Here is a 115,343-nt window from a genome sequence, read left to right as displayed (position 1 = left end):
TTCGAGCTCATCGAACACCACGTTGCCCTTCTCCAGATGGTCGAGCAAACGGCCGGGCGTTGCCACCACCACGTCTACCCCACCGCGCAGCGCCTTGGTCTGCGGATCGTAGCCCACGCCGCCGTACACTGGAATCACTTCGAGCCCAGAGTGAATGCCGTACTTCTTGAAGCTTTCTTCCACCTGCACGCACAACTCGCGCGTCGGTGTGAGAATGAGCGCTCTCGTGCGGTGCGGGCCGCCGAGCAATCGTTCGATGATCGGAATGGTGAAGGCTGCGGTCTTGCCCGTGCCCGTTTGCGCGAGCCCTATGAGATCGCGTCCGCGCAGCGCGAGCGGCACCGCCTGTTCCTGAATGGGTGTCGGGTGCTTGTAGCCTGCGTCGGCGAGTGCGCTGAGCATCGGCGCCGACAATCCGAGATCGGAGAACTTGGTGCCAACCGTCGCCGCTTCAGCGGCGGCGAGCGAACCGTCCGAGGTCGCGGCGGCGATGATCGGCGCTGGCATCTCGTCCGCGGCAATGGCCGTGACCGATGATTTGGCGGCAGCCGTGGCTGCCTTGGATTTGGACGGCGTAGCAGCTTTGGATGCCGTAGCAGGCGCGGCGGCTTTCCGCGCGCCACGCGACGGGGCTTTCTTGATGGTCATCTCGACTCGGGTGTTGGCTTCGGTGAGCCAATGTCTCCGCGAGTCGGAGCATCGGCCCGGCAGGACCCGGCGGCCACTTCTTTCCGCACGGCACATCCCACAGGCCGAAAGCTACCCCGCCACCCCTCACAAAGCGAACGCGCTCCCTCAGCCCGCCAAGAAACCGAGCAAGTCGGCGTTCACCTGCTCCGGCAACTCCTCCATCACCACGTGGCCGCCGCCTTCAATCCACACCATCCGCCCATGCGGCATCGCGCGCACTAACTGCTCCGCCTGCACGGGCCTCACCGTCGCGTCCGCGGTGCCAAACACCACCATGGTTGGTGTGTTGAACGTCGCGAGCAGCTGCTCCTCGTGTGGCTCCCACGTGAACTCGGCGAGCATTTGCAACTGCGCGCGCACCACGTCGGGAAACTGCGTGGGCGCCCAGTATTCGTCGGTGTCGCGCTCGGTGAACCATTCGTTTTTGCCGTGCACGCGACGTTGCACAAAATCCACCATTTCGCGTGTCACGAACAACGAGGGCAGTGCGCCCGGCAGCCGCGGAATGAACGGCATGAAGACGCGCGCCGGCGGAATGTCGCCAAAACCAACCGGGCCATAGAGCGCGAGGCGCGGTACGCGCGCCGGTGCCCGACGTGCGACCTCAAATGCGACGCGCGCGCCGAGCGACTGCGCCACAATCGGCGCGGCCTCGATGTGCAGCGCGTCCAGCAATCGCGTGATGCGCGTAGCCATCGTGTCGAGTGTGTAGCTTCCCGGCGCCGTCGGCGCGTCGCTGAGTCCGCAACCCGGAAGATCGATGGCGTACACGCGGTAGCCGGCGGCCGCGAGTGCGGGAATCGTGTGGCGCCACAGGTAGGCGGTGATCGCCCACCCGTGCACGAGCAACACGGGCGGTCCATCGGCGGGCCCTGAACTCAGCACGCGCAACGACACGCCGTCGCCCAACGCCACGCGCGACACGTCGATTCCCGCGTGGCCCGCCGGATACCACTCGGCCGGCAGAAGCCGCTCGCGAGGAGCCACGCGACTAGACCAGCGTGACGCCGCGGCCGAGGAGCTTCGCGATCAGCCCGATGCGGAACGTGATGTCAGCCCAGCGCTCGTCTCCGCCGCTGCCCGACTCGAGGGGATAGAACGGCCACACCCAGGGTGCCGCGGAACGAGGCATGACCAATCCCTTGTGCGGATGCCAGACGCCATCGCGTCCGCAGTCGTCCACAAAACGCTCGTACATCTTGAGCCACGTCTCGTGACGCTTGAGGAATCCCAGCCGCGCCATGGTCTCGAGCCAGGCGATAGCGGCCGGTACGTCGTCTTCCACGGCGTTGCGATGCGGCAGTGGATCACCGAGCACGGCGTTGGGAATCGGCAGCATTTTTTTTCCGAATAGCTGCAACGGTTCCTGCCGCGGCATTGGACGCGTGATCCACTTGTAGATCAGCTCCATCTTGTCGTAGTTCTCGGTGCGGAACAGCGGCATGTACGCGAACATCTGCAACGCGTACACCGAGGGCGGATACGCCTCGAGGGCCAGCACCTGCTGGTTCCCCACGCGCACCCACGGTTTTTCGGCGGCCGGCGATCGCAGGAAATCCGCGATGCGATCAATGGTGCGACGGGCCGCACCGCGTAGACGCGGATCGGCTTCATATCCCGCTTTGGCCAGCACCGCGCCCGCCGCCTCGCGCAGCGTTTGACGGAGATGCGAGACCTGTTCTTCGTCCGGCTTGCCGCCGCGCGCGCCGGCCTTCGGCGCCAACTCATACAACAGCGTCGGGTCGTCGTCTTCGGCGAGCAAGCGGAACAAGGTGCGCCGAGCGTGATAGAACGGCGGCGAATCCTTGTCCCAGCCAGACTCGATCAACCGGTGCGCCGCCTGAATGGTGCCGACGCCCTCGAACCCGTCCGAGCTCTTGGTCGGTACGGAAAGCATTTTGGCGTTCCAAATGCCATCAGCCGACTGCCCCACGGCCAGTTCGAGCGCGCGTCGCGCGGCATACGGCAGGTTGGCCAGCTCCGGCCCAACGCGGCCACCAAGATTGGCAACGTCGATGATGGCGCGATACTGAACAGATGGTGACGCATTATCCAGCAGCCAGCGCAACGGAAAGCGAACCGGCTCTGGGGGAGCAGGTGGCGGCGGGAAAACTGAGGCGAGAGGAATTGTAGGGAGCGTCAAGTCGAACAGTCCATTGCAAGATGTTGTCCAGCAACAACTTACCACTACCGACCACGGCGCTTACGGCGACCACTCACGCAGCAGTTGCCCTATAAAGTGTGTCGCACCACATACGATACAGTAATTCGCCGTTTCCGCTAGCCCAAACTGGCTGTTTTTCGTACATAAAAGCAGTCGCAAACTGCCAAATTTGTTACCACTGGCGCTTGTCTCGTGGGCCAACCGTCACGATGTTGACACCATGCGCGGCGAGTTTGTGGACCTTGGGGGGCAACGGCTCTACTACTTCGCCGCGGGAACGCGTGGAGTGGGAGAGCCGGTGCTTTTTCTGCACGGGTTCCCGGGGACCTCCCATCTGTGGCACAGAGTCGTGCCGCTCATTCCAGATGGACACCGGCTGATCGTCGTCGATCAGTTCGGCTCGGGACGGAGCGACGGCCTCTCGGGTTCGGCGCTACGCACCGCTGCCACCAGCGCACTGTCACGCGCCGACGCGCCAGCAGCCGGCGCGCTGTCACGCGCCGACGCGCCAGCAGTCGGCGCGCTCCTCACCGCCAACGCGCACGCCGACCGTGCGCTCGCGCTGCTCGACGAACTCCGGGTTGATCACGCCTGCGTGGTCGGCCACGGCAGTGGGGCCGCTGTTGCGCTGGACCTCGCGCTTCGCGCGCCCCAGCGCGTCTCGCGTCTCTGCCTGATCAATGCCGTCACGGCCGATGCGTGGATTTCCGGTGCCGCGCGACTCGCGCGCGCGCTGGCACACACACCGTTCGCTGGACTCGCCGGCGCGGGGCTGCTCGCCGGACTCGTACATGGGCCGGCGCTGCGCGGCTTTGCCGATTCCGAAAATGGCCGGCACGCCCTCGACCACTTTCTGCTGCCGTACACACAGCGGCTAGGGGTCGAGACACTCGCCGCACAACTTCGCGCGATGCGAGACCCGACGCTGTCATCACAGGCCGCGCGACTCAGCACCCTGCAGCTCCCCACCACCATCGTGTGGGGCGCACAGGATCCGTGGCTCCCACTGCGCCAGGCCGCAACGCTCCGCACAGCGATTCCCAACGCCGAGCTCGACGTCGTGGACGGCGCACGGCATATGACGCCGATTGATGCCCCCGAACGGGTGGCCACCGCCATCGTCGCGCTCCTACGGCGCGCGGCGCCGCTGGATGGCGGCCAAAAAGCGCCACCACACCCGGCGTCGCCCACGACCAACGGTTAGAGCTTGCGCACCTCATTGGCCGCATCAATCACACGGCCAATGTCGCTCGACAGCGCGCGCGCTTCCTGCGTGGCATCCGTCGATGCCTCGAGCCGCTGGTCGTTGCCACTCGACCGCAGCTTGAGGAGGTCGAGCTTCATCGTCTGCAGCACGAGCGACGCGCTCTCCAGCTGTTCGGCGCTCCGCGCGCGACGCGACGCGAGATCTCGCAGCGTGGCGAGCTGACGCTCGAGCAACTGCAAACGACGCTCTACCGCGGGATCGGTCGGCAACGCTTTTGCATCGGCCACCCGCACCTCGAGCTTCGCAATCGCTTCCGGCGATGCGTCGGTGTCGAGCTGATGCAGATCTTGCGCGAGCGACCGCACGCGTTCCACCAGCGTCTCCACCGTCGGGAGAATGGCGGGAAGCATCTCGCGATCGGCCGTGCTCAACTTGGCGAGCACATCCGCAATGACGACCTTCGACTCGGCGGCCTCACGAATCACCGCGCCGTGTGGACCCTCGAGCACGTCGCGCGGAATGCCGCCGAGGTCGGGCGCGGGAAGCTGCGGCGCGCTCGCGAATGGGCGCGGGGCGCGTCCGTGCTCCGATTCCGTGTGCGGCACATACGGCTGGCGCGAGAACAGTTTGCGCAGGGGAATGCCATCCACCCACAGTCCGCCAATCCGCGAGGCGAGCGAGATGCCCATGCCCAACGCGGGGAAGAGCACCCACGGGAAGTGCGAGGTCAACGCGTTGATGCCGGCGAGGAACGAGAGGGTGACGCCCGTTTGCATCATGTAGCGCTGCACGTTGCGGACGCGCTCCTCGGGCGTGAAGAGCGCTTCGCGTTCACGCCGGCGCAACCGATGGCCGCCCACGGAGACGCCGACGACGATATCGCGCGCCTCCTCGGCCGCGTCGCGACGTTCCCCACGCACGCGATCGCGCCAGAGCCGTTGTTGCTCACGCCACTCGCGGAGCGCTTCGCGTCCGTATTCGCGGGTATCGGCTCGGAACGCCCAGTCGGGCGGTCGCTCGGACTCGCGTGCAGCTTCGCGCGAGGCCGCACGGTCCACCTCCACGACGCCGGCGGTGGGTGGGTGCGCGCGTGCGCGCGATGATGCGGATGGCGTCGCCGGTGTGCCAGCGACGGCCGGCGCATCGTCGGCTAGCGCGTCGCGAAACGCGGCGGCGTCGGGCCAGCGGTCGCCGCGCCCTTTCGACATCGCACGCTCAATGGCATGCACCAGATTCGGCGGCAGATCCGTACGCAGTTCGCTGAGCGGACGCGGATGCTCACTGATGTGCTTCATCAGCATGGCGGGGGTGTTGTTCGCTTGAAACGGCAGTTCGCCGGCGAGCATCTGCCAACCCACGACGCCGAGCGCGTAGATGTCCGAGCGCCCATCCACCTCACGGTCGCCCATGGCTTGCTCGGGGCTCATATACGCGGGTGTGCCGACCGCGATTCCTTCGACGGTGAGGCGCTGATCCCCCTCCGCGGCACGCGCAATGCCGAAGTCGGTGACCACGGCGCGCCCGCTCTCTTGGTCGATGAGAATGTTATCAGGTTTGACGTCGCGATGCACCACCTGCCGCGAATGCGCGTAGGCGAGCGCCTCGCACACCTCACGCAATACACGACGCACGGTGGCCACGTCCGGGCGCGGGGCGCGATGTAGGCGCTGTGCGAGCGTTTCTCCCTCAACAAGCCCCATCGCGAAGTACACGACGCCGTCGAGATCGTCCACCGCGTAAATGGGAACGATGTTGGGATGCGACAACTGCGCCGCCATCTGCGCCTCGCGCAGGAATCGGCGCTTTACATCCTCGCGAAACGCAAGTTCGGGCGGCAGCACTTTGAGCGCCACCAGTCGGCGCAACCGTACGTCGCGCGCCCGATACACCACGGCCATACCGCCTCGGCCGATTTCTGCCTCGATGGTAAACAACGCCCCAACGGCTTGCTCCACGCGCTGGCGAAGCATGTCGCCGTCGGTCACGGACGGCCGTTCGGGGGACGGCGCGTGTCCCCAGGTCGCACACCCAAGCGGTTGAGTTCGTCGGCCACGTACACGGCTTCGTCCACATCACGCGCGAGAGCGAGCGCCTGCTCTGCCACCGACGTCACCTGTTGCCACGACTGGCTGCCGGTTTTGAGGCGTAGCATTTCAAACCGAATGTTCTGCAACGCGAGCGAGCATTCTTCGACTTTCGACGCCATGCCGTCGCGGCGCCGATTCATCTCGGCAACGGTGCGGCGCTGCCGCTTGAGCGTCGCGAGCCGACGAACGCGCTCCTCACTGGCCACCCGGTCGAGCGGATTCGCCTGCGACTCGAGCAGGGTGATTTCCTTGTCGATGGTGCCGGCGTCTTGCGTGCCGCCCGCAATTTCGAGCTCGCGCAACGACTGCGCCAACTGCACCACGGAGTCCGCGAGCCGCGCGGCCGTGACCGGCACATCGGAGACGCGCTGCTGTTCGTTGCGCGGGAGCGACTGCACGAGTCGCGCAATTTCGTCGCGGTCCACAATAGCTTGCCGCGCGCGCGCCGCGTGCGGGCCAGGCCCGAGCGCGCCGGTGTCGTTGGCGGTCAGCGAACGTGGCACGGCGCTCCCGCCCGCTGGGCTAAACGCCGATGGCGCACCAAGCCGACGGAGATGACGCTCACGGACCGCCGCACGCTTTTCCCTGTTCCACAATCCCTGCACCGTCTCCACTTGCTCCGCGATGACGTCGAGGAAGAGGCGATTCCGCGGTTGGCGGAACACGTCGTGCCAGTCGTAGCCGTCGCTCCAGAGCATAGCGTAGCGGTACGCGACAAACACGGCCCAGAGCGAGGTCAACCCGAGGAATCCCGACCCGACGTTGAATACGGCGAGCACGACCGACACGCCGCCGACGGCGAAAAACGGATACAGCTTCTTGCGGAACTTGAGCACCGGCGCGGCTTCCCACCGCACGTGGTCCTCGCGCGTGGGCACGTAGTCCGCCACGGGATCCTGTACGGCGACGCCATATCCGCCCGCACGTGGCGCAGCACCATACATCGACGACGGATCGGCGACCGGGGCTGGACGCGGCGCGGGGAGCGGTGGCACATCGCCCGATTCGAGGGCCACAACCATCGCCTGGGCGCTCGGGAAACGATCGTCGGGACTTTTTTCGAGGCAGAGCATCACGGCGCGCGCCAAATCCACCGGCACGCCGGCACTGCGCTGGTCGATGGGAACAGGACGCTCAGAAAGATGCTTGACCAAGAGCGCGGGCGTGCTGTTGGCATTGAACGGAAGATCGCCGCACAGCATTTGATAGGCGACGACACCCAGCGAATACAGATCGCTCCGGCCATCGAGGTCACGATCGCCGGCTGACTGCTCTGGGCTCATGAACGCCGGCGTGCCAATGGCGATGCCGGTGGCGGTTAGGCGCGCATCACCGTCGGAGATGGCGCGCGCGATGCCAAAGTCGGTCACCATCGGGCGACCGGTGGACGCATCGAGGAGAATATTGTCCGGTTTGATGTCGCGGTGCACCACGCCCTGCGCGTGCGCGTAGGCGAGGGCGTCCGCCACGTCACGTACGATGCGACGGGTATCGGTATGCGACATGGGCCCAGCGTCGTGAATGCGCTTGGCGAGGTTGTCGCCGTCCACAAACGCCATCACGAAAAAGACGAGTCCGTCTTTTTCGTCCACGCTGTAGATGGGGACGATGTTCGGATGCGAGAGTTGCGCGGCGGTTTCGGCTTCTTTGAGAAAGCGCGACCGAATTTCCGAACGGAACGCCAGTTCTGGGGGTAGCAGCTTAATGGCCACCGGGCGCTTGAGCCGCGCATCGCGGGCCAAGTACACAATACCCATACCGCCGCGCCCGATCTCTCGATCGAGCTCGTACGTTGGCGACAGGACCCGCTGGACGTGCGAGCGTAGCGCGGCGTCCGATTGCGTGATCTGTGACGATTCCACGGTTTGGGGCGGGGGGAATGGACGGTTACGTAAAACTACTGCCTGAGAACGGACAGACCTATGCCGACGTATAAGGTAGCATCCGTTCGCTCAACCTGAATTGACAGTCCCTACGTCACGCAGGCAGTCAAAAGTTGCAGAAAATGCCAGGATGTCGTAACTCAAGGTGGAACAGCACTTGCGATACAATACCGGCAACCAGGCCCCCGCGAGCTTTCGCGCGGCCTCATCCGCCGGTCACGGCAGGTAGGAGAACGTGGGAATGAGCACTCGAGTCACACTTCCGGTCCTCCCGTTGCGGGGGACAGTCATTTTTCCGGGCCTCACCGCTCCTATTGCGGCGGGGCGTCCGGGCACCCTTCGGGCGATTGAAACCGCCCTCAAGGGCGACCGTCTCGTGTTCGCCGTCGCCCAGCGCGACAACGCGGACGAGCCGACGCCGGACATCCTGTATTCCATGGGCGTCATTGCCCGCATTGGGCAGGTCCAGCGCGGCCTCGGCGGCGTGCAGTTGCTCCTGCAAGGCGAGCAGCGTGCGAGCGCCCTCCAGTTCACCGAAACGGACGGGTTCCTCTCGGCCGTCATCATGCACACCGACGAACTGGGGCCGATCGACGACACGGACCCGGCCTTTGAGGCGCTGCACAAGGAAATTCGCGAACGCGCCGCCGAGTTGGGTGAACGCCGCGGTCTGCCTGAGGAAGTCGTGCATCAGGTGCTCGACGCCGTCACCGAGCCTGGCAAGTTTGCCGACCTCGTGGCCGGCTACCTCGAACTGACGGTGGCGGAAAAGCAGGGACTGCTCGAGACGCTCAGCGTGGAGGAACGCCTGCGGCGCGTGCTGGTGCACGTGCAACGGCAGATCTCGCTGCTCGAAGCCCAAGAAGAGATTAAGTCGCAGGTGCAGGAGGAACTGGGCGAGCGCCAGCGCGAAATGTTCCTGCGCGAGCAGATGAAGGCCATTCAGAAGGAACTCGGCGACGACGACCAGACCAAGGAGATCGAGGAGCTTCGCGAGAAGCTCAATAAGCTCGAGCTCCCCAAGGAAGCGCGCACGGAAGTTGAGCGCGAGCTGGGACGCCTCGAACGGTCTGGTCGCGAGTCGATGGAAGCGCAGGTCATTCGCACCTATCTCGAATGGATTGCCGAGCTGCCGTGGAACACGCGCTCGGACGACCAGCTCGACCTCAAGCACGCGATTACGGTGCTCGACGACGATCACTACGGCCTCAAGGACGTCAAGGACCGCGTGCTCGAGTTCCTCGCGGTGCGTCAGTTGCGGGCCCAGCAGTTCGCCGACGAAATCAAGACCACGGGCGAGTTCCCGGCTGCCAAGTTGAAGGAGAAAGGTGAGGACGCCACGCCGACGCTCAAGCGCGGCGAGCTGGCACCTGACCGCTCGATCACCGATCAAAAAGAAGCAAAGGCCCGCGCCATGGCCAAGGGTCCGATCCTGCTCTTCGTGGGCCCGCCTGGCGTCGGCAAGACATCTATTGCCAAGTCCATCGCCCGTTCGCTTGGTCGCGAGTACGTGCGCGTGGCCCTCGGCGGCGCGCGTGACGAAGCGGACATTCGCGGACATCGCCGCACGTACGTGGGCGCGATGCCCGGACGCATCGTGCAGGGGATCAAGCAGGCTGGTACCAAGAACCCCGTCTTCCTGCTCGACGAAGTCGATAAACTCGGCGTGAGCTTTCAGGGCGACCCGTCGGCCGCGTTGCTCGAAGTGCTTGATCCGGCACAGAACGACACGTTCACCGATCACTACCTCGGCGTGCCGTTTGATCTGAGCGAAGTGCTGTTCATTGCGACGGCGAACTTCCTCCAGAACATTCCCGGTCCGCTCCTGGACCGTATGGAAGTGGTGGATTTTTCGGGCTACACTGAGCGCGAAAAAATGGAGATCGCCAAGAAGTATTTGGTGCCGCGTCAGATTGAAGAGAACGGACTCGCCGAAAAAGGCGTGACGTACAGCGATGACGCGCTGATGGCACTTGTGTCGCAGTACACGCGCGAGAGCGGCGTACGCCAGCTCGAGCGCGAGATTGGCGCGATTGCCCGAAAGGTGGCGCGTCGCATTGCCTCGGGCGAAGCACACACCACGATCAAGCACGACGGACTGGTAAGCGGCGACGACGTGCGCGAGTTGCTGGGGCGGCCCAAGGTGCGGCCGGAAAAAGCCAATGCGCACCACGAGGTAGGCATTGCCACCGGCATGTTCTACACGCCAATGGGCGGCGACATCATGTTTGTGGAAGCGTCCACGCGCCGGTTGGAGATGGCGCCAAACGAAGATGGTAAACAGAGCGGCGGCGGCCCCGTGTCGCTGATTCTCACCGGCCAGCTCGGCGACGTGATGAAGGAAAGCGCGCGCGCCGCGTTTACCTACGTGACCAACAACGCCATCAAGCTCGGAATTTCGCGCTCACGCCTAGGGGCGGTGGAAACACATATCCACGTACCGGCCGGTGCCATTCCCAAGGATGGCCCGAGTGCGGGTGTGGCCATTGCGATTGCGTTGGCGAGCGAGATGAGCGGACGTCCCGTACGCAAAGACATTGCGATGACCGGCGAAATCACGCTGCGTGGTCGCGTGTTGCCCATTGGCGGCGTCAAGGAAAAGGTGCTCGGCGCCCTGCGCGCAGGGATCACGACGATCATTCTGCCCAAGGACAACGAAGCCGACCTCGAGGACGTGCCGGACGAAGCCAAGGCGAAGCTCACCTTCCTTACTGCCGAAACGCTCGAAGACGTGCTGAAGGTCGCACTCGTGGAAGAATCGAGCAGCGAGCCGCAGTTGGCGGTGGTGAGTTAGTTCGGCTTTTTCTTGATCGGCGTCACGGCGCCGGTCTTCTCGTCGATCAGCATCGACGGTTTGATGACGCTGTCGCGCAGCTCTTGGCTGGCGGCAGCGTTTGTCTTTGCGGGGACTTTCGAGGGAGCCGCTGGCGTTCCGGGCGCAGCCGGGGTAGCCGGCGCGGGCGGTGCGGGCGGTGCGGCGGGTATTGCCGAATCGACACGGGCCGCGGGCGCTGCAGCGGAGTCCGCGACTACTGAGGCGGCGTTGTCAGCGGCCTTGGGAGCGCCGCCGCACGCCGCCGCGAGTGCGGCGGCCGTCGAGAGGAGTACTAAGCGTCGCATTAGTACCTCGGCAAACGCGCGATGACGCCGTCGCGCGAAATGGACCACGTGGGACGCACCACTTCGTCGTGCGTATCGGCGGCAATCGCGAAGCCCTGCGCGGTTCGGAGCGCCGACAAGTCCGCCACGATCGACGAACTCAGCACGTACGTATCCGCGGCGGCAAGGTTCACGGTGTAGCCGAGGTCGCCCATGGATGCGATGGTCATCGCGCTCATCGGGTTGGGCGAGACATTCACTGCCGGCGTCATCAGCTCGTTGACGAACGAGGTTTCGCGCCAGTGCGAGTCGTCACTGCCAGCGCCGCGGCCGAACTCGAGCGGAATGGTCGGCGTGCACTTGGCGCCACTGCTGCCGAGCGTCTGGCACGCGGCAATTGCGCCCGCACCGGTAAACGCCGTCTGCGCGGTGCCGGCATTGATGATGAGGTTCTTGTAGGCTGGGTCCCAGATCGAACCAAAGCCGAGCACGTGCAACATTTCGTGCGTGATGACGTCGTCGAGGATGCCGTTGGTGACCATCAACTGAAGGTCGGCGACATCAAAGGTCATCACGCCGATCACCGGCAACTTGGTGGTGTTGCGAATGGCGCAGGGGCCGGCGCGACCGAGAATCTTGCCAGGACCGTCGATGGGGCCAATGGTCGCGTAGATGATGACGCTAGGAATGATTTCGTTGATCTGACCGACGCCGCTCGTTCCACAGTTCGTGTCGACGTTGTAGGCGCCGGTGTTGACCGACTGAATCGCGCCCACGTTCATTGCGGTGATGCGCGCGATGGCGTTGGAAAATGCGTTTTGGATTGATGCTTCGGGCGCCGTCCCAACGTACCGCAAATCAATGCCATACGAAGTGGCGATCGTGGCTGGCACCACGAGGCTCGCCGTGCCCGACGTCACGGTGAGTTGCTGCGCGACGTTGGTACGTCCAACCTTCCACGGCGGCGCGATGGCCGAGCCCGAGATGTCGGTGGTTGCGGTGAGCGCACCGGTCAGGGTTCCGCCGCCAGTCGTGACCGCAAAGGACGTCTGCTGCCCGCTCACGCCATTGCCGTACTGATCGGTGACTTTCACCACGACAGGCGACGACAGCACCGTGCCCGCGGGCGCACTCTGCCCGCTCCCGCCGACCGCCACAATCTTGCTCGGCGCGCCAGGAAGACCGGTGGCAGCGAGGGTGAGCGGCGAGAGGCCGCTCACGGTGACCGTGATAACGTTGGTGCCGGCCGTGGTGCCCAGCGTCCACGTCCCCACCGACGTTGCGCCCGCCGAACTCTTGGTGGGTGCGCCGACGAGCGTACCGCCGCCACTCGTGACGGCGACGGTGACCGAGATGTTGCTGAGCGAGTTCCCCGCGGCGTCTTTGACGACGAAGGTCGGAGCGGAGGCGAGGACCGTGCCGACGGTCGCGGACGGCGCGGTGCCGACCGCGTTCTCAACCGACGCCGGCTTCACGGGCGCGAGGGCATCTCCGCCGCTGCATGCCGCGACGACAAGGAGAAGACCGAGCTTCACAGTCCAACCGACCGAACGACGGAACTTCGGCATCGTCAACAACTCCAGTAATAGAGATGGATCTCGACGGCTCGCACGCGGTTCACCGCGTGGAGAGGTCGTTGCGCCAGGCTCAGATATGATTGCGAGCGAGGGCCTGTCCGCCCAAGCGGCCAAGCGTGGTCAGATACGCACGATCGTCGTCACCAAACTCACGATCGCCCGAAAACGACAGGAGTAATACACCACGCACGCGTCCGTCGGCCGCCAGTGGCACGGCAATGAACGCCCCGTCACCCGATCCGTCCGTGGAAAACGCGTCGAGCCCTGGGTAGGTAAGTTCGCGCTCCGCCGTCGACTCAATGATGACCGGCTCGCCGGTCTGTTCGGCGCGCTCAAAGGGTTGTAGGCGCGACGACACAATGGTGGAGCCCGTGGCGAGATCTGCAGCCACCCGGCCGAGCGATCGCGAGACGACGAGCGCGTTGCCGACGCGACGCGCGACGACGCCGAGGCTCGCCACGAGCGGCGGCGCCCCCTTCTGCAACAGGTGCAACGCCACGTCTTCGGCGTTGACCGGCGCATTCAGTGCGGCAATAATCTGCTGGAGGCGCATGAGGCGGTCGCCCGCGTGGCGCGCCGCTTCGTCCAGCGTGAGTTTCAGCTCCGGCGGTGGCTGCAGCACGTACGACAGGCGCTGCGTGAGCCGATGCGCGACACTCGGACGCATCGGTTGAAGGGCGAGCAACGCGAGGAGGAGCGACGTGAGTGAGCCGACGAGCAAGATCAGGCGCGCCTGGCGCCCCGTCTCGGTCATAATGCGGGTGCGATACCCCAGCACGCGGAGCTCTTCGTCGCGCATCTTGATCGCCACGGAACCAGCACCGCCGCGCGCACGCAATCCCGTCTCGTGCCGCATGAACGCGGTGGCGGAGTCCAATCCTTTGCGTTGTCGAATGGCGACGCCGGCGCGTACGTCGCGAAAACGCGCGGCAACCAATGGGCCAAGGCGTTCGAGATTGCGCCGCTGTTCGGGATCGTCGTCGGTGAGGATCAGCAGGGTATCGAGTGCAAACTCCACGTCGTTTTGCGCGGAGTCGAGCGGCTCGAGAAACGACGTGTCACCGGTGGTAATGAATCCGCGCTGCGCATTTTCAGCGTCGAGCGTACGGGTGACGACACGATCGAGCTTGGCGATGGCGGCATTCGTCTGCGCCACGGCGCGTTCGCTCCCCATCATCTGTGTGATGCCGACGAGTGCCGACCCACCGGCAACGGCCAACATGAGGAGCACCGCTCCCGCACCGATGCTCAATTTTTGGATGGGCGAAAAAGCCATAAGGCAATCGGGAGCTAGAACGTGATGGGACCGAGCATAAACAATCGGCGTGCGTCAACACGCAACGCAGCAGGTTCGGTGCCGGATAGAAAGTACTCGGAATAGCGGCGTTCGGGAGGAGTGGCTGCATCCGACAGCCGTCCGGTGTCTCGATCAAGCTCTGCGGTCACGACTCCCGGCGGCGGGCTCCAGCTCCCCACGGGGTGGGTATAGCCGGCGCGCGCCAGCATTTGTCCGAAAATGGGTGCCGCGAGCGTCCCGCCTGCCACACCGCGTTCGGCGATAGGCCGCGGCTTATCAAGGCCAAGCCAGACCCCCGCCACAATTTCTGGCGTGAGTCCTACGAACCAAACGTCCGTGTTGTCGTTGGTTGTTCCCGTTTTGCCGGCCACGGGGACGTCCTTCGGCAGATACCGCCGGACGGCGGTGGCCGTGCCGCGTTCGATGACGTCGCGCATCATGTCACGCACCACAAAGGTCGCGGCCGGCTCAAGCGCCGGCGGCAGTGCGCGCACATCCTGTGCGTAGAGCGTGCGGCCGTTGCGGTCTTCAATGCGATAGATGAGGCGCGGCTCGACCGGCGTGCCGAGGTTGGCGAACGCGGTGTAGGCCGCGACGAAATCGATGGGCCGTACCACCGATGCCCCGATTGCACTCGAGGGATAGGGCGCGATGGCGGTCGTGATGCCAAAGCGGTGCGCCAACGCAATGACAGAGTCGGCACCGAGCCGGAGCCAGAGTTGCACGGCCACCGGATTGCGCGATCGGGTGATGGCTTGGCGCAGCGTGATGTTGCCGAGGAAATCGCCGTCGTCGTTGCGTGGCCGATAGAGTTGGCCATCGGGCTGCGGAATTTCGAGCGAGGTATCGGGAACGATCGCGTTCGGCGGCAACGAGTCGACGATCGCGCGCGCGTAGACGAACGGTTTGAAACTCGAGCCCGGCTGCCGCATCGCATTGGTGGCGCGATTGAATGGCGATTCTTGATAGTTTCGCCCACCAACAAGCGCGCGCACATCACCCGTGGAGGGGTCGATGGCGACAACCGCGCCCTGCAAGTAGTCCGTGCTCCCCTTGGCGTGATTGGCAAGGGTGGGGTTGCGATAGTTCGCCCGCGATTCCACCGCGGCGGTGCCGTCGAGCAGCGCCGTGACGGCGGCGCGCTGGAGCGCGGGATCGAGCGAGGTGTAAATGCGAAATCCGCCCTGCGCGAGCGGCACGCCTACGCGTTCGGCGTAGGCGCGCACGGCGTCTACGAAGTACGGCGACGGCGCGGAGACGCCGCCATTTGCAACGGTATGGAGTAGCGTTGCCTTGGCCCCGTCGGCGTCGGCGCGCGTGACGAATTTCTGCGCGACCATCAGGTCGAGAATGGCATCGCGGCGGTTGCGGGCACGGTCGGGGAACTTGGCCGGATCATAGATGGCCGGTGCCTTCGGCATTGCGGCGAGCGTGGCCGCCTCGGCGAGTGTGAGCTGCGCCGCTGGCTTGCCAAAGAAATGCTGACTCGCCGATTCGACACCGTACCAGCCGTGCCCGAAGCTGATCTGATTGAGGTAGGCCTCGAGGATCAGTTCCTTGGTGTAATGCTTTTCCATTTCGCGGGCGGCGCGTTGCTCACGCAGTTTGCGCGAGAGGGTGCGGTCGCGCCGGTCGATCAGGTCGGGGTGCATGTTCCCGACGAGCTGCTGCGTGATGGTGCTCGCCCCGCGCGAGCCGCCAAGCAGGTTGTCTTTGATGGCGCCTGCGATGCCCACCACGTCGACGCCGTCGTGTTGATAAAAGCGGTGGTCCTCAACCGCGACGAAGGCCTGGGGGAGGTACTTGGGCAGGGCGCGGATCGACACATTGGTCCGCCACTGGCGCCCGATTTCGCCGATCAGGGAGCCATCGCGGGCAAAGACGAGCGAGGATTGAGGGGGCGGCGTGATCTGCCAGGCCTCAACGGCGGGCGCGGCTCCGCCCTGCTGGGCTCTCGCCACACCGGCGCGGGCGGCCAGTAAGGCCAGTGAGGCCAGTGAGGCCAACACGAGAATCCTGAAGGACTTGGGGCGACGGCCTGACATTGTTCAGAATAGTACCCCAGATGGCGTTGCCCGGCACGGGCCGCAGGTGCGACCTTTAACTAGTATGCCGCTCCTTCAGATGGCCATCGCCCAGTACCGCCCCCGCAAAGGTGACCTTGCCGGGAATTTTCGTCGTATCGGTGAGGTCCTCGCGCAGGCGGCGGCCATCGAGCCGCGCCCGCAGGTGGTGCATTTTGCCGAAACGGTGCTCTCCGGCTACTTCGTGGAAGGCGGTGTACGCGAGCTCGCGCTGACTGCTGACGAAGTCGCCACGCAGTTACTCGCGGCCTATCGCGACGCAGCGGGCAGTGGCGCAGCGCCCATTGACGTGGTGATCGGTTTTTACGAGAAGTTCGGCGGCAATCTGCACAACGCCGCCATGTACGTGCGGCTGGGAGAAACGCCACAGATCGTCCACGTCCACCGCAAGAATTTTCTGCCGACCTACGGCATGTTCGATGAAGAGCGGTTTGTGGAGCGCGGCTATGGCGTGCAGGCATTCGACACGCCGTGGGGACGGGCGGCGATGCTCGTGTGCGAGGACGCGTGGCATTCGCTCACGGGGCTCATTGCCGCACTCGACGGGGCGCAGGTGGTGTTCGTGTCGTCGGCGGCGCCGGCGCGCGGCGCGATGGAGCGCCTCGATGGCGACGCGATGCCGGCATCCGTGGCGCGGTGGGATCGCCTCATCCGCGACATTGCGGAGGAGCACGGCATCTTCGTCACGAACGCCAGTCTCGTCGGCAGCGAAGGCGGCCGGATGTTCCAAGGCTCCAGCTGTGTGATGGGTCCGCGCGGTGATGTGCGCGCCCGCGCGCCACTCTGGGACGAAGCGTTGCTTACGGCGGCGGTAGATCTGGACGACATCACGCGAACGCGCGCCGAGGGACCGCTCCTGAGCGATGTGCGTGCGCAGCTGCCGATGCTCGTGGCCGAACTGCAACGGGCGGCGGGGCAGCGCGCCGTGGCACCGAAGGAGGCCACCGGTACAGGTGACGGCGCTTCGACGGCCGGTGCCCGCACACCATCGAACGCTCCCGCACGCCACGGCGGTGCGGCCGAATCGCTCCCCGTGGTGGCCGGCGGCGACCGTTCGCGCGGCACGCCACCGCCGCTCGACATCGACGCCACGTTGGTCGAAGGCTGGCTGACGGCCTTTTTGCGCGACGAGTTTGCGCGACGCGGCTTTACCAAAGCGGTGGTCGGTCTCTCAGGTGGCGTGGACTCGGCGGTGGTCGCCGCCCTAGCAGCGCGAGCGCTCGGGCCGAAGAACGTTGTGGCCATCCGCATGCCGTACCGCACCTCAAGCCCCGATTCGCTGGCCCATGCGCAGTTGGTGATTGATCAATTAGGCGTGGAGTCGCGCACCGTCGACATCAGCGGCATGGTCGACGGCTATCTCGCGCTGGAAACCGACGCCGATGGCGCGCGCCGCGGCAATGTGATGGCTCGCTCGCGCATGATCGCGCTGTTCGATCTCTCGGCGCGCTACCGCGCGCTGCCACTTGGCACTGGCAACAAGAGTGAGCGCTTGCTCGGCTATTTCACCTGGCACGCCGACGATTCGCCGCCGGTGAACCCGATCGGCGATTTGTTCAAGTCGCAGGTGTGGGAACTCGCGCGCCACCTCGGTGTGCCGCAGGTGATCATTGAGAAGCCCGCGTCGGCCGACTTGGTGCAGGATCAGACCGACGAGCGCGATTTTGGCATTTCGTATGCGCGCGCCGATCAGGTTCTCAACTGGCTGCTGAGTGGCTACTCGCCGGCAGAAGTTGCGGCGCGCGGATTTTCTGCGGTGGAAGTGGAGCTGGTCCGGAAGCGCCTCGACGGCACGCACTGGAAGCGGAAGTTGCCGACGGTGGCCATGATGAGCGCGACGGCGATTGGGGAGTCGTACCTGCGGCCCGTGGACTACTAAGGGCATCGCAAGAATCGGATTGAGCTCCTCCCCGCCCTGCCGTACCGTTCGTTCGTCATTCACTCTGAGCCCCGCATGACGACCGATCCGATGCTCGACGACTACACCCGCGTGGAGCGGGCCATCCGCTACCTCGATGCGCAGGGCGACGCGCAGCCATCGCTGGCTGACGTGGCGCGGCATGTGGGGTTGAGCGAATCCCATTTTCAAAAACTGTTTACGCGCTGGGCTGGCGTCAGCCCCAAGCGATTCCTGCAGCACCGCACGGCGCAGGTGGTGAAGCGTCTGCTGCGCGAGGATCGTACGGTACTCGACAGCAGCTACGAAGCAGGGTTGTCGGGATCATCGCGATTGCACGATTTGCTGGTGAACGCCGAGGCGATGACGCCCGGCGAGTATCAGCGAGGCGGCGAGGGGGTGGAGGTTCGGTACGGCTTTCATCCGACGCCGTTTGGTGAGTGCTTGGTGGCGGTCACTGCACGGGGGATTTGCCATCTGGCCTTCGTGCATCCCGTGTCGCGTCGCGAGGCGCTCGACCGCGTGAAGCACGACTGGCCGCGCGCGACGCTGGTAGCAGATCAAGCGGGGACGCGGCGGGCCGCTACGCAGGCATTTCCGCGACCGGGGAGCCGTGCGACCGCGCCGATCGCCCTGCACGTAAAGGGCACCAACTTTCAGTTGAAGGTGTGGAACGCCTTGCTGCAGATTCCGGACGGCGGCGTGACCACCTACGGTGACATCGCGGCTGCGATCGGTGACGCCAAGGCCTCGCGCGCGGTGGGTGGCGCGGTAGGAAGCAATCCGATCAGCTGGTTGATTCCCTGCCATCGGGTCATTCGCTCGACAGGGGAACTCGGCGGCTACGCGTGGGGGCCGGAGCGAAAGCGGGTGATGCTGGCGCTGGAGACGACGCGGCGGAGTGCGTGAGTCGGTATCGGTGGTCCGTTAATGGTTGTCGGTCGTTTACGGTTGACCGTTAACGGTTAACCGTAAACGACTGAAAACAGCCGAAACCGACTGCAACCGACTGCAACCGACTGCAACCGACTGCAACCGACTGCAACCGACCGCAACCGACCGCAACCGACCGCAACCGACGCGCGCGGCTTACGCGGCCTGCGCAAACGCGAGCGAGACCGCCCGTCGTGCTCCGCGTTTGAGCGTCCGGTGCACCGCACGCGCGTAGCGCATGAAGTTGGCGCCGGCCCACGGATAGCGCGCGAAGAACTCCACTGGGAGCAGCGAGCCCTTCAATTGGTTGCAGCGCTGGCAGGCGGCCACGAGGTTGCCGGGGTCATGCGTCCCGCCGCGTGAGAGCGGGTAGACGTGATCCAGCGTGGCGATCTCTAGTCCGAGCGAGGTTCCGCAGTAGACGCAGCGCCTGGCGCAATCACGGAAAGTCGCGCGCTTGATGTGCCGCTTGTGTTGCTGAGCGAGCACGCGACGGTGATGGCGGGAAGTGCCACGGGGTGCACGGGGGAGTGCAGTGCGGTTGACGCTCCGGTGAGACATGCTACCTCGCCGAAAAGGCCAAAAACGAAGACACCCCGCGACGGGGCAGTAAGCCCGTGCGGGGTGACGAGGATGGGGCGGAGGCTCCAGCCGGCGGTCGCAGTATGCGATCGCGGCGGATGTCGCTCGACGGTTGGTCCGTGCGATGCGGCCATGCTCCTCCGGGACGTGGTCGCGCCGTGCCCGGCGCGCCTTCCAAAAGCTTGACGACGGTATTCTTGCTCCGTAACACGACATCGCGCAAGACCCCCGCCCGCTTCGTTATCGATTTGTGGTCTTCGGGTACGGGTGCTCAAAGCTGCGATAGAAGATCGTCTGACGGCGGTCGCGTCGCGCGCCGACCCCGAGGGGAAGCCGGTGCCGGGGACCGACGTGCGCGCGTCTAGGTCGCCTTGCGCGTGCAGTTGACGTGCGAAATGACCAGCCAGATCACGCTCTGGCCGATGTTGACCTGCGTGCTGGCTCCCGGGGGAAAACGTCAGGTGACACTGCTCCAAAAGTGGTTTCGGCCGTTTGCCCCCACTCTTGAGGCCGAATTTCCGGGGCCGGACGCTCAAGTTCGACGGGGACTCTCCGACACTTTGTGTGTAGACCTCTCACTTTGTGTGCACTTCGCAGGCAGCATGCCACCCCACGCGGGTTTCGGAACCCTCGTGCCCGTTTCCCTTGGGAACAGGGCACGCCACGCAAATGCCCGATATGTCACTCGACGCGCTCGCCCTACAGTTGATGCAACTCGACGCCGCGGACAACGCCGGCGTCGCTGAGTTCGTGGCTGGGGTGCGCGCCTTCATTGCGCGCGCCGATTTGCCGGACACCCCCCTGTTGGTGGCGCTGGCCGGCACGGCCGATCTGCTTGAAATCTCGCCCGCGGCCCATCGCGGCATCATGTTCGGCGAAGCGGGACGCGCCATCGAGCACCTCATGAACGGCGGCGCCGCTGAACCGGCTGCGGTCGAGATGCCCGACGCCGAGACGATGCCGGACGATATGGATGTGGAGCTCCTCCGCGACTTCATCACGGAGAGCCGGGACATCCTCTGCAGCGCGGAAGCAGCCCTCCTCTCGCTGGAATCGAATCCGACCGACGTCGAGTCGGTGAACACCGTGTTCCGCTCGTTTCATACCATCAAGGGAACGGGCGCCTTTTTGGGGCTGACCGGACTCTCGCGCTTTGCACACCATGCCGAGTCCGTGCTCTCGATGGTGCGCGACAAAGAAATCCAGTACGACTGCCGGTGTGCGGATCTCTCGCTGCGGTCCACCGACATGATCAAGGCGTTTTTGGATTGCGTCGAAACGGGACTCGAGACCGGCGCGTTGATCGCGCCCGTTGGGAGCCACGAGTTAACGCGTGAGTTGGAGCACGCAGCGGCGGGCGAGGTGTTCGACGCGGCGATGATGGATGAACCGAGCGACGCCGAAGCGGCCGAACCGGAATCCGTCGCTACCACGACCGCTTCCGCCGAGCCGACGGCGGCCGAATCACTCGCGTCGGTGATCGCCGCCGTGGCATTCGAGACCGCCGTGTCGGCGCCCACCTCGCAGACACCACAAAAAGCCAAGCCGGACGCGGATCTCTCGGTACGCGTGCGCACCGACAGGCTCGACCGCTTGATTGACATGGTGGGCGAGCTGGTGATCGCGCAGTCGATGATCTCCGGCGACACCGACGTCTCGCAGCACAAGAATCCGGCGCTGGCCCGCAAGATCACGCACGCCGGCAAGATTGTGCGCGATCTGCAGGACTTGTCGATGTCGATGCGCATGGTTCCGCTCAAGGGCACGTTCCAGAAGCTCACCCGTCTGGTGCGCGATCTCGCGCAGAAGAACGGCAAGCTGGTGGAGTTTGTGACGAGCGGGGACGACACCGAAATCGATCGCAACATGGTGGACGCAATCGCCGATCCGCTGGTGCATATGGTGCGCAACGGGCTCGATCACGGACTCGAAGGTCGTGAGGAGCGTGAAGCGGCAGGCAAGCGCGCGCAGGGCACGCTCAAGCTCTCGGCGTTTCACCAGGGCGGCCATGTTGTGGTGGAGCTCAAGGATGACGGCCGCGGGCTGAACCGTGAGAAAATCATCTCCAAGGCAATCGCCAAGGGGCTCATTGAGAGTGAGAAGGGGATGATGGACGGCGACGTCTGGCAGCTGATTTTTGCTCCGGGCTTCTCGACGGCGGACAAGATCACCGACGTCTCCGGCCGCGGCGTCGGGATGGACGTGGTCAAGCGGAACGTGGAGCAGATTCGCGGCCGTATCGACATCACGTCGGAAAAAGGCAAAGGCACGACGTTCACGGTGCGTCTCCCGCTGACCCTGGCGATCACGGACGGCATGCTCGTGCGGGTCGGCGACGAGCGCTACATCGTGCCGACCATCAACATCATGCTCTCGTTCCGTCCGGCGGTGGAGTCGCTGTATACGGTCACCGGCCGCGGGGAGATGGTGCTGCTCCGCGATGCCACGATCCCGATCGTGCGTCTGCACAGGTTGTTTGGCATCACGGGCGCCAAGGAGCGCCCGGAAGAGGCGCTGTTGATGCTGGTCGGCGACGGCGAGCGGCAGTGTGCGGTGCTCGTGGACGAACTGCTTGCCCAGCACCAAGTGGTGGCCAAGACCCTTGGCCGAGGCCTGGATGCGGTGCCCGGTGTGTCGGGTGGCGCGATTCTCGGCGATGGCCGAGTCGGGCTGATTCTCGATGTCGCGCAGATCATTCAGCTCGGCCGTACCGCAGGCAACGAGGACGAGACCCCGATGGCGCAGGACCGTCGATCGATTGCGTAACAACTGTTCCCCCCTCACAACTCTTTCCCTTCGGCGACGCGAGTGATGTCGCCATGCTGGCCGACTTCTCGTCAACTACGGATTCACCTATGAGCACCCTGACCCCGACCGCCGCGCTCGCCCAGTTGGGCGGCAAGTACCTCACCTTCGTCCTCGCGGGCGAGGAGTATGGCATTCAAATCCTGAGCGTGCACGAAATTCTCGGTATGATGCCGGCGACGCGCATTCCGCGGACACCCCACCATATCCGTGGCGTGATCAACCTGCGCGGCAAGGTGATCCCAGTGCTGGATCTCCGCTTGCGCTTCGGCATGCCGGGCATCGAAGACACCGAGACCTCGTGCATTATCGTGGTGGCCGTACAGGGGACGCAGATGGGACTCGTCGTCGATCAGGTCAGCGAAGTGACGACGATTACCCAGGGCGACATTGAGCCGGCGCCGTCGTTTGGTGCCGACGTGCCAACGGACTACATCCTTGGCATTGGCAAAGCTGCCGGCCGCGTGCGCCTGTTGCTCGACATCGACCGCGTGCTCTCAACGGATGAAATCGTCGCGGTCACCGCGGCGTCGGCCAACGTGGACTGATCACTATCCCATGACTGGAATCGCGCCGACAGTGCTAGGGACGCTCGGGAGCGACGATTTCCGTCGCGCCTGTGCGATTGTGTACGATGTCGCCGGCATTTCGATGACCGACGGCAAAGAAGGCCTCGTCTCGTCCCGCCTGTCCAAACGGATGCGCGAACTCGGGCTCGGCAAATACAGCGACTATCTCGATCTCGCGGAACGCGATTCGGCCGAACTCGCGGAGATGGTGGACCGCCTCACGACGAACAAGACGAATTTCTTTCGCGAGAATGCGCACTTCGAGTATCTCCGCGATCGCATTCTGCCGGAGTCGGGCGGGCGCACGCTGCGCATTTGGAGCGCCGGGTGTTCGACAGGCGAGGAACCGTACACCATTGGCATGGTGCTCGCCGAGGCCACCGGCGGCAAGCCGAATGTGCAGATGCTCGCCACAGATATTTCGGCGCGCGTGCTCACCAAGGCTCGCGAGGCGCTGTATTTGCCCGAAACGCTGGCCGATGTCGATCCGGCCCTAGTGCAGCGGTACTTCGAGCCGGCACGGAGCGACGCAGACGGGAAACGGTTTCGCGTGCGCGAGTCGCTGCGTTCGCTCGTGAAGTTCGCGCGCCTCAACCTGATGGATGAATGGCCCATGCGCGGACCGTTTGATGTGATTTTTTGCCGCAACGTGATGATCTACTTTGACCGAAAAACGCAGGAGCGGCTGGTGAACCGGTATTACGATTTACTCGCTCCCGGTGGCACGCTCTTCATCGGGCATTCGGAAACGCTCCACGCGGTGGAACACAGCTACGCCTACCGGGCGCCGGCCGTGTACGTGAAGGCGTGACCAGCCCCGCCCTGAGTCTGCGGCGCGAGCGAGATCTGGTCGTGGGCATGGCCGATATGCGTTGCTCGGCTGAACCGACCGACCGCTTGATCACGTATGCCCTCGGCAGTTGCCTCGCGGTGGCAATCCACGACCCGATTGCCCGCGTCGGCGGGCTGTTGCACGTGATGATGCCGGAGGCATCGATCGACGCGGCCAAGGCCGCCGCGAATCCGGCGATGTTCGTGGACACCGGGATCCCCCAGTTGTTCAAAGCGTGCTATGCGCTGGGCGCCAAGAAGGAGCGCATGGTCGTGATGGTGGCGGGCGGGGCGCACCAGGGAGAGAACGAAGACGACGATCGTTTTCAGATCGGCAAGCGGAACTTCGCGGCGCTGCGCAAGCTGTTTTGGAAAAATGGAGTCATGATTGCGGCGTCAGAAGTCGGCGGATCGCGCCAGCCGCGCACATTGATGATGGATGTCGCCACGGGAGATGTGATGCTCAAGGTGAACGGGCGCGAAATCGCCATGAAAGCAGCAGGAGGCTGAGATGGCATTGAATGTTCTGATTGTCGATGACAGCGCCGTGATGCGCACGATGGTGCTCCGCACGCTGAAGCTCAGCGGCGTGGCGATTGGCGAGGTCTATCAGGCGGCAGACGGCCAGGCTGGGCTTGAGTGCATCCAGGAACACTGGGTCGACCTCGTGCTCCTCGACCTCAACATGCCGCGTATGAACGGTGAAGAACTGCTCGGTGAGATTCGCGGCAATCCTGAGACGGCGAATGTCGCCGTCATCGTCGTGTCGACCGAGGGGAGCGAGTCACGCATCAACCTCATTCACCGGCTTGGCGCGGGATTCGTGCACAAGCCTTTCCGCCCAGAGCAGCTACGGGCGGTCATTCTTCAGCTGACCGGATTGACCGATGACGCAAACGAAACCAGCGCAGTTACATCAGACAGCAGCAGCGACTTTTGAGGACCTCGCGCTGCTCATTCCTCTCGATTTTCTTGAGGAAGAGCAGCGCGAACTCCCTCTGACCGATGGCGTGGTCGTTCGATTTTTTGGCCCCATGACGGGCCGACTTGAACTGCGCGTGTCGGAACGCATCCCGCGCGTGGTGGCAGAAAATATGCTCGGAATCGAAGAGCCCTCGGAACAGCTTCAGCGTGACGCGTTCGGCGAACTCGCCAATGTGCTTACCGGCAATTTGCTGTCCACCATGACGAACGCGGTGGGGGTGTTTCATCTCCGCCCGCCCACGAAGATCGCTCCGGAAATGGGCGCGGAAATTCCCGCCGCCGAGGCTAGCCTCGGGCTTGAGGAAGGACGCGTCAACACCCGACTGTACATCACGTTGGGTGGTCATTAACCAAAGGTTGCTATGATCCGCGTTCTCGTCGTCGATGACTCGGCGCTTGTTCGTAAAATCTTGACGGACGAGCTTTCGAAGCACGATGACATTGAAGTCGTTGGGACGGCGGTCGATCCGTACGCCGCCCGCGACAAGATCGTCAAGCTGCGCCCCGACGTGATCACGCTCGACGTCGAAATGCCGCGGATGGATGGTCTGACGTTCCTCGAGAAGCTGATGAAGCACCTCCCCCTCCCAGTGGTCGTGCTCAGCTCGCTCACGCCAAAAAATTCTGAAACCGCACTTCGGGCGCTCGCCCTCGGCGCGGTGGAAGTGATCGCGAAGCCTGGCTCGTCGTACTCGACGGGCGACGTCGCCGCCAAGCTTGTGCAGGCAGTCCGGAACGCCGCGTCCGCCCACGTCACCAAACGGGCGCCGCTTACGGACGGACCTCGCCCGTCGCTTGCGTCGATGGGTACACTCTCGACCACGCACAAGGTGCTCGCCATCGGCGCGTCGACCGGCGGCACCCGTGCCCTCGAAGAAGTGCTCCGCATGTTGCCACACGACGCACCCGGCACGGTCATCGTGCAACACATGCCGCCCGGATTCACCGACGCTTTTGCGCGCCGACTCGACGGACTGTGTGCGGTAAACGTGCGCGAAGGGCGCGAGGGCGATGACGTCGTCCCTGGCACCGTGCTGATCGCCCCCGGCGATCATCACATGCTGCTCGTCCGGAACGGCGCGCGGTATCAGGTAGTCATCAAGGACGGCCCCCCCGTGCATCACCAGCGTCCGGCCGTGGACGTGCTCTTTCAGAGCGTAGCCCGGAACGCGGGCAAGAACGCCGTCGGCGTGATTCTAACCGGGATGGGCGCGGATGGTGCCGCGGGCCTACTCCAGATGCGGGAAGCTGGCGCGCGTACCATCGCGCAGGACGAAGCCACCTGCGTCGTCTTCGGCATGCCCAAAGAAGCAATCAAGCTCGGCGCCGCCGAGGAGATCGTACCGCTCCCGATGATCGCGCACGCGATTCTCGAAAAGTTCGCCGTGCACGAACCGATCGGCATTGGCGGCTGACCCTGCGTGGGACACGAAAGCGCCCGGGAGCCGAACCATGGCTGCCGGGCGCTTTTGATTTGCGTCACCGCACGGTGATGCGATCCGTGCTATTTGTTCAGCGCGAAATGGCGATCAACGGTCGCGCCGGAATGGACCGCCGACTCCAGCACCACCGGAGCACCCACCGGCTCAAACCGCGCCTGGAAGAACCGCAGATACTCGGGCTCATACGCAAAGCTGAGCCCGTGCACGAGCTTGCGGTCTTCGAAGAGTGAAATGACACTTTCGGTGACGACATCCATATGCGCCTGTGTGTACACGCGGCGCGGAATCGTCAGTCGCACCAACTCGAGCTTCGGGTACCGGTTCTCGCCTGTCACGGGGTCGCGCCCCGCGGAGACCGCGCCGCGTTCCATCGCGCGCACACCGCTCTCTACGTACAGCGCCGCTGCGAGCGCCTGCGCTGGGAACTGATCGCGCGGAATGTGCGGCAACATCGCCGCCGCGTCGAGAAACACGGCATGGCCACCAATCGGTTTGACGATCGGCACGCCGGCCTCCTGAAGCCGCTCACCGAGATAGTACACCTGGCCGATGCGACTCCGGATGTATTCCTCTTCCACCGATTCGCGAATGCCGATAGCCATCGCCTCAAGGTCGCGGCCAGCCAATCCGCCGTATGTGTGCAGCCCCTCGTACACGACCACAAGGTTCTGCGCTTTGGCCGCAATCGCACTGTCGCGCAGTCCCAGCCACCCACCGATGTTCACGAGCGAATCTTTCTTTCCCGACATCGTCGCGCCGTCGGTGAGATCGCAGGTCATCCGCAGGATTTCGGCCACGGTGCGGTCGCGCATCCCTGGCTCCCGTTGCTGCACAAACCAGGAGTTCTCCACGGCACGCGTGGCGTCGAGCATGACCTTGATGCCGCGCGGACGGCAGTACTCGGCCACCTCACGCAGATTGGCGATACTCACCGGCTGCCCGCCCGCCAGGTTCACCGTCACCGCGACGCAGATATACGGCACCTTGTCCGCCCCGACCTTTTGCACGAGGGCGTCGAGTTTCTTGAGATCGACGTTGCCCTTGAACGGATGCTCCGACGCGGGGTCGTGCGCTTCGTCAATGATCACGTCGTGGAACGTACCGCCGGCAAGTTCCTGATGCAGTCGCGTCGTGGTGAAGTACATGTTGCCCGGCACATGGTCGCCCGGCTTGATGAGCAACTTCGACAACAAATGCTCGGCGCCGCGCCCCTGGTGCGTGGGGATCAGTTCTTCGTAGCCGTAAATCTCGCGCACACTGCGCTCGAGATTGTAATAGTTGCGAGAGCCGGCGTAGGCTTCGTCGCCCATCATCATCCCCGCCCACTGGCGGTCGCTCATGGCACTCGTGCCCGAGTCGGTGAGGAGGTCGATGTAGACGTCCTCGGACTTAATCAGGAATGTGTTAAACCCTGCTTCGCGGATATGGCGCTCGCGCTCGGCGCGCGTGGTCATGCGGATTGGCTCAACAACCTTGATCTTCCAAGGTTCGGCCCAGCTACGGTGACGCATTCGTGTATTTCTCCCGCCGCGCAACGAGCGCGACTCCCTGTGTGGTTAGCAACGATGAATGTTGCCCAACCTCACGGCTCGGCGGAGTCAGGGAGTGTGCCAGCGCGATGTAAGGGAAGGTCCATTAACCGCTCCCCTTACGTGTGCCTCAGCATCATGCTCGTCGTGGAAAGCGCGGCCGCGAACAGCAGGCACCCGACCGCGCTCCAAGCTGCCGTGTAGGCAAAACCGCCAAAGTGAAAGGGCGGATCCAGCAGCACGTTGAGGGCGTACGGCATAGAAATCTTGGCAAAGAGCGTCCCGGCGAAAGCGGCCGCAAAGCTCGCCCCAGCGAGGGCGGCGGCTGTGCCCTTGGCGCCGTACGGCGACCGCACCGTCACAATCCCTGAGAGGAGCGCAAAGATTGCCGCGTTGGCGAGGAGCGGGAAGGCCGCGCAGAGCACCGAGAAGGCCTGATCCGCCTCAGGGGCGGGGGCGCAGAGCTCCACCGCCCCTTTGCCGCGGAGGTAGTCGCAGCCCTTCTTGGGAGGCCCCGCCAAGAAGACAGAGCGAAGACTCACCGAGTAGTGCGCCCCTTCCGTCGTCACCGCGGTACCCCACGCACCCTTCAGGGCAAACGCCAGCAGTACCACGGCAAGAAAACAGGCACCGCTGACGAGCGTGGGACGCATCCGGGCACCTTGGTGGGGGTTCGCGCAAGATGCCCAACTGCGGGCCGAGCGTCCAGTCGCGTCACCGTTTTTCGGTCAATGCCGGCATGGTACGCGGAGGCAATATCATCCGCGCCGTGCCTCCCCCGCTCCCTTGGTCACGGCTATCTTTATAAGATTGCCTGCTGCGGAATTCCCGCGGCTCCTTGTCCCTCGCCTTCCAGACGCATGGCCACCACCAGCAAGGCGCGCCGCGCCACCGCCGGCCTCTCCCGCGAGCAGCTCGTCGCGGCATATCGCACGATGCTCATGTCGCGCCGACTGGATGACAAAGAAATCCAGCTCAAGCGCCAAAACAAAATCTTCTTCCAGATCTCCGGCGCTGGGCACGAAGCCGTGCTGACCGCCGCAGGGATGGTGCTCAAGCCAGGCTACGACTGGTACTATCTCTACTACCGCGACCGCGCGCTCTGCCTGCAACTGGGGATGACGGCGGCCGAAATGCTCTACTCCGCCGTGGGTGCCGCCGCTGATCCGAACTCGGGTGGTCGGCAGATGCCAAGCCACTGGGGACACAAGGGGATGAACATCGTCTCCACGTCGTCACCAACGGGCACACAGTTCTTGCAGGCCGTTGGCGCCGCCGAGGCCACGCTGCGCGCGAAGCAGAATGGCGTGAGCGATGCGACCTTCTTGGGCGACGACGTGGTGCTCTGCACCACCGGCGACGGCACGACGAGTCAAGGCGAGTTTTGGGAATCGCTCAACACCGCGTCGAATCTCAAGTTGCCCGTCGTCTACATCGTCGAAGACAACGGCTACGCGATCTCCGTGCCGGTGGAAGTGAACACGGCGGGTGGTTCCATCAGCGAACTCGTCAAGAACTTCCCAGGGTTGTACGTGCAGACGGTGGACGGCTGCGACCTTGTCGCCAGCTACGAAGTCATGCAGAAGGCCGTGCAATACGCCCGTGACCGCAAGGGACCTGCACTCGTACACGCCAAGGTCATTCGCCCGTACTCCCACTCGCTCTCTGATGACGAGGTGATGTACCGCCCCGCCGCAGAGCGCGATGCCGATGCGGCGCGTGATCCCATCACGAACTATCCCAAGTGGCTGGTGGACGAAGGCTTTGCCACCGACGCTGAGATCACCGCAATTCAGGAATCGGTAGACGCCGAAGTGCTCGCCGCGACGGACGACGCGCTCAGCCAGCCGCAGCCCGACGCCAGCACCGTGTACTACGCCGTCTACTCGCCGGACGTGGATCCGACGAGCGAGCAGTTCGACACCGAGGACGATCCGCAGTTCGCCGGCGAGCCGACCACGATGGTGGACATGCTCAACGTCTGCATGAAGGACGAAATGCGGCGCGATCCCAAAATCCTCGTCTTCGGCGAAGACGTGGCCGACGTCTCCCGCGAAGAGCACCTCGGCAAAGTCAAAGGCAAGGGTGGCGTCTTTAAGGTGACGTGGGGATTGCAAAAAGAATTCGGCGGTAGCCGCGTGTACAACACGCCGCTCGCCGAGGCCAATATTTTGGGGCGCGCCATTGGCTTGGCGCATCGCGGCTTCAAGCCCGTGGTCGAAGTACAGTTCTTTGACTACATCTGGACCGCGTACATGCAGATTCGCGATGAACTCGCGACCATGCGGTGGCGCTCGAACAATCAGTTCAAGTCGTCGGTGGTGGTGCGCACGACGTACGGCGGCTACATCCGCGGCGCCATTTACCACTCGCAGACGGGCGCCTCGTTGTTCACGCACTGCCCCGGCCTGCGCGTGGTCTGCCCGAGCAACGCACTCGACGCCAACGGATTGCTCCGCACCGCCATTCGGTGTGATGACCCCGTCATCTTCCTCGAGCACAAGCACCTGTATCGGCAGACGTATAACAAATCGCAGTATCCCGGCCCGAACTTCATGATCCCCTTTGGCAAGGCGAAGATCGTGCACGAAGGGTCGGACGTCACCGTTGTCACGTACGGCGCGACGGTTCAGCGTGCGCTCGTGGCGGCAAAGGAAGTCGCCGAACGTGGCATTAGCGTGGAGGTGATTGACCTGCGCACGCTCTCCCCGTGGGACAAGGAGACCGTGTTCGCGAGCGTCAAGAAAACCAGCCGCGTGATTGTCGCATACGAAGATTCGCTCTCGTGGGGCTATGGCGCAGAAATCTCGGCGGCGATTGCCGACGAGTGCTTTGCGTGGCTCGACGCACCGGTGCGGCGCGTGGCGAGTTCCGACACTTTTGTCGGCTACGCGCCACAGCTCGAAGATGCCATTCTGCCGCAGGTGAGCACCTTTGTGGCGGCATACGAGGAGATCGCGGGCTACTGACCACAAGGAGAGCGACGATGCGCGGTCGGACGTGGAGTTTCGTCGTCGTACTCGCGACCATCGCGTGCTATCTGCCCCCGGGTTCGGGTGCCACGCTCATACCAACCACAGCCGCGCCCTCGGGTGCGGCTGTGGTCGTTCCGGCGCCAACTGCAACGCCTGCCCCGGCCGCGCAGAACCCGTCGCCGATGCAGGAACAGACGCGTCGGCACGAACGACTCGAGCAGCGCGACGACGACGGTGTGCGCTTCGAAATCCACGGCCTGTTGCCGAAACCGCTCGAGGTCTTCATTCCGCAACGGCTCATCGGCGCCGAGCGTGCAGACCTCGACCTTCATTTTATGGGCGGTACGTGGGTACCCAAGCGCGCCGGAGCAACGATGGCGCAGCCGGTGATCGTCGCCGCAACGTACCTCGGCGCTGGCTCCGGCGTGTACGCGCGCCCCTTTGCGGCCGATTCGTTGCTCTATGGAAGAATTCTCGATTCGTTACGCGTCCGACTCGCCACTGTGGCCGGCGCGCCACGAGTTCGTCGCGTGGTCCTGAGCGGCTGGAGCGCTGGCTACGGTGCCATTCGCGAGATTCTCCGGCGTCCCGAGAACGTGTCACGCGTAGATGGCGTGTTGCTCATCGACGGCATTCACGCGAGCTACCTCCCAGAAGGAAAGCCGCTCGCCGAGGGCGGCGTGCTCGACACGGCCGGGCTTGCACCGTTTGCGTCGTTTGCGCGACTCGCGATCGCTGGTCGCAAATCGTTTGTGATCACCCACTCGGAGATTTTCCCGGGCACTTTCGCCAGCACCACGGAATGCACCGACTGGTTGCTCAGCACTCTCGGCCTGAAGCGCACCCCCGTGCTCGAGTGGGGGCCGATGGGCACGCAACTGCTGAGCGACAGCAAGCTGGGCCGATTTGAGATTCTTGGTTTTGCCGGGAACACCGCACCGGATCACGTGGACCAGTTTCACGGCATCGCGACGTTTCTCGCGCGGGTACTCGCTCCGTAGGGGCTCAGACTGAGCGCACGTTATGTGATGCGCTTGCGTAACCGATAATGCGCCACGCCCCACTCCGTACCGTCGGCGTAGCCGAACAGCTCCTCGCACGCGAGAAAGAATAGCCGCCACCGGTGGTACCACTGCCGAGCATCGGAGCCGTAGTGGGCGCGCAGCACGGGCATCACCTCCGCGCGTCGCCGCGCAAGGTTTTCCCGCCATGCCGCGGCGGTCTTCTCGTAATGCGTACCGTCGAACCACCAGCGGTCTTCAACCTGTAAACTGGAATCGAGCCGCGGCAGCAGGTCCCACGACGGCATGATGCCACCCGTAAAGAAGTGTCGCGCCATCCAATCGTTGCGCCCATCTGTCTCAAAGGCATACGCATGTTGGCGGTGCGCGAACACATGAAGAAACACCCGACCATCATCGCGAAGCCACGACGCGACGCGCGCCAGTAATTCCGGCCAGTTCCGCATATGTTCAAACATCTCGACACTCACCACGCGGTCGAATGTCTCCGACGGCGCAAACGCATTCATATCCGCTGTCACGACACGCACGTTGTTGAACCCTCGGCTTTCAATATGCGCGCGTTGCGAGTGAGAGTTCGACACGACGGTAATGCGTGACGCGGGATAGCGCTGTGCCATGTACAGCGACAAGGATCCCCACCCACAACCAAGTTCCAGTACATCTTGACCATCGACGAGACCCGCATGCTCACACGTGCGAGCGAGCATCGCCGTCTCCGCAGCATCCAAATTGTCGACGCCGTGCGGCCAATAGCCGCTCGAGTACTTGAGCTGACGGCCAAGCGCCAGCTCAAAAAGCGCGGCGGGCACTTCGTAGTGTTGCGCGTTCGCGGCTTGCGGCACCGGCGCGATCGGCGCGGGATGCAGCGTGCCAATAAACTCCTCAAGCGACGCCCCCGCTACGGCGTCGCGTAAGCGTTCGGCACAGATCGCGCGAATCGCACGCCGCTCGAGCGCGGTGGGAATGTAGCCGCTCTCCGCGAGGGCGGCTCCAATGGTACTGATCATCGGCGTGCCGCGCCCGCAATAGCCGCTGGCTTTGCAAACGCCAGCTGCACGTCACCGATGGCACTCTCAAGAAATCCGCCCTCGGTGTAGCAGAGATAGAATTCCCACATCCGCATAAATCGGTCGTCAAAGCCCAACGCACGCACCTGATCGGCGCTCGCGAATATCCGCTCGCGCCACGCTCGTAGCGTATCCGCGTAGTGGAGTCCGATTTCGTTCGCGTGGGTCAAGCGCAGGTCGGTGTTGGCGCAGGCCCCGAGCAGCACGGCGACGGAGGGGATGTTGCTGCCTGGAAAGATGTGCTTCTTAATGAAATCCACGGACTGCCGCTGCGCGTCATACCGACGGTCCTCAACGGTAATAGACTGTAAGGCCAACTTGCCGTCTGGCGTGAGCAATGCGGCACACCGTTCAAAGAACGTTCGATAGTACTCATGGCCCACGGCTTCGATCATCTCGATGGAAACCACGCGATCAAAGGTACCGTCGAGATCGCGATAGTCTTTCAATACCACTGCAATGCGGTCAGAGAGTCCAGCGTCGAAGACGCGCTTCGTGGCGAGTTCCAACTGCTCGCGGGAGATGGTCGTCGTGGTCACTCGGCACCCGACCGTTTGCGCCAGGTACACGGCAAAGCCACCCCAGCCGGTGCCAATCTCGAGCACGTGGTGCTCCGAACGCACGTCGAGGAGCGCAATCATGCGATCGAACTTCGCAATGGAGGCCTCGCGCAACGTGGCCTCGGGATGTTCGAACACACCACAGGAATAGGCCATCGTGTCGTCGAGCATCAGCGAAAAGAACTCATTGCTGAGGTCATAATGCGCGGCGATGTTGCGTCGGCTACCGCCTCTGGAATTTCGATTCAGAAAATGCGCGACACGCCGCATCGGTCCTACCAGCCAATTCGCCCCGGACTCCATATTGGCCATCAGGTCGCGGTGGCGCGCCACAAGGCGCACCACACCGGTGAGGTCATCGGTACTCCACCACCCATCCATGTACGCTTCGCTCGCCCCGAGGCTGCCACCAAATGCCAACGATCCATAAAAGCGCCGATCGTGCACGGTCAGTGTGACGGCGGGCGCGAGCGTGTCTCCATAGCGACTCTCGCGATCACCGTCACGGACAATCAGGGCACCGTTCGCCAGAGAGTCAAACAGGCGGTCAACCACGCGATGAGCGATGCGATCAATCCAGAACATGAGTCTGTGAGCTGTTAGGGTGGGGATAGTACGGGACACGACGAAGCCACAATCGGAACGCGTTCCAGTAAATGCCAACGGCAACGCGGACGGTCATTAACGGATAGAGCAGGAGGGCACGCGCCAACGTCACGCCGGTAATGGGTTCGCGTCGCAACGACAGCGTGGCATCAAAGAGCGCATCGCGGCGGGAGAGATTCTGCATATGCACCGCTAGCCGTTCATCCGGCGGCGAAAACTGCCACACGTACTCCAACTCCATCGGGAAAAACGGCGACACATGGAACTGCTTGGGAAAGCGGTATCGTTGCACGCCACGCGGCGAAATGTGTTCGGCGTGCTCGCGTTGCAGGACATAAGAAAACCGTTCGTTCCACGGCGTATTCGTAATTTCCGCCACAATGGCTTCCACCGCTCCGCTGGCATCAAAGCAGTAGTAGAAACTCACGGGATTCATGACGAACCCCCAGTAGCGAAGATGCGTGAGCAGGCGAATGGCGCCGAGGGGACGGCGGCCGACGCGCGCTTCAACGAGATCACGCACGGCCGTATCGAGCGGAACTGCTGGATCGCCGAGGTAGTCCGCACGCCGGAACCAGGCGGGCGCGACGCGACGCGACGACCAGAACCACCGTCCGGCGAAGATCGTGCGCAGCTCGGAGAGGTCCACATACAGCATGAAGACCGGCACCCGCAGTGCGTGTGTCACCGGTGCACGCCGGCGATGGCGCACCACGCCTCGGTACAGCGCACTGTTCACGTGGTGCGCTGTCCGCAGCCGATCTCGTTGACGACAGCCAACGCGCTGGCCACACCGTCTTCGTGAAAGCCATTCCCCCAGTACGCGCCACAAAAGTGGGTGCCCCCGACGCCGCTGATCTCGCTGCGGCGAGCCTGCGCGGCAAAGCCTGCAAGCGTGTAGCGCGGGTGGTGATACACCACTCGGCCGAGCACACGGCTCGGAGCAATGGACTCCGTCCCATTCAACGTGACGCAATACGTCTCTGTGGTGCGGAGCGACTGCAGAATATTCATGTTGTACGTGAGCGACGCGCGCGCGCCTGCTTCCGGCGTGACGTGATAATTCCAGGCACCCCATGCCGCCCGTCGGCGCGGCAACACTGCGGTGTCGGTATGGAGCACGATCGTGTTCTCCTGATACGGTAACGCCCCGAGCACCGCCTGTTCGTCCGGTGTAGGGTCGGCGAGGAGACGAAGCGCTTGATCGCTATGGCATGCGAACACGACGCGGTCAAAGGACTCGCCATTCACGAGCACGGCGCCTGCGACGCGCGACACCGTCCGCACGGGAGTTCCGAGCCGAATGCGGTGTTCAAACGGCCGAATCAGTGCGCGCACATACTGATTCGATCCGCCCACGATGACCCGCCACTTGGGTTGCGTGCGCACGGAGAGCATGCCGTGGTTCTCAAAGAACCGAATGAAGAATTCGGCCGGCATGTCGAGGACTTCGGTGCGCGGCACTGACCAGAGCGCCGAACCGAGCGGCTGCAGGTAGTTCTCACGAAACTGCTGATGATAGTGGCCCTGTTCGAGCAATTCCCCAAGCGTCACATTGCCAAGCCCCGCCCGCAAGGCGAGCACCGACTCGCGATTGAAGCGCACGACGTCCCCCAACATTCGCCAGAAGGCAGGACGCAACGCGTTCGTGGGCTGCGCGAACAACGTGCGAGCACTGTGGGGATTGTATTCGAGTCCCGTGCGATCGTTGCGAACGCTGAAACTCATGTCGGTGGGCTGCGACGCCACACCAAGCGACCGGATCAGTTTCGTAAAGTGCGGATAGTTCGTTTCGTTGAAGACGATGAAGCCAGAATCCACGGCGACGGGTCCCGCCGGCGTCTCGATCGTCCACGTATGGACATGTCCGCCCACGCGCTGATCCGCCTCAAACACCGTGATCTCGTGTGCTGGGTGCAACGCATGAGCCGCCACTAGTCCGCTCACCCCACTCCCAACAATTGCGATGCGCATCAAACCTCCGCGAGCACCCGGGCGGGCACCGGGTGCAGGCTATGAATGATGCCGAGCTGCTCGAGCAGCCGAAGTCCGTAATACGTGACATCGAGTTCCCACCAGAAGAACCCTTGGCGCGTGGCCCCTGGATAGCGGTGGTGGTTGTTATGCCACCCTTCCCCGAGTGTGACCAGCGCGAGCACGAAACTGTTACGACTATCATCGGCCGTGTTGTAGCGGCGGGTCCCCATCGTATGCGCTAATGAATTGATGACGCAGGTTCCGTGGAACAGCACGACCGTACTGATGAGAAACCCCCAGACAAACAGCTGCGCGCCACCGATCAGCCACAGCGTCAGCGCCAACGCGGCGGGCGCGAACAGGTCGTAGCGATCGAGAAATTTTAATTCCGGATAGCGCGCCAGATCACGCACTTGCTCAAAGTCGGTTGGAAAGTTGACTGGCGACGTGATCCAGCCCACATGCGCCCACCAGAACCCGTGCTCTCGCGGCGAATGCACGTCCTGCGCCGTGTCCGCAAATCGGTGATGGTTGCGATGATGAGCGGCCCACCACAGGGGTCCTCGCTGCGTGGCACTCGCCCCGATGACCGCGAAGACGAACTGCGCAGCGCGTGAGGTTTGAAACGTGCGATGCGAAAAGTAGCGGTGATAAAAGCCCGTGATCGCGAACATCCGCACGAGATACAGGCCGATGGCGGTCGCAACCGCCGCAGGACTCCATCCCACCCAGATGACCGCCACGCACGCCAGATGCATCAGCGCGAAGGGGATGATGCGAAGCCAGTCGATCCGATGCTCCGTTTCGATTGCGGCGGGATTGACGGCGGTATCCATCCACGCCCAAAGACTGCGCAACAGGGAAGGCATGTAATAATGAATTGACGACAGTATTGAGGAACCCGCGCAAGCAACTTGAGTTCACTAACAGGTGACGCCAGCAAACGGTTCCGCTCGCGAAGCAGGAAGAAGACGAAGTACCTACCCAATAGTTTGACGACTGTTGTACTCGCAAGCACGGGACCACGCGACCAAGGGAGCGCACGCCGACACGGCGCTCCCATCGTGATGAATAGGTGTTACTTTTTACTTATGACACGCCTTCTCCTCGTCCTGATGGCCATGGTACTTCAACAGCCGGTCGCACGATTTCCCGCCGTGGTATCGAGCAACCTCGAGGGCAAGTCTTTTGACTTACCCCGTGATTTTGCGGGCGACCGCAATGTTGTCTTTGTGGCATTTCTGCAGAAACAGCAGGCCGATGTCGATACATGGATGCCGTTCGTCAAACCACTCGTATCGCGCACACCGGGCACCGAGTTCTACGAACTCCCGACGATCAAGAAGATGATCGGGCTGATGCGGTGGACGATCAACAGGGGAATGTCCGGTGGCATTCCTGACCGTGGCGCGCGCGACCGGACCATCACGCTCTACATCGACAAAGCCCCGTTCAAAGAATCACTCCAGGTGACCGACGAGAACACGATTCACGTGTTCATCGTGGACAAGGCCGGCGCGATACTTTGGCGCACCACCGGGCGGTTCTCCGAGGAGAAGGGCGCCGCACTCGCGGCCGCGCTCATCGCGAAGTAGGGCGAATCTTCTTAAAACACCAGCGGGCCGGCGCAGACGATGCGCCGGCCCGCCGTCATTTCGGCGCCCTAGTGACGCTCGAAAATTGCTTTCCCGCCCACGACCGTCATCAGCACCTTGGCCTCGCGGATCGTTTCCGGCGCGATCTTCGTGAGATCTTTGTCGATCATCACGAAGTCAGCGAGCATTCCCTTGGCGAGTACGCCGCGCTCTTTCTCGGCGAAGCCCGCATACGCGCCACCGGCGGTGTAGGCGCGCAACGCCTGCTCCACCGTAATCTTTTGTTCCGGATACCATCCACCGGGGTGCTTGTCGTCGAACGTGCGGCGCGTGACAGCCGCATAAATGCCAATGAGCGGAATCGGAGGCGCCACGAACCAGTCGCTGCCAAAGGCCATGGGAGCCTTGGCGTCGAGCATCGACTTGAACGCGTACGTCGACTTGCTCCGTTCGGTCCCAATCACGCGCTCCACAAATCGCCCGTCGTCAATCGCGTGATACGGTTGCATCGACGGAATCACACCGAGCTGGCCGAAGCGCGCGATATCAGCAAAGGTCGGGTGCTGCGCATGCTCAATGCGGAAGCGTCGATCCCGCGCGCCATTTTCCTTGGCCACGCGCTCAAAGATGTCGAGCTGCATCCGAATTGCGCGGTCGCCAATGGCGTGCACCGCAAGCTGGAGTCCGGCTTTGTCACCTGCCGACGTCCACTCATACAAGTGCTCGGGGGTGTTCACCATCAATCCTTTGTCGTTGGGATTGTCGGTAAACGGTTCGAGCATCAGCGCCGTGTGTGACCCGATGGAACCGTCCACAAACCCTTTCAGCCCGCCAATGCGCAACCATTCGTCGCCGCGCCCCTTGGCTTTGACTTCGTCGGCGAGTCGCTTCCAGGTGGAAATCGGGACGTACGCATAGATGCGGGTGCGCAGTTTGCCAGCCGCATGCGCGCGACGGTACACCTCGAGGTCGTTCCAGTCGCCCATCGCCTGAACGGCGGTCACCCCCTGCTCGGCCACATAAGTCATGGCGGCATCGAGGGCACGATCATTCATGACGGCGGGCGCGACTGGAATGGCGCGCGCAACAATACTGAAGGCGTTGTCCTTGAAAATGCCGGTCAGCGCGCCGCTCGCGTCGCGGACAATCGTGCCGCCGCTCACGTCCTTCACGTCGCGCGTGACGCCCGCGGCTTTGAGCGCCGCGCTGTTCGCGAGATTCATGTGGCCGTCGAGGCGGTTGATCCAGACGGGGGTATTCGGCGTGACCGAGTCGATCCATTCCTTGTGCGGTAACTCGCCGCCCCAGTTTTCGTGATCCCAATCGCCATTGAGAATCCACGCACCCGCGGGGACCGTCTTGGCGAACGCGGCAATCCGCTGCACGAATTCCGCTTTGGTCTTGGCATCGCGCAACTTCACCGACTGCAGCGCAAAGCCGCCGTCGAGAAAGTGTACGTGCGCATCGGTAAAGCCCGGTGTCACCATCGCGCCGTGCGCATCGATCACGCGGGCGGAGCTGGGCGCGAGTTTCTTGATCTCCGCGCTCGATCCCACCGCAGCAATGCGGTCACCCGCGACGGCGAGGGCATCGGCCCAGGGGCGGCGGGTATCCCCGGTCCAGACGCGAGCGTTGACAACAGCGAGGGTGATCACGGCGGTCTGGGCCAAAGGGTGCATGGGTTAGCGGCCTTTTTCGATCGCGTCGCGCACGTCGAGAAGAATCTCGAAATACAGCTGCTCGCGGCGGTAGGCAAAGTCGAGTTGTTGTTGCGCTTCAACGGCACCGGACGCTTTGGCGCGCTCGAAGGCCTCAGAGTACATCTCCTCGAGGTTCGTCAGAATGCGTTCGCGGGAGCGGGACATACGGGTTCTCTCCTGAATGGCCGTTGGCGTGAGCCGCGGCGGTTCAATGGGTGCCGGCACTGCCGGGCCCTTGGGTGAATCGAGCAGTAGTTTTTTCGCGGCGCCGAGCATCATGCGGCGCGCATTGAGCGGATCGGTCATCTCAAAAAAGATAGCGCGGCGCGCTACTGTACGCCGCGCTGCGAGAGGAGGCGCGCGACGGACGCGTCGTCCTCGGCAAAGGGGAGCAGCGATGCCAGCACATGCGGCTCACTGTCTCCTTCCACCGCCATCAGCGCCGGTGGATGACCTCCACCGCCCGACGGCCTCTGGGTCTCCGAGCGCCGATCTACTTCAATGACCGCACGCACCGGCACGGTGCCCTCTGGCGTAATCCGCCGGATGCGCACCACTGGGCCGCTGGTCATGACGCGTTCGTACAGGGTGAGCGAGAATGGCATTCTGAATGGGTTGGTGGCGACTCGCGAAGTTCGTGCCTCGGCGCCTCTCGCGCAAGCGGTTCCTTCAGGGCTTGAGTCGATGAAAAATCGCCTCTTCCACCGGTTGGCCGTCGCGGAGATGCTCCACCACAATCCGGTCGAGCAGCGCGGGAGTCACCGCTCCATACCAAATCCCTTCGGGATACACCGCCATCACCGGGCCACCGTCGCAGACACCCAAGCAGGGGGCCTCGGACCGTTTGACCCGACTGGGGCCGAATAACAGCCCCTCGCGGCGAAGCAGCATCGCCAGCTGGGAGTACAGGGCGCGGCCCCCGCGCTCATTGGAGCAGAACCCGCCCGTGCAGACCAGCACGTGGCGCGAATACGGCTCCATGACGGGAAGAGGCATAGGGGCGGGATGGGAGGCGAAACGACGAACGCTTCACCAATGTTAACAGGTGACGGGCGCCGAATGCGGCGCCCCCACTTCCCGAGCCCGCTTCCTGTTTCCCACGTCGAATCTCATGAAGAACGATCGCCCCGGCTCCGCAGACGAAATCCGTCACGACCTGAACATGACCATGCACTGGCGCGGCGGCTGGCGCTTTGAATCCGCGCGCGCGGACGGGCCCTCCATCCTGATGGACGGCCATTCCAAAGACGCCCCGAGTCCGCCAGAAGCGCTCATCAGCGCCCTCGCCGCCTGCACGGCAATTGACGTTGTGGCGATTCTCGAAAAGCGCCGCACCGAACCAGTCGCCGTCGAAGTGGCCATCCGCGCAGAGCGCTCCGACGACAAGCCGCGCCGCATCACCAAGGTGCACTTGGCGTATCGCATCACGGGATCGAACATCGATCGTGCGCAGGCGGAGCGGGCTATCGACCTCGGTGTCACCAAGTACTGCACGGTCCGCGATTCGCTTGACCCCGAAATGCCGGTGCTCTGGTCGCTGGAGCTCGTCGAAGGCTAGCGGGAGAGTTCGCGCAGTGCGTGGCGGAGCTCAGGCAGCAGAACGCGGGTGAGCGCCAGCTCAACCGCAGCGGCTGACCCTGGCATAGATACCACCAGCTTTCCGTTGGCACCACCGGCCACGGCGCGGCTGAGAATCGCGGCCGTCCCCACCTGCTCCTGAAACGACAGCAGGCGAAACAGCTCGCCAAAGCCAGGCAGCTCTTTTTCGAAGAGCGGCCGGACGGCCTCAACCGTTCGGTCGCGGGAGCCCAATCCGGTGCCCCCCGAGAGCAACACGGCATCCACATCTGCGCGGTTGAGCAGTGCGGCCACATGCTCGCGTACGCGCACTTCGGCGTTCGGGAGCAGCGCCGTGTCCGTGACCAGATGCCCCGCCTCTGCTACCAACCGCGCCATGAGCGGGCCGCTGACGTCCGTTTGGACGGTACGGGAATCGGTCACTGTCACCAGCGCGCAGCGCACCGGCGCACGTGCCTCACCCTCGGCGCGGTGGCCGCGCGTCCCTTCGGGAACCCCTGTACCGGTCATGAATGCGCCTGGGATGTCATGGCGCGAAAGCTGGGAGCGCTCCGCGGCGCTGGCAAGGTCGCCTATCTTTATAATGGTTCTGTCGCGCCGTTGTCGCGCACTCGCCGTCCTCACGCCCAACCGTGAAACCCACTATGTCGCTCGCCGATATCCGCCGCGAATACACCTTGCAGTCGCTCACGGAGAGCGACGTCGACGCCGATCCATACCGCCAGTTCCACGTCTGGTTTGAGCAGGCGAGTCGCGCCGAAATTCTCGAACCCACGGCGATGTCGCTGGCGACCGCCACGGCGGACGGTGCGCCATCAGTGCGCGTCGTCTTGCTGAAAGGTGCGGACGAGCGCGGCTTCGTCTTTTTCACCGACTACCGGAGCCGCAAAGGGCGCGAGCTCGACGCCAACCCGCAAGCCGCATTGTGCTTTTTCTGGGATGCGTTGCAACGGCAGGTGCGGATCACCGGCACGGTGCAACGCGTCTCCCCCGGCGAGTCGGCAGAGTATTTCCGTTCGCGGCCGCACGGAAGCAAGGTGGGCGCCTGGGCGTCGCACCAGAGCGATCCGCTCGATTCGCGTGCCCATCTCGAGCGCGAGGTGGCCGAATATTTTGCCAAGTATCCCGAAGGGGCGGACGTGCCGTTGCCGCATCACTGGGGCGGATATCGCGTCGTGCCACACGTGATTGAGTTCTGGCAGGGGCGCGAAAGTCGTCTCCACGACCGCGTGGTGTATTCGCGGGATGCGAACAGCGCTGCGCCTTGGACGCTCGGCAGGCTTTGGCCGTAGCGGTCGTTTCGTTGCCGAGCCGCGGCGACATCGCCGTCGCCGTTTCTGTGGTGCCGTTGTAGCCGCTCACGCCTGAGCGGCTACGCCCAATCCTTGGGAATGGCCTTCAGCTCGAGCAACAGCTTGCAGTAGCTCTCGTAGCGCGCGGTGGATATGACACCGGATGCTACGGCTGCCCGCAACGCGCACCCGGGCTCCGTCTCGTGCTGGCAGTCGCCGTATTTGCACTCGCCCAGGTACGGAGCGAACTCGGGAAAGCAGCGGTCCAGATTTTCTGGAGGCAGCCCCCACATCCCTACTTCGCGGAGGCCGGGGGTGTCCACCACAAATCCGCCGCCCGCGTCGGGGAGCGGCACGAGCAAGGCACCGACGGTAGTGTGCCGCCCCTTGTTGACCGACTCGCTGATCTCGCCCGTGCGAAGATCCAGTCCGGCAAAGAGCGCATTGAGCAACGACGACTTGCCCACACCGCTCGGGCCGCTGAGCGCTGTGGTGCGGCCGGCCAGCACATCGTGGAGCGCCGCCATCCCGATATTCTGCTTCACGCTGGTGCGATGCACGGTGTAGCCAGCTTTCTCATACGGGGCGACCAGCGCATCGAGTGCGGCAGGCCCGTCAATGAGATCGACTTTATTGAACACAATATGCGCCTGCAGGTCGTTGCCTTCGGCAATGACGAGAAAACGGTCGAGCATCCGTACGTGCGGTTCCGGCTTTGCCGCCGCGAACACCACCAGCACTTGATCGACATTCGCGGCGACCACGCGTTCGCCACGCGCGTTCCCTGGCGCGCGACGCGCGAGCACCGAGCGCCGCGGATGAATGGCCGTAATGGACCAGCCCGCACCCCCACGTTCGTCGGGCTCCACGGTGACATCATCTCCCACGGCAAGCTTCAGCGGCGCGCCTTCTTGCTTCAGCCGACCGCGCATCGCCGCATCGTGGGTCGCGCCGTCGGCTGTGCGCACGCTCCACACGCCGCCGGTGCCATTGAGAATCACGCCGCGCAACTCGCTCATGATGCGTCCTCTTCACGCATCACGTCAAACCAGCGGCGGGAGCTCTGGCCGTCGCGCACGACAATCAGCGCGTCCAGCGCACGTTTTGCCTCTTCGAGTGTCATGTCGCCGAGCAGTTGCTCGGCTTCTTCGGCGGTCTCGCCCCACGCCAAGAACTCGGACTCGAGGTGACCATCCACCTTTTGCGCACCCAGTCGCGACCACTGCACGAAGAGCAGGTAGGCGGCATAGGGCTGCGCGGCGTCATCGCTCACATCCGTCAGAACATCCACGCTGTAACTCACGCCATCCTTCCCCTCAAGCGCCGCGGGGCGCGCGTGGACAGCCGCGTAGCCCCGGACGGTGGTCTCATCCCCAGCGGACGGATCGGGCGGAAGGAACTGCCCGTGCGTCACGTGCGCGACACGGGGCGAGCCGACGTCCCAGACGTTACTTCGCGCAGAATGTTGCCGGTAATAAACCACAGATTGGCCGGCCGCTCCGCGAGCCGACGCATCAGATACGGATACCACTGCGTGCCAAAGGGCACGTACACGCGCAACCGGTATCCGTCGCGCACAATCTGTGCCTGTAGGTCACGCCGAACACCATACAGCATTTGGAACTCAAAACGATCGGCCGCAATGCCGCGCTCGCGCGCAAACCGTATGGCTTCCGTGATAATCACTGCATCGTGCGTGGCGAGCCCCGCGTAGTTGCCGCGTTCCATCAGCGTTTTCATGCACGACACATAGTGCGCATCGACATCGCGCTTATCGGGAAACGCCACCGTGGCGGGCTCCAAATACGCGCCCTTGCAGAGACGCACGCGGCATCCAAGCGCGATGGCCTTTTCGACATCGTCTGTGGTGCGGCGCAGTGCGCTCTGCAACACAATGCCCACCTGCTCGCGATAGCGGGGGTACAGCCGTTGTTCAAAGAAGTCGATCGTGCGCTGCGTATACGCGCTCGACTCCATATCGAGACGCACAAACGATCCGTGCGTCCTCGCTCGCTCGAGGATGGAGGACACAATCTCTTCGCACAGCGCGTCATCAATATCTTGCCCCATCGCGGTCATCTTGAGCGAGACGTTCGCATCGAGTTTCTTGGCGGCAATCGCGTCCAAGAGCTCGAGGTACGCCGTGCCGGCCGCGCGCGCTTCACCGGCGTTGGTCACACTCTCGCCGAGGAGATCGAGCGAGGCGGTAATCCCCTGGGCGTTGAGGTCAGCCACAGCCGCGGTGGCGGTCGCAATCGTTTCGCCCGCGACGAACCGCGACGCCATCGCCTTGGCGAAGCCGTTGTTACGAACGAAACGGAAAATGGTCGCCTGACGCGACAGAAAGAGCAGGAAGATGCGAAACATGTTTTATAAGTTATGGAATGATGCGGGTCGCGATGGCAAGCGGAGCGGTCACACGCCCCACGGGGTACCGCTTATCGCCGAGCGCGGCGAGCGCGGGGTCGAGCACGTTCCAGGTCAAGAATCCATCATCGGTTTGCGGATCGAGCAGCACCGCGGCCAACACGCCAAGTGGTTGTGCCGTTCGCACAAGATACGAGCCGGCCGGCAGCGCGAGTGCCGCCGCGGTTTCCCACCGACCTTCGAGTCGGACTTCGGCGTGCCCTTGAAACGGGCGGGCCGCGCGCACGACGGAATCGACGGCGAACGTCGCACCGGTCACGCGCGCATCCGCCAGCAGCTGTTCCACCACAATCCCGTGCAGGCGTAAACGCGCGAGTAACGAGTCGGCAGCCGGTCCGGCAGAAAATGTGTAGGCCACGGGGAGATCCGCGCTCACTGTGGCGTCAAAGCGATCACGCACTGGCATCTTAGCGCTCACCATCTTGCCGGTCCGAGCAAAGCCACAGCGCACGCCGGGTTCACTCAATGGCCAGGCGCAGCTTCCACGACCGCCGCCAGCGCCACCAGCGCCGCGACCAGCCGTAGGATCACCACCGCGGCCACCGCTGCCGGCACGCCCCGCCCCCGCGCCACCGGCCCGCGCGGCGGCCGCGCGCGCCGCCAGTTCCGCACGTGCGGCTGGGAGCGTATCGAGCGGTTCTTCAATGACAACCTGCATCGACGAATGCTTGGTCATTTCCGCACGCACCGGCACCGAACGAATCTTCCCCGCCATCAACGCCGCATCGGATGCGCGGGTGATGGCCAGCACGCTCTTTGCACGCTCCGCCACCAGCGACAGGGCCTCCTGCACAAACGCGTACGTGCTCAACACACGACGCTCAAACGGATCGTGCGAATAGGCCTCGCTCAGCAACGAGAGGCGGCCGCGTAGCCCATAGTAGTTGGTGCCGTATCGCGGCTTATGCTCGTACGTACTCCAGTTCTTGCCTTCACCCGGAGCGGCAGGCCCTTCGTCGCCAGTGAAGTTGCCGTAGTCGAACACTTCGTACTTGTGTCGGGTGCGCATACGCTGACGAATCACCGGCAACAGCGAGTCGCGCACAAACGCGCCTCCAAACGAACCCCCAGCAATGGCCGCCGCCGGGTGCAGCGACGGTGAATAGGTCACCGCGTAGCCGTGATAGCTGCCGTCCGTCGTATGCAGATCCACAAACAGGTCAGGATCCCACGCATTAAACATTGCCAGCGACGCGCGCGTCTCAGGCGCTTCCGTCTTGACATAGTCGCGATTCAAATCCAGTTGCTGACCGTTGGGGCGCTGCCCCACCATCTCCGGACCGTTCTGCGCGCCACGGTTCTGCGCCTGCGGGCGAAACACTTCATTGCCGTCGCCATTGTAGATGGGCACGGCAATGAGCACGATCGAATCGAGTACGTTCGGCTTCTTGGAAAACAGCAGATCGCGCAGCAGTGCCTGCAGTGCTTCCTTCCCCTCAACCTCCCCGGCGTGAATGTTCCCTTGGATGTACACCACCGGGCGACCGAGGCGCCGCGCCTCCTGCGGCGTCGTCACCAACGGGCGTGAGGCAATCACATAGGGAATGTCACGACCCTGCGACGTCTTGCCGATGCTTCCCACACGAATGACCGCGCCGCGCGCTTGCAGCGAATCGAGAAAGGCGACCACGTCCGCGTGCGTGGACGTTTCCATGTATTTCGTTCGCTCAGCGCGCGTCTGTTGTGCGGCCGCGCGAGCGATTGGCACGCAGAGTCCAGCGAGCACCAGCACCACGAGCCCGAATGCCCGGGCTCCCCGTTCGTTACCGCGCATGCCTGCGCTCCACTGTGTATGTGATATCGGCGCGCTCAACCAACAGGCTTGCCGGTCTTGGGATAAAATGTCGCGCCCGACGCAGCCATCTCTCGCAGGCGGGCGCAGGGTTCAAACCGTCCGGGATACTTCGCGTTAAGCGCGTCGAGCCGTCGGACCAACTCGGCGGCACCCAGCGCGTCGGCGTAGCGGTAGGGTCCGCCACGGAACGGCGGAAAGCCAATGCCGAACACTGCTCCGACGTCACCGTCGCGCGGCTGCCGTACGATGCCTTCTTCCAGGCAGCGCACCGCTTCGTTCACCATCGCCAGCGCACAGCGCTCCTGCACATCGGCAAGCAGCGCCGGCGTCACCGTCTGACGCTGCGCCACACCGAGGACGGCGTACACCGATTCGTCCACGCCGCTTCGCTTACCGGCATCGTCGTACGAGTAAAATCCGCTTTTGTTTTTTCGGCCGAGTCGGCCCGCGGCGAGCACCTTGCCGATCGCGGCATTCTGCGGCACACGATCGCCGAAGGCGGCGCGCATTACGGCGCCAGATTTCCCCGCGATGTCGAGCCCCACTTCGTCGAGCAGCGTCACAGGACCAACAGGGAAACCAAAGGTCAGCATCGCACGGTCAATCGCGTCCACCGGCACCCCTTCGTCGAGCATGAGGCCGGCTTCGTTGATGTACGGAGCCAAAATGCGATTGGCAAAGAATCCCGGTGCGTCGTTCACCACGATCACCGTCTTCCCCAGCTTGCGCCCGAAGGCCACCACCGTTGCCGTCACCTCGGGTGCCGTCTGCGGCGTCACGATCACCTCTAGCAACGGCATCTTGTGCACGGGCGAGAAGAAATGCATGCCCACCACGCGCTCCGGCCGTGTGCTGCCTGCGGCAATCTGACCAATCGGAATCGTGCTAGTATTCGACGCAAAGATCGCCGACGCACCGAGGTGCGGTTCGAGTTCGGCGAGCACTTGATGCTTCACACCCAAATCCTCGAACACCGCCTCGATCACCAACGGCACGCGCCCAAAGCCGGTGTAATCCACCGTGCCCGACACGAGCGACAGTTGATCCTCAAACTGCACACGTGTGATCTGCCGCTTGGTGAGCCGGTCCTTGAGCACGTCGCGCACCGCAGCGAGACCGCGTCCCACTTGCTCGTGTTTCGTGTCCTTGAAGCGCACCGGAATGCGCTGCATCGCTGAGATGGCGGCAATCCCTGCCCCCATGAATCCTGTGCCCAGCACGCCGATGTTCGGTACGGGGCGGGGCTTCACCGTCGCGTCCGCCACGCCCGAATCCCGCTTGAGCGAGGTCGTCGCGTAAAACAGGAAGATCAGTTCTTTCGACACCGCCGTCGCGGACATCTCGCCGAACAAGCGCGCTTCTTCGGCAAATCCCTGTTCGCGCGTGCCGTGATAGCCTGCCGCCACGGCGTCGAGCGCCGCCAGCAACGCGGGATAGTTGCCGCGCGATTTCTTGAGCGTCATCTCGCGCGCCTGCCGAAAAACTAGCGCACGACCGAGCGCATTGTCTTCGAGCACCAATTCTTTTGCGCCGTGCTTCTTGTCTTCGTGCCGGCGTGCCCCGGCCGCAATCTCGCGAGCGCGCTGAATCGCCACGTCGCGCAGAACGGCGGGATGCACCAACTCATCCACGAGACCAATCTGCAGCGCCTTCTTGGCGCGGATGTTCTTCCCCGTGAGAATCATGTCGAGCGCCACCTGCAGCCCCACCGTGCGCGGCAGACGCTGCGTGCCCCCCGCGCCTGGGATCAGCCCGAGCTGCACTTCGGGAAGCGCGAGCACGGTCTTGGGGTTGTCGGTGGCAATGCGATACGCGCAACTCAGCGCCGCTTCAAGCCCGCCGCCAAGACACGCGCCGTTGATGGCCGCGACAATCGGCGCGCGACATTTCTCGAGTCGGAACATGGCTTGATGCCCCGTCCCACTCGCACGCTCCGCATCCTTGGCGGACGTGAAATCCAGAAAGGCGTCGATATCAGCGCCCGCAATAAACGTGTCCGGCTTTCCACTGATCAACACTGCAGCGGTGATGGCCGGATCCTGTTCAATGCGCGCAAGCATGGCTTCGAATTCCGCGATTACCGCCGCCGAGAATTTATTGATCGGTTCATTCGGCAAGTCGAACGTGATGACGGCCACGCCGCCATCCATCACCAGAGAGAGGGCGTTGTTCATACGCGCTCCACGACCATCGAAAAGCCGAGACCGCCCGCCGCGCACACCGTCATGAGGCCGAACTGCCCACCGCGACGCGCGAGTTCGTTGACGAGCGTCGTGGTGATGCGTGCACCCGTCGCGCCAAAGGGATGCCCAATCGACAGCGAGCCCCCCAGCACGTTCAGCTTGCTGCGATCCACCGTCCCCACCGGCGCCGACACCCCGGCCCGCGCCGCCCATTCCTTGGATTCAAAACCGCGCAAGTTCGACAACACCTGCGCCGCAAACGCCTCGTGCATTTCCACGAGATCCATGTCGCGCAACGTCAGGCCGGCCCGCTGCAGCGCAATCGGAGCGGCCAACACCGGCGCCTGCAACAATTGCTCACCGGGATCCAGCGCCGCATACGCGTAGCTACGGATGTACGCGATGGGCTCGTACCCAAGCGCCTTGGCTCGCTCCTCGCTCATCAGAAGCACCGCCGCACCACCATCCGTGAGTGGCGACGCGTTGCCGGCCGTCACCGATCCGTATTTTTTATCGAACACGGGCCGCAGCGAGGCGAGCTGCTCGAGCGACGAATCGCTCCGCACGCCATTATCGACCGTCATCGCCTGCTCGTATTTGGGCGGCAGATACACCGGCGCAATCTCCGCCGTGAGTCGACCGTCAGCCGTTCCCTTGGCCGCATTCTGGTGCGACGCCAGCGCGAGCGCGTCCTGCTCCGCGCGCGGTACCTGATTGATCTTCGCCATCTTCTCGGCGGACTGCCCCATCGATTCGCCCGTCGTTGGCTCAGCAATCGCCGGCGTAATCGGAATGAAGTCCTTGGCGCGCACCTTCGAGAACGCCTGCAGCCGCTGGCCGATCGTCTTGGCCTTGCTCGCCGCGACCAACGCATCACTGAAGCCGCGCGAATGCAGAATCGGCACATTCGAGAGCGACTCCGCTCCGCCAGCAATCGCAATGTCGGCGTGGCCGAGCATGATTTGATCGGCGGCGTCAGTGATGGCTTGATTGGCCGACGCGCAGGCTCGGCTCACACTCCACGCCTGCACTCCCTTGGGGAGCAGCGGCATCAGCGCCACTTCGCGCGCAATGTTCGGCGCGAGCACGGAGGGAATGACGGTCCCGAACGTCAATAGATCGAGCGACGCCGGGTCGAGATTGGTGCGGTGGATCAGCTCCGTCACGGCGATCTTGCCCAACTCGATCGCCGTGAACCCTTTGAGCGTGGTCCCCGCTTTCGCAAATGGTGTGCGAACGCCGGCGATAATCGCGACTCGGCGTCCGCGAGGGGGAGTGGTCATAGTCCGTGGAAATTACGGCTCGGCCACCGTCCCTGCCATTGGGGCACCTACTTCAGGCGCTCCTGGATCTCGTTAATCACGTCCTTATAGCGGAGCAAAATGCGGCTCCACGACTGGAACGCCTCGTCATCCTTGGCGCTCTTGGCAATGTACGAGTGCTCGCTCACCAGCTTCACCGTGTAGCGCAACGGCGAGGTCGTGGCCTGCTTTACGATGATGCGGGTGCGGATGATGCAGCATTCCTGCACACTCGTCACGTTCCAGCCCGTGCGGATGTAACCGGTCTCCTTGTCACTCAGTTCCAGCACGTCAAAGTAGTTCGTGACGATCTGGCCCAGAATCTTCCACGCGTCGGATTCCGTGCGCTTTTCGTTGACCGCCACGGCAAAGTTGACGTTCGCTTGGTCGCTCTCGGTGGACATCGACCACGAGCCGTCGCCGTTGAGTTTGGCCACGTCGGCGTCGAGCGGGAGCGGCGAGCCGTTGTCGCGCAGGCAGTATTCTTTGGTCCACGTGATGTAGGCGGGTGCGCGCGCTTCCACGACCACACACTGCCCTTCGCGCACCACAATCCGCTGGGCACCCACGCCCACTCGGCGGCCAGCCACCCACATTTCGGCCGTCTCTGGCTCCGGACGTACTTCAAAGGCACGGTCCGAAAGCAAGAGTCGATCCTGCAACTGCGGCAGCTGAATCCCTTCGCGCACGCAGTACTGCTTTTCCACGGGCATGTAGCCGGCACGCGAGGCCTTAACCGTCGTGCAGCCATTGGGCGGAATCACCACCTCGGCAAAATCTTCGCCGTACTTTACGCCATTAATGTCAATCTGCGAACCACCGGGAGATACGCGCACCAGCACCACGCGCTGGTTGAGCACAATGTCGTCCGCTTCCGGCGGCGTCGGCTGGCCTTCGCGGTTGGCATACGTGCGCGTCACCGTCTTGAACCCTTGCGCCTTCACCTCAAGGGTCCGCTGCGTCCCCTCTTTGACGGCAATGTAGCTCGTCACTTTGGGGTTGAGGCTCTGGTTGTTATCGAGCGTCACGCTGACGTCGGCCGGACTCACCGTCAGCTTGACCATGCGGTCTTTGAGCTGAATGAGAATCGGCTTTTTGGCGGCCACGTCCACCGCCGTGACGTCGCGCACCACCGTCACAAAGCCGGGCGCCACGGCCCACACACGCTGAAAACCGTTGTCCGGCAGCGTCAGCACCGCGGAGCCCACACCAAGACGCGTGGTATCGGTCGGCGTTGCACCGACCTTGTAGAGAACCGCGCTCGCGGGCTCAGCGGCCAGGCTCACCTGCTTGGGACCGCAGGCGGTGGCAGTCACTGAAAGGGCGCTCACCAACAGCGCGGCAATCTTCTTGTGCATCACGAACCTCCATCAATTCGCTGGACATGGAGACGCGCGGAGTAGACGACGGGCTGGGGGCCTCCGCACCATCATTGGCTCGAAACTAATGCCACCCCTCGCGCGCGGTAACCTCCCTCGCCCGCACCGGCCTTCGCGCTGGCGGCGGCCCCATGCTACACTCCCCATATCCCCTCGATTCCGGACCCCCGTGCTCCCCTCCCGAGCCGAACTGCTCTCCCGCGCCACGGAACGTCCGGCCGACCTGCTGGTGATCGGCGGCGGCATTACGGGCGCGGGGATTGCCCGCGACGCCGCGCTCCGCGGCCTGCGCACGGTACTCGTAGAGCGGGACGACTTTGCCAGCGGCACCTCCAGCCGCTCCTCTCGCTTGGTGCATGGTGGGGTCCGCTACCTCGAGCACGGCTATCTGCACTTGGTGTTTGAGTCGAGTCGCGAGCGACGCATCCTGCACGAGATCGCCCCGCACCTCGTTCACCCGCTGCAGTTCACCTGGCCCGTCTACCGCGGCGCTCGGCTCCCGCGCTGGAAAATCGTCGCGGGCCTCTGGCTCTACGATCTGCTCGCCCTCTTTCGCAACGAACATCCGCATCGAGCGCTCAGTGCGCACGGAGTGCTCGAGGCGGAACCCAACCTCCGACACGACGCCCTCACTGGCGGCGCGAGCTACTTCGACGCGGCCACCGACGACGCGCGCCTGACCCTCGCCAACGTCGTGAGCGCGGCCAACGCCAACGCCGCCACGCTCAACTACGTGGAAGTCACGGCGCTCCGATTCACCGGCGACCGTGTGTCCGGCGCCCAGATCCGCGACCGCGCCACTGGCGAAAGCGCCGAGTTGCAGGCGCGGGTAGTCGTCAACGCGACAGGGCCGTGGACCGGCACCATCGCACAGATGGAGGATCCGAACGCCCCGCCGGCGCTACACGGCTCCAAGGGCGTCCACATCACCGTGCCGGCCGACCGCATTGGCAACCGCGCGGCCGTCACGATGCTCTCCCCCACCGACGGTCGCGTGCTCTTCACGCTGCCTGGGGGCGCCGTGTCGGTGATCGGCACCACGGAAACCGACCCGCCGCGCGATCCGTCGCAGGTGCGCGCCACGCGCGCCGACGTGCAATACCTGCTCGACGCCGCAAACGCCTTTTGGCCGAACGCCGCGCTCACTCCGGACGACGTCATCACCGCGTGGGCAGGCATTCGGCCGTTGATCGCGTCAAACGCTGCGTCAGCTGGCGACGCGAGCCGCGAACACGCCGTGACCATCGGCCCACGCGGCGTGGTGGCTATCACCGGTGGCAAACTCACCACCTACCGCGCGATGGCCGAAGAAGTGGTCGATGTTGTCGAACGACAACTCGACCGCCGGCCCTCCGCCTGCGTCACTGCGCATCAGCGACTCCCCGACCCAACGCGGGAGTTCGCGCGCACCGTCGGCGATGTGCTCATTCGCCGCACCAAAGTCGCGTTCACCGAGCGCGATCACGGACGCGCGCAGGCAGAGACGGTCGCTTCAGAACTCGCCGCGGAACTCGGCTGGACCAATGCACAACGCGCGAGCGCGGTGGAAGACTTTCACACCGAACTCGCGCGTCTCTTTACCATCGATCCCTAGTCGAGGTCTTCCGGCTTCGCGTCGTGAATCGTGACCAGCTCAACAATGAGTAGCTTGCGCGTGCTCGCGGGCAGCCGCAGCACCACGACTTCGCCCTTCATCTTGTTGAGCATCGCACGGCCAATCGGCGAGCTCATCGTCACGTGTCCTTCGTCGAACTCCACGGAGTCGCCGAAAATCAGGTGATAGGTCTCGCGATGCTTGGACTCCTGATCTTCCACCACGATCTTCGTGCCGAGCCCGACGCGGTCTGTTGGAATCTGCGAGATGTCGATCGACGCGAGCTTGCTCAACCGCATGGTGAGCTGACCGAGCCGCGCCTGCACGAGACGCTGACGCTCGAGCGCCGCCTTGTACTCGGAGTTTTCGCGTAGGTCGCCCATCTCCACCGCCCGATTGATTTCAAAGGGCAGCGTGACGTTCAACTCGTACCGGAGCTTTTCTACCTCCGCACCGAGTTTCACCTTGAGCGCTTCGATCATCGGGCATCGCCATCGAAAGGGGGAGACAATAAAACGCCAGCGCCCGACCTCATTGTTCGCGGCCGGGCGCCGTTCATTACAGAGAAAACTATGCGAGCCAGCGGCGTCCGGCAATCGGTCCGGCGCGCCGCCGCCCTCAGGTTACCGCGTCTTTTCGAACTCCGCCCGCAGCACCGCCATGTTCTTTTCCCGCTTGTCGTACAACCGCTTCAACTTCCGCGGCTTCCGCTTGGCGAGCGCATAACTCGTCAGCAATGGCAACGCGATCGTCGAATCGAGATAACAGACTACCGCGTCCGGCAACCGATCGGGGTCGATCTTCCCCCAGCTCACCGCTTCGGCGGGCGTCGCGCCGCTCAAGCCGCCCGTGTCGGGACGCGCATCGGTGACCTGCAGAAAATAGTCGTGCCCCTTTTCATCAATGCCAAGCACTTCCTGAATCTGCGGCTCGGTTTGCAACGCAAAGTTCTTGGGGCTGCCGCCGCCCATAATCATGATCGCGCTCTTGCCACCGCCGCGCTTGGCCGCCAGCACAATGCTCGCCGTTTCGTTCACATCCATGTTTGGATCAATCGTGCAGCTGTACCCCTCAAGCGCGAGCGCCGCCACATTCATGCCGATGCTCGAATCGCCGGGGCTACTCGTGTAAATCGGCACGCCGCATTTGTACGCCGCGCTCAGTAGCGACTTGTTGCCCACGCCGAGCACGCGCTCGCGCTCCGCCACGTACTTGCCGCAGAGCCAATGAAACTCGGCGCTGCTCATGGGACGCTGGAACTCTGGCGCGCGAATGATCTTCCGGAAGAACGCGTCGGTGCTGAGCAACACGTCATAATCGAAGAAGATGTCGTAGATGCGCACCACCCCTTCTTCGCGCAAATCCACGTCGCTCGCCGACGCATTGCCTCGGTGCATCGAAAGCCCAAGGCCAAAATGCGTGTCGTGATATAGATTCGCGCCGGTCGAAATAATCCAATCCACGAACCCTGCTTCGATCAGCGGAATCAGACAGCTCATCCCGAGTCCGGCCGGCGTCAGCGCGCCCGTCAGCGTCATGCCCACCGTGACGTCTTTCTCAAGCATCAAGTCGGCATACAACTGACACGCCTCGCGCAGACGACCTGAGTTATACGCTTGGAAAGTGCCTTCAATCAGCTCACGCACCGACTCTGTGCCGTCAATGCGGCGGGGCGAAATTTTGGCGCCGCGGAGATACCGGTTGGCGGACACGGCCGAGTGTTTTTTGCCCGTCGCTTCGCGCGCCTCGGCGGCCTTTTTCTGGGCGGCCTTTGGTCCGGACGCGCTCGCGCGTTTGCCAGCGGCTTTTGCAGCTGTCCCCGTTCCGTGACGCGAGGCCTTGAAGCCGCCGCGTGCACGGCTCGTCGGTTTATCCTTCGCCATTACTTTCGCTCCGCCCGTTGCCGAGCTGTTTTCATTTGGGCTTCATAGGCGTCCGCAATCAACTCCACCGCCTCTTCGGGATCGTCGGTGAGGAACATCAGATCGAGATCACCTGGAGAAATCTTTTTCTCTCCCGCCACCCGTGATTCCAACCATCGCATCAATCCGGCCCAGTACGCGCGACCAAACAGCACCACCGGAAACTGGGAGATTTTGCCCGTCTGAATCAGCGTCACAGCTTCGAATAACTCGTCAAGCGTCCCAAAGCCGCCCGGGAAAATAACAAAGGCCACGCTGTACTTGATGAACATCGTCTTGCGAACAAAGAAATATCGGAAGTTCACCGACGTATCCACGTACGGATTCGACCCTTGTTCGAACGGCAACTCAATGTTGCACCCGATCGATCGCCCACCAGCGAGCTGCGCGCCTTTGTTGGCCGCCTCCATGATCCCGGGGCCAGCGCCCGTCATCACCGCAAAGCCGCGCTCCGCGAGCAATCCGCCCAGCATCTCGGCGGCCTGATACTGCTCGTCATCGGGCGACGTGCGCGCCGAGCCGAAGACGGTGACCGCCTTTCCAACGTTGGCGAGTTTGTCGAATCCTTCAATGAATTCGCCCTGAATCCGCAACACGCGCCATGGGTCGGTGCGCGTAAAGTCGTCGGCCTGCAAGGCCCCTTGTAGCAGTTTTTGATCTTCCGTCACATACGACTCGACCACATTGCGGATGGCGTCATCCACATTGCTGGAGCTCTTGGGGGCGGTCTGCACGCGCACCGGAGCGTCCACGGCGCGACCGGCCATCGCGTGCCCTTCAACGTGCCGCGCCTGCACGCCCTGCAGCGCTTGGTGTTCGGCCGTCTGCAGCAACTGCGCGTGCGTGCGCTTGCCGCGCGGCGCCGCCTTCGCGGATTTCGTCGTCTGTGAAGCCTTGGCAGCCTTTGCCGGCGTCTTCCGCTTGGCGGCCGGCACTTTAGTTGGCGCCTTTGCCGGTTTGGTGCGTTTCTTCTGTTCTCTTGCCATTCACGCAGTTTACTTTCTCGCGTGACTTCCCGCGACCCGCGAGCGGCCGGAGTGATCGTGCTCGTGGCCGACGGCATCCGTCCCGACACGCTGGCGTCGGCCATCTCCACCGGCCGCGCGCCGGCACTGGCCCAACTGCGCGCCGAAGGGGCGCTGCATACGGTCACCTCGGTATTTCCGTCGGTGACGGGGCCGGCGTACGCCCCCTTTCTTATGGGCCGTTACCCAGGAAGCGTCGGACTCCCCGGACTCCGATGGTTCGATCGCGAGGGGCGCGCCACCTCGCGCTGGCACCGCACTCGGAGCTATGTCGGCGTCGATTTCGGCAAGGTGGACAGCGACCTCGACCCGACCACCCCCACCATTTTTGAACTCGCCGAACCGGCGCTCGGTGCCCTGAACGTCATTGGGCGTGGCTTGCCACAACAGCACCGGATTGGCGGATCCCTGGGCTTTGGACTGTACGCGCTCGCCACCCATTTGCGCGGCGGCGTCGACGGGTGGCTCGCCATCGACCGGCGCATCGCCGATGAGTTCGCGCATCGCGTGCAGCGCGACCGACCGATCTTCGCCTTTTGCGCCCTCACCGGCATCGACAAAGCCTCCCACGCCACGGGGCACGATTCACCAAAAGTGTTCGAAGCGCTGAGCATTGTGGACGCACTCGCCGGACGCCTGCGCGACGATGCCCTGCGCGACGGCCGCTGGGAACGCACGCACCTGTGGGTCGTCAGCGATCACGGACACTCGCCGGTCACACAGCACGATGACCTCGCCACACAGCTCCGCCACTGGGGGCTCGGCGTGCGCGCCCACCCGTGGGTGATGGGCGCCAATCATGACACCGCTGTAATGGTCAGCGGCAACGCGATGGCGCACATCTATGTGAATCTCCGCGAGCGAACGCGACAGTGGTGGCCGTCACACACCGCACGTTGGCAGTGGCTCGCGGATCGCCTGCTGGCGCTGCCGTCGGTTGATCTGCTCCTTTTTCCCACGAGCGATCGCGTCTGCGAGGTGCGCGCCCACGGACGCGGCGGCGCGCGCATTGTGCGCGAACGCGACCGATGGGCGTATCGCCCCGAGACCGGCGATCCCCTCGGCGTGGGGCCGCTCGAAGGGCTCACCCTCGAGTCGGCCTGGGACGCCACCGCTGGCTCCGACTACCCCGACGCAATCGTGCAGGCGCTACAGCTCGCCGCAAGTCCACGCGCCGGCGACATCATCGCCAGTGCCGCTCGCGGATGGGACTTTCGCGCGCGGTGGGAGCCCATTCCCCACGTCTCGAGCCATGGCGCGCTCCATCGCGATCACATGGTGGTGCCGCTCCTGCTCAATCGGCCGGTGGCCGCGCAGCCGCGCCGAACGGTGGACGTTATGCCCAGCGCGCTCTCGGCGCTGCACATCCGGCTACCCGCCGGACTCGACGGAACGAGTTTCTTCTAGTGAACGCCGTCGAACGCGTCGTACAGCGCGCGCAGTTCCGCGGCCAAGGCGCGCTGACGATCCCGCAGCGCCGCCACACGGTCGCGGTGAAAGCGTAGCACGAAGAATCGCCGAATCTCGTGCCAGCTCATCGCGCGCCATTCGCTCACCAGCAACGCCGCCACCGCCAGAAAGGGAAGCGCCACAAACGTCGCGGCGGCCGTCCACCACCCGGCGACACAGCCCACGCCAATCGACAACAACAAGAACCACGTCAGGAAAATCACGCCACCGTACAACACCCGCAGCGTTGGCAGCGAGTCGTCGCCTTCTTTGATTGCGAGCTTCGTGCCAAGCCGTCCTGCGATCTCTCTCGGGAGCGAAAAGAGCGCCACGCCCATCGCCGCCAGCGGCAACAACAGCAGCAATGGAATCCGCGATATCAGCCAGCGAAACGCCGCATCATTGGTCACTTGGTCATGCAACGTCACCGGCGTCAAACCGAGTCGTGCCAATAAGCGGTCGTGCGTTTTCAACTCGCGACCCACGCGCCGCCAATCGTGTCCTTCACCCTGCCGCAGCTGCGCCAGAGCGTCGGTGGTGATGCGCAAACGGTGCATCTCCGACTGCGCATCATCCGCCGCACCAAACTCCGCGTGCCACACACGCTCGGCGCAGCGCACGAGCTGTGCGTCGCTCCAATCCTGAAGATTGAACGTCACGGCGCGCATGGACGCTTCAATGCGCTTGGTGAGTTCACGCACCGCATCGCGGTCGTCGCCCCGCGCGGCGAGATCGTCCCACACCGGCGACTCGCCGATGATCACGTGCGCTGAGCTCCGAAAGGTCCGTCGGTCGCGAAACACCAATCCCATGGGCACAATCGGAAAGGCCCCGCCGATTTCCTTGGACGCGCCGAGCGCCACCCGCGCCGCGCCCGACTTGAGCGGCTGGAGCTGCGACGCACTGTGGCTCGTGCCTTCCGGAAATACCCCGAGCGCAAAGCCGGCGCCGAGTGCTTGGTGCACATCGCGAAACACGCCGAGGTTCGCCGACACGCGCGTGGGATCGTCCTGCCGGCGATACACTGGCACCGAACCCACCGCGCGAATCAGCCACCCAAGGCCAGGGTAGGTAAACAGTGGTGCCTTGGCCATAAAGCGCACCGATCGACGCGCCGCCACCACAATGAGCGCGGGGTCAATCAGTCCGTTTGAATGGTTCGCCACAATCAAGACCGGCCCGCTCACGGGTACGCGAGCTCCCCCGAGCGTCAGTCGGTAATACGATTGCGAGACCATCCGGCTCAGCGCCGGCATCACAGGATAGAGCCACATAGCCAGCGGAAGTTCGCCCCACGCGGCCCATAGCGGGAGAGGGGAACCGCCGATAACGGTTGCGAGGGTGAGGGTGGGCCGCGATTCTTCCTAGTGTGAAGTGGCTCTCCCTGATACTGACGCTGGTGGCCCGTTCGCTGGCCAGCCCATCGCTCGCCGTGGACCTCCTCCGCGTGGCGTGGCGCTTTCGCGCGCGAGGTTGGTACGCGCGCTTTCCGTTCCTGCCGCTCCCCGCCGCCGACTATGTGCGCTGGCGTATGCACACCGCGTACGGCGATCCCAACACCGTGCCTCCTGCCGAGGACATCATTCGCTACGCACGCTGGGTGCGGCACACGGAGTGACCACCGATCGATTGTCGCTCGAAGCGCGACTCAAGGCACAAGCCTTTGGCCTCGGCTTTGATCTGGCTGGCATCACGTCGCTCGGCCCCGTGTCCACGGCGGCGGCATTCGATGACTGGATGGCCAAGGGTTTCGCCGGTGAAATGACGTGGCTCGCGCGCCACGCTGGCGTGCGCGCCGACACCACGCGTGCAGAGCCGGGTATGCGCAGCGCGATTGTCGTTGGACTCGACTACGGCGGACGCCAACCCGCGGGCCCCTTTGCCCGCTACGCGCGCGGCACCGATTACCACCGCGTGATGTGGGACCGGCTCGACGCCCTTGGTGCGTGGCTCACCGCAGAATGCGGTGCGCGTACGCGTTCATACGTGGACACCGGTCCCATTCTCGAACGCGATCTCGCGCGCCAAGCAGGTTTGGGTTGGGTGGGCAAGAACACCATGCTCATCAATCCGGAGCGTGGATCATTCTTTTTTATTGGCGCGCTCTTCACCGACAGCGCACTGCAAGCCGACGCACCGTTCGACGCCGACCGGTGCGGCAGCTGCACCCGATGCCTCGACGCCTGCCCCACGCAGGCATTTCCGGAACCGCACGTCCTCGACGCGAGAAAGTGCATCTCGTATCTCACCATCGAACTCCGCACCGACATCGACGAAACGCTACGGGCTGCCGTGGGCGACCACATCTATGGCTGCGATGTGTGCCAGGATGTCTGCCCATGGAACGAGCGCTTCGCCCGCGATGTGAACCCCGCTGATTTTCTTCCAGACCCCGCGCGCGAATCGCCCGACCTCGCCGAGATGCTCGCACTCGACGACGCCGGATTTCGCGCACGATTCCGCGATTCGGCCGTCACGCGCGCCAAACGGGCCGGCTTTGCGCGGAACGTCGCCGTGGCGCTCGGCAACAGGCAGCACGACGCGGACATTCCAGCACTCGCGCGCGCCGCACACGACACCAATGCGATGGTGCGCCGGCACGCCCGATGGGCACTCGAACAGTTCGGCACGCATCCCGACGCGCGCGCGGCACTCGCAGGAGCACCACTCGTGATCGATGACGCGCCACCGACCGCCGCGGACGCAACCCCGTGACGAACGCCACGCGGGCACGCTACACCGCATTCAAAAAATCGCAGCCGCGCACGCCGCGTCTCACGCGTCACACCGTGCGTGCGCGCGGACTCGATTTCGCTGTGTTCATGTCACCAGAAGTCGAGGGCGGCGCGCCGCCATTGCTATGCGTCAACGGCGGCATGCTCTACAGCCATGCCCTACTCTGGCCCTCGCTCGCACCGCTCGCCGCCACTCGCCAACTCGTGCTCTACGACCAGCGCGGGCGCGGCGCTTCGCAGTCACCGCCGGCGGTGCACGCCTCGAAAATTGAGTTCGACGCTGGCGACATTCCCGCGCTGCGAACAGCCCTCGGCATCGCGCGCTGGGATCTGCTCGGCCACTCGTGGGGCGGCGGCATCGCCATGCTCGGCGCCGAACGCGACGCCGCGGGTGTGCGGCGCCTCGTCGTGGTGAACGCCGTTGGCGCGACCAGCGATTGGGTCGCCAACCTTCATACCGATGCGCTCGCCACGTTGCACGGCGCCGAATATGACGCGCTCGCTGCGCTCGACCCTAATACGTTGCACAGCCCCGACCCAACAATTCACGCCGAGTACAGTCGCGCCATTTATCCGGCGTATTTTCACGATCAAGAATTCGGACGCGCTTTCTCACCGCCACCGCATGCGAGCGCCACCGGCGCGGCCGTCGCCGCACGGCTGCGGCGCGAAGGCTACGACTGGACCGAACCGGTCTCTCGCATTGCCGCCACCACGCTCGTGGTGCACGGCGCGCAGGATGTGCTCCCCGCGCGGCTCGCGCAGCAGACGGCCGCACGCATTCCGCGCGCGCGGCTCACGCTCATCGACGGCGCCGGCCATATGCCGTTCTGGGAGCAGCCGCTCGCGTTCTTCGACGCGGTACACGCCTTTCTCGACGCCAAAGACCTCGGCGCATGAAACGCGCGGAGCGATGGCTCGCGGTCAGCGTGCTCGCGCTCGTCGCCTTTGTGAGCGTAGAAGTCGCGCGCGCGCCACGACGTCCAACGCCTAAAGCGGTGAGCGACTCGCTCTGGCTTGACTCGGTGGCTACCGCTGAGGAGAATGGCCCAGAGGGGGGGCCCCGACTGCGCCGCTCAGCGCTCGCCGCGCCCGGTCCCAAAGATTTTGCCGACATCGCGCGCCAACTCTCCGAGGCGCACACCACGACGTACATCGACGACATCCTCGCCGCGCGTCAGGGCAACATCGGACGATGGGTGGACCGCCGGAACGATCCCATTCGCGTATGGATCGATCCGCGCCCAGGACTCAAAGACTTTTTTCCCGACTTCGCCGAGCGTGCCCGCGATGCGTTCTATACGTGGTCAGCCGCGGGCGTGCCACTCAAGTTCCTCTTTCTCGACGACTCCACGCAGGCCGAGATCCTCGTGCACTGGGTGGATCGCTTTGGCGACGCGGCCGCGGGCAAAACGTTTTGGTCGCGCGATCAGCACTGGTGGATTGTCGGCGCGGATGTGCAGATCGCCGTGCATCGCTCAAGCGGCGAACCGTTTGACGCGATTGCCGTGCGCACCATCACGCTACACGAGGTAGGGCATGTGATTGGACTCGACCACAGCCCCAACCCCGACGACGTCATGTCGGCGCGCGTGCACGTCACCGCGCTCTCGGCCGCTGACCTTCGCACGGCATCGCTGATTTATCACCTGCCGCCTGGCGCCGTACTCGCGCCGCCCCCAGCGAAGTAGCAGCGAGAAATCGCAGGAAGGCACGCGCACGCTACACAGCGCGCGCCACTACTACTGCCACTTGAGCGTCAGCAGCTGCGGCTTTCCCTTGCGCATCACCTGCAACTTCACCGATCGCGCATCGGTGTTGTTCAGCAATCGCCGCAGTGCCATAACGGTTGTCACCGGCGCATCCCCCGCCTGCGTAATGACGTCGCCGTTGTGCAGCCCCGCATCCGCTGCCGGCGATCCCGGCGACACGCCGAGCACCACCAATCCTTTTTGTACGCCCAGCGTCTCACGCCAATCATCATCCACCGGCGTAAGCGTCGCACCCGCCACCGGCCCCATCCCCGACATCGACGACGGACCCACAAAGACAAAACTGGGGTGCTCCATCATCGGCGCCGTAGGCGGGAGCGGCGCCTCGCGTGGCACGCCATTCACGTTCGGTGTACGCGGCACAATGGCGACCCCCGGCACACGCCACCGTTCAACCATCGGCGCCGTGCGCTCCGGCGCCACGAGTTCATCAATCCCCGTGCAGACCGTGGCGCCAAACTCCTCTGGCCGCTTGGCCGCCGTCACCGTGACGTCCTTCGCCGCACCGTCGCGCTGATAGCGCACCACAATCTTGGCCCCGGGCGTCAGCAGCGACGGCAACGGTGCGCGATCAGCGGGATATCCACCAATGGTGAGCAGTTCATCGCCCTGTCGAAGTCCCGCCTTCTCCGCCGGCGACCCGAGTTCCAACGACGACACCACGCGCGACGGCAACTCAAAGGTCACGCCGAGGTAGCCCGCAGGCAGATCTTCCGCGCGTGCGCATTGGAGTTGGAGCGTGGTCACAAGCGCCGCCTGCCGCCGTGCCACGTCCGCCAATCGGCCCTCAAGCGCCTTCAAGCGTACCGGATCGGTCTGCCCGCGAAGTCCCGCCGCGAGTTGCGCCTCTAATTGACGCGAGTTCATGAGGTCGTTGATCATCGCCGAAATGGCGTCGAGGTTCACGCGGTACCGCACGCTCATCGAATCCGGTCGCGTCGAATCGCGCTGCACCATCACGCGCACACGATGCGTAGGCTGCTGCGCCTGAAGCGACGACGCCAACGAAAAGACAGACAGCGCGAGCATCCAGCGCCCAATGCGCACCGACTCCCGCCCGGTCATCGACTCACCATCCGTTTGGACGACGTCGTCGTCAGATTGATCTGCCGCAACGTGGCCAACCGCGCGCTCTGCGTGGCCAGTACCGCTTGATTCAGCACCGGATCCTGCGGCGCCTGATACAAAGCCGCTCGCGTAATGGCGGCCATTTGATCGAGCGCTTCGAGCCGCGTGCGATAGGTGTTTTCGTTGAGCCCAATGAAGTGCGCGGTGGTGTCCTGCGCCGCAAGGAAGGCCGCCGCGTTTTCATAGGTCCGCTGCGACACGGTGAGCGCCTGCATCGCATCGTCCGACGACTTGAAACTCGACGCTTCAGTCACCGGCGCAGATGCCACCGCCGCGTTTCCGGCCGTCGGCATCGGCAACACCGGCAACGACGTCGTCGCTGTCATGCGGCCCGCCATGGCTCCCCCCGCCACCAGCACCAACGAGGCCGCCACACGCACGGTCCAACGCCGCACTACGGCCACACCATCACGTGGCGCGGCAATGCCTTCGGCGCGCAACCGCGGCAGTAGCGCCGAAAAATCTGTGAGCGGTGCGCCAACGATCGGCTGCGCACCAGCCGCCAGCCGCAGCAGTTTGCGCTGCGCCGCCAGTTCCGCCGTGCAGTCACTGCACACGCCAAGGTGTGCCGCTTCCGCAGGCGTCGGCGTTTCGTCGGCCAAAGCCGCAATGCGTTCAGGAGAGAGATGCAACATCGTCTTGGTCTTCCCTTGCCGGCCCAACGTCCACCAACGGCGCGAGGAGCCGACGTAGCCTCGCGCGTGCTTTGAAGAGCTGCGATTTCGATCCACCCGCCGTAATCCCCAACTCGGCGGCAATTTCTTCGTGCGTGTAGCCTTCCACGTCGTGCAAGACGAACACCTGCCGTGCCCCCGGCGCCAACTGCTGAATCGCCTCATCAATCGTTTGCGCGAGCAATGAGCGATCACCGTCGTGCTCCACGAGCGACGTGTCATCCTCGAGCTCCACTTCCACGCGATCGTGCCGCCGCGAGGCCCGCAACGCGTTCAGCGTACGGTTCACGGCAATCCGGTGCGCCCAGGTCGAGAACTGCGAATCGCCGCGATACGTGGGGAGGGCACGGAAGATTTGAATCCACACTTCCTGTGCCACATCAGCGGCGTGATCCGGGTCCCCTACCAACCGTCGCACGAGCGCGTCAATGCGCGGCGCATGCTGCTGCCAAATGGCGCGCAGCGCACCCTCATCGCCATTCATGGCGCGACGGATCGTGATCTGGTCGGTGGGAGTCATCGGTTCGTATTCTAGGTCACCCTGCGGCCCCCGAAAGGTTGCCGCCGCCGCCCGCGAGCAGCATACCCCATCCGGGGTTCTCCCGCCCCCGCCACTCCCAGAGCCGCCCCGTGGGAGCGCCGTGACACCCGGCCAGCCCCCTCGTCCTTGACTCAGAGGACAGAAACCCGTAGTTCTAGCCGATCCTCTATCTATAGACCAGTTCCGCCGGCTGACTCATCCTTGCCAGCCGGCCGCTTCATTTTGTCGCCCCTGATCCCAGGCCAGTCGTGTTCCTCGCGTTGCTCATCGCCGCTGCCATCGTGACGCACTCTGACGGGCTTCCCGTCAAGGCGCCAAAGTCGGTCGGCATGTCGGCGGAACGCTTGGCCACCATCGACCGCGTCATTCAGAGGGGGATCACCGCAGGCGGCTTCCCGGGCGCCTCCGTGATTGTAGGACGCAAAGGCGCCACCGTGGTCTCCAAAGGATTCGGACGCCTTGGCTGGACCAAGAACAGCCCCCTCGTCCTCCCCGACCGTACCATCTACGACCTCGCCTCGCTCACGAAAGTCATTGGCACCACGACCGCCGCCATGATGCTCTTTGACGAAGGCAAGCTCGTGCTCGACGAAAAAGTCACGCACTATGTGCCGGGCTTCAACGGCGGGCAAAAAGAAGATGTCACCGTGCGCCAGCTGCTGATGCATCGCGGCGGCCTCCCCGCTGGCCGCGAACTGTGGCGGCACGCCCGCACACCCGACGAAGCCAAACAACTCGTCCTCGACGCGCCGCTCGAATACCGCCCCGGGACGGGCTTTGTGTATTCCGATCTCGGCGCCGACATCCTCGGCATGGTCGTCGAGAACATCGCCGGCGAACGCATGGACAGCTTTCTCCAGCGCCGCGTCTTCGGCCCGCTCGGCATGACCGACACGGGCTTCTTGCCCAACGACTCGCTCGTGTATCGCATTGCCCCCACCGAAGTCACCCCGCCCCGCGGCTATCCGCTCAAGGGTGAGGTGCACGACGAAAATGCCTACGCGCTTGGCGGTGTCGCCGGTCACGCGGGACTCTTCGGCACGGCGGGTGACCTCTCGATCTTTGCGCAGATGCTCCTCAATGGCGGCATCTACGACGGCAATCGCATCATCGCGGATTCCACCGTCAAGCTCTTCACGGCGCGTGCCGCGGGCAGTCGCGCCCTCGGATGGGAAGTCGGCGAAGGACAACATGGCGCCGGCACCTACCTCGGCGAAAACACCTTTGGGCACACCGGTTTTACCGGCACGTCCATGTGGATTGATCCTGAGCGCGAGATGTTCGTCATTCTGCTCACCAACCGCGTGCACGCCGCGCGCGCACGACGCCCGTCAAAGGTGATTGCCGACGTCCGCGCCGATCTCGCCGACGCTGCCGCGCTCGCCATTACCGACGAAAACCTCGCGGTTGCCGAGATGCCGGCCAGCTTCCGCGCCGACAAAGCCCTCGGCTGGAACCGGCCGGTGCGCACCGCCAAGGCGCGGAAGAGCAACGCCTCCAAGAGCAGCACGAAAGTGAATGCCAGCAGCAAGTCGGCGACCAAGAGCGGCACGGCCTCCAAGAAGGCGTCCGTCGCTCAGGCCACCAAGAAACCCGTCGCCAAGAAGTCCATCGCCACGGCCAAGCCCGCCGGCCCCGCCAAGAAAAAAGCGACCCACGGCTAGTCCGGCGGGAACCGCAGGCCGCGCTCGGCGATTAGCTTTCTTGGACCCTCTCCCACACACGTGACCGACGAACTTCACGCACCCACCGACGCGCCCGACGCTTCGGTTCCGCCCGCTTCCGGCAACGCCATTTCTGAGGATCTGGTGAAGCTGGCGCTGCGTCGCGTGAAAGATCCCGAGCTCAATCTCAACATCCTCGACCTCGGCCTCATCTACGACATTCGCGTCTACGGCAGCGACGTGAGCATCGACATGAGCCTGACCTCGCCGGGGTGCCCCTCAGGCCCGGAGATCATGAAGGACGCCGAAGACAAACTCGGCGAGATCGACGGGGTGGGATCGGTGTCGGTGAATCTCGTCTGGTCCCCTATGTGGACCCCAGACCGCATCGAGCCGCGCGTCCGCGCGTACCTCGGCTTCTAGCACCACGCGCGCCGAGCGGCGCGCCCCCCGAATCAATCCAGGTAGGGTGACTCGACGCGTGCCGGCGCGGGAGCAGCGGGCGCAGGCGTAGCGTCCGCCATCGGCGCAGCCTTCGCGACAGCTGCAGCCGCGACCGTTGCAGCGGGCGCACTCTTGTCGGCGGTTTTCGGCGCACCCTTGCCACGGAACTGCTTGAGTGCCTTTACAAACCCCTCGCCCAACTCCGCCACCTGCCAGCGCCGCAGTTCCGGAAGCTCGAGCATCGCGTCCACGTTCTCCGGAAGCAACCGCGCAACGATCTCCATCTTCTCGCGCGAGCAGAGCACGCCCGGATCCAACTCGAGCCGCTTAGCCGCATCGTCACGCACCGTCTTGAGCGTACTGACCTTGGAATCAAATTCCGGGTCGCGATCCCAACGCGCCGAGCGCGGAAATTTCGGTTGCTGCGCCTCGGGCACCGCGAGGCCTCGCTGCACGGCCGCCAGCACATCGCGCGCGGCGCGATCCATCATCCCACGCGGCATTCCCTTGATGGCGCCCAGTGCGTCTGCCGTGGTCGGCGCAAGACGCGAAATCTCGAGCAGCACATCGTTGGCCACCACACGGAACGTCGCACGATCGAGCTGCAACGCCATCGCGTCGCGCCACGCCACCAGTTCACGCAACAGCGCCAGTTCGCGTCGGTTGAGATCGCGCGCGCCCTTCACACGCAAAAACGCCGAGCCCGGTTCTTCTGGCTGCCACCGCGTTCCCTCGAGCCGGTGGAACTCCTCTTCAGCCCAAGCCCAACGCTTCTTCTTTTCCAACTCCTGCTTGAGCAAGTCGCGCAGCCCCAGTAGGTGAATCGTGTCCTGTGCCGCGTAGTCGAGCATGCCCTGTGTGAGCGGACGCATTGACCAATCGGCGCGCTGGTGTTTTTTGTCGAGCTTCACACCGAAATACTTCTCGAGCAACGCCGCGAGGCCAAACGACGTGAAGCCGAGGAGCTGCGCCGCGACGCGGGTGTCGAAGATATTCGTGATGTGCCAGCCGTAATCCTGATGCAGCAAGCGCAGATCATAGTCGGCATCATGGAAGACCACCTGCACCTTGGGATCTTCGAGCATCCGGCCGAGCCCAGCGGGGGACGCAATCGGAAGCGGATCGATGATGAGGTGCGTGTCACGCGTGGATAGCTGGATCAAATAGATCCGATCCACAAACCGATGAAAACTCGCCCCTTCGGTGTCGATCGCGAGTTCCGTGGCCTTGGACACCCCGTCCAGAACGCGCCCGACAGCCGCGTCGGTATCGACGTAGCTGACCTTGGGGGTTTCGGAGCGGGAGTTAGGCATTTATTCCGTGATTTGGCTGAATAAAGCAATCTAGTCTGTGAGTCACAACAGCGAGTAGACAGTTGTCGGTTGACCGTAATCCGTTGCAAACAAAGAGTTTACATCGCAACGGTCCAGGGTACGGAAAACCGATAACGGAAGACGGTCTACCGCCCACTCGAAAATACTGTGACAAAAAAAGAGCCGGAGCCCATGGGCCCCGGCTCCAAACCAACCAACCGACGCTACTTCTGCGGCCGACCCGGCGGGGTCCCGCTCTTGAAGATGTCGCGGTTGATCTGCACGTACTGCTTCTGGTTGGCCGGCACATCTTCCTCGGGGAAGATGGCGGTCACCGGACACTCCGGCTCACAGGCGCCGCAGTCGATGCACTCATCCGGATGGATGTACAGCATCTCCGGCCCTTCGTAGATGCAGTCCACCGGGCAGACGTCCACGCAGGAGCGGTCTTTGGTGTCCTTGCAAGCTTCGGTGATGATGTACGGCATCAGGGAGTTCCTCGGAAAACGGAGTGTCGTGTGAAAAAGAAGCTTATCTATGTACCACGCCGCCTTCAAGACGTGGCGAGCCTTTGACACGTCACTGACCGCAGAGCTATTTCAACTGATGCGACTGACCGTCAATGACCGCGTCCACGACGTTGCCCCTCGCGACGACGAAACGCTCCTAGAACTGCTCCGCGACCGCCTGGCCCTCACGGGCACCAAACTCACCTGTGACCGTGGTGAATGCGGTGCCTGTACCGTCCTCTTGGATGGTGCCACGGCCTACTCCTGCCTCACGCTCGCCGTGGCGTGCGACGGCGCCACCGTGCGCACCGTCGAGGGGCTCGCCCCGCCAGGGTCACTCAGCACGCTACAGCAGGCGTTCATCGCGCACGACGCGGCCCAGTGTGGTTACTGCACGCCCGGCCAGCTCGTGGCGGCGCAGGCGCTGCTCGACCACTCCGCGCATCCCTCCGACGACGAAATCCGTGCCGCCATGAGCGGGAATCTCTGCCGCTGCGGCACGTACCCGAAGATCGTGCAGGCCATTCGCGCCGCCGCCGAAGCGGGAGCAGGCGCCTCTGCCGACGCCGCGATAACGACCGCCGAAGGAGCGTCGCGTGGCGCGTAAGCCCAAGTCCACCAAGGGTGGCTTCGTCCAGACGATCGTTGAGGTCGAAGGACGCACCGAAACGCGCACCGTCGAACTCCCCGCGTTTGAACCGACGCCGTGGACCGATGATGTGGAGCTCCACATCGTCGGCACCAGCGCCACGCGCGTAGACGCCAGCGAAAAAGTCACCGGCCGCGCACGCTACACTGCCGACATCGAACGGCCCGGGATGTTACACGCATACATGCTGCGCGCACCCATTCCGCGCGGCACCATTCGCATCTTCGACGCCACGGCCGCGCGCGCGATGCCCGGCGTTTTTGCCGTCATGGGCCCTGGCGACGCACCGCCCAAAACGCGACTCCTCGGCAACGACATCGCCTATGCCGGTCAACCGGTGGCCGTGGTGTGCGCGAGCTCCGTGCGCGAAGCCCGCAACGCCGCGCACGCCATTACGGTGGACTACGACGCTGCACCATTTGCCGTCACCTTCGAAGCCGCCGTTGCCCCCGACGCACCCAAAGTGCGCGCGGCCGGCAATGTGAATCCCAAATCGCCGCTCGTGATGGCGCGCGGCGACATTGCCGCCGGACTCGCCGCCGCCGATGTCATCGTCACGGGCGAATACCGCACGCCAGTTGCCCTCCACACCGCACTCGAGCCCCACGGCGCCGTCTGCGAATGGGACGGCGATCGTCTCACCATCTGGGAAAGCACACAAGGCATCTTCCGCGTGCGCGCCGACGCCGCACGCATCCTCGAACTCCCGCTCTCCAGAGTCCGCGTCATCAAGGACTACATGGGCGGTGGCTTCGGCGCCAAGAACGGCGCTGGCACACATACCATCCTCGCCGCGCTACTCGCCAAGCAAACCGGCCGCGCCGTGCGCTGCATCAATGATCGCGAAGCCGAACAAATCGACTCGGGCAATCGACCAGCCTCCGTACAGCGCGTGACCATCGGCGCAAAAAAGAATGGCACGCTCACCGCCATCCAAATGGTTGGTGATATTCCACTCGGCATCAGCGGCTGGGAAGGCGGCCCCGCGCAGATTTATCACGAACTCTACGCCTGCCCCAACGTGCGCACCGAAGAAACGTTCGCGTACATCAACACGAGCGGCATGCAGGCCTTCCGCGGCCCAGGCTACGTGGAAGGCGCGTTCGGATTGGAAGGCGCCATGAACGCCCTCGCGCGCAAGCTCAACATGGATCCGCTCGCGCTGCGCAAAAAGAACTTTGCCAAAAAAGATCCTCGCCAAAACCGCCCGTTCAGCGGCAACGCGCTGCTCGAATGCTACGAAAAAGGCGCCGCAGCATTTGGTTGGGACGAGGTGGATTCAAAAGCGTCATCAGTCGTTGACCGTGAACGGTTAACCGTTATCGGTTTACCGACAACTCGCGGTAGTAGTCCCAGCAAACGGCGCGGCGTGGGCCTCGCCGCTCAAGTGTGGCCCACCGGCGGCGGTCCGCCGAGCTACGCCACCGTGCGCATCAATGCCGACGCAAGCATCGACGTGCTCGCGGGCACACAAGACCTCGGCACAGGTTCGCGCACGGTGCTCGCGCAAATCGCGGCCGAAGCGATCGGCGCAAAATTGACCGACGTGCGCGCCATCATCGGCGACACCCAAAGCCTGCCCTACGCCGGCAACTCGTGGGGCTCTATGACCACGCCGAGTGTGGGCCCCGCCGTGCGCATGGCCGCCGAGGATGCGCAGCGACAGCTCTTCGAAGCCGCTGCGACGATGCTCGACACCACGCCGGACACACTTGAGGCGCGCGACTCACGTATCGTGGTGCGCGACACCGATCGCACCATGACCTTCGCCGAGGTCACCAAGAACCTCGGCAACGTGATGATCAGCGGCAAAGGCTCGCGAGGCCCGAACCCTGCCGGGGTGGCCATCAACACCTTTGGGGTGCAGTTCGCCGAAGTCGAAGTGGACATCGACACCGGTATGGTGACGGTGCTGCGCATTGTTGCCGTGCACGACGCGGGTCGCATTATCAATCCCGCGCTCGCGGAGAGTCAGATGCAGGGCGGCATTCTCCAAGGCCTGGGCTATGCGTTGTACGAAGAACGCATCGTAGACGAACGACTGGGCGTGGTGCTCAATCCGAGTATGCACGAGTACAAAATTCCGACCATGGCCGATGTCCCCGTGATCACCGTGCTCTGGGCGGGCGGCTCCGACACCGCGGCGAATCACACCGGTGCGCGCGGCATAGCCGAACCGCCGATCATTCCCACCGCGCCGGCGATTGCCGCCGCGGTGGCCGACGCCATTGGCGCTGAGGTCCCGCAGATTCCACTCACGCCCTGGCGCGTATTGGCCGCCATTACCGGCACGCGATGAGGCGCGCATGAGGCCGCCTCACGCGCCGCTGCGTGCGCCATCGCTCGATGAAGTCCGTGCCGCTCGAACACGCATCGCTGGTCTCGCGTTGCCTACGCCACTCGTGTCGTTTGAGCACCGCACCGAGGCGCCGGAGCTTTTTCTGAAGCTCGAAAATCTCCAGCCCATTGGCGCCTTCAAAATCCGCGGCGCGGCGAATGCAATGGCGGTTGCCACACCCGAATCGCTCGCGCACGGTGTGTACACGGCGAGCGCGGGCAACATGGCGCAGGGCGTGGCGTTCTGCGCCCGCGCGCGCGGCATCGCGTGCGAGGTGATTGTGCCCGAGCACGCGCCGCGCGCAAAGACAGACGCCATCGAACGGCTCGGCGGCACCGTGATTCGCGTGCCATTCGACCAGTGGTGGCAAACAATGCTCGACCATGGCGCCGCGGGGATGGCTGGCCAGTTCATTCATCCCTTTGCCGATCCGGCGGTGATGGCCGGTAACGGCACCATCGCCGTCGAACTGTTTGAAGCGCTCTCTGCTGACGTCGACGCCATTCTCGTTCCCTACGGCGGCGGCGGTCTCGCCTGTGGAATCGCTGCGGCGGCGCGCGCCCTGCGCCCAGACGTGAAGATCTATGCGGTTGAGGTAGACACCGCCGCGCCGCTCACCGCGTCGTTCGCTGCGGGCCACCCCACGGCGATCACGCGCACGCGCACGTTTATCGACGGCATGGGAAGCGACCGCGTCGTGGACGAGATGTGGCCACTCGCGCAGGAGCTCCTGCACGGCACGGTGGTCGTGACCGTGGCGCAGATCGCCGACGCCGTCCGTCAGCTCGCCACACGCACGCGCACGATCGCCGAGGGAGCTGGGGCGTCGTCGCTGGCCGCAGCGCTCACGCTCCATACCCCAAACGCGCGAGGGGCCAACGTGGTGGCGTTACAGAACGCGCGCCGCGTGGTGGGCATTGTGAGCGGCGGCAACATCGATCACGACGTGCTCGCTACAATTCTGCGCGGCGAGACGCCGGCGTAACGCTTACGTCGCGCGCAGCGCGACGTGCGCCGAGACGCGCCAAACTACGTTGTGCTACGCCCGCCAGGGCGGCGGCGCACCGTGCTTGCGCTTGAGCTCGTTGTTGCGACGGTACAGCGTGCACGTCTTGCCAATCACCTGAATCACCTCGGCCTTCACGCGACCTGCGAGTTCGCCCGCCGCCTTCTTGGCGGTCATATCGACCGGCTTGCCGAGCTGCACTTTCACCAGTTCGTGCGTGCGCAGCGCGTCATCGAGGGACGCGGTGAGCGTCGGCGAGAGTCCCTGCGCGCCCACGTGCACCGTCGCCTTGAGGGCGTTGCATTCCGAGCGCAAATCCGCGCGTTCTTTTCCCGTCATTTCGGTCATCGATTCATTCCTGTGGCAATCGTCTGAAAGAACGGTAGCGGATTGATCGGCGGGCCGTCGGTGAATCGGTGCAAATCCTTCATCCGGAGGAGTTGAAAATGGAGGTGCGGCACGTCCTTGGGCGCATTCCCGGTCGTGCCCACGTACCCCAACACCATACCGCGCGAGATGGGCTGTCCTTCGACGAGTCCGCTCGCCCAGTGGTCGAGGTGGGCGTAGTAGTACACGAGGGAGAGCGTCGCGTCGGAGGCCCAGATCACGTTGCCGCCGAGCGTGTTCTTTCCCATTCGTAACAGCACGCCGTCGTCGGCCGCGAGCACTGGTGTGCCGCGCCGCGCGAGAATGTCCACCGCATTGTGCCGACGCTGGCCGTCACGCGCTTCGTTGAAGGTGTCGGGAATGTGTCCAGCCTGAACACCTTCCACCGGCACGAGCAGGCCACGATCGCGCAGTGCTTCGAGCTCTGGCGCCATCATTTCGAACGCGGTCGCGGGTCGCGCGTCCGGCCGCGCCTCAGGAGGCGCTGGCGACTCCGCCGGTGGCTCTGGGAGCGGACGCCCACGCCCCGCGGTCGTGGTCGGTGCGAGCACCGAAGACGTCGGCGACGGCCGCAGCGCGGGCACGCAAGCCGAGAGCATTGGGAGAATGAGGAGAAACGAGACGGAACGCATGGCACTCCTTACACGACCCGCAGAGGCGCGCGTCACATAGGAGCAGGGGGATCCCTCCAGTGTGCACTGACACCCCAACATCCCACATACCCGGCCGCGCGGCCAGTCGGCCGGTGGCCTCGGCCCGTCACAGGGTTCCAAGCCGCAGCCGCCGCCGCAGTAGCCGCCGCCGCAGCCGCCGCCACCAGAGCGCCCCTCAAAACGGCCCTTCCATCTTGCGTAGTGGATTCCCTTATAGTAATATGGTAATATCCTGACTGTGCTCCACAACGGGATTTTCCATACTGCATGCAGCGCCAGCACGATGGGCGCCAACCAGGACCCGGACGGCAGACATGATGAACTCCACTCGATTCTTCGCCGCGCAACCTTTTGAGCAGATGATCGCCGAAGCCACCGAAAATGGCGACCTCTGGCGCTCCATTGGCGCCCGCGCGACCGTCAGCGACGAGGCCGTGCGCCGCGTCGAAGCACTCGGCGGACACTGGCATATCGCCGCGCTCTCGGCGGACTGGTGCTTCGACTCGCTCGGCGTGGTCCCGTACGTCGCCGCACTCGCCGCACGGGCGTCGAACGTGGATTTGCGCGTCTTTGAGCGCGATGCCAACCCGGACTTGATGGACGCGCATCTCACCGACATCACCAAGCGCGCCATTCCCGTCATCATGACCTTTGACGACCAGTTCGAGGAGCATGGCTGGTGGGCCTCGCGGCCGCAGGCGCTGCAGCAGCTCGTCGACACCGAGTGGAAAGGCATGCCCAAAGACGCTCTGATCACCGAAAAGCGTCGCTGGTATGCGCAGGACCGCGGCAAGCACTCCGTCGACGCCACCGTCGCCCTATTCGAGGCGGCCGCTCGCGCTCAGGGTGCCACGCCATTGATCAGCGCGCGATAGGCAAAGGCACGCGAACGAGCGCGCCCCGTGACTTCCCGCGCCACACCGAGTTGCTCAAGGCGCGCCATCGCGGCGCCCGCCGTCGGGATCGTTTGACCCAGCGCGTCGGCGGCCTCGCCGATCGTGAGCATCAGTCGGTCAGCAAGTAAGTGAAAGAGATCGAGCGCCGAGTACGAAGCGCGGCCGAGCGCGGCCACTTTGGTCTCGTCAGCCGCGAGCCGTTCACGGGCACGCGTCAGTCCATTCAGCACGGCCACCGCCTCATGTTCGAGCGCCAGTGCCGATGCCGCGTGCCACGCCTCCGGCGCTCCCAGCAGCGCAATCCGATGCAACCCGTCGTTGATCGGGAGCGTGAGCCACGGCCCACCGAGGGCACCGCCGCGCCAGAGACTCGTCGTGCACTCCAGCGCCGCCGCTACGGCACCGATGCCGGTGCCAGTGCCGGTGCCAGTGCCGGTGCCAGCTACGGCACTATCACTGACGTCTTCACGTGCAGCAGCCACCAGCGCCAACTGCGCGAGCGCGAGCCCGTCCGCCACCGCGAACTCCAACGGCGCCCCGTTGCTGGCCAACAGGTTATCGAAATGCTCACAGAGCGCCGCCTCCCCCTCGCGGTCCCCGCGGAGAAGGGCGATCATTCCATCGGGGCCAGCGCCAAAGGGCACCACCGCAGCACGAAGCTCCAAAAGGCGCGCCAACCCTGCCGGCGCCAACCTTGCCGAAGCATCGAGACGGCCGACCGCCAAAAGAAGTCGTTCGCTAGTCTGCTGAGTGTTGGTCACGTGCTACACGCCACGGTTATAATGATTTGAACAGCTATTTTTATATAACGGTAACATTTTACAGCTCACCCGGAAATTCATGTTCCGGACCTCCCCGCAGCTGCTTCTTGATGAAGTATGCTAAATAAAACTTAGAATATCAACCTTTCTATGCTAGCCAATCTCAGCGCTCTCCTGGTGGCCGTCGCATTCCAGCAACCGCTCACCGTCCCAGCTCCGACCAAGCCGGCCGTGGACTCGGTGCAGGCCACCTACGTCCCGCACCGCGTCTACGACACGCGCAACAAGAGGTTCACCGACTTCGAGTCGATGGTCGCCGACCTCATGTACGCCGACGTCGTCTTCCTCGGCGAACAGCACGACGATCCCATCACGCACCGCCTCGAGGCTGCCACACTCGAAGGGCTCACTCGGCGACGCGGAAACATTGTGCTCGCCCTCGAGATGTTTGAGCGCGACGCCCAACGGCCGCTCGACGACTACCTGGCTGGAAAGCTCTCAGAAAAGAACTTCCTCGCCGTCAGCCGCCCGTGGCCGCGCTACGACACAGACTACCGACCGATGGTGGAGTTCGCGCGCCTCTATAAGTGGCCGGTGATTGCCGGCAACGTGCCGCGCCGTGATGCGAGCGCGGTGGCCCGCGCGGGGCTCGCCGTGCTCGATACCATGAACGCGGCCGAACGCACCTACGTCGCGCAGAACAACAACTGCCCGCACGACGGCTACTTCGATCGCTTTTCCGCCACCATGGGCGACATGAGCGGCCACGGCCCCGGAGGGCCGCAACTCTCCGACTCCGCCAAAAAAGCGATGCTCCAGCGCGTGTACGAAGCGCAGTGCGTCAAGGACGAAACCATGGGCGAGTCTATTGCGCGCGCCTTTGCCGCCGCGCCGCCGCGCGCACTGGTGCTACACGTCAACGGCTCATTCCACAGCGATTACCGAATGGGAACCGCTGAGCGCGCCAAGCAGCGCCTCAAAGGAAAAGTGGTGCAGGTGGTGAGCTTTATCCCAGTTGACGATCTCGATAAAGCCGACGGCCGCAGCGAACGCAGCATCGGCGACTACATCGTCTTTACGCTGAAGCCGGCCAAGTAAGACTCTGCGATGTTACGATGAGCGGTGCGGCGCTTGGCGTCGCACCGCTCATGGCATCAGAAGTCTTCCCAGACAAACCCGACGCTGAGTCGCGTCGCGCGCCGGCCCTTCACGTCCACGGCGAGCACGGACGTGCCGCCGGCGCGCTGTGTGGTGGAGCGCACCGCCACATCGTCCACCGCATCCCCATTGGCGTCGAACGCCACGAGCAGTTCGTGCGCACGGAACCGGTAATCGCTTATCCGGAGCGACGTGGCTTTGCCGAGTGTGTCCACGAGCACGAGCCGCTCACGCGACCATTCCACGTCGCCCGCCCGCACACTCACGAGCATGGCCAGCCGGCGCGCGCCACCAAAGCAACCACGCACCTGCGACACCCGCGTGTTCATCCCTTTGCGCAGCCGCTCGTACGGCGAGAGCGTGCCGGTGCGAATCGCGTGATCGAGTGAGTCGCGCAACACGGTGAGCCGCGGCGTGAGTTCCGCTGGAAGCGGCGCCGTGCGATCGCAGCTGTCCACGGCAGAAGCCGCGCCGCTCGCACTCGTCGCTGGACGGCTGCCCGTCGCAGGAACCGCGCCCCCAGCACGACCACCACCCACCGCCGGAGCCGGCAGCGATCCGGGTGGCCGACTGAGCACATTGCTCGCCACCACACCTTCGGCCAACTGCACGTGCGCCAATGCCACGAGCGCGGGAGTGGCGCGCACCAACGAATCCAACGCCGCCGACCCCTCGAGCACCAACACAATCCGCGAGTTCCACGTCGAGACGGCCGTTGCCCTCACCTCTTCGGCGCCGACTACGGTGCGGAGCGTCACGGTCGTGCCGAGCGGCACTATGGAACGGCGCGCGACCGCCTCGCGGTACGCTGTCGCGCGCGACGAGTCGCGGCGCACTTCGGTATCCACGCGCCCGATGTCCATCAGCAGTTTCTTGTTGCGCACCGCAGTCACAAACCACTGCTCACCAACGGGCGCGAACACCAGATAGCTCGCAATCGTGTCAGCAAGTGGAGAGAGCGTTGGCGGCGGCGCCTGCCAAGCGGGCGTGGCAGGGCGAGATGGCGTCGGGTCTGTACCTGCAGGAAGCACGGTCGGCGCGGACGCCCCGTTTGCCCCAGCGGGAACCGCCTCGCGCGGATGCGCCGTGGAATCCGCGACACCCGCCGTCCGCGACGGCGCACGCGAACACCCCGCCACAAGGACGGTCCAGAGAATCCAGCGTCGTGGACGCAGCATGCAAGGAATATTCACTCGCTTCCAAGCTACCCCAACGGCGCGAATCGTGACACCTTCCTATACAATGACCGGCTTCCACTATCTCCGCCCTGCCTCGCTCGACGAGGCCACCGCCGCGCTCGTCGCGCAGGACGCCGCGCCATTGGGCGGCGGCACCGATCTCTTGGTCACCATCAAAGAGCGCATTGCCGCGCCGAGCGAGCTGGTGGATCTGCGCCGCATTCCGGGCGCGCGCGACATCACCGTGCGCGCCGACGGATCGGTGCGCATCGGCGCCACCGCACGCCTCGCGGAGATTGCCGCGCATCCGGTGATCGCCGAACAGTTCGCCGCGCTCGCGCAAGCGGCCACGAGCGTTGGCACGCCACAGCTCCGCAACATGGGCACCATCGGCGGCAACCTCGGCCAACGCATTCGCTGCTGGTATTTTCGCCGCAATCTTCCGTGCTGGAAGCACGGCGGCGCGGAATGCCTCGCTTGGAAGGGCGAGAATCAGTATCACGCCATCTTTGGACGCGGCCCCTGTCACGCGGTGCATCCCAGCGATCCGGCCGTGGCGCTCGCCGCGCTCGACGCGACTGTTGAGATTGCTGGCGCCCATGGCGCAAGCCGCACCATCTCAATGTCGCAGCTGTACGCCGGTGCACACGAAAACCGCGAACAGGAAACCACGCTCGCGCACGGCGAGGTGATTGCCGCGGTGGAACTACCGGCCGCGAGTGCGGGCGGCACGCAGTACTACGAGAAGCTGATGCAGCGCGGCGCCTGGGACTTTGCCCTTGTCTCGCTCGCCGCGCATAAGCGTACCGACGGCAATGTGCGCCTCGTGCTCGGCGGCGTGGCGGCGGGCCCGTACGAGGTGAACTCCAGCATCGCCGAAGATGTGGCGAGCGGTGGGTTGGATGGCGACAGCATTGACGCGCTCGCCGAGCGCGCGATGTACGACGCGGAGCCGCTCTCGAATAACGGCTACAAGGTGTGGCAGGCGCAGGCGCTCCTCCGGCGCGCGATGCAGTCGTTCGGCGCATGACGAGTTCGTCCGCCTTTCCCGTTGCGGTGGTCATCGTCGGGGCCGGCGCTGGCACACGCTTTGGTGAGCCAAAGGCGTTCGCCGAGCTACACACGGGGCGCACTTTTCTCGAAGTGATCGCCGAGACCGCGCGCGATGCGAGCGCACAGCCGATCGTTGCCGTGCTTCCGCCGCGCGAGGGCACAAAGGAAACGGACGAGGTGACGCGTGGGCTCACCATCGTGCGCAATGCGAACCCCAAGTCCGAGCAGATTGTGAGCGTGCGACTTGGACTCACCGCGTTGGTGAGTAAGCCGACGGTTGGCGCACTCATTTGGCCAGTGGATCATCCGTTTCCATCGTTGCAAACCGTGCTGGTGATTATTGATGCTGCCAAACGCACCGGCGCACCATTCGTGGTACCGACGTTCGACGGCAAGCGCGGCCATCCGCTCTTCGCGCATCGCGACACGTGGCGCGAGTTGCTGACGGTGGCCGACGGTGGCGCACGCGCGGTGGTGCGCAGCTACGGCGATCGTGTGGTGGAGGTCGCGGTGCGCGACCCCGGCATTCTGCGCAACGTCGACACGCGCGAACAGCTGTAGAGAACAACTCACAAAAAGCGCGGAGGCCCTGTGCAGGCCGCCGCGCTTTTTTGTGCACCGCCCGTGCGCGCGTTCGCGTTATCGCGAGCGCGGACGACTCATCTATGGCACCGTCGCAATCTCCACGCGGCTCGCCGTGCCAGCGGTACGCCAGACGCGATGCGTCTGCTTTTGGTAGTCGCTGTCCTTGGCCTCAAAAATATTCGGCATCCACGTTTGCGGATTGCGGTCGATGATCGGGAACCAGCTGCTCTGTACCTGCACCATGATGCGGTGCCCCTTCTGGAACTTGTAGCTCTGCGTGTGCAGGTCGATCGTAATCGGGGTCACCTGCCCCGGCACCAATGGCTTGGGCTTTTCGAATGATTCGCGGAAGCGCGCGCGGAACACATCGTTGGCCACCATCAGTTGCCAGCCGCCCATCTTGAAGTCGGGCTTGTTGTCTTCGGGATAGACGTCAATGAGCTTTACCACAAAGTCGGCGTCCTGCCCCGTCGTGCTCACGAACAACTTGGCGGTGATGTCGCCCGCCACGGTCACGTCTTCGGTGAGCACCGGCGTTTCCCAATGCAGCACATCGGGGCGATCGCTCGCGAAGCGTTGATCTTCGAGGAGCCAGACGCCCCATCCACTGCCCTTGGGGTAGTACGTCGGCTCAATCGGCCGATGACGATACGGCACCGGATGCGCGGGGTCACTCACGTATTCGTCAAAGGCATTCGCCGCCGCACTTGGCGCGGTGAAGGTGAGTGCGCCGTTGGCGTTGAAGTACAGCGACTTCGTGACCGCTTCTTTGGGCGGCCATGCGGTGAAGGTGCGCCAGACATTACTCCCGCTCTCAAACACCGTTGCTTCCGCAGGGGCGGGCACGGCTTTGTCTTTGAGATATTTGGCAAAGAAGGGTGCTTCGATTTTGGCGCGGAAGTATTCGCCCGTGGCGGAGGTGAAGCTCACGTTGCCGAGTTTGTCGCCAGCGCCGCCGCGCCATGAGCCGTGACGCCAGGGGCCGACGACCATCGAGTTCAGCGATTTGTTGTCGTGCTTTTCGAGTTCACGGTAGATGGTGACCGGGCCGTAGAAATCTTCCTGGTCCCACCATCCTGCCACGTTCAGCGTGGGGACATTGACGCGCGTGAGGTACGACTTCATCGCCTGACGCTGCCAAAACTCGTCGTAGTTGGGATGCTGCTGAAAATCGTCCCACGTGGGGAGATGTTTGCCTTTGAGATACTTGCTCTGGATGTTGGAGAGCGCGCCGAGTTTGAGATACCAGTCGTAGGTGTCGTAGTTCTCGAACTCGAACTGTGAGCCGCCCTTGGAGTTCTCGACCATAAAGGCATATTCAAAGCCGTAGCTAAGGCGGAAGGCGCCGTTGTGGTGAAAGTCGTCGCCTAGCCACATGTCGCTCGGTGAAGCCTGCGGGCTCACCGCCTTGAGCGCCGGATGCGGATCGAGCATCGCCATGGCCGCAGTCCAGCCCGGATACGAGACGCCCATCATCCCCACGCGGCCGTTGTTGGCGGGGATTCCCTTGAGCAACCAGTCAATGGAATCGTAGGCGTCGGTGCTCTCGTCGATCGCCGCTTTACCGCCGGCGTCGATGAGGCGCGGAGGGCGCTGCATGACGAAGGTGCCTTCGCTTTCGTATTTGCCGCGGATGTCCTGCTCGGCAAAGATGTAACCATCGGCGTGCAGTTCGGCGTACGCTTTGCTCGGCCAGAAGTTCGGCCCCGGCACGCCGTACGGCGTGCGCACAAAGAGAATCGGCAACGGGCCCGTTTGCTTCTTGGGTACGAACCAGACGGTGTTGAGTTTGACGCCATCGCGCATGGTGACCATGCTGCGATGGAAGGTGTAGTTGGAGTCGGGCACCATCGCGCTTTGGGCCGACAGCGTGGCGGCGAGCACCACGAAGGCCAGCGCGCACGCCGTCCGGACACGGGACATCATTTTCGAAAACTCCGCAGAGGGTACGGAGCGAACTTATCGCCGAAGGCGCGTCCCCGCATCCCGTGTGGCGAGCGCCAAATGGGAAGCGCGTGTGCGGCTGCTACACGGCACGCCGGTTACGACGGCCAGAGCGTCGCGAACAGGAAGGCGGTGGCGGCGGCGTGGAGCGTAGCGTCGAGCAGTTGCGCAAAGAATGCGCGCCAAGGGCGTCCGAACCAGATACTGTCTGGCAACGAACTCGCCGCGTACGTGAGCAACGCCACGGAGAACACGATGCGCGCGGTCTGTATGGTCGGCACGCCCAGTTTGGATCCCGGCGCGGCGAGCCAGGCGATGTAGCCAATGGCAACGGAGGTCACGGAGAAGTAGAGCACCGTGGCGAGCATCATGGCCGGCTGGTTCGGCCGTCGGCGATTGGCGATGGCGAGGAATCCCACCGGCCCTTTTTCGAAGGCGACTTTAACGTCCGCACGGTCGAGTTCGCGGTTGGCTGCGTAGGGAAATGCGTAGAGCCCCGGAGGCGGCAGGTCCTTGCGGAGCGCGTCGAGGACGTCTGGCTCGGTGGGAAGGCGCTTCCAGGCAAAGCGATGGTGCGGCATCACGGTCCAGGCCAGGGCCGAGATGATGGAGCAGAGCGCGGCAGAGAGGAGCATGGGGAGCCACAGTTCCTTCAGGAAGAACATCGACGCGGCCCCCGCACCTGTGTGAGAAGAGAACAGAATGCGTGGTGGGCGGTGGCATCGCAACCGTTTAGCCCGGTTAAAGACGTGCGCCGCGGTGATCTCTCACCGCGGCGCCAGCGAAGCCGAGGGTTGCCCCTCGTCTCCAGCACACGCGCCCCCACCCGAGCGCGCCGTATTGTGGGCTCGCCAACTCGATGTTTTGACTTCGTCGAGAGGCATGCCTTCATCGATAAGTATCGGCAGGAACTGTGCCACACTGTACCCCCTCTTTGACGGCCTATTCTTCCGAGGGGAAAGGTGGGTTGCCGACCGACTAAAAGCGTGACAGGCGACATTAGAAAGCCGCTACAACTGGTAAATTCATTGCACTTATCTCACTATTACAAACATATGTTTTCGTTTATCGCCGCTGCGGCACGTTATTCCGAGCAAGAATAATCTGGACACACTTTTGTTGACGAATAGGAAAAGACGACTACTTTTCGGGAATGGAAGCGTCCACTTTTTCTCTCGCGGGCTTCAAGGGGATGCGCAATGATCTCCTCGTTGCGCTGCGAAAAGAACAGCCCCTAACGGCCAAAGAACTCGGTCAGCGTTTTGGCGTCACCGCCAATGCGCTTCGCCGCATTCTCAAGGAAATGGAAGACACGGGACTCGTCCGCTATCGCCGCGAAGTACGTGGCGTGGGCGGCCCGGTATACGCGTACTCCCTCACCGCTAAAGCCGAAGAGCTCTTTCCGCGCTCCTATGCCAACCCGCTCGCCGACGCGCTCACTGTTGTGCGCGCCGAGCAGGGCGCCGAAGGCGTGGTGCGCATTTTCCGAAAACGGTGGGAAACGATCGCCGCCGAGGCGATGCCTGCCCTCGCGTCGCTCCCCCTCCCTGCCCGTGCCCGTGCCCTCGCCGCCCTGCTCTCCCAGCAGGGCTACATGGCCGAGTCGGACGAAGCGGCCGGCAACGTCCGCATTCGCGAGCACAACTGCGTGGTCAAGGAAATCGCCACGCAGTTCCCCGAAGTCTGTTCCGCCGAAGCCGCCTTCATCTCCGACGTCCTCGGCGTCACCATCGAACGTCATCAACACATTGCCACCGGCTGTTCGAGCTGTGAATACACAGCCCGTTCGCTGCCCGTTCACCAGGAGCCGCTATGAGCGCCTCGATTGAGTCGCTGGTCAACAAGGAATACGCCTACGGATTCGTGTCGGACATCGACGCCGACACCATCCCCAAGGGCGTCAACGAGGATGTGGTTCGCCTCATTAGCTCCAAAAAGAATGAGCCGGCGTGGCTGCTCGAGTGGCGCCTCAAGGCCTTCCGCCGCTGGCAGACCATGACGGAGCCGCACTGGGCGAACCTCAAGTACAAGCCCGTGGACTACCAGAACCTCCGCTACTACTCGGCGCCCAAGAGCGTGAAGCCACTCCAGTCGCTCGACGAAGTGGATCCGGAACTCCTCCAGGTGTACGCCAAGCTGGGCATCTCGCTCAACGAACAGAAGCGGATGTCGGGCGTCGCGGTGGACGCGATTTTCGATTCCGTCTCGGTGGGCACCACCATGAAGGAAGAACTCTCCAAGCACGGCGTGATCTTCTGCTCCTTCAGCGAAGCGGTGCACAATCACCCGGAGCTGGTGCAGCGGTTCCTCGGGTCTGTGGTGCCGTACAGCGACAACTTCTTTGCCGCGCTCAACTCCGCAGTCTTCAGCGACGGTTCGTTCTGCTATGTGCCGAAAGGCGTGAAGTGCCCCATCGAACTCTCCACGTATTTCCGCATCAATGCGGCCGAGACGGGGCAGTTCGAGCGCACGCTGATTGTGGCCGACGAAGGCGCGAGCGTCAGCTATCTGGAAGGCTGCACGGCGCCCAAGCGTGACGAGAACCAGTTGCACGCCGCCGTGGTGGAGATCATCGCGCTCGACAACGCGAGCGTGAAGTACAGCACGGTGCAGAACTGGTATGCTGGCGACAAGGACGGCGTGGGGGGCATTTACAACTTCGTCACCAAGCGCGGCAAGGCGATGACCAACGCCAAGATCTCATGGACGCAGGTAGAGACGGGCTCGGCCATCACCTGGAAGTACCCGAGTGTCATTCTGCAGGGCGATAACTCCGTCGGCGAGTTCTACTCGGTGGCGGTGGTGGCCAACAAGCAGCAGGCCGATACGGGCACCAAGATGATCCACGTGGGGAAGAACACCAAGAGCACGATTATCTCCAAGGGGATTTCGGCGGGCGAGGGACAGAACTCGTACCGCGGACAGGTGAAGGTGCTCCCCAAGGCCGAGAACGCGCGCAACTATACCCAGTGCGACTCGATGCTCGTCGGCAACAAGTGCGGCGCCCACACCTTTCCATATATCGAAGTGGCCAACAACACGGCGACGCTCGAGCACGAAGCGAGCACGTCCAAGATTGGCGAAGATCAGATCTTCTACTGTAAGGCGCGCGGCTTGAGCACGGAGCAGGCGATTTCGCTGATCGTGAGCGGATTCTGCCGTGAGGTGTTCAAGGAGCTGCCCATGGAATTTGCACTCGAAGCGCAGCAGTTGCTGGGCATCACGCTCGAAGGATCGGTCGGGTAGGTCCGCTCGTCCCGTTACGCGTTCACCGTCGTTTACCGTCGTTCACCTCGCACTATCCGCGCGTTTCGCCATTTGGGATGCCGCGCCGCATACATACCGGAAACACCACTATGCTGAAAATCGACAACCTCCACGCCAACGTTGGCGACAAAGAAATCCTCAAGGGCATCTCGCTCACCGTCAAGCCGGGCGAAGTGCATGCGATTATGGGCCCCAACGGGAGCGGCAAGAGCACGCTCGCGCAGGTCATTGCGGGGCACCCGGGCTACGAGGTCACCAGCGGCTCCGTGACCTACCTCGGCGAAGACCTGCTCGACATGGACGCGGAAGTGCGCGCGCAGAAGGGCGTGTTCCTCGCCTTCCAATATCCCGTGGAAATTCCGGGCGTGACCAACGCCTACTTCCTGCGCTCGGCGTACAACGAAGTGCGTCGTGCCAACGGGGAAGAGGAAGTGGACCCGATGGATTTTCTCGACCTGATGACCGAGAAGCTCAAGATCGTGGAGATGGACGAAGCCATGCTGCACCGTTCGGTGAACGCCGGATTCTCGGGTGGCGAGAAGAAGCGCAATGAGATTCTGCAGATGGCGGTGCTCGCGCCCAAGCTCGCAATTCTCGACGAAACCGACAGCGGCCTCGACATCGATGCGCTGCGCATCGTGGCTGAGGGCGTGAACAAGCTGAAGCGTCCGGACAATGCGACGATTGTGGTGACGCACTATCAGCGGCTGCTCAACTATATCATTCCGGACTTCGTGCACGTGCTGAGCGCCGGCAAAATTGTGAAGAGCGGTGGCAAGGAACTGGCATTGGAGCTCGAGGCCAAAGGGTACGATTGGATCACGGGGGCCGCGTGACTTCGTACGCGGATGCCTTTGCGACCACGGCCGCACCGGCGGCGAATGGGTGGTTGCCGGAACTACGCCGCGCGGCCTTTGATCGCTTTAGCGCGCTGGGCTTTCCGACCACGCGCAACGAGGACTGGCACTTCACGAGCGTGACGCCGATTGCTGAGCGCACGTTCAAAGCGGTCAAGCCCGGCGCCAGCGCCCACTCGGCGAACGACATTACCGCACTGGCCGGCGGTGACGCCTCGTGGCACCGGCTGGTGTTCGTGAACGGACGATTCGAAAAGCAATTTTCCCATATGGACGGTCTGCCAGCAGGCGTCACGGTGACGACGCTCGCCGAGATGATCAAGACGCGTCCGGAGTTTGTCGCGGAGCGGCTCGGCAAGCTCGCGTCGTACGAGGATCAGACGTTCACGGCGATGAACACGGCCTTCGCCACGGATGGTGTGGTGATTCACGTGCCCAAGGGTGCGGTGATTCCCGTGCCGATTCATATCGTGCATGTGTGCGATACGCAGGCCGCGGGCGGCGCCGTGTATCCGCGACTCCTCGTGGTGGCGGGCGAACAGGCGCAGATGGCGGTTATTGAGACGTATGTGAGCGTGGGCACGCCGCAGTACCTCACGAATGCCGTCGCCGAGATTGAAGTGGGAGATGGCGCGCGCGTCGATCATTACAAGGTGCAACGGGAGAGCACCGAGGCGTTCCATGTGGGCACCGTGCAGGTGACACAGGGACGCGATTCGGTGTACCACTCCTTCAGCTTTGCTGAAGGGGCCGCGCTGAGCCGTACGAATGTTTATACGCGCATGCTCGGGCCTGGCGCGGAGGCCAAGCTCAACGGCTTGTACTTGGTGGATGGCACGCAGCACGCCGATCACCAGACGTTTGTGGAGCACATTGCCCCGAACTGCGCGAGTCGTGAACTGTACAAAGGCATTCTCGACGGCTCGAGCCACGGCGTGTTCAATGGCAAGGTGTACGTGGATCCCGAAGCGCAGAAGACCGACGGCAAGCAGACCAACCATGCGTTGCTGCTGAGCGAGGGCGCGCGCGTGGACACCAAGCCGCAGCTGGAGATCTTTGCTGACGACGTGAAGTGCACGCACGGCGCCACGGTGGGCAAGCTCGATCAGGTTGGGCTGTTCTATATGAAGAGTCGCGGCATCGGCGCCGATAACGCGCGCGCGCTGCTGACCTATGCCTTTGCGGCCGAAGTGCTGGAGACGATTGAGCTGGACACGTTGCGCCTCGAACTGGAAGCGGCGGTCTTTGCGCACTTTGTGAGCCCCGTACAGGAGTAGCGATGAGCGCCGAACTCGACGAACTGTACCAGAGCATTATCCTCGACCAGAACCGTCGGCCGCAGAATTTTCGCGCGATGGAGTCGAGCACCGGCCACGCGGACGGAGTGAACCCGATGTGCGGCGATCAAGTGACGGTGTGGGTGAAGCTCAACGGTGACACGCTCGAGGACGTGAGTTTTCAGGGACAGGGGTGCTCGATTTCCAAGGCGAGCGCGTCGTTGATGACCGCAGCGATCAAGGGCAAGACCAAGGCGGAAGCCGAGAAGTTGTTCGATGATTTTCACGACCTGATCACTGGCAAGACGGATGGCGCGAGTATGGGGCGCCTGAAAGCGTTCGGCGGCGTCTTCCGGTTTCCGTTGCGGGTGAAGTGTGCGAGCCTGGCGTGGCACGCCATGAAGAGCGCACTCGAGACGGGCGAAGGAAAACTGAGCACGGAGCCCCACGAGGGGTAACGGCGTTACGGAGGCAGGGATGGGGCTGGTACCGCGGTCGGATTTTCCGTTGTTGGCGAAGCATCCGGAGCTGGTGTATCTGGATTCCGCGGCAACGAGCCAGAAGCCTCGGGTGGTGGTTGATGCGATCCGCGCGTATTACGATGACGCGAACGCCAACCCGCACCGTGGCGCGTACCGACTGAGCGGACTGGCCACCGAGGCGTACCACAACGCCCGGGCGCAGGTCGCGCGCTTTCTCGGTGTGGCGGATGCCGACACGTTGATTTTCACGCGTGGCACCACCGAATCACTCAATCTGCTGGCCACGGCGTGGGGCCGTGCGAACGTGGTGGCGGGTGACCGAATTGTGGTGACACGCATGGAGCACCACGCGAACTTTGTGCCGTGGCAGCAGCTCGCCCTGGCCGTTGGCGCGGAGTTTTGCATTGCGGAACTCACGGCTGATGGCACGGCGCTCGATCTCGCGCATCTCGCATCGCTGATCAACGACCGCACCAAAGTCGTGGCGTTCGGGCACGTGAGCAATGCGCTCGGCGTGATGAACGATGTAGCGGCGATTTCCGCGCTGGCGCGAAAGGTGGGAGCGCTGGTAGTGTGCGATGGGGCGCAGGCGGTCCCGCATCTGTCCGTAGGCATCGACGCGCTCGGCGTGGACGCGTATGCGTTTAGCGGGCACAAGATGCTCGGCCCGATGGGGATTGGCGGGCTCGTGGTGCGGCGCGCGATTCTCGAGAAAATGCCACCGTACCAGTTTGGGGGCGACATGATTTCGCTCGTCGGTGACGAGCGGACCACGTGGAATGTGATCCCGCACAAGTTCGAGGCTGGCACGCCGAATGTGGAAGGTGCCGTTGGGCTTGGTGCGGCGGTTGGATATTTGGAATCGGTGGGTATGGACGCCATTCACGCGCACGAGACGGCGCTCGGACGTAGTGCAGCGACGGCGCTCGGCGAGCTCGCGGGTGTTCAAGTGCTCGGGCCCACCTCGGCGCAGCGGTCGAACGGAGTGGTGAGCTTCGTAGTGGACGGCGTGCACCCCCACGATCTTTCGCAGATTCTTGACGCGCAGAACATTTGCGTGCGGGCGGGACATCACTGCGCGCAGCCGTTGATGCGGAAAATGGGGATGCCGGCGACGACGCGGGCGTCGTTCTATATGTACAACAGCGAGGCTGACGTCGTGCGGCTTCGGGATGCGGTCGGAGCGGCCCAGCAGCGACTCGGGCTCTGAGGCCAGCGCGCGTGGGCTGACTGCGGCAACGATTCGGCGGAAGAAAGTGTCTAAGAGCGAGATACAGTTGTCTGGATAAGGGTTGCCCAGCTCTTGCAACAGGCGCACCACTGTCTAGGCTTCGGAGTTCGCCTCTCTCTCCCCTCCGAACGTGCGCCAGCTCTTTGTTTCGCTGTTCTTCGCCGTGCTGTGCTCGGCGCCCGTTCGCACCGTCACCGCGCAGGCTACGCCCTCGTTGAGTGCTCCTTCACCACTCCTCCGAGTGTACGTGGACTGTCCGAATGTGATGTGTGATCGCGATTTCTTTTTTCGGGAAATCGCCTTTGTCAGTTTCACGCGCGACCGCAACGATGCCGACGTGCACCTGCTGTCTACCGGGCTCATGAATGGTGGCGGCGGCCAGCAGGTGACGATGCAGTTCATTGGCCTGCGCGCGTTTGCCGGACGCGTCGATACGCTCACGACGTCGATTTCCACCGACGCCACGGAAGACAACATCCGGCGTGAGATGGTGCGCGTGTTCAAGCTCGGGCTTGTGCGTTTTGTGGCCACCACGGCCGCCGCGAAGCAGCTCCGGGTGGAATTCGAGGCGCCGGCGAACGGCGCGGTCAATTCACCGATGCGAGATCCCTGGGACTCGTGGATTTTTGACGTGAGCGGAAATGGCTCGTTTGGCGGAGAGTCGCAGAGCACGCGGCGGAGCGTGTCGTATTCGACGTCGGCGCGCCGAGTGACCGAGGCGCTCAAGTTCAGCTTCAGCCTCAACGGCAGTTACCGGGAATCGCACTATACGTACGATGACGGCACGTCGAGTTCGTTCATTCTTCGCTCTTGGGGTGGTACGTCGCGCGTGGCCAAGAGCCTCACCGACCACTGGTCGGTGGGCGGCACGGGAAGCTTTGGGCACTCCGAGTTCAACAATCAAGATCTGTACGCCAAGGTCGTGGGCTCGGCGGAGTACAACTTCTTTCCGTGGAAGCAAGCGTCCCAACACCAGCTGGTGGCGCTCTATGCCATCGGCGGCGCGACGTACCGGTATCAAGAGGCCACCATCTTCGACAAAATGAAGGAGACTCGGCCGCTCCATCAGGTGATTCTGGCATCGCAGGTGAAGGAGCCGTGGGGCTCGTTTAATGCATCGCTGAGCTTTTCACAGTACCTGCACGACCTGTCCAAACAGAATGCGAGTGCCTTTTTGAGCACGAACATCCGAATTGCGCGTGGACTCTCGCTCAACTTCTTTGGCACAGCCTCGATTGTGCACGACCAGCTGTACATCGCGGCCGGCGGGCTCACGCCAGCGGAGATCCTCACGTCGCAGCGCTCGCTGGCCACGACGTTCTCGTACGGCGGCTTTGTGGGGCTGTCCTACACCTTTGGCTCCATTCTCAACAGCATCGTCAATCCGCGGCTGGATGCGCTGAACGGCGGCGGGCAGACCTTCTTCTTTTTCTAGCTTTGCCGGGATGCGTGGCAGAATGGGCGTCGGCACTGCATACTCCATGGCAGTTGCCGATCAGCCGTCGCGTTGCAGACGACGCATCCCACCCGCGTTCCGTCACGAGGCACTTCCGTGCGCATTCCACGCTCGCTGTTCCTGATGACCCTCGTCGCCACTGCGACGCTTCCCGTCCTTTCCTCCGCGCAGTCGGCTGACCCAGGCGCCGCGATGCATTGGCGCCAGATCGGCCCCACGCGTGCCGGGCGTGCCCGTGCGCTGTCTGGCGTGCCGAGCCAGCCGAATACGTTCTACATCGGCTTTGATAATGGCGGGGTGTGGCGCACCACCGACTACGGCTCCACCTGGGTGCCGTTATTCGACAAGGAATCCACGGGCTCTATTGGCGCCATTGCCGTCGCCCCGTCTAATCCGAACATCATTTACGTGGGGACGGGCGCGGGGATCATTCGCCCAGACCTCGCCACGGGCAATGGCATCTACAAGTCCATTGATGCGGGAAAAACGTGGACGCACCTCGGGCTATTCGACACGCAGATGATCGCGATGATCGACGTGGACCCGAAGGATCCGAACCGTCTCTTTGTCGCCGCGCTTGGCCACCCCTATGGTCCAAGCGCCGAGCGTGGGTTGTTCCGCTCGCTGGACGGTGGCAAGACGTTTCAGAAAGTGCTGTATCGCGACGAGTACACGAGCGCGAATGATGTGCGTATCGACCCAAATGATCCGAACGTGGTGTACGCGACGCTCTGGCAGCAGCAGCAGGCGTTCTGGGAAGGCGGCGGTTTTGGTGGCGGCGGCAATGGCATCTATAAGTCCACCGATGGTGGCACCACGTGGAAGCCGCTGACGCAGGGATTGCCGACGGTACTGCAGGCGAACATCGCGCTGGCGCCGAGCAATGCGAAGGTGCTCTACGCGATGGTCGCGTCGGCCACGGCGACTGGAGCGTCGGGGCCGGTAGCGTTCTACAAGTCGAGTGATGCTGGTGAACACTGGCAGCTCGCTGTGACTGCCGCGGGTTCAACGCGTGTGCCGGATGCTCGTCCGCTTTCACGTATTGGCGGCGGCGATCTTCCAACGATCGTGGTAGACCCGAAGCACGAGAACGTGGTCTATAGCTCGTCGACGGTAATGTGGCGCACCGAGGATGCCGGCGTGAACTGGTCAGCGGTGCGCGGTGCTCCCGGCGGCGATGACTATCAAAAGAACTGGATCAACCCGAATAATCCCGACATCATTTTGGCGGTGTCCGATCAGGGGGGCGTGGTGTCGGCGAACCGCGGCCTCAGCTGGAGCAACTGGTACAATCAGCCGACGGCGGCGATGTACCACGTTTCCACCGATAACGATTTTCCGTATCGCGTGTGCGGTGGTCAGCAGGACTCGGGATCAGCCTGCGTGGCCAGCCGGTCAATGGATGGACAGATCACCTTCCACGACTGGCATCCGGTGAACATTCAGGAATACGGCGTGGCAGCGTCTGATCCGAAGGATCCGGATCTCGTGTATGCAAGCGCGCGCACCAATGTGTCGCTGTACAATCGCAAGACCGCGCAGACGACGCAGGTGGGACCGGATCTCAGCGTGAAGGGGCCGAATGGCGAGAACTTTGGCCGCAACGTGCGCACGATGCCCATTCAGTGGTCGCCGGTAAAGCCCGACGTGTTGTTCTACGCGTCGAACGTGGTGTGGAAGTCGGTGGATCACGCCAAGAGCTGGACGCGCATCAGTGGCGACTTGGCGCGCCAAACCTGGGAAGCACCGGCGAGCGCTGGTAAGTACGCGAGCACCGTGACGCCCAGTCCGCTGGGCGCGATTACGGCGCTCTCGCCGTCGCCGAAGGATCTCAATGTGTTGTGGGCCGGCACCGATGATGGGTTCATTCAGGTGACGACGAACGGCGGCACCTCGTGGCAGAACGTGACGCCTGCGGCCATCAAGGCGTGGACGCGCATTTTCAACATTGAGGCCGGCCACTTCGACACGCAGACGGCGTACGCTGCCGCCAACTCGATGCGCATCGATGACTGGAATCCGCATTTTTTCCGCACCCATGACGGCGGTAAGACGTGGACCGAAATCAACAGCGGCATCGCTGGTGGATCGGTGGCGAACTCCATTCGTGAAGATCCGCGGCAGAAGGGGCTGCTCTACGCCGCCACCGATATTCAGGTGTGGGTGAGCTTTGACGATGGCGATCACTGGCAGTCGCTGCGTAACGACATGCCGGCGATTTCCGTGCGTGATTTACAGGTGAAGGACGACAGTAGCTGCCTCTGCTCCGATCTCATTGCCGGCACGCACGGCCGTGGGTTCTGGATTTTGGATGACGTCACGCCGTTGCGTCAGGCGGCGGCCATCCGTGCGGCGAGTGCGGCCAAGCGCGCGTATCTCGTGAAGCCGGTGGTCGCGGTGCGTGTGCGTCATGGCACCAACGACGCCACCCCGTGGCCGCCCGAACTTCCCGCCGGCGAAAATCCAATGCCGGGCGCGATTCTCGATTATTATCTGCCCGCCGATGCGAGCGGCGATGTGCTACTCGAGATTCTTGACGGCAGCGGCAAGGTTGTGCGCGACTACTCGACCAAGGACCCAGTACTCGCCGTACATCCCGCCAACGACATGGCGGCGTACGACAAGATCTGTCAGCAGCGTCCCACCGCAACGTTCTGCGGACTCCCGCTCTATTGGCCCGCCAAGCCGATCACGCTCTCGGCGAAGGCTGGGATGCACCGGTTCAGCTGGGATCTGCACTTTGATCCGCTGCCCGTTGCGGACATCGAAGACAATGGTGACGAAGGCGCCGTGGGTGCGGTTCCGCACGCCACGTACGACGATGTGAATGCGCCGTGGGCGCCGGCGGGCAACTATACAGTGCGCCTGACGGTGGACGGCAAGAGCTACACGCAGCCGTTGACGCTCAAGCTCGACCCGCGTGTGAAAACTCCTGCGGTGGCGCTCGCGCAGATCGCGCAACTTTCGCGCGGATTGTGGGATGCGGCAACGGCAGCGCACGCGGCCAGTGCTGAGGCGCGCGCACTGTCGGCAAAGGTTGAAAAGCTGACGGGCGCTGATGCCGAGGCGTTCAAGGCCAAGATTGATTCGCTCGCTCCGGCACCGCAGCGTGGCGGTGGTCGTCGCGGTGGTGGTGGGCGTCGGGGTGGCGGTGCCGGTGGTAGCTCGGTGACGCTTGAAGCCGCGAGCAATGCGATGATGTCGGCGGCGATGGCGATGCAGGGTGCCGATGTGGCACCTACGGACCGTGCGCTGGCGACGGTGGATCGTTCGCGGAAGCAGGGCGCCGAGGTGATGGCCAAGTGGACGGCGCTCAAGACGACCGGACTTGCGGGCTTCAATGCGAAGCGGAAGGCGGCGGGGCTGCCCGAAGCGAAGTAACGCTGCATCGGAAAGATGAAGGGGAGGAAGTCCGACACGCGGACTTCCTCCCCTTCTCCGTTGATGCTGTTGGTGTTGTTGGTGTTGTTGGTGTGGTTAGTTCAATGCTTCAAAGACGCCGGCGTCGCGATTCTTGCGCACGTTGTTCCACGCAAAGCAGCGACCATTCATGGCGATGTACACGCCCACGGGGAGCGCCTGCACAAAGGAGAGGGCGCTGCCGAGGTTGAAGAGTCCGTCGGAGCTGCCAAAGGCAAAGGGGACCATCGCGCCGGTGAGGACGACAGTTTTGTCGGTGACCGCGGCGGCAATCGCCGTGGCCGTTTCGACCATGGTGTCGGTACCGTGCGTGATGACGATGCGGGGCTCGGCGCACGATGCGCAGGCCGCGACAATTTTCTGGCGGTCGGCGGGGGTCATATCGAGGCTGTCGATCATCATCAGAACGTCGATGGCCACATCGAGCTTGCAGCGGCCGCGTTCGAGCACGTCTTCGACGTGACTCCGATTGAACGCCAGCGCGCCGGCCAGTTCGTTGTATTCTTTATCGAACGTACCGCCAGTGACAAAAATGCGAACGGCCATGGTGCTGTTACCCCGCGCGCGGCATATGCCGCAGCTCCCGGAAGCCCACCATGCGGCCCGTCTGCTCGTCCCACAGCGTGAGGCGCAGCGACCGGAACGCAGTGCGCAACGTGAGCACCGGCGCTTCGTGGAAGATGGCGTTTTCTTCGTGGGCTTTTTTGAGACGATAGTTCGGAATTTTCGGCCCGAGATGGTGCACGTGATGCAAGCCGATGTTTCCCGTGAACCAGTTGAGCACGGCGGGAAGGCGCAGATACGAACTGCCCATCACTGCCGCCGTGGCGTAGTCCCATGCCTTGTGGCGTTCCCAGTAGGCGTCTTCGAACTGGTGTTGGACATAGAAGAGCCAAATGCCGGCGGCGCCCGCGAGGTAGAACGCGGGGAGGTAGAGGAGCACCACCGGCTTCCAGCCGAACGCGACGATCCCAATGGCGGCGAGGCCGGCCATCGCGATGTTAGTCATCCAGACGTTCCACAACTGCTTCTTACCGGTGGCGACACCCGGCGCGCGAAAGCGCTGGAGCACCATCATGTGCAACGGGCCCACACCAAAGAGGACGAACGGACTGCGGTAGGCCCGGTACTTGAAACGGCCGAAGCGCGAGAGTGCTCGGTATTCGGCGCAGGTCAACGTGGTGACGTCGCCATAACCACGGCGGTCAAGATCGCCCGACGAGGCGTGGTGAAGCGCATGTTCGCGACGCCACTGGGCGTAGGGCGTGAAGGTCAACACACCGGTGATAAAACCAATGGCGTCGTTGACGCGCGGCCAGGACGAAAAGCTGCCGTGACCACAATCGTGCATGATGATGAAGGTACGAATCTGAAAGCCGGCAATCGGGAGCAACATCAGCACGCTCGCCCACGGCGCGACCGGAATGAGCCACGCCGCAAACCAGAGCGACGCGAAGAGTAGTACTAGTGTGATGGCCAGTTGCCGGATGGACCGGAGCGAATCGGGGGTGGCATAACGGGCCACGATGGAGCGCCAATCCGCGCTGTCCGCGATGCTCGTGGCGTTTGGCGCCGTGTGCTGTTCGGTCATGGATTCCGGGGGTCGAGAATGGGGGCCAATGGTGTAAGCAGGTCGGCAGGCCCGTCACTCGTGATTCGCGCGCGCGGCGCATCTCTGAAGTATAGTAGAATTAGGGTCTCGGCGCCTATGCGTAGCTCTACCGAGTAACGTTCTGTTACGGCAGGCGGCTTCGGAGACCGAACCACTAACTGGGCTATGCGGCATGGTGATCGAAGTTGAGGTGCGCAATGTGATCAATCTGACGGGGCGTGGTGCGACGGTCGTTGCCTTTGCACGCGGCGCGTTGCCGAAAGTCGGCACGTTCACGCCACCGTTGGTGTTTGGCGCGGCCGCCGCGCGTCAGCTCGAGGTGTCGGGTGTCGAGAAATTGAGTGCGATGGAAGTGGGTGGGGTGTCGCTCGGATTATTTTTCAAGAAGCCGCCGACGGTGGCGGAGCTCAAGCACGCGGTGCCTCCGGGAAGCCGACTGGCGCTCACCGACGGTCTGTGAAATGTTTTATCAGTAGCATCTAACGGAGAATGTGATGACGACACGTAACTGGACCCGCCGTATCCTGGGCGCAGTGGCCCTCGCCACCGTCGTGCTGCACGCCAACGTCGCTACGGCACAGGGCGCGCCGCGTACGCCGCGCTCCGACAGCCTGCGCGAAGCGTCGCGCCTCGACACGGAAGGACAAACGGCCAAAGCCCGCGAGCTCTTCCAAAAACTCATCGAGAGCGCGCCGGATCCCCTGGCGAAATCCGCCGCACAACGCGCGATGGCCATGTCGTACGCCTTTGACGGCGACTGCGCGAACACCGTGAAGTACGAGGAAATGGTGATCGCGTATTGGCTCACGCGCGAACAGGCGGAGCCGCAGAACGCGTTTTATCAGCAGGGCGAGATGGCTAACGAAGCCGCGCGCGTGTGCATCGACGCTGGCGACCTCAAGACGGCAGACAAATACTACCGCCGTGGATCGGAACTCGGACTCAAAGAGCCGGAGCCGCGCTCGCACCCCAAGTCGCTCTGGGACTTCCGCCTGACGCACGCACTGGCCCGCCTCGCGGCGCGTGCGGGCAATGCGGCCGAAGCGCAAAAGCAGGTGGCGGCGGCGCGTAAGATTCTCGACGCCGATCCAGCCATGGCCGCGCAGCAGGAGCGCTTCTATCCGTATCTCGTCGGCTACGTGGCGCTCTATACCAACAATCTCGCGGTCGCACAGACGGAACTCACCAAGACCATCGCGATGCAGGGGAACGCCAACGATCCCTTTATGAACACCCTGCTCGGCATGACGTACGAAAAGCAGGGTGATGCGGCGAAGGCCAAGGAGCTATATCAGAAGGCGTACGACCTTGCCACGGCGCACACTCCGCCGGCGGCGTTCGTGCGGCCGTTCACGCGCAAAAAACTCGGCGCGCCCTAATCGCCTGATCGTAGCAGGAGTTTTTGCGCCGCCGTCGCTGTTGTGCGACGGCGGCGCTTTTACTTGATCACGCCGAGCGCTTGTGCATCGGCCTGCAAATAGGCGGTGGTCCGGGCGGAGTAGACGGCGGCATTTGCGGTGATGGCGGTGGGATACGCTGCATGCTGCCATTCAATGGTCAGCTTGGCGCGGCTTCCCGTGTCGTCCACGGTGTAGCGACCATACCACGGCGCACTGCCCTGAATTGACACGATCACCGTGCCTGGTTCCGTGCCGCGCTGCCAGGTGGCGTCGGCGCCACGCTTGTTGCCAGGAACAGACCAGTCGTGATCCTCGAGCTCCATCCGCTGAAATGAACCGTATGCGTTGGTGACGTCGTGAATGGTCATCACTTCGTAGTAGAGTGGATCGATGGAACTCCACCCCTTGTTGGTGAGGAGCCACTCGCCCACGATCGTACCGAGGTGATCTGGATGGTTCAACATTTTGTTCGTGAGGAACGGCTCCCACGGACGGTGGTTGCCTGCGACTTTCCCAGCCTTGAAGTAGGGCTCCACCTGCTCCGCAATGTGCCGAGCGATGAGCGACGCTTTCACATCCTCACGCAGATAGTCGAAGGGTGACACATACGAGCCACCCGTGGTTGGCGTGCCACCCGTGCGTTCGCCGTCGGTGCGATTGTCATCGATGAGCATAAACTCGGCGCTGGGCGCATTGCCGACCGGATCACCTTCCTTGACGGTGTCGCCGAGTTTGACGAGCGACTGGCTAACATCGAGATGCTTCCCGACGAGTCCTTGCCCGTAGTCGATGGTCACGAAGTATTCGTGCACGCCGTTGCCGAGCCCCCGGTCGCCCATGTCTTCGATCTTGGTGACCTTGCCGGCGGCCCAGCTGCGAACAACGGTGCCCGGAGTGATCGGAATCCAGACGTGATTGAGCCCTTCGACATGCCCGCCTTCGTGCGCACCGAATGCGCCAAATCCACCCGACGGTCCGAGGACAATGTTGCCGAGCGGAACGGGCAGGCCCAGCCGCACCGGCGAGCCCCAGCTCGGAACCGGTTGCGTCCACGCGTTGTCGGACCACGGGACGTTTCTGACGACGGTGGGACCATCAATGGCACCCGTGTGCTTGCCACAGGCGGCGAGCCAGACGATACAGCACAACATGCGATACGACATAAAGCCCCGGGGGGTTGGGGAAACGCGCAGCGACTTTGTCGTCAGTCGATCTTTTTCTCTCCAGAACCGATGGCCAAGTACACGAGTCCGCCGGTAAAGGCGAGCCCCGCCGTCACGAGAAATGGCGCGGCGTAGCCACCGGTACGATCGACGAGCCATCCGGTGACATATACGCCGATGATTCCAGGAATAGTGGCGAAGGTGTTGCTGATGCCCCAGATCACGTCGGCATAGCGCGGGGCGATGTCGAACGAGTTCACCGCAAAGCCGGCAAAGCAGAACGCCAGCATGCCGGTGACGCCGCACATCACAGCCGCCGCGATGGCTGCGCTGGGGGCCGTGTGCAGCAACAGCATGAAAGCCGCTGCACCCACGGATCCAATGACTTGCAGCAGTTTGCGCACGAAAGTCGCACTGTAGCCACGTGCGAGCATCGCGTCAGCCACAAAACCGATCACGATACTCATCACGAACGACACGAGCCATGGCGCTGCCGAGAGCAGGCCGGCATTGGCAAGCGACACACCGAAGGTGGCTTTGAAATAACTCGGGAGCCACGCCAGAAGCACGTAGAGCGTCCAGTTATGGCAAAAGTGATTGACGATGATCGCCCACACCGCCGGCGTCCGCATGATGGTGCGCCACGGCACGGCACGACCCGCGAGCGGTTTCGCATCCTCCACGCCGCGTCCTTCTCCGACGAAGACAAACCAGAGAATGGCCCACACCAAGCCAAGCGCGCCGAACAGGTAGAAGGGCATCGGCCATCCGTACGAGCGCACCAGATAGGCCGTGAGCGGGAGCGCGATGAGCGTCCCCATCGAGATGCCGCTGGTTGCAAATGCCATGGCGCGCGTGCGCCCCTGCGTGGGCACCCACCGGCCAATCATGTTGACCGTGCCGGGAAAGACCGCCGCTTCACCCAAGCCGAGTGCGATGCGCGCGGCGATGAGCGTGCCGAGGGACCAGAGTGCGGCCGGTGGCGTTAGCACCGTGAAGAGCGACCACGCGATCACCGCCACACCCAGCACCACGCGACCGCCGTACTTGTTGGCGAGAAGGCCGCTCACCACCTGGAGCAGGAGGTAGCCAATAAAGAACGACGACAGCACGAGGCCCTTCGTGGTCTCCGTCCACCCAAACTGCTCTTTCATCGCGATGGAGGCGACCGAAATGTTGGTTCGGTCGAGATACGAGATGAAGATGGCCGCAAAGCAGAGCGCGACGACGGTGTAGTGTTGCGACCATCGGCGCGCTGGCGTGGTGGAGTTCGTAGGGCCTCCGCGGCCCTAGGGCCTTGGGAATGGACTCGAGAACTTTGGGTCGGTCAGCAAACTTGCATCCGTGAGCGTCCCAAGGTAAGCCACCAGCGCGTCCAACTCGGCACTGGTCAAATTTAACCGCTGCGGCTGGCCGTTGGGGCCACGTAGCACGCGGTCCAGATTGGGACTGCCCTGAATGCCGCTGTTGTAGTGTTCCACCACTTGGCGGAGCGTGGTGAACCGCCCGTCGTGCATGTAGGGGGCTCGCACCGCGATGTTCCGGAGACTGGGCGACTTGAATCGGCCGCCGCCAGCGCCGGTGTCGGAGAGGACGGCGTCGAGTCCGTTGTTGTGGACGGTGTTGCTCACCTGCGCATCGGTCCGATGGCAGCGCGCGCATCCCGCTCGGCCGACAAACAACTGTTGGCCCTGTAGCTCTTGCGCCGCAAAAACCGCGGCAAAGTTCGGCGGCGCATTGCCGACGAAGGCTTGATCGTATTTGGCGCGGTACGAGCTCAGCGAGCGCACGAACTGTGCGAGCGCTCGGCTGATGCGGTCACTCGTGACGTCCGTAGTGCCAAAGGCCGCGCGAAAGAGCGGCGCATAGAACGTGGTGGCCGCGAGTTTGGATTGCAACACTGGCAAGGTCATTCCCATTTCGGTGGCATCTTGAATGGGCATCAGGACCTGCACTTCGAGACTGCTCGCGCGCTCGTCCCAGAAGAAGCGGCCGGGCTGATAGTATCGCGCATTGGCGAGCGCCATCGAGTGCCGATGGGTGAAGCCCCCGGCGAAACCACGGCTGAGTCGCGCGCTGTCGCCGAACGCACGCGCTTGCACGTGGCACGACGCGCACGCGACCTGATTGTTGACCGACAGGCGCTTGTCGTAGAAGAGCACGCGCCCGAGCGTGGCGCCCGCGTCGGTCACACGATTACTGGCGGGCGTATTGTCGGTGGCCGCCACGCTCCCTGGCGGGCCATTGGGCGCCGTAAAGTGGAATGGCAACGCGATTGCGGCATCCGCGTAGCGAAACGGAACGGCGGGCAACACCGGCACCGTGACGTCAACGGGCGCTACGGCATTCACGGCAACGGTTGCGACGGTACTGAGACCGTCGCCTGTCGCGGGTGCGTTGATCGCGCTGCTGCTGCAGGCCGCGAGGGTGAGAACCGATAGTGCGGCCAGGCGGGGGAACGTCGAGTTGCAACGGCAGACCATGAACATCCTCGTGGCGAATACGTTGACGATTAGACGCCGCGTTTGCGAATTCGTTCCATCGACTACACCGATAGTTTGAACCAGTCGTGCACGCGTGCCCTGAGCGCGGCATCGCCGCGCACATGAGCATACTCGTTCGTCACGTTCGAGTACACGTAGTCCTTCGCCCATTGTGTGACGTGCGTCACACATTCTGATACCGCGTTGATGGCGTGATCGATATCCGCCATGGTCGTAGACGGATGGAACGACAGCCGTACCCACCCTGGCTTTTCGGAGAGATCGCCGCGGTCAATGCGGTCGGTGATCGCCTTGGACCGTGATGGATCCACGTGCAGCAAGTAATGGCCGTAGGTACCGGCGCACGAGCACCCGCCGCGCGCCTGCACACCGAAACGATCATTCAACAAGCGCACCATCAGGTTGTAGTGAATGTCTTCCACCCAGAACGAGAGCATGGCGAGCCGATGGCGACCGGCGGGCGCGAGCAGATGGACACCAGGGATTTTCGCGAGCGCGTCCATGGCATACGGCACGATCTGTGCTTCACGCTCACCCATGGCCTCGACGGTCATCGCATTCTTCACTTGGACGGCGAGCGCGGCCTTGATGGTCTGCAAGAACGCCGGCGTGCCGGCATCTTCACGCGCTTGGATGTCTTCAATAAATGCGTACTGCCCCCATGGATTCGTCCACAGCACGGTCCCACCGCCGGCATCGTCGGGCACCGTGTTCTTGTAGAGCGAGCGATTGAACACCATGACACCCGATGATCCAGGCCCGCCAAGAAATTTGTGCGGCGAAAACAGCACGGCGTCGAGGCGCTCTTCGGGATCCGCGGGATGCATGTCCATGGTCACGTATGGTGCCGAGGCCGCAAAATCGATGAGCGCGATTCCGCCGGCGCGATGCATGAGCTTGGCCATCGCGTGATACGGCGTGAACACGCCCGTCACGTTGGAGCAGGCAGAGAAGGCACCAATCTTCACCGCGCGGTCGCGATACTCGTGCAGTTGCGCCTCGAGCGAGGCCAGGCTCACCACGCCCGCGTCGTCCGGTGGCACTACCACAACGTCGGCGAGCGTCTCGTACCACGACGTGTGGTTGGAGTGATGTTCCAGGTGCGTGACGAACACCACTGGGCGATCGCGCTCGGGAATGTTGATGTACTGGCGCAGTCCCTGCGGTGCCTTGAGCCCGAGAATGCGCTGCAGTTTGTTGACGGCCGACGTCATCCCAGAGCCGCATGCGATGATGAGATCATCGGAGGACGCATTGACATGCGCGCGCAACATGTGATGCGCCTCGTGATACGCGAGCGTCATCGCCGACCCCGTGACCGATGACTCCGAGTGAGTGTTCCCTACAAACGGGCCAAAGCGCTCGACGAGCGCCGTTTCGATGGGACGGTACAGACGGCCGCTGGCGGTCCAATCGGCGTAGACAATGCGTTGCTCACCATAGGGCGAGAGGAACGTTTGGTCCTGGCCGATCGTGTTGGCCCGAAAGGGGGCAAAGTGCTGTTCGAGAGTGCTCACAAGTGCTCCTGAGGGGTCATCGCAGTGCGAACTGCCCGCGCCGCACGGAAACCTCGACACGCGGAGGGCGCGAGGCAACCGGTCTGCCTGTTCGGATCCCTCAAAACCGCCCGCATCTGCAGCCCAAAAGGGTTAGATTTCGAGGGTGGGACGCACGCTGGAGAGTGACTCCAGCGACCCCCGACACCTCTCTTTTCGCAGGATGCCACTCTGTCGTTCGGAACCCTCAAGTTGCACGCCAGCCTCCAGCGTGGGCTGAAAGAACTCGGCTTTACCCGCCCCACCCAAATTCAGGCCGACGCTATTCCGCCGGCGCTCGAAGGACACGATGTGCTCGCCTGCGCCATGACTGGCAGCGGCAAGACGATCGCCTTTGTGCTCCCGATTCTCGAAAAGCTGATTGAGAAGCCGCGCGGCACCACACGCGCGCTGATTCTCACGCCGACGCGTGAACTGGCCGCGCAGATTCTCGAAAGCATCAACGATGTGGCCGTGCACACCGGCATCACCGCTGCCACCGTGTATGGCGGCGTCGGCATGGGACCTCAGGAACATGCGTTCCGGAGCGGCGTGGACATCATCATCGCCACTCCGGGACGCCTGCTCGACCATTTCCGGCAGCCGTACGCCAAGCTCACCGGCATCGAGCATCTGGTGTTCGACGAAGCCGACCGGATGCTCGACATGGGCTTTCTCCCCGACATCCGTCGCGTCATTAAGCATCTGCCGGTCAAACGGCAGACGCTGTTCTTCAGCGCCACCATGCCGCCGCCAATCGCGCAGCTCACGCGCGAGATGCTCAAGTCGCCCGTCACGATCAACGTCGAACGGCAGTCCAAGCCGGCCGTCGGAATCACGCAGGCGGTGTATCCGGTGACGCAGGAGCTGAAGTCCGCGTTGCTCGTGGCGTTGCTCACCAAGGACGTGATGAAGGAAGCGCTGGTGTTCACGCGCACCAAGCATCGCGCCAATCGCTTGGCCGATTACCTCGTGAAGCACGGCATCAACGCCGAACGCATTCACGGCAATCGTTCGCAGTCGGCCCGCACGGCGGCGCTCGCGGGATTCAAGAATGGCACGTACCGCGTGCTGGTGGCCACCGACATTGCCGCACGCGGCATTGACGTGGAAGCGCTGGGTCACGTGGTGAACCTCGACGTACCAGCGGTGCCCGAGGATTACATCCACCGCGTGGGACGCACCGCGCGAGCGGAACTCACCGGCGACGCCTTTACCTTTGTTGCGCCGGACGAAGAAGCGGATTTGCGCGCCATCGAAAAAGCGATCGGCAAGCGCCTTCCGCGCGTCACGCTCCCCGACTTCAACTATTCGGCGAAGCCCGAAGGGCGTCTCGAAATTCCGATTGCCGAACGCATTGCCGAGATTCGTAAGCGGAAAGCCGAAGAGCGCGGACGCGCGGCGGAGAAGGCGAAGCGTCGTGGTGGTGCGCCGTCGTCGGGCGGCGGACGTCCGGGGAGCAGTCCGGCACGTGGTGGCGGCGCGAGCCGCGCCGAGTCCGGACGCTCGGAATCGAGTCGGAGCACCGGTCCGCAGCGTGATGCTGGGGCGCCGCGCAGTGGCAACACCAGTTCTTCTGCTGGGCCAAGCCGCGGCGTAGCGCCGCACCGCGGCAGCGGACCGAGCCGCGGGGCACGTGGTGCACGCGGGCCTGGTGGGTCGAGCTCGGGCGGTTCCGGACGCGGTGGTTCCGGCGGCGGTCGGTCGCGCTAGTCGCGACCGACCGTGAGGCAGTCCGTTAGGTAGCACACGCCGTTCAATCCCCGCTTTACACGGGCTCTTTGAGAGGAATCCATCATGAAGCGCAGCGCATTTCCGTTGCTCGTCCCCGCCCTGCTCGCCCTCGCGGCGTGCGGGCCCAAAGATGGCGCATCGAACACGGACGCCGCTCTCGCGGCGCCGGTGCCTGCTGAGGCCATGGCCGCGATTGATACGGCGACCATCATGCAGCACATCCGCGTCTTAGCCGCCGATTCGCTGCTCGGGCGCCAGCCCGGAAGCCTCGGCGAAACCAAGACGCTCGCGTATCTCACCTCGCAGTTCCAAGCGCTTGGCCTCAAGCCGGGCAACACGGATGGCACGTACGCGCAGAACGTGCCGCTTGTCGGCATCACGGTAAAGAACGTGCCGTCGCTGACCTTCACGAAGGGCGGCGTGACGAAGTCGCTCAAATGGCGCGACGACTTTGTGGCGTGGACCAAGCATGTCGCGCCCACCGCCGCGCTCAAGAACTCAGAACTGGTGTTCGTCGGCTATGGCGTGGAAGCGCCCGAGTTCCAGTGGGACGACTTCAAGGGCGTCGACGTGACGGGCAAGACGATCGTTGTGCTGGTGAACGATCCGCCGCTCGCCGACACCGCGCAGTTTGGCGGCCAGCGCATGACGTACTACGGACGCTGGACCTACAAGTACGAACAGGGGATGCGCCATAAGGCGGCCGGCGTGCTGATTGTGCACGAGACGGAACGCGCGGGCTATCCCTTTGCCGTGGTGCAGGGCCGAGTTTCTGAGCAGTTCGACCTCGTAACGCCCGACAAGAATATGGCGCGCAGCGATGTGGAAGGCTGGATCACGCTCGAGCAAGCGAAAGCATTGTTCACGATGGCCGGTCAGAACTTTGATTCACTCAAGGCGAAAGCCGCGACCAAAGAGTTCAAGCCGGTGCCATTTGGCATCACCGCCAACGTGTCGCTCGAGAACTCGCTGCGCACGGTGGACTCGCACAACGCCATGGCGAAGCTCGAAGGGAGTGACCCGAAGTTGAAGGATGAGTACGTCATCTACACGTCGCACTGGGACCACTTCGGCGTGGGTGCCAAAGTGAATGGCGACTCCATTTACAACGGCGCACTCGACAACGCGAGCGGCGTGGCCGCGCTGCTGACCATCGCCAAGGGCTACGTCGCGATGAAGACGCCGCCCAAGCGCTCGATCCTTTTCCTTTCTGTAACCGCCGAGGAGCAAGGGCTGCTCGGCTCCGCCTACTACGCGGTGACGCCCGTGTATCCGCTGGCCAAGACGGTGGCGGTCATCAACATGGATGGCGCACAGCAGTGGGGACCCACCAAGGATTTGACGGTGATCGGCTTGGGCGCGTCGGAGCTCGACGATTACGCCAAAGCCGCCGCCGCCGAGCAGGGGCGCGTGCTGCGGCCGGATGCAGAGCCGGAAAAGGGTTTCTATTACCGCAGCGACCACTTCAACTTTGCGAAGGTGGGCGTGCCGGCCTTTGATCCCGAAGGCGGCATTGATTACACCGGGAAGCCCGAAGGCTACGGTCGCCAGAAGCGCGATGAGTACACCAATAACGACTACCACAAGCCGACCGACGAGATCAAGAAGGATTGGGATCTCTCCGGCGAAGTATTGGATGCCAAGCTGTTGCTCTCGATGGGCTACCGGTTGGCGGGCGCGGAGAAGTTCCCGGAGTGGCGCGTGGGGAACGAGTTCCGCGCGGCGCGTGAGAAGATGATGAAGCCGTAGGTGTTTCTGTTTTCGGCGCGGAGTTGCTCCGTGCCGACCCGGCCTTTGCAAAAGGCCCCCCGCATCCGGCGTCCTCACAGCGAGCGCCTCCTGCGGGGGGCCTTTTGCTACGGCCTGCCCTGCCCCGCTCAGCGGCACGAGCCAGAAAGTCGTAAGATGAGAGACAGGTTTTCACCCTTACACAGGCGTAACCACCATGAGATGCACGACACGCGCGATCGCCGCGATCGCGATGGCCCTCCCCGTGTTCCTCGTTGCGCAGGAACGCGAGGACCGGACGCTGCTCACGCAGGCCCAGATGACGGCGATCATCAATGAGGTCTCGGGCGAGCGGGCGATGCACCACATCCTTGAGCTCGTGCCGTATCAGCGCGTGCGACTCCCCGAGGAGTACAGCGGACCGTACCGCGAGAGTCGCGTGATGGCGGATTTCGCCAAGCAATACGGCTTCAGCAATGTCTCCATTGAGGTGTACCAGAGCGGCGGCACCGCGTGGCAGCCCACGCAGGGCGAGCTCTGGATGACGACGCCCAAGCATACGAAACTCTTTGACATTCACGACATCGCGCTCGCGCTCGCCTCGCTAAATGCCAATGGCGATTTCAGCGCCGAACTCGTGGATGTGTCCGCTGGCCGAGCACAGGACTTTGAAGGCAAGGACGTGAAAGGAAAGTTCGTCCTCTCCTCCGGCTCCACCTCGTCCTCGTACCAGTTGGCCATTCAGCGCGGCGCCATTGGTGTGCTTGGTGTAAGCGCCATTGGCTATCAGCGCGCCATCGACTTCCCGACGCAGATTGTTTCGAGCACCGTGAACGCGCAGCCGGGGACGGTGGCGTGGTCAGTCACGCCCGAAGCGCATCACAACCTGCAGGCGCTGCTGTTCCGCGGAGAGAAGATCACCATTCGCTCTATCACCAAGAGCGTGCAGGTGTCGAACAAAGCCGAGTACGTGCACGCCGAGATTCCTGGTGATGGCAGCACGACGCAGGAAGTGGCCATCAGTGGTCACCTGTATGAAGGCGTGATCAAGCAGGGCGCCAACGACGACAACTCGGGCTGCGCACTGACGCTCGAAATCGGCCGTGCGTACATCAAGCTGATTGCCGAAGGCAAACTGCCGCGTCCAAAGCGCACGATCAACTTCCAGTGGGTGCCGGAAATTCAGGGCACCAATGCGTATCTCACCGCGCATCCCGAAAAGAAGGCGGTGATTATTGGCACGCTCAACTTCGACATGGAAGCGATTCGTATTGCCGACAGCCGGAGCTTCTGGGTGTTGCAGCGCACGCCCGACACCTTTCCGAGCTATCTCAACGACATCGCGCAGAGCGTGATGGAGTACATCGCCGACATCTCGCGCGAACGCGTGCGCTTCCGTCGCTCGCTGAGCGGCTACGCGCCCACGCAGCCGGTGGAGTCGCCGCACGGCAGCAAGGATGCGTTCTACATCAAGATTGACAAGCACTACGGCTCGAGCGACCACGTCACCTACATGCAGCACGGGATTCCGGCGGTGATGTTCATTACCTGGCCGGATATGTGGTACCACTCGTCCGAAGACACGCCCGACAAACAGGATCCGACGCAGTACAAACGCGCGGCCGCTGTTGGGCTCGGTGCGCTCTCCGTGCTCGCGATTGGCACCGACGATATGGCCGCGCGCGTCGTGAATGACAACCTCGGTCGCGGACTCTCGCGCATGGGCGAGTCGCACACCAAGGGGCTCGGCTATCTCGCCGACGCCACCGATGCGTCCGCGTTGACGACCGCGTACAAAGAAGCCAAGAACGCCATTGTGCACCAAGCCGGAATCGAAAAGGCGGTGGTGCGCACGGCGAGCGTGCTCTGGACCAACGTTGACGTAGGCAAGAAGCGTGTGGCCGGCTTTGAACCGTTGATTGACGCGCGCGCCAACGCGCTGCTCAACGAAGTGAAGGCCGCGTATCAAATGCAGGCCGCGCAGCGGAACGTACCGGCCGCCGAGCCGGTGATGACCGCCGAGGAGAAGGAAGCGGCGAACATCGTGGTGGAAGCGGTCCCGCAGGCTGCTGGCGCGGGCGGACGCGGTGCTGGAGGAGGAGGAGGAGGCGGCGGCGGTGGCGGTGGCGGTGGCGGTGGCGGTGGTCGTGGCGCCGCTGGTGGCCCGTCGCTCCCCGACGAGTTCAACGCCGAGTTTGGTTTGCTGCTCCCGAAGAAAATGACGGTCTTGCAGATTCGCGATTTCCTCAGCGGTGAGTTCACGCCGCTGCCGCTGAGCGAAGTGATGGCGGTGCTGAAGGCGAGAGCAACGGCAGGCTCGATCAAGCTCGTGCCGAAGGCCGCTGGCAAGTAACGCACGCAGTCGACACACAGCGTCGCCGACGGACAAAGAAAAAAGACGGGTCGCCAGTGTTCCGGCGACCCGTCTTTTTGTATGCCGTCCTGCCGTTTGGATTATGGCTTCGGTTTCGCGGTGCGTTCCGAGCTCGCGGCGGGCGATGCCGCGCCCGAGCTGGAGCCAGAAGCACCGGCGGAACCAGACGTAGCCGATGCGCTGGGATTCCCTGACTTCGTCGACGAGCCTTCCGAATAGCCGCGGCCCTTCACGACATGCCCAGGCGAACCACCAGCAATCCCCGTATCGGTTGGCCGCACCGTGACGACGACCGGCCCCGACGGCGCATACCAACCGCCACCAGGATAGCCGCCGCCGCCCCACGGATAGCCGTAGTTATTGGCGTAGCCGTATCGACCATACGAGCCATACCCGTACGCTGAGTAGCCGAGCATTCCAAAGCGATCACACATCGTCAAATACGACATCGAGTACGCGAGGCAACGCCGCAGATCGCTGTAGTCGTAGATCGGCATGCCATAGGCGTCGTAGCCAAAGATGCGACTGCCGCTGGCGAGCGACGACTCTGTTCCGCCCGCGCCACCTTCGGCGGCAGCACGCAACGACGCGTCGTTGGTTCTGGGATCGAGCGCGAACACGCGCGGATAGGCGAGCGCCACGAGCACATCAACGGTTTTCGGCGGCACGCCCTGATCAGCGAGCGCCGTCAGCATGGCCGCATTGACCTTGATCACGTAGCCGCGCTCGCGCTCCATCAACCACGCCTGCACCACGCCTTCAGGAAGACGAATGGAAGCGTCCGCGATGTCGACCGCCGTGAGTTCGATGGCCGCCGTGCGTGCAGCGCTCACCGGCAACGTGCGCCCCTTGAGTGCTTCGGTGATTTCGCTCGGCACACCCTTGAGGTCATCCGTCGACACAAACCGAAGCACGTGCACTCCGGTGCTCTTGCCGGAGGTGACCCCTTCGATGTCGATCCACTCACCCTTGGGGGTCATCGAAAACAGCCCACTCGCCGAGCGATGCAGATTGCCTTCGCACTCGAAGCTGCTGTGGACGTACACCACGAAGCCGGTCTTCGAGAAGCCCGCACCTTCCACGCCCGTGCACCCGTCGCGCGTGACCTGCTGCTCAGTGCCATCCGCCACAAAGTGCTGACGCTCGGTCATCTTCCCGTCCGATGACACGGTTATCACGTCCGCGCCGCCGCCACTCGGCACCACGCACCGCAATGGCGAGCGCGGCGCGGTGGTCGCGCCAATCACCCGAATGGTGGGCGCCGGCGCTTCCCAGCACCCGAAGAACGGCTGCCAGCGGGAGTCACCGGCGGCCTGCGCCGCGACGGTGCGCGCGGGCAACAGCAGCGCGGACAGCGTGAGCAGCGAGAAAGCACGACGAACGAACGGCGGGAGGTATGTCATGTGGACCATCCGGTTCAGTAACGAACGGTGAATCCCACCGAGGCATTGAACCCCGACAGGTCGATACGATTGAATCCGACAAAGCTCGTCCCCTGATCGCCGCTGGCGACGTGGTACTTGAGTTCCGTCGTGAGCGCCCACTTGGGCGAGAGCGCGTAATCCATGCCACCGGAGGCGTATCCCGTGGGCGTCCAACCTTCGGTGTTGAAGCTGTCGTGAAAGACGTGCAGCGATTTGGAGTCGATGAAGTCGCCTTCTTGGTGAAACTTGTATCCCATCAGACCGGCACCTGCACCGACGAATACCGAATACCGTGCCGGCACCCACGCGAAGTCACCGAGCGAGCGGCCGCGGCCCGTGAGATAGTATTTGGCACCGACAGTCACCGGCCAGCGCGCAAGACTCGTGTGCTGCTGGATAGGGAGATCAAGATTGTCGGTCCAGTGCCGGAACTCCGACGGCTTGTCGGCGCCCGCATACGCGACGCTCACCACCACGTCCGTGCGCGCCGTCAGCCGGAACGCGAGTTCTCCCGCCAAATTAAAAGCGTCGAAGGACCGCTGATTCAGCGTGAGATCTTGGCGAAACTGAGAATAGATGTCGCTCGACGCCGTTGGCATGGCGTAGCCGCCCGTGAGCGTAAACGTCACGGTGGGCGTGTGGAAGAGAAAACCGTTGCCCGAATTTTCCTGGCCGTACGCGGGGGACGCCACCGCGAACGCCGAGGCAATGCAGAGGGCCCGAACGAATCTGGTCATTGGCGCTCCAAAGCAGGGTGCGTCATCTTGTACACTATGGTATATGGCCGGTTCCGTCAAACCGGTCGCCGCCTCGGCGACTCAGGGGCGACTCAGGGGCGACTCAGAGAGGAGGCGCCAGACCGGTTAGTGGCCTGATTAGGGTCTCCCTCGGGCCGGCAACGGCCAGTACGCACGGTGCGTACAGCCAGCAGACACCTCGGGGCCAGCGCGTGAGCGCTGGGGCCCGTTGCCGTCGTTTGATCCTTCACCTTGGAGCATGAATGCGTCGCATTTCGACGAAGCTCGCCTGCCTGTTGGCGATCGCGATTCCGGCCACCGCCACATCGCAGGCCGCGGGCAAGCTCAACGCCTTCGGCAATCCCGAAAAAATGAAGCCCGCGCCGACCACGGCCGCGATCTCGGTGCGCGATCTCCAAATTCGCCTCTATCAGTTCTCCGACGATTCCATGATGGGCCGGCAGGTCGGCCGCGTCGGCAACATGAAGGGGACGACCTACATCGCCGCCGAAGCCAAGCGACTCGGCCTCGTGCCCGCCGGCGACAACGGCACCTTCTTTCAGGTGCTCCCCTACCACACGCGCCAGTTCACCAACCACTCGCGGCTGACGGCCAACGGCAACCCGCTCGCGTGGGAAAAAGATTGGGTTGGCGTCCCAGGCGCGCGCGCACCGCGCGCCGTGGCAAATGCCGACGTGATCTTCGGCGGCACCGCGGGCGACACCACCAAGCAGATTACCGCCGCGCAGGCCGCGGGCAAGTTCGTGGTGCTGTTGCCGGCTGCTCCGGTTGCGCCGGGCGCTGGACGTGGCGCGGGTGGCGGTGGACGTGGTGGCTTTGCCCCGCCGGCGCCGTCACGCTTTGTGGATGCGGCCGCCGTGGCCACGATTGATCTCGACGCGCTGACCGATGCGCAGCGCGCGGCCATCAATACGCCGACGATTGCGTCGGCCGGTGGCGCAGGGCGCGGTGGGCGCGCGGGTGGAGCCGCACCGAATGCCCCCGTCGACTCGATGGCCATTCTGCGTACGCAACTCGGTGCCATGGCTCCCGCCGCTGAGATCCGCGTTACCAAGAGCGCCGCAGCGGCCCTCTTTGGTGGTCGCGCGATTGACGGCCTCACCCTCGGCATCAAGGGTGGCACGGTCAACGCGTCGCTCGATTACACCGAACTGCCGAGTGAGTGGGCGCGCAATGTGGTCGCGATCATTCCGGGAAGCGATCCGGCGCTACGTGGACAGTACGTGGCCATTGGCGGTCACAACGATCACGTCGGCTTCAACACGCCGGTAGACAAGGACTCGCTCAAGGCGTTCAACAACGAACGCAACAAGCTCCTCCTCGCCAACAACATGACCGCGCTCACGCCGGCGCAGATGGCGACGATCCATGTCAACATGGACAGCATCCGCAAACTCGTGCCGAAGCCGCGCCTCGACTCCATCAACAACGGCGCCGACGATGACGGTTCCGGTTCGATGGCCGTGCTCGAGATTGCCGAAGCAATTCAAGCCATGAAGGTGAAGCCCAAGCGTTCGGTGCTCTTCGTGTGGCACACGGGCGAAGAAGCGGGACTCGTGGGCTCCGCGTTCTACACCCGCAATCCCACGGTGCCGATGGATTCGATCGTGGCGCAGCTCAACATCGACATGATTGGCCGTGGCCGTGCCGAAGATCTGCCGGGTGGTGGGCCGGATTACCTCGGCGTGGTGGGATCGTTCTTTGACTCGAAGGATCTCGGCGAGACGGTGGCCGCGGTGAATAAGAAGACGGCCAAGCCGCTCGCGCTCGACTACAAGTTTGACGATCCCATTTCGTGGTCGGGATACAACAACATCTACGGCCGCAGCGATCACTACAACTACGCGCTGCAGGGCGTGCCGATTGCCTTCTTCTTTACGGGACTGCACGGCGACTATCACCAGAAGACCGACGAGGCGGAGTTCATTGATTATCCGCACTACGCCAAGATCACCAACTACATCGAGCAGTTGACGGTCGAGGTGGCCAACGGTCCGCGTCCGCGCATGAATGGCAGCAAGCCGGCTAAGCCGCCCAAGCCGCTGGTTCCGTAAGCCGCAAACAAAAAACCGCCGCCGCGTCTGTTACGCGGCGGCGGTTTTTGCTGAGGGAACAAGCTCTTCGGCCGCCGTGAGCGAGACCGAATAGATCTCGGGGAGCGCGCTCGGGTCAATCCCGAGTGCCCGCGCACCTTCGCCCGCACCTTCCCAAAGTCCCAGTTCGTACGACTCAATCACCTGCAGGGCGTCTGAGTACGGGCCCTGTCGATCGAGCAGTGCGGATTTGACTTCGCCCGCCAAGTTGATGCGCTCCAGCACTTCGGAGAGCGGCACGCGGAAGACGGCGTCGAGCAACGAGAAGAGGCCCACGAGGAATGCCGTGCCTGCATCGTGCCCCGGCGAGCGCTTGGCGAGTTCTTCGGAGAAAAATCCGCGCTGCACCGCTTGGCGGGTGAGTTCGTCGGTGATGCCCGACTTGCCCGCACGCGAGGCGTAGGCAGCGAGCGCCAGCCAACGCACGAGGGTGGCGCGCCCCGCGAGGCGTAGCGCATGCGCAATCGACGAGATCCCGCGCCCACCCACCGACGCCGAGTTAACGATGCGCAGGAGCTGGAAGGTGATCGCGGGGTCGGAGGAGATGGCGCGCTCGAGTTCGCGCTCAGAAACGTCGGGGTTACGGGCCATCGCCATCACGCGAAGCGCGGCGACGGTGGAGGTCGGGAGTTCAGATGACGGCAACGGCTCCGGGCGCGCGAAGTGCGGGCCCTGGAATCCGTCGAACCCTGCGGCGACGCAGGCGTGATAGGTCTTGGCGTCGAACACGTGGTCGGCGACGACCGTTTTATGCTGCTTTTTGAGCGCCGTAACGAGCGGCTCAATGGTGGCGACGTCAAATGCACGAAGGTCGATACGGATAATGCCCGCGTGCGGCAGGAACTTGAGAACCGGATCGGTGGAACTCTGCGGACGCTGAAACTCGTCGAGCGCTACCAAAATGCCGTGAGCGGCGAGTTTGGCCACTTTGGCGACGAGATCGTCGGTGGCCGGCAGGTCGGGCGGCAACAGCACGACGAGCGACTTCGGGTCCGGCGACATGAAGATTTCGCTATCGAGTTCCCGTTCGCTCGCGCGCACCCACGCTGGGAGCCCACCACGCACAACGTCGAACCCGCCGCTCAGGAACGAGCGCGCAAAGGCGTCGCCCCCGTCGCCGCTATCGCGGAACCGGAGTTCGTAACCAACCGCTGTTTCAGCCTTATCAAAGACCGGCTGACGAACAAGGAAAATGTCTGACACAGGATGGGTTCGGTATTCGAGGTGCTGCGCCAAGTATCGGCACGTGGCCCGTGGGACACAAATGCCGAGCGCTGGGGGGATTCAGGCGTGACAGCCCCTCCGCCGAGCCGTAGCTTTGCGGTAGGAGGCACGCCATGAGAAAGAAAGTTGTGGGTCGTGTATCGGCTCGCGCAAAGGTGACACCCAAGAAAGTCACCGTGAAAGCCACCGGTCCGAAGGCGGCAGCGGTGGTTCCCGCCGCCGAATTGGCCAAAGTGAAGCGGGTTGTGAAGCAACACCTCCCCAAGGGGTACAAGGAGGTGGCGCAGGGAAGCCTCACCTGCTGGGTGGTGCCGCTGACCGCCTACCCTGACACCTACAATGGACACCCGCTCTGGTATGTGGCGATGGGTCCGCAAAAGAACTACCTGTCGCTCCACCTGGTGAATGTGTACGGGAGCAAGCCGCTCCAGCAGAAACTGGCCGATGGGTTCAAGGCGGCGGGAAAGAAACTGAACATGGGAAAGGCCTGCGTGCGCTTCACACGCGCCGACGATCTCGCTCTCGATGTCATCGGCGCCATCGTCGCCGCAACGCCGATGGCGGACTACATCGCCATGGCCAAATCGGTACGTCGAAAGTGAAGTGGCTCATCAATACGCTCGCGGCCTCGTTTGCCGGCGGCATCGCGTGGTGGCTTGGCGCAAAGGTCGGCATTATGACGGCGTTTTTTCTGAGCACCGTCGCGAGTGGCGTGGCGCTGTACTACTCGGCGAAGTGGATTCGCGAGCACCTGCCCTGAGGGCGGCGGTTTCAGCGATTCGATGGTAGCCGTGCGTTAAGGTTGGATGGCGATGGCCTGATCGTCCCCACATTCCGGGAGTTGTTCGATGCGCGTCCCTTTCTCGATCCTGGCAACTGGTTTGGTTGCCGTCATCGCTTCTTCGCTGCCGGCGCAGGGTGCGCCCGCCGCCGCCGATTCTACCGATCCCATCAAGTCGATGGTGGCACAACTCGACCTCGAGCGGTACAAGGCGACGATCAAGGGGCTCACGCAGTTTGGCGATCGCCGCCAGGGCACCGACCGCAATCAGGCCGCGGTGGAGTGGATTGAAAAGCAACTCAAGAGCTATGGCTGCGCTGACGTCGAACGGCTCACCTATGATTTTCAGCCGCCAGCCCCGCGCGCTGGTGGTGCTGGTGCGGCGGGTGCAGCAGGGGCCGCTGGGCGCGCTGGTGGCGCAGGAGCAGCCGGTGGTCGCGGTGGCGCGCCATTGGTGGCGCAGGGCGGCGGGAGGCCACGTGGTATGCGCACGCGCACCGGCGTGAACAACGATTCACTCGCGCAAACCGACCCCAAGCTTCGCGCGCTCAATGCACAGCCCACCACGCCCGGCAAACGTCAGGAAGTGGTGTGCACCAAAGTGGGCAGCACGCACCCTGAGGAGATGTACATCGTGGGCGCGCACATGGATGGCCACGGCTGGGGCGAGGCCGCCAACGACGACGGCTCCGGCACGGCGATCGTGATGGAACTGGCGCGCATCTTCAGCAATCCTGAGGTGCGCACCGAGCGCACGATTCGTTTTGCCCTCTGGAACAACGAAGAAACCGGGCTCAACGGCGCGCGCGCCTACATCGACCAGCGCCAAGCGCTGCAGGGCAAAGAAAGCCCAGCGGGATCGGGCAAATATCCGGAGCCGAAATGGCTTGGCATGATCCAGCACGACATGATGCTGTTTGATCACGGCATGCCGAACCCCGATGGCACCATTCCGAAAGAGCAGCGCCCCGAAGCGGACGTGAACGTGGAGTTTCAGGTGGCGTCAAAAATGGTGAGCGGCTCACAGGCACTGGCGTGGGTGTTGCACGCGGCCAACGAAAAATACGCCACCGATTACCCTGCCTCGGTGGGGAGCCACATGACGAACACCGACTCAGGGCCGTTCCAAGACATTGTGCCTTCGGTGAGCCTGCGCGAAAACGAGCGCGGCGCACAGATCGGCAACGGCTGGGATCCGCACTGGCATCAGGTGACGGACATGTTCTCGACGTTCTCGGACAAAGACTTCCGGCTCGGACTCAACGCAGCGCAGACCACGCTTGGCGCTCTGGGTCAGCTCACGGGCGCGACGATCGTCAAGAAGTAGCGGGACGCGAGAAGTCGGGGTGAAGTAGCGGCGCTCGCGCGCCGCTACTTTTTTTTGCCCGCCGAGAGGACGAACCCCGCCCCGCGCCGCGTGGCGATGGTCACGGTGGCGCGGGCGGAGGCGAGCTTACGGCGGAGCCGCGCGATGTTCACGTCGATGACGTTGGTGCCCGGGTCGTAGGCCAACTCAAGCACGTGCGCGAGAAGCGCACTACGCGGCACGACTTCGCCCACGCGCATCAGAAAATACTCGAGAAAAGCAAACTCGCGTGCGGCAAAGGGCACTAACTCGGTGCCCACGTACACTTCGCGCGCGAGCCGGTTGAGCACCACGTTGCCAGCGGCGAGCTGCTCCGTGCGCTTGGCCCCGCCGCGGCGCACGAGCGCGCGCACACGCGCCTTGAAGACATCCACGTCGATGGGTTTGCCAATGCAATCGTCGGCGCCGGCATCGAGTGCGCGCACGGTGACTTCATTGCTGAGGGTGCCCGTGACGACGAGCACGGGAGTATCGCGCCCCGCGCGGCGCAGTGCGTTGAGGAGCGGCACGCCGTTGCCGTCGGGGAGTTGGAGATCGAGGATGATGACGTCGTACGCCGTCGTCAGCGCGCGCGCACGCGCGCCGGTCGCCGTTTCGACCTCCTCCACCACGGAGAACCCGAGCTCACGAAGCAGTCGCTCCATGAGCAGGCGCATAGTTCGATCATCCTCAACGATGAGCGCGCGCACCGACATCCCTCCGCTGAAAAATTACCGCAGCATACTCTAGCGACTGAGACTATGACAGAAGTGTAATGATGTTGTGTGGATTGTGTAACCCAACCAAAAATAAAACCGACGATTCTTATCCCGTAGGTCAAAACCGACCTCAACCCCTTTCCAAGGAGACCCCGTGTACAAGCACATGAGCACGAAGTTTGTGATCGCGGCCCTCCTGGTCCTTGGCAGCCGTACAGGGTTCGCGCAGACCGCAACGCAGACTGTAACGTTCCAGGTAGATGCCATCAATCAGATCAGCGTCTCGGGATCCCCGAGCCTCTTGATCAACGCGGCGACGACCGGCAGCGCGCCGACCTCGGCCACGGCGACCGGCTCGACCTATTCCGTTACGACCAACCAGTCGAGTGCCAAGATCACGGGGAGCATTGCCTCGGCGATGCCGACCGGCTTGACGCTCTCGGTCACCCTCGCGGCCCCGG

At 63.7% G+C, this 115,343-nt stretch carries 102 protein-coding genes and 2 pseudogenes (1 of these 104 running past the window's edge); 50 read left to right on the top strand and 54 right to left on the bottom strand.

Annotated elements, in window-relative coordinates:
* The 3 genes from NTZ43_12470 to NTZ43_12460 form a co-directional block, all read right to left on the bottom strand.
* A protein-coding gene (locus NTZ43_12470) for a DEAD/DEAH box helicase (protein MCX5768024.1) crosses the window boundary here: on the bottom strand, positions 1 to 648 show its start. The gene continues 690 nt to the left of window position 1, outside the view; only the first 648 of its 1,338 coding nucleotides appear in the window; it begins with the start codon at positions 646 to 648; its stop codon lies off the left edge, out of view.
* Positions 649 to 795: 147 nt separating this feature from the next.
* Positions 796 to 1,542 carry an alpha/beta hydrolase gene (locus NTZ43_12465; protein MCX5768023.1) on the bottom strand — a complete coding sequence of 249 codons (747 nt, stop codon included), beginning with the start codon at positions 1,540 to 1,542 and terminating at the stop codon, positions 796 to 798.
* 139 nt (positions 1,543 to 1,681) lie between these two features.
* Positions 1,682 to 2,758, bottom strand: a complete 1,077-nt coding sequence (locus tag NTZ43_12460) for a hypothetical protein (GenBank protein MCX5768022.1) — start codon at positions 2,756 to 2,758, stop codon at positions 1,682 to 1,684.
* 316 nt (positions 2,759 to 3,074) lie between these two features.
* Here NTZ43_12460 and NTZ43_12455 point away from each other — a divergent pair, with 316 nt between their 5' ends.
* Positions 3,075 to 4,058 carry an alpha/beta hydrolase gene (locus tag NTZ43_12455; protein MCX5768021.1) on the top strand — a complete coding sequence of 328 codons (984 nt, stop codon included), beginning with the start codon at positions 3,075 to 3,077 and terminating at the stop codon, positions 4,056 to 4,058.
* On the opposite strand, the gene NTZ43_12450 is transcribed toward NTZ43_12455, so the two are convergent.
* The gene (locus tag NTZ43_12450; protein ID MCX5768020.1) at positions 4,055 to 6,046 is read right to left on the bottom strand and encodes a protein kinase; all 1,992 of its coding nucleotides are present in this window, start codon (positions 6,044 to 6,046) and stop codon (positions 4,055 to 4,057) included. The genes NTZ43_12455 and NTZ43_12450 overlap by 4 nt on opposite strands.
* Positions 6,043 to 8,010, bottom strand: a complete 1,968-nt coding sequence (locus tag NTZ43_12445) for a serine/threonine-protein kinase (GenBank protein ID MCX5768019.1) — start codon at positions 8,008 to 8,010, stop codon at positions 6,043 to 6,045. The genes NTZ43_12450 and NTZ43_12445 overlap by 4 nt, the downstream gene beginning before the upstream one ends.
* Positions 8,011 to 8,272: 262 nt before the next feature.
* Between NTZ43_12445 and lon the strand changes: the two genes are divergently transcribed.
* Positions 8,273 to 10,825, top strand: a complete 2,553-nt coding sequence (gene lon, locus NTZ43_12440) for an endopeptidase La (GenBank protein ID MCX5768018.1) — start codon at positions 8,273 to 8,275, stop codon at positions 10,823 to 10,825.
* Here the strand turns inward: lon and NTZ43_12435 are convergent.
* The 4 genes from NTZ43_12435 to NTZ43_12420 form a co-directional block, all read right to left on the bottom strand.
* On the bottom strand, positions 10,822 to 11,151 hold the full coding sequence (locus tag NTZ43_12435) for a hypothetical protein (GenBank protein ID MCX5768017.1): 330 nt from the start codon (positions 11,149 to 11,151) through the stop codon (positions 10,822 to 10,824). The genes lon and NTZ43_12435 overlap by 4 nt on opposite strands.
* Positions 11,151 to 12,698, bottom strand: coding sequence for a hypothetical protein (locus tag NTZ43_12430; protein MCX5768016.1), 1,548 nt, complete (start codon positions 12,696 to 12,698; stop codon positions 11,151 to 11,153). The genes NTZ43_12435 and NTZ43_12430 overlap by 1 nt, the downstream gene beginning before the upstream one ends.
* A 79-nt stretch (positions 12,699 to 12,777) precedes the next feature.
* A complete protein-coding gene (locus NTZ43_12425; protein MCX5768015.1) occupies positions 12,778 to 13,983 on the bottom strand; it encodes a CHASE3 domain-containing protein in 1,206 nt (401 codons plus the stop codon).
* Between the two features lie 14 nt (positions 13,984 to 13,997).
* Complete coding sequence (locus NTZ43_12420; protein ID MCX5768014.1) at positions 13,998 to 16,013, bottom strand: PBP1A family penicillin-binding protein; 2,016 nt, start codon at positions 16,011 to 16,013, stop codon at positions 13,998 to 14,000.
* A gap of 115 nt (positions 16,014 to 16,128) precedes the next feature.
* Here NTZ43_12420 and NTZ43_12415 point away from each other — a divergent pair.
* From NTZ43_12415 to NTZ43_12405, 3 genes and pseudogenes are all read left to right on the top strand, one after another.
* A pseudogene (locus tag NTZ43_12415) lies at positions 16,129 to 16,917 on the top strand (NAD+ synthase).
* A gap of 207 nt (positions 16,918 to 17,124) precedes the next feature.
* Positions 17,125 to 17,967 carry an NAD+ synthase gene (locus NTZ43_12410; protein MCX5768013.1) on the top strand — a complete coding sequence of 281 codons (843 nt, stop codon included), beginning with the start codon at positions 17,125 to 17,127 and terminating at the stop codon, positions 17,965 to 17,967.
* 75 nt (positions 17,968 to 18,042) lie between these two features.
* Positions 18,043 to 18,894, top strand: coding sequence for a bifunctional helix-turn-helix domain-containing protein/methylated-DNA--[protein]-cysteine S-methyltransferase (locus tag NTZ43_12405; GenBank protein ID MCX5768012.1), 852 nt, complete (start codon positions 18,043 to 18,045; stop codon positions 18,892 to 18,894).
* Positions 18,895 to 19,074: 180 nt separating this feature from the next.
* Here NTZ43_12405 and NTZ43_12400 read toward each other — a convergent pair whose 3' ends face one another.
* Entirely contained in the window at positions 19,075 to 19,407 is a 333-nt protein-coding gene (locus tag NTZ43_12400; GenBank protein ID MCX5768011.1) for an HNH endonuclease, read from the bottom strand.
* 762 nt (positions 19,408 to 20,169) lie between these two features.
* Here NTZ43_12400 and NTZ43_12395 point away from each other — a divergent pair.
* The 7 genes from NTZ43_12395 (at position 20,170) to NTZ43_12365 (ending at position 26,104) form a co-directional block, all read left to right on the top strand.
* Positions 20,170 to 22,266 carry a chemotaxis protein CheA gene (locus NTZ43_12395; protein MCX5768010.1) on the top strand — a complete coding sequence of 699 codons (2,097 nt, stop codon included), beginning with the start codon at positions 20,170 to 20,172 and terminating at the stop codon, positions 22,264 to 22,266.
* An 89-nt stretch (positions 22,267 to 22,355) separates the two neighbouring features.
* Entirely contained in the window at positions 22,356 to 22,853 is a 498-nt protein-coding gene (locus NTZ43_12390) for a chemotaxis protein CheW (GenBank protein ID MCX5768009.1), read from the top strand.
* Positions 22,854 to 22,863: 10 nt separating this feature from the next.
* Positions 22,864 to 23,685 carry a protein-glutamate O-methyltransferase CheR gene (locus NTZ43_12385; protein ID MCX5768008.1) on the top strand — a complete coding sequence of 274 codons (822 nt, stop codon included), beginning with the start codon at positions 22,864 to 22,866 and terminating at the stop codon, positions 23,683 to 23,685.
* Entirely contained in the window at positions 23,682 to 24,215 is a 534-nt protein-coding gene (locus tag NTZ43_12380; GenBank protein MCX5768007.1) for a chemotaxis protein CheD, read from the top strand. The genes NTZ43_12385 and NTZ43_12380 overlap by 4 nt, the downstream gene beginning before the upstream one ends.
* Before the next feature lies 1 nt (position 24,216).
* Positions 24,217 to 24,645 (top strand): response regulator, encoded by a 429-nt coding sequence (locus NTZ43_12375; GenBank protein MCX5768006.1) that lies wholly within the window; start codon positions 24,217 to 24,219, stop codon positions 24,643 to 24,645.
* Positions 24,593 to 25,039: a chemotaxis protein CheX gene (locus NTZ43_12370; GenBank protein ID MCX5768005.1), complete on the top strand. Its 447-nt coding sequence runs from the start codon at positions 24,593 to 24,595 to the stop codon at positions 25,037 to 25,039. Before NTZ43_12375 ends, NTZ43_12370 begins: the two co-directional genes overlap by 53 nt.
* A gap of 12 nt (positions 25,040 to 25,051) precedes the next feature.
* Complete coding sequence (locus tag NTZ43_12365) at positions 25,052 to 26,104, top strand: chemotaxis response regulator protein-glutamate methylesterase (GenBank protein MCX5768004.1); 1,053 nt, start codon at positions 25,052 to 25,054, stop codon at positions 26,102 to 26,104.
* A gap of 89 nt (positions 26,105 to 26,193) precedes the next feature.
* Here the strand turns inward: NTZ43_12365 and NTZ43_12360 are convergent, their stop codons facing one another.
* Together NTZ43_12360 and NTZ43_12355 are read right to left on the bottom strand one after the other, a co-directional pair.
* Entirely contained in the window at positions 26,194 to 27,642 is a 1,449-nt protein-coding gene (locus tag NTZ43_12360; GenBank protein MCX5768003.1) for a tyrosine phenol-lyase, read from the bottom strand.
* Positions 27,643 to 27,779: 137 nt separating this feature from the next.
* On the bottom strand, positions 27,780 to 28,313 hold the full coding sequence (locus NTZ43_12355; GenBank protein ID MCX5768002.1) for a hypothetical protein: 534 nt from the start codon (positions 28,311 to 28,313) through the stop codon (positions 27,780 to 27,782).
* Between the two features lie 207 nt (positions 28,314 to 28,520).
* Between NTZ43_12355 and NTZ43_12350 the strand changes: the two genes are divergently transcribed.
* Together NTZ43_12350 and NTZ43_12345 are read left to right on the top strand one after the other, a co-directional pair.
* Positions 28,521 to 30,629, top strand: a complete 2,109-nt coding sequence (locus NTZ43_12350; GenBank protein MCX5768001.1) for a dehydrogenase E1 component subunit alpha/beta — start codon at positions 28,521 to 28,523, stop codon at positions 30,627 to 30,629.
* 17 nt (positions 30,630 to 30,646) lie between these two features.
* Positions 30,647 to 31,636, top strand: coding sequence for a hypothetical protein (locus tag NTZ43_12345; GenBank protein ID MCX5768000.1), 990 nt, complete (start codon positions 30,647 to 30,649; stop codon positions 31,634 to 31,636).
* Between the two features lie 20 nt (positions 31,637 to 31,656).
* Here NTZ43_12345 and NTZ43_12340 read toward each other — a convergent pair whose 3' ends face one another.
* The 5 genes from NTZ43_12340 to NTZ43_12320 are packed head-to-tail and all read right to left on the bottom strand — an operon-like array spanning position 31,657 to position 36,706.
* The gene (locus tag NTZ43_12340) at positions 31,657 to 32,667 is read right to left on the bottom strand and encodes a cyclopropane-fatty-acyl-phospholipid synthase (protein ID MCX5767999.1); all 1,011 of its coding nucleotides are present in this window, start codon (positions 32,665 to 32,667) and stop codon (positions 31,657 to 31,659) included.
* Positions 32,664 to 33,872, bottom strand: a complete 1,209-nt coding sequence (locus tag NTZ43_12335; GenBank protein ID MCX5767998.1) for a cyclopropane-fatty-acyl-phospholipid synthase — start codon at positions 33,870 to 33,872, stop codon at positions 32,664 to 32,666. Before NTZ43_12335 ends, NTZ43_12340 begins: the two co-directional genes overlap by 4 nt.
* On the bottom strand, positions 33,859 to 34,605 hold the full coding sequence (locus NTZ43_12330; GenBank protein MCX5767997.1) for a DUF1365 domain-containing protein: 747 nt from the start codon (positions 34,603 to 34,605) through the stop codon (positions 33,859 to 33,861). The genes NTZ43_12335 and NTZ43_12330 overlap by 14 nt, the downstream gene beginning before the upstream one ends.
* Before the next feature lie 23 nt (positions 34,606 to 34,628).
* Complete coding sequence (locus NTZ43_12325) at positions 34,629 to 35,867, bottom strand: FAD-dependent oxidoreductase (GenBank protein MCX5767996.1); 1,239 nt, start codon at positions 35,865 to 35,867, stop codon at positions 34,629 to 34,631.
* Positions 35,867 to 36,706: an acyl-CoA desaturase gene (locus tag NTZ43_12320; GenBank protein ID MCX5767995.1), complete on the bottom strand. Its 840-nt coding sequence runs from the start codon at positions 36,704 to 36,706 to the stop codon at positions 35,867 to 35,869. The genes NTZ43_12325 and NTZ43_12320 overlap by 1 nt, the downstream gene beginning before the upstream one ends.
* A 255-nt stretch (positions 36,707 to 36,961) precedes the next feature.
* On the opposite strand from NTZ43_12320, the gene NTZ43_12315 reads away from it, so the two are divergent.
* The gene (locus tag NTZ43_12315) at positions 36,962 to 37,465 is read left to right on the top strand and encodes a hypothetical protein (GenBank protein ID MCX5767994.1); all 504 of its coding nucleotides are present in this window, start codon (positions 36,962 to 36,964) and stop codon (positions 37,463 to 37,465) included.
* 68 nt (positions 37,466 to 37,533) lie between these two features.
* Here NTZ43_12315 and NTZ43_12310 read toward each other — a convergent pair whose 3' ends face one another.
* The 4 genes from NTZ43_12310 to NTZ43_12295 all read right to left on the bottom strand — a co-directional run bounded on the left by NTZ43_12310 (position 37,534) and on the right by NTZ43_12295 (position 40,161).
* Positions 37,534 to 39,144: an amidohydrolase gene (locus NTZ43_12310; GenBank protein ID MCX5767993.1), complete on the bottom strand. Its 1,611-nt coding sequence runs from the start codon at positions 39,142 to 39,144 to the stop codon at positions 37,534 to 37,536.
* 3 nt (positions 39,145 to 39,147) lie between these two features.
* On the bottom strand, positions 39,148 to 39,471 hold the full coding sequence (locus NTZ43_12305; GenBank protein ID MCX5767992.1) for a hypothetical protein: 324 nt from the start codon (positions 39,469 to 39,471) through the stop codon (positions 39,148 to 39,150).
* A gap of 23 nt (positions 39,472 to 39,494) precedes the next feature.
* Positions 39,495 to 39,770: a hypothetical protein gene (locus tag NTZ43_12300; protein MCX5767991.1), complete on the bottom strand. Its 276-nt coding sequence runs from the start codon at positions 39,768 to 39,770 to the stop codon at positions 39,495 to 39,497.
* A 64-nt stretch (positions 39,771 to 39,834) separates the two neighbouring features.
* Entirely contained in the window at positions 39,835 to 40,161 is a 327-nt protein-coding gene (locus tag NTZ43_12295) for a (2Fe-2S) ferredoxin domain-containing protein (protein ID MCX5767990.1), read from the bottom strand.
* 115 nt (positions 40,162 to 40,276) lie between these two features.
* On the opposite strand from NTZ43_12295, the gene NTZ43_12290 reads away from it, so the two are divergent.
* A complete protein-coding gene (locus NTZ43_12290; GenBank protein MCX5767989.1) occupies positions 40,277 to 40,723 on the top strand; it encodes an OsmC family protein in 447 nt (148 codons plus the stop codon).
* Here the strand turns inward: NTZ43_12290 and NTZ43_12285 are convergent.
* Positions 40,720 to 41,253 carry a MogA/MoaB family molybdenum cofactor biosynthesis protein gene (locus NTZ43_12285; GenBank protein MCX5767988.1) on the bottom strand — a complete coding sequence of 178 codons (534 nt, stop codon included), beginning with the start codon at positions 41,251 to 41,253 and terminating at the stop codon, positions 40,720 to 40,722. The two genes, NTZ43_12290 and NTZ43_12285, sit on opposite strands and share 4 nt — an antisense overlap.
* A gap of 134 nt (positions 41,254 to 41,387) precedes the next feature.
* On the opposite strand from NTZ43_12285, the gene pdxH reads away from it, so the two are divergent.
* Positions 41,388 to 42,035 carry a pyridoxamine 5'-phosphate oxidase gene (gene pdxH, locus NTZ43_12280; protein ID MCX5767987.1) on the top strand — a complete coding sequence of 216 codons (648 nt, stop codon included), beginning with the start codon at positions 41,388 to 41,390 and terminating at the stop codon, positions 42,033 to 42,035.
* 80 nt (positions 42,036 to 42,115) lie between these two features.
* Here the strand turns inward: pdxH and rsgA are convergent, their stop codons facing one another.
* The 7 genes from rsgA to NTZ43_12245 are packed head-to-tail and all read right to left on the bottom strand — an operon-like array spanning position 42,116 to position 51,099.
* Positions 42,116 to 43,054, bottom strand: coding sequence for a ribosome small subunit-dependent GTPase A (gene rsgA / locus NTZ43_12275; protein ID MCX5767986.1), 939 nt, complete (start codon positions 43,052 to 43,054; stop codon positions 42,116 to 42,118).
* The gene (locus NTZ43_12270) at positions 43,051 to 43,449 is read right to left on the bottom strand and encodes a hypothetical protein (GenBank protein ID MCX5767985.1); all 399 of its coding nucleotides are present in this window, start codon (positions 43,447 to 43,449) and stop codon (positions 43,051 to 43,053) included. Before NTZ43_12270 ends, rsgA begins: the two co-directional genes overlap by 4 nt.
* Entirely contained in the window at positions 43,446 to 44,402 is a 957-nt protein-coding gene (locus tag NTZ43_12265; protein ID MCX5767984.1) for a proline dehydrogenase family protein, read from the bottom strand. Before NTZ43_12265 ends, NTZ43_12270 begins: the two co-directional genes overlap by 4 nt.
* A gap of 10 nt (positions 44,403 to 44,412) precedes the next feature.
* Positions 44,413 to 46,236, bottom strand: a complete 1,824-nt coding sequence (locus NTZ43_12260) for a M14 family metallopeptidase (GenBank protein MCX5767983.1) — start codon at positions 46,234 to 46,236, stop codon at positions 44,413 to 44,415.
* A 35-nt stretch (positions 46,237 to 46,271) separates the two neighbouring features.
* Entirely contained in the window at positions 46,272 to 48,431 is a 2,160-nt protein-coding gene (gene fadJ, locus NTZ43_12255; protein MCX5767982.1) for a fatty acid oxidation complex subunit alpha FadJ, read from the bottom strand.
* Positions 48,428 to 49,723, bottom strand: coding sequence for an acetyl-CoA C-acyltransferase FadI (gene fadI / locus NTZ43_12250; GenBank protein MCX5767981.1), 1,296 nt, complete (start codon positions 49,721 to 49,723; stop codon positions 48,428 to 48,430). The genes fadJ and fadI overlap by 4 nt, the downstream gene beginning before the upstream one ends.
* A gap of 47 nt (positions 49,724 to 49,770) precedes the next feature.
* Complete coding sequence (locus NTZ43_12245) at positions 49,771 to 51,099, bottom strand: hypothetical protein (GenBank protein ID MCX5767980.1); 1,329 nt, start codon at positions 51,097 to 51,099, stop codon at positions 49,771 to 49,773.
* Positions 51,100 to 51,289: 190 nt separating this feature from the next.
* Between NTZ43_12245 and NTZ43_12240 the strand changes: the two genes are divergently transcribed.
* Positions 51,290 to 52,714, top strand: a complete 1,425-nt coding sequence (locus tag NTZ43_12240) for a glycerol-3-phosphate dehydrogenase/oxidase (GenBank protein ID MCX5767979.1) — start codon at positions 51,290 to 51,292, stop codon at positions 52,712 to 52,714.
* On the opposite strand, the gene NTZ43_12235 is transcribed toward NTZ43_12240, so the two are convergent.
* From NTZ43_12235 to NTZ43_12225, 3 genes are all read right to left on the bottom strand, one after another.
* Positions 52,711 to 53,196, bottom strand: a complete 486-nt coding sequence (locus NTZ43_12235) for a GreA/GreB family elongation factor (protein ID MCX5767978.1) — start codon at positions 53,194 to 53,196, stop codon at positions 52,711 to 52,713. The genes NTZ43_12240 and NTZ43_12235 overlap by 4 nt on opposite strands.
* A gap of 141 nt (positions 53,197 to 53,337) precedes the next feature.
* Entirely contained in the window at positions 53,338 to 54,597 is a 1,260-nt protein-coding gene (speY, locus tag NTZ43_12230) for a deoxyhypusine synthase (protein ID MCX5767977.1), read from the bottom strand.
* The gene (locus NTZ43_12225; GenBank protein ID MCX5767976.1) at positions 54,597 to 55,319 is read right to left on the bottom strand and encodes a TIGR00730 family Rossman fold protein; all 723 of its coding nucleotides are present in this window, start codon (positions 55,317 to 55,319) and stop codon (positions 54,597 to 54,599) included. The genes speY and NTZ43_12225 overlap by 1 nt, the downstream gene beginning before the upstream one ends.
* A gap of 324 nt (positions 55,320 to 55,643) precedes the next feature.
* Between NTZ43_12225 and NTZ43_12220 the strand changes: the two genes are divergently transcribed.
* On the top strand, positions 55,644 to 57,068 hold the full coding sequence (locus NTZ43_12220) for an alkaline phosphatase family protein (GenBank protein MCX5767975.1): 1,425 nt from the start codon (positions 55,644 to 55,646) through the stop codon (positions 57,066 to 57,068).
* On the opposite strand, the gene NTZ43_12215 is transcribed toward NTZ43_12220, so the two are convergent.
* Positions 57,065 to 58,297 (bottom strand): 1-acyl-sn-glycerol-3-phosphate acyltransferase, encoded by a 1,233-nt coding sequence (locus NTZ43_12215; GenBank protein ID MCX5767974.1) that lies wholly within the window; start codon positions 58,295 to 58,297, stop codon positions 57,065 to 57,067. The two genes, NTZ43_12220 and NTZ43_12215, sit on opposite strands and share 4 nt — an antisense overlap.
* A 182-nt stretch (positions 58,298 to 58,479) precedes the next feature.
* On the opposite strand from NTZ43_12215, the gene NTZ43_12210 reads away from it, so the two are divergent.
* From NTZ43_12210 to NTZ43_12195, 4 genes are read left to right on the top strand one after another with little or no spacing between them, the layout of a single operon-like run.
* Positions 58,480 to 58,728, top strand: a complete 249-nt coding sequence (locus tag NTZ43_12210) for a hypothetical protein (protein ID MCX5767973.1) — start codon at positions 58,480 to 58,482, stop codon at positions 58,726 to 58,728.
* The gene (queG, locus tag NTZ43_12205; GenBank protein MCX5767972.1) at positions 58,725 to 59,825 is read left to right on the top strand and encodes a tRNA epoxyqueuosine(34) reductase QueG; all 1,101 of its coding nucleotides are present in this window, start codon (positions 58,725 to 58,727) and stop codon (positions 59,823 to 59,825) included. The genes NTZ43_12210 and queG overlap by 4 nt, the downstream gene beginning before the upstream one ends.
* Positions 59,822 to 60,745 (top strand): alpha/beta fold hydrolase, encoded by a 924-nt coding sequence (locus NTZ43_12200; GenBank protein ID MCX5767971.1) that lies wholly within the window; start codon positions 59,822 to 59,824, stop codon positions 60,743 to 60,745. The genes queG and NTZ43_12200 overlap by 4 nt, the downstream gene beginning before the upstream one ends.
* On the top strand, positions 60,742 to 61,536 hold the full coding sequence (locus NTZ43_12195; protein ID MCX5767970.1) for a matrixin family metalloprotease: 795 nt from the start codon (positions 60,742 to 60,744) through the stop codon (positions 61,534 to 61,536). The genes NTZ43_12200 and NTZ43_12195 overlap by 4 nt, the downstream gene beginning before the upstream one ends.
* Positions 61,537 to 61,587: 51 nt before the next feature.
* Here the strand turns inward: NTZ43_12195 and NTZ43_12190 are convergent, their stop codons facing one another.
* Genes NTZ43_12190 through NTZ43_12180 form a run of 3 tightly spaced genes read right to left on the bottom strand, consistent with a single transcriptional unit; the run spans position 61,588 to position 63,939 of the window.
* Complete coding sequence (locus tag NTZ43_12190; GenBank protein MCX5767969.1) at positions 61,588 to 62,682, bottom strand: PDZ domain-containing protein; 1,095 nt, start codon at positions 62,680 to 62,682, stop codon at positions 61,588 to 61,590.
* Positions 62,679 to 63,380 carry a hypothetical protein gene (locus NTZ43_12185; GenBank protein ID MCX5767968.1) on the bottom strand — a complete coding sequence of 234 codons (702 nt, stop codon included), beginning with the start codon at positions 63,378 to 63,380 and terminating at the stop codon, positions 62,679 to 62,681. Before NTZ43_12185 ends, NTZ43_12190 begins: the two co-directional genes overlap by 4 nt.
* Positions 63,361 to 63,939, bottom strand: a complete 579-nt coding sequence (locus NTZ43_12180; GenBank protein ID MCX5767967.1) for a sigma-70 family RNA polymerase sigma factor — start codon at positions 63,937 to 63,939, stop codon at positions 63,361 to 63,363. The genes NTZ43_12185 and NTZ43_12180 overlap by 20 nt, the downstream gene beginning before the upstream one ends.
* Positions 63,940 to 64,208: 269 nt before the next feature.
* Here NTZ43_12180 and NTZ43_12175 point away from each other — a divergent pair, with 269 nt between their 5' ends.
* Together NTZ43_12175 and NTZ43_12170 are read left to right on the top strand one after the other, a co-directional pair.
* Complete coding sequence (locus NTZ43_12175; GenBank protein ID MCX5767966.1) at positions 64,209 to 65,624, top strand: serine hydrolase; 1,416 nt, start codon at positions 64,209 to 64,211, stop codon at positions 65,622 to 65,624.
* Between the two features lie 60 nt (positions 65,625 to 65,684).
* Positions 65,685 to 66,047 (top strand): metal-sulfur cluster assembly factor, encoded by a 363-nt coding sequence (locus NTZ43_12170; GenBank protein MCX5767965.1) that lies wholly within the window; start codon positions 65,685 to 65,687, stop codon positions 66,045 to 66,047.
* A gap of 32 nt (positions 66,048 to 66,079) precedes the next feature.
* Here the strand turns inward: NTZ43_12170 and NTZ43_12165 are convergent, their stop codons facing one another.
* Both NTZ43_12165 and NTZ43_12160 read right to left on the bottom strand, forming a co-directional pair.
* Complete coding sequence (locus NTZ43_12165; protein ID MCX5767964.1) at positions 66,080 to 67,381, bottom strand: ribonuclease D; 1,302 nt, start codon at positions 67,379 to 67,381, stop codon at positions 66,080 to 66,082.
* A 302-nt stretch (positions 67,382 to 67,683) separates the two neighbouring features.
* Positions 67,684 to 67,869, bottom strand: a pseudogene (locus tag NTZ43_12160) (ferredoxin family protein).
* A gap of 118 nt (positions 67,870 to 67,987) precedes the next feature.
* On the opposite strand from NTZ43_12160, the gene NTZ43_12155 reads away from it, so the two are divergent.
* From NTZ43_12155 to NTZ43_12145, 3 genes are read left to right on the top strand one after another with little or no spacing between them, the layout of a single operon-like run.
* Entirely contained in the window at positions 67,988 to 68,497 is a 510-nt protein-coding gene (locus NTZ43_12155; GenBank protein ID MCX5767963.1) for a (2Fe-2S)-binding protein, read from the top strand.
* Positions 68,487 to 70,838, top strand: coding sequence for a xanthine dehydrogenase family protein molybdopterin-binding subunit (locus NTZ43_12150; GenBank protein MCX5767962.1), 2,352 nt, complete (start codon positions 68,487 to 68,489; stop codon positions 70,836 to 70,838). Before NTZ43_12155 ends, NTZ43_12150 begins: the two co-directional genes overlap by 11 nt.
* A gap of 7 nt (positions 70,839 to 70,845) precedes the next feature.
* The gene (locus NTZ43_12145; GenBank protein MCX5767961.1) at positions 70,846 to 71,862 is read left to right on the top strand and encodes a pyridoxal-phosphate dependent enzyme; all 1,017 of its coding nucleotides are present in this window, start codon (positions 70,846 to 70,848) and stop codon (positions 71,860 to 71,862) included.
* A gap of 54 nt (positions 71,863 to 71,916) precedes the next feature.
* Here the strand turns inward: NTZ43_12145 and NTZ43_12140 are convergent, their stop codons facing one another.
* On the bottom strand, positions 71,917 to 72,231 hold the full coding sequence (locus NTZ43_12140) for a YhbY family RNA-binding protein (GenBank protein MCX5767960.1): 315 nt from the start codon (positions 72,229 to 72,231) through the stop codon (positions 71,917 to 71,919).
* Positions 72,228 to 72,902, bottom strand: coding sequence for a M23 family metallopeptidase (locus tag NTZ43_12135; protein MCX5767959.1), 675 nt, complete (start codon positions 72,900 to 72,902; stop codon positions 72,228 to 72,230). The genes NTZ43_12140 and NTZ43_12135 overlap by 4 nt, the downstream gene beginning before the upstream one ends.
* Before the next feature lie 335 nt (positions 72,903 to 73,237).
* Between NTZ43_12135 and NTZ43_12130 the strand changes: the two genes are divergently transcribed.
* Positions 73,238 to 73,798 (top strand): thioredoxin family protein, encoded by a 561-nt coding sequence (locus NTZ43_12130; protein ID MCX5767958.1) that lies wholly within the window; start codon positions 73,238 to 73,240, stop codon positions 73,796 to 73,798.
* Here NTZ43_12130 and NTZ43_12125 read toward each other — a convergent pair.
* Complete coding sequence (locus NTZ43_12125) at positions 73,765 to 74,580, bottom strand: hypothetical protein (GenBank protein ID MCX5767957.1); 816 nt, start codon at positions 74,578 to 74,580, stop codon at positions 73,765 to 73,767. The genes NTZ43_12130 and NTZ43_12125 overlap by 34 nt on opposite strands.
* Positions 74,581 to 74,730: 150 nt before the next feature.
* Between NTZ43_12125 and NTZ43_12120 the strand changes: the two genes are divergently transcribed.
* Positions 74,731 to 75,678 carry a ChaN family lipoprotein gene (locus NTZ43_12120; GenBank protein MCX5767956.1) on the top strand — a complete coding sequence of 316 codons (948 nt, stop codon included), beginning with the start codon at positions 74,731 to 74,733 and terminating at the stop codon, positions 75,676 to 75,678.
* Between the two features lie 56 nt (positions 75,679 to 75,734).
* On the opposite strand, the gene NTZ43_12115 is transcribed toward NTZ43_12120, so the two are convergent.
* Positions 75,735 to 76,916 (bottom strand): hypothetical protein, encoded by a 1,182-nt coding sequence (locus NTZ43_12115; protein ID MCX5767955.1) that lies wholly within the window; start codon positions 76,914 to 76,916, stop codon positions 75,735 to 75,737.
* A gap of 64 nt (positions 76,917 to 76,980) precedes the next feature.
* On the opposite strand from NTZ43_12115, the gene NTZ43_12110 reads away from it, so the two are divergent.
* Positions 76,981 to 77,946: a xanthine dehydrogenase family protein subunit M gene (locus tag NTZ43_12110; protein MCX5767954.1), complete on the top strand. Its 966-nt coding sequence runs from the start codon at positions 76,981 to 76,983 to the stop codon at positions 77,944 to 77,946.
* Positions 77,943 to 78,530: a nucleotidyltransferase family protein gene (locus NTZ43_12105; GenBank protein ID MCX5767953.1), complete on the top strand. Its 588-nt coding sequence runs from the start codon at positions 77,943 to 77,945 to the stop codon at positions 78,528 to 78,530. The genes NTZ43_12110 and NTZ43_12105 overlap by 4 nt, the downstream gene beginning before the upstream one ends.
* Before the next feature lie 102 nt (positions 78,531 to 78,632).
* On the opposite strand, the gene NTZ43_12100 is transcribed toward NTZ43_12105, so the two are convergent.
* Positions 78,633 to 80,480: a CocE/NonD family hydrolase gene (locus NTZ43_12100; GenBank protein MCX5767952.1), complete on the bottom strand. Its 1,848-nt coding sequence runs from the start codon at positions 80,478 to 80,480 to the stop codon at positions 78,633 to 78,635.
* A 116-nt stretch (positions 80,481 to 80,596) separates the two neighbouring features.
* The gene (locus NTZ43_12095) at positions 80,597 to 81,163 is read right to left on the bottom strand and encodes a hypothetical protein (protein MCX5767951.1); all 567 of its coding nucleotides are present in this window, start codon (positions 81,161 to 81,163) and stop codon (positions 80,597 to 80,599) included.
* Between the two features lie 488 nt (positions 81,164 to 81,651).
* On the opposite strand from NTZ43_12095, the gene NTZ43_12090 reads away from it, so the two are divergent.
* The 8 genes from NTZ43_12090 to NTZ43_12055 all read left to right on the top strand — a co-directional run bounded on the left by NTZ43_12090 (position 81,652) and on the right by NTZ43_12055 (position 92,449).
* Entirely contained in the window at positions 81,652 to 82,314 is a 663-nt protein-coding gene (locus NTZ43_12090) for a MarR family transcriptional regulator (GenBank protein MCX5767950.1), read from the top strand.
* The gene (gene sufB / locus NTZ43_12085; GenBank protein ID MCX5767949.1) at positions 82,311 to 83,744 is read left to right on the top strand and encodes a Fe-S cluster assembly protein SufB; all 1,434 of its coding nucleotides are present in this window, start codon (positions 82,311 to 82,313) and stop codon (positions 83,742 to 83,744) included. Before NTZ43_12090 ends, sufB begins: the two co-directional genes overlap by 4 nt.
* Before the next feature lie 110 nt (positions 83,745 to 83,854).
* Positions 83,855 to 84,601, top strand: coding sequence for a Fe-S cluster assembly ATPase SufC (gene sufC / locus NTZ43_12080; GenBank protein MCX5767948.1), 747 nt, complete (start codon positions 83,855 to 83,857; stop codon positions 84,599 to 84,601).
* A complete protein-coding gene (sufD, locus tag NTZ43_12075; protein ID MCX5767947.1) occupies positions 84,598 to 85,899 on the top strand; it encodes a Fe-S cluster assembly protein SufD in 1,302 nt (433 codons plus the stop codon). The genes sufC and sufD overlap by 4 nt, the downstream gene beginning before the upstream one ends.
* A gap of 2 nt (positions 85,900 to 85,901) precedes the next feature.
* Complete coding sequence (locus NTZ43_12070; protein ID MCX5767946.1) at positions 85,902 to 86,357, top strand: SUF system NifU family Fe-S cluster assembly protein; 456 nt, start codon at positions 85,902 to 85,904, stop codon at positions 86,355 to 86,357.
* 19 nt (positions 86,358 to 86,376) lie between these two features.
* Positions 86,377 to 87,591 carry a SufS family cysteine desulfurase gene (locus NTZ43_12065; GenBank protein ID MCX5767945.1) on the top strand — a complete coding sequence of 405 codons (1,215 nt, stop codon included), beginning with the start codon at positions 86,377 to 86,379 and terminating at the stop codon, positions 87,589 to 87,591.
* Between the two features lie 151 nt (positions 87,592 to 87,742).
* A complete protein-coding gene (locus tag NTZ43_12060) occupies positions 87,743 to 89,047 on the top strand; it encodes a hypothetical protein (GenBank protein MCX5767944.1) in 1,305 nt (434 codons plus the stop codon).
* Between the two features lie 117 nt (positions 89,048 to 89,164).
* Entirely contained in the window at positions 89,165 to 92,449 is a 3,285-nt protein-coding gene (locus tag NTZ43_12055) for a glycoside hydrolase (GenBank protein MCX5767943.1), read from the top strand.
* 96 nt (positions 92,450 to 92,545) lie between these two features.
* Here the strand turns inward: NTZ43_12055 and NTZ43_12050 are convergent, their stop codons facing one another.
* Positions 92,546 to 93,034 (bottom strand): asparaginase domain-containing protein, encoded by a 489-nt coding sequence (locus NTZ43_12050; protein ID MCX5767942.1) that lies wholly within the window; start codon positions 93,032 to 93,034, stop codon positions 92,546 to 92,548.
* Positions 93,035 to 93,041: 7 nt separating this feature from the next.
* Entirely contained in the window at positions 93,042 to 94,079 is a 1,038-nt protein-coding gene (locus NTZ43_12045; protein ID MCX5767941.1) for a fatty acid desaturase, read from the bottom strand.
* 193 nt (positions 94,080 to 94,272) lie between these two features.
* Between NTZ43_12045 and NTZ43_12040 the strand changes: the two genes are divergently transcribed.
* Together NTZ43_12040 and NTZ43_12035 are read left to right on the top strand one after the other, a co-directional pair.
* Positions 94,273 to 94,560 carry a hypothetical protein gene (locus tag NTZ43_12040; protein ID MCX5767940.1) on the top strand — a complete coding sequence of 96 codons (288 nt, stop codon included), beginning with the start codon at positions 94,273 to 94,275 and terminating at the stop codon, positions 94,558 to 94,560.
* A gap of 34 nt (positions 94,561 to 94,594) precedes the next feature.
* A complete protein-coding gene (locus NTZ43_12035) occupies positions 94,595 to 95,479 on the top strand; it encodes a tetratricopeptide repeat protein (GenBank protein ID MCX5767939.1) in 885 nt (294 codons plus the stop codon).
* Between the two features lie 59 nt (positions 95,480 to 95,538).
* Here the strand turns inward: NTZ43_12035 and NTZ43_12030 are convergent, their stop codons facing one another.
* The 4 genes from NTZ43_12030 to NTZ43_12015 all read right to left on the bottom strand — a co-directional run bounded on the left by NTZ43_12030 (position 95,539) and on the right by NTZ43_12015 (position 100,684).
* Entirely contained in the window at positions 95,539 to 96,663 is a 1,125-nt protein-coding gene (locus tag NTZ43_12030; GenBank protein MCX5767938.1) for a M23 family metallopeptidase, read from the bottom strand.
* A 41-nt stretch (positions 96,664 to 96,704) separates the two neighbouring features.
* Positions 96,705 to 97,868, bottom strand: coding sequence for an ACS family MFS transporter (locus NTZ43_12025; protein ID MCX5767937.1), 1,164 nt, complete (start codon positions 97,866 to 97,868; stop codon positions 96,705 to 96,707).
* Between the two features lie 84 nt (positions 97,869 to 97,952).
* Positions 97,953 to 99,146: a c-type cytochrome gene (locus NTZ43_12020; protein MCX5767936.1), complete on the bottom strand. Its 1,194-nt coding sequence runs from the start codon at positions 99,144 to 99,146 to the stop codon at positions 97,953 to 97,955.
* Between the two features lie 62 nt (positions 99,147 to 99,208).
* On the bottom strand, positions 99,209 to 100,684 hold the full coding sequence (locus NTZ43_12015) for an aminotransferase class V-fold PLP-dependent enzyme (protein MCX5767935.1): 1,476 nt from the start codon (positions 100,682 to 100,684) through the stop codon (positions 99,209 to 99,211).
* 231 nt (positions 100,685 to 100,915) lie between these two features.
* Here NTZ43_12015 and NTZ43_12010 point away from each other — a divergent pair, with 231 nt between their 5' ends.
* From NTZ43_12010 to NTZ43_12000, 3 genes are all read left to right on the top strand, one after another.
* A complete protein-coding gene (locus NTZ43_12010) occupies positions 100,916 to 102,415 on the top strand; it encodes a DEAD/DEAH box helicase (protein ID MCX5767934.1) in 1,500 nt (499 codons plus the stop codon).
* 84 nt (positions 102,416 to 102,499) lie between these two features.
* Positions 102,500 to 104,185 (top strand): M28 family metallopeptidase, encoded by a 1,686-nt coding sequence (locus tag NTZ43_12005; protein ID MCX5767933.1) that lies wholly within the window; start codon positions 102,500 to 102,502, stop codon positions 104,183 to 104,185.
* A gap of 196 nt (positions 104,186 to 104,381) precedes the next feature.
* The gene (locus NTZ43_12000) at positions 104,382 to 106,517 is read left to right on the top strand and encodes a M28 family peptidase (protein MCX5767932.1); all 2,136 of its coding nucleotides are present in this window, start codon (positions 104,382 to 104,384) and stop codon (positions 106,515 to 106,517) included.
* Positions 106,518 to 106,618: 101 nt separating this feature from the next.
* Here NTZ43_12000 and NTZ43_11995 read toward each other — a convergent pair whose 3' ends face one another.
* Positions 106,619 to 107,941, bottom strand: a complete 1,323-nt coding sequence (locus NTZ43_11995; protein MCX5767931.1) for a hypothetical protein — start codon at positions 107,939 to 107,941, stop codon at positions 106,619 to 106,621.
* A 14-nt stretch (positions 107,942 to 107,955) separates the two neighbouring features.
* Positions 107,956 to 108,699, bottom strand: coding sequence for a hypothetical protein (locus NTZ43_11990; GenBank protein ID MCX5767930.1), 744 nt, complete (start codon positions 108,697 to 108,699; stop codon positions 107,956 to 107,958).
* Positions 108,700 to 108,962: 263 nt separating this feature from the next.
* Between NTZ43_11990 and NTZ43_11985 the strand changes: the two genes are divergently transcribed.
* Positions 108,963 to 110,774: a M28 family peptidase gene (locus NTZ43_11985; GenBank protein ID MCX5767929.1), complete on the top strand. Its 1,812-nt coding sequence runs from the start codon at positions 108,963 to 108,965 to the stop codon at positions 110,772 to 110,774.
* Between the two features lie 30 nt (positions 110,775 to 110,804).
* Here NTZ43_11985 and NTZ43_11980 read toward each other — a convergent pair whose 3' ends face one another.
* Positions 110,805 to 112,016: an HDOD domain-containing protein gene (locus NTZ43_11980; GenBank protein ID MCX5767928.1), complete on the bottom strand. Its 1,212-nt coding sequence runs from the start codon at positions 112,014 to 112,016 to the stop codon at positions 110,805 to 110,807.
* A 134-nt stretch (positions 112,017 to 112,150) separates the two neighbouring features.
* Between NTZ43_11980 and NTZ43_11975 the strand changes: the two genes are divergently transcribed.
* The 3 genes from NTZ43_11975 (at position 112,151) to NTZ43_11965 (ending at position 114,145) form a co-directional block, all read left to right on the top strand.
* Entirely contained in the window at positions 112,151 to 112,639 is a 489-nt protein-coding gene (locus NTZ43_11975; protein MCX5767927.1) for a DUF1801 domain-containing protein, read from the top strand.
* Positions 112,636 to 112,797: a hypothetical protein gene (locus NTZ43_11970; GenBank protein ID MCX5767926.1), complete on the top strand. Its 162-nt coding sequence runs from the start codon at positions 112,636 to 112,638 to the stop codon at positions 112,795 to 112,797. The genes NTZ43_11975 and NTZ43_11970 overlap by 4 nt, the downstream gene beginning before the upstream one ends.
* An 88-nt stretch (positions 112,798 to 112,885) precedes the next feature.
* Entirely contained in the window at positions 112,886 to 114,145 is a 1,260-nt protein-coding gene (locus NTZ43_11965) for a M20/M25/M40 family metallo-hydrolase (GenBank protein ID MCX5767925.1), read from the top strand.
* Between the two features lie 44 nt (positions 114,146 to 114,189).
* On the opposite strand, the gene NTZ43_11960 is transcribed toward NTZ43_11965, so the two are convergent.
* Positions 114,190 to 114,879 (bottom strand): response regulator transcription factor, encoded by a 690-nt coding sequence (locus NTZ43_11960; GenBank protein ID MCX5767924.1) that lies wholly within the window; start codon positions 114,877 to 114,879, stop codon positions 114,190 to 114,192.
* A gap of 169 nt (positions 114,880 to 115,048) precedes the next feature.
* Here NTZ43_11960 and NTZ43_11955 point away from each other — a divergent pair.
* The coding region (locus tag NTZ43_11955) for a hypothetical protein (protein MCX5767923.1) at positions 115,049 to 115,343 on the top strand (295 nt) is incomplete at its 3' end.

It is taken from the genome of Gemmatimonadota bacterium, from assembly GCA_026387915.1.
GTDB lineage: Bacteria > Gemmatimonadota > Gemmatimonadetes > Gemmatimonadales > Gemmatimonadaceae > Fen-1231.
This window is presented reverse-complemented; position numbering and strand designations above follow the sequence as displayed.

Coding starts and splice junctions, on each gene's coding strand:
- NTZ43_12235 (MCX5767978.1), bottom strand. CDS start 53,196: ATGATCGAAGCGCTCAAGGTGAAACTCGGTGCGGAGGTAGAAAAGCTC.
- NTZ43_12115 (MCX5767955.1), bottom strand. CDS start 76,916: ATGCTGCGTCCACGACGCTGGATTCTCTGGACCGTCCTTGTGGCGGGG.
- NTZ43_12190 (MCX5767969.1), bottom strand. CDS start 62,682: ATGACCGGGCGGGAGTCGGTGCGCATTGGGCGCTGGATGCTCGCGCTG.
- NTZ43_12375 (MCX5768006.1), top strand. CDS start 24,217: ATGGCATTGAATGTTCTGATTGTCGATGACAGCGCCGTGATGCGCACG.
- pdxH (MCX5767987.1), top strand. CDS start 41,388: ATGTCGCTCGCCGATATCCGCCGCGAATACACCTTGCAGTCGCTCACG.
- NTZ43_11960 (MCX5767924.1), bottom strand. CDS start 114,879: ATGTCGGTGCGCGCGCTCATCGTTGAGGATGATCGAACTATGCGCCTG.
- NTZ43_12435 (MCX5768017.1), bottom strand. CDS start 11,151: ATGCGACGCTTAGTACTCCTCTCGACGGCCGCCGCACTCGCGGCGGCG.
- NTZ43_12070 (MCX5767946.1), top strand. CDS start 85,902: ATGAGCGCCGAACTCGACGAACTGTACCAGAGCATTATCCTCGACCAG.
- NTZ43_11990 (MCX5767930.1), bottom strand. CDS start 108,699: ATGACCAGATTCGTTCGGGCCCTCTGCATTGCCTCGGCGTTCGCGGTG.
- NTZ43_12195 (MCX5767970.1), top strand. CDS start 60,742: ATGAAACGCGCGGAGCGATGGCTCGCGGTCAGCGTGCTCGCGCTCGTC.
- NTZ43_12020 (MCX5767936.1), bottom strand. CDS start 99,146: ATGGTCTGCCGTTGCAACTCGACGTTCCCCCGCCTGGCCGCACTATCG.
- NTZ43_12310 (MCX5767993.1), bottom strand. CDS start 39,144: ATGCACCCTTTGGCCCAGACCGCCGTGATCACCCTCGCTGTTGTCAAC.
- speY (MCX5767977.1), bottom strand. CDS start 54,597: ATGGCGAAGGATAAACCGACGAGCCGTGCACGCGGCGGCTTCAAGGCC.
- rsgA (MCX5767986.1), bottom strand. CDS start 43,054: ATGAGCGAGTTGCGCGGCGTGATTCTCAATGGCACCGGCGGCGTGTGG.
- NTZ43_12005 (MCX5767933.1), top strand. CDS start 102,500: ATGAAGCGCAGCGCATTTCCGTTGCTCGTCCCCGCCCTGCTCGCCCTC.
- NTZ43_12285 (MCX5767988.1), bottom strand. CDS start 41,253: ATGACCGGTACAGGGGTTCCCGAAGGGACGCGCGGCCACCGCGCCGAG.
- NTZ43_12035 (MCX5767939.1), top strand. CDS start 94,595: ATGACGACACGTAACTGGACCCGCCGTATCCTGGGCGCAGTGGCCCTC.
- NTZ43_12185 (MCX5767968.1), bottom strand. CDS start 63,380: ATGTTGCATCTCTCTCCTGAACGCATTGCGGCTTTGGCCGACGAAACG.
- NTZ43_12260 (MCX5767983.1), bottom strand. CDS start 46,236: ATGCGCGGTAACGAACGGGGAGCCCGGGCATTCGGGCTCGTGGTGCTG.
- NTZ43_12425 (MCX5768015.1), bottom strand. CDS start 13,983: ATGGCTTTTTCGCCCATCCAAAAATTGAGCATCGGTGCGGGAGCGGTG.
- NTZ43_12095 (MCX5767951.1), bottom strand. CDS start 81,163: ATGTTCTTCCTGAAGGAACTGTGGCTCCCCATGCTCCTCTCTGCCGCG.
- NTZ43_12030 (MCX5767938.1), bottom strand. CDS start 96,663: ATGTCGTATCGCATGTTGTGCTGTATCGTCTGGCTCGCCGCCTGTGGC.
- NTZ43_11995 (MCX5767931.1), bottom strand. CDS start 107,941: ATGACATACCTCCCGCCGTTCGTTCGTCGTGCTTTCTCGCTGCTCACG.
- NTZ43_12315 (MCX5767994.1), top strand. CDS start 36,962: ATGACACGCCTTCTCCTCGTCCTGATGGCCATGGTACTTCAACAGCCG.
- NTZ43_12065 (MCX5767945.1), top strand. CDS start 86,377: ATGGGGCTGGTACCGCGGTCGGATTTTCCGTTGTTGGCGAAGCATCCG.
- NTZ43_12320 (MCX5767995.1), bottom strand. CDS start 36,706: ATGGATACCGCCGTCAATCCCGCCGCAATCGAAACGGAGCATCGGATC.
- fadJ (MCX5767982.1), bottom strand. CDS start 48,431: ATGAACAACGCCCTCTCTCTGGTGATGGATGGCGGCGTGGCCGTCATC.
- sufB (MCX5767949.1), top strand. CDS start 82,311: ATGAGCGCCTCGATTGAGTCGCTGGTCAACAAGGAATACGCCTACGGA.
- NTZ43_12370 (MCX5768005.1), top strand. CDS start 24,593: ATGACGCAAACGAAACCAGCGCAGTTACATCAGACAGCAGCAGCGACT.
- NTZ43_12050 (MCX5767942.1), bottom strand. CDS start 93,034: ATGGCCGTTCGCATTTTTGTCACTGGCGGTACGTTCGATAAAGAATAC.
- NTZ43_12300 (MCX5767991.1), bottom strand. CDS start 39,770: ATGCCATTCTCGCTCACCCTGTACGAACGCGTCATGACCAGCGGCCCA.
- NTZ43_12180 (MCX5767967.1), bottom strand. CDS start 63,939: ATGACTCCCACCGACCAGATCACGATCCGTCGCGCCATGAATGGCGAT.
- NTZ43_12430 (MCX5768016.1), bottom strand. CDS start 12,698: ATGCCGAAGTTCCGTCGTTCGGTCGGTTGGACTGTGAAGCTCGGTCTT.
- NTZ43_12135 (MCX5767959.1), bottom strand. CDS start 72,902: ATGCGTTCCGTCTCGTTTCTCCTCATTCTCCCAATGCTCTCGGCTTGC.
- NTZ43_12140 (MCX5767960.1), bottom strand. CDS start 72,231: ATGACCGAAATGACGGGAAAAGAACGCGCGGATTTGCGCTCGGAATGC.
- NTZ43_12155 (MCX5767963.1), top strand. CDS start 67,988: ATGCGACTGACCGTCAATGACCGCGTCCACGACGTTGCCCCTCGCGAC.
- NTZ43_12360 (MCX5768003.1), bottom strand. CDS start 27,642: ATGCGTCACCGTAGCTGGGCCGAACCTTGGAAGATCAAGGTTGTTGAG.
- NTZ43_12355 (MCX5768002.1), bottom strand. CDS start 28,313: ATGCGTCCCACGCTCGTCAGCGGTGCCTGTTTTCTTGCCGTGGTACTG.
- NTZ43_12110 (MCX5767954.1), top strand. CDS start 76,981: ATGACCGGCTTCCACTATCTCCGCCCTGCCTCGCTCGACGAGGCCACC.
- NTZ43_12335 (MCX5767998.1), bottom strand. CDS start 33,872: ATGTTCTGGATTGATCGCATCGCTCATCGCGTGGTTGACCGCCTGTTT.
- NTZ43_12365 (MCX5768004.1), top strand. CDS start 25,052: ATGATCCGCGTTCTCGTCGTCGATGACTCGGCGCTTGTTCGTAAAATC.
- NTZ43_12395 (MCX5768010.1), top strand. CDS start 20,170: ATGCCCGATATGTCACTCGACGCGCTCGCCCTACAGTTGATGCAACTC.
- NTZ43_12265 (MCX5767984.1), bottom strand. CDS start 44,402: ATGTTTCGCATCTTCCTGCTCTTTCTGTCGCGTCAGGCGACCATTTTC.
- NTZ43_12455 (MCX5768021.1), top strand. CDS start 3,075: ATGCGCGGCGAGTTTGTGGACCTTGGGGGGCAACGGCTCTACTACTTC.
- NTZ43_12390 (MCX5768009.1), top strand. CDS start 22,356: ATGAGCACCCTGACCCCGACCGCCGCGCTCGCCCAGTTGGGCGGCAAG.
- fadI (MCX5767981.1), bottom strand. CDS start 49,723: ATGACCACTCCCCCTCGCGGACGCCGAGTCGCGATTATCGCCGGCGTT.
- NTZ43_12350 (MCX5768001.1), top strand. CDS start 28,521: ATGGCCACCACCAGCAAGGCGCGCCGCGCCACCGCCGGCCTCTCCCGC.
- NTZ43_12090 (MCX5767950.1), top strand. CDS start 81,652: ATGGAAGCGTCCACTTTTTCTCTCGCGGGCTTCAAGGGGATGCGCAAT.
- NTZ43_11985 (MCX5767929.1), top strand. CDS start 108,963: ATGCGTCGCATTTCGACGAAGCTCGCCTGCCTGTTGGCGATCGCGATT.
- NTZ43_12040 (MCX5767940.1), top strand. CDS start 94,273: ATGGTGATCGAAGTTGAGGTGCGCAATGTGATCAATCTGACGGGGCGT.
- NTZ43_12245 (MCX5767980.1), bottom strand. CDS start 51,099: ATGCACAAGAAGATTGCCGCGCTGTTGGTGAGCGCCCTTTCAGTGACT.
- NTZ43_12325 (MCX5767996.1), bottom strand. CDS start 35,867: ATGCGCATCGCAATTGTTGGGAGTGGGGTGAGCGGACTAGTGGCGGCT.
- NTZ43_12305 (MCX5767992.1), bottom strand. CDS start 39,471: ATGACCGATCCGCTCAATGCGCGCCGCATGATGCTCGGCGCCGCGAAA.
- NTZ43_12290 (MCX5767989.1), top strand. CDS start 40,277: ATGAAGAACGATCGCCCCGGCTCCGCAGACGAAATCCGTCACGACCTG.
- NTZ43_12120 (MCX5767956.1), top strand. CDS start 74,731: ATGCTAGCCAATCTCAGCGCTCTCCTGGTGGCCGTCGCATTCCAGCAA.
- NTZ43_12045 (MCX5767941.1), bottom strand. CDS start 94,079: ATGACCGAACAGCACACGGCGCCAAACGCCACGAGCATCGCGGACAGC.
- NTZ43_12145 (MCX5767961.1), top strand. CDS start 70,846: ATGAGGCCGCCTCACGCGCCGCTGCGTGCGCCATCGCTCGATGAAGTC.
- NTZ43_12000 (MCX5767932.1), top strand. CDS start 104,382: ATGAGATGCACGACACGCGCGATCGCCGCGATCGCGATGGCCCTCCCC.
- NTZ43_12165 (MCX5767964.1), bottom strand. CDS start 67,381: ATGCCTAACTCCCGCTCCGAAACCCCCAAGGTCAGCTACGTCGATACC.
- NTZ43_12295 (MCX5767990.1), bottom strand. CDS start 40,161: ATGCCTCTTCCCGTCATGGAGCCGTATTCGCGCCACGTGCTGGTCTGC.
- NTZ43_11975 (MCX5767927.1), top strand. CDS start 112,151: ATGAGAAAGAAAGTTGTGGGTCGTGTATCGGCTCGCGCAAAGGTGACA.
- NTZ43_12385 (MCX5768008.1), top strand. CDS start 22,864: ATGACTGGAATCGCGCCGACAGTGCTAGGGACGCTCGGGAGCGACGAT.
- NTZ43_12345 (MCX5768000.1), top strand. CDS start 30,647: ATGCGCGGTCGGACGTGGAGTTTCGTCGTCGTACTCGCGACCATCGCG.
- NTZ43_12100 (MCX5767952.1), bottom strand. CDS start 80,480: ATGATGTCCCGTGTCCGGACGGCGTGCGCGCTGGCCTTCGTGGTGCTC.
- lon (MCX5768018.1), top strand. CDS start 8,273: ATGAGCACTCGAGTCACACTTCCGGTCCTCCCGTTGCGGGGGACAGTC.
- NTZ43_12405 (MCX5768012.1), top strand. CDS start 18,043: ATGACGACCGATCCGATGCTCGACGACTACACCCGCGTGGAGCGGGCC.
- NTZ43_11965 (MCX5767925.1), top strand. CDS start 112,886: ATGCGCGTCCCTTTCTCGATCCTGGCAACTGGTTTGGTTGCCGTCATC.
- sufC (MCX5767948.1), top strand. CDS start 83,855: ATGCTGAAAATCGACAACCTCCACGCCAACGTTGGCGACAAAGAAATC.
- NTZ43_12105 (MCX5767953.1), top strand. CDS start 77,943: ATGACGAGTTCGTCCGCCTTTCCCGTTGCGGTGGTCATCGTCGGGGCC.
- NTZ43_12340 (MCX5767999.1), bottom strand. CDS start 32,667: ATGATCAGTACCATTGGAGCCGCCCTCGCGGAGAGCGGCTACATTCCC.
- NTZ43_12130 (MCX5767958.1), top strand. CDS start 73,238: ATGATGAACTCCACTCGATTCTTCGCCGCGCAACCTTTTGAGCAGATG.